The sequence below is a fragment of the Arthrobacter sp. Z1-9 genome, from assembly GCF_054792695.1.
Genome location: NZ_CP096456.1, coordinates 4,215,711 through 4,331,053 on the forward strand (window position 1 = coordinate 4,215,711; position 115,343 = coordinate 4,331,053).

Consider the following 115,343-nt stretch of genomic DNA (forward strand, 5'->3'; position numbering starts at 1 on the left):
GGTTCAGGACGGGGACAGCGATCCCCCACGTATCCTGGTCCACCACGCCCTTCAGTTGGGCGAATCCCTGATGGGCAGTTTCGGCCAGCAACCCCCGGACGGCGTCTCGGCTGACCTTCCCGTCCGGGTCGGCAAACTGGTCCAGGTACTGGCTTTGGAGGGCCTTGTCCTGGTGGGCCATCAGCGCCAGCCCCGCCGAGGAAACGTGGATGAGCATCCTGCCTGCCACCTGGGCCCGGTTGGCCACCGAACCCCGCCGGGACAGCCGCTCCACGAAGAGCGCCTCCCAGCCGTCGAGCACCGCCAGGTTGACGTTCTGGTTGAGGACCTGCTGGATGTCCTCCATAAAGGGCATCGCTGCCTGCCGGAGCGCCAGGGTGGGGGAGGTTCGGTTGACCAGCTCCCACAGCCGCAGTCCGGGCCGGACCGTGCCGCCCGGTCCGGCTTCCAGGAGTCCGTGTCCGGCGAGCTGGCGGACCAGCCGGTGGGTGGTGGTCAGCGGAAGGCCGGCCCGTTCTGCAAGTTCCGAGAGCTGAAGGGCGTGGACATCCTGGGGGAAGGCAGCGATCAGGCGGACAATCCTGTCCACCACTGAATCACCTGACGCGGAATTGGCCACCACGCACCGCCCTTCCGTTCAACGGGACGTTTCCAGCCTACCGCCGCGGCGCCTGCGCGGGCCGGCGCACCCGCTAAACCCCCGCCGTCGTCCGTTCACGAACGCGGCGCCAGACCTCCGGGGCCAGCACCACGGCGATGCCGACGGCGGCCCCGATCACCGTTTCGATAATGCGGTCCCGGAGCAGGATGGCGGGCGGGGACGGAACCACCAGGAGGGTGGAAATCAGGGCGAGGGGTGTGACGAAGAGCTGGGCCAGCAGGTACTGGCGGATGATGAACATTTCCGCGCCAAACTGGCACAGTGCCATGACTAGCACCGTCTGCCAGGGTTCCAGGTTCAGCAGCACAATCCCGGCCAGGATCACCAGGCCCAGGACCGTGCCGATGATTCGCTGGACGCCGCGGCGGATGCGGTGGCGGGTGGTGTGCCCTACCAGCGGCACAACGGCGGCCACCATGGCCCAGTAGTTGTGCCCGAAGCCCAGGAGCTGTCCCGCCCAGGTGGCCAGGGTCCCGGCCAGGCCGGCGGCGATGAGGTAGCCGAGGCCCTCCAGCCAGGCGGCCCGCCTCTCGTTCGGCGTGCGGCGGACGGGCTTTGGCCGGATCCAGGGGGTCCGGCGGCTGGGGAGGATCCTGGAGGAAAAGCCGACCAGCAGGCAGAACGCTGTGGTGAGGACGGCCACCAGCATGGCCTGCCACAGCGGAGGCTGGTTTGGGATGGAGGCGATCGCCGCGAACGCGAAGATGTGGAACAGTGAGCCGGCCGGACGCATCCGCCACCAGGAAATGATCAATGAGCAGGCGCCTGCCACCAGAGTGGTGGCAGGAACCAGGAGCCAGGCTGTGCCGGTGCCGTCCAGTTCAAGGGCCGCCGCCGCCCTTGCCGCCAGGGTGGCCAGGAGAATGACTGCGAGCATCAGCAGCCCGGCCCGCAGTTGCAGTGCGAACCGGGTTCCGTGGGGTTCGCCGCGGCCGTAGATCCCGGTGAAGGCGCCGAAGGAGGCGAAGATTGCCAGGTCCAGCCGGCCCAGCAGCACCAGCGTGAGGAGCGGAACGAAGACGCCCACGGCGCATCTCAGCGCGGGGTGGTGGTCCTTGTTGCCGGGACCAATGCTGAACATCTCAGCGAGCAGCTTCACGAAAAGGAGCGCCTTCCTGCGGGTGAGTTCTGACGGGCGGCCGCGCTGACGTTCCTGCTAAATCCTACGTTGCAGCCCTCCGCTGCCGGCCACGACGTTCCCATGAATGGAACCGCAGGGCAACACGGTTGAAACAGCACCACTTGATGCTTGAGGAATGAAGCCTCCTGCACGGAATACGCCCGCGGCCGACTTGAGCTGCGAGGTCTGCGGCCTGATGCCCGAACCCCCCAAGGCGCGCCTCACCCTGGCCAACGTGGCCGTGATGCTGCCCATCGAGCTCCTGGTTCACGCCCTGGTGGTCGAGACCCACCTGCCCTATGTGGCCAAGGTCCTGGTGCTCACCCTTACCGCCACTGTCCTGGTGATCTGGGTGGCCGAGCCCTCGGCGGCCCGGATGCTGCGCGGCTGGCTCCACGCGCCGGCGCTGCGCCACCGAAGGAAGCTGGGGGCAGCACCTGCGCTGTGGCGGGCGCGGACCGTCCTGCGCGACGAGCCCGGTTCCCTGCAGAAGGTCACCCAGGCACTGGCACGCAGCGGAACCAACATCCTCAGCATCCATGTGCATCCGGTAGCGGACGGGGTGCTGGACGAGTTTGTCCTTTCAGCCCCCGGGCACCTTGGCGAGCGCGGGATCCTGGACGCGCTGCACGATGGCGGCGGCACCCGTTCGCATGTCTGGCCCACCACCGCGTTGGCCATGGCGGACGGGCAGACCAGGGCCCTCAGCCTTGCGGCCCGGATCGTGGACGCACCGGACGAGCTGCCGCTGGCAGTGGCGGAGCTGCTCCGGGCGCGGATCCTCACCCCTGCGGCGGCCGCTTTGGAAAAGGACGACGCCGGCACCCGGCTCAAGATTCCCACGGCATGGCACGGCCCCATCATCTTTGCCAGGCCCGGGGAACCGTTCACGCCGGCGGAATCGGCCCGCGCCCACCGGCTCGCAGAGCTCGCCGAAATCCTGTCGCACCGGCGGGCGGCCGGCACGCCCAACTAGTTACATCCGGATGGTGAGGGCGCCCGGGTCCAGAGACATCAGGACGTGCTTGCCCTGGCCTTCGTGGTCACCGTCCAGCTGGTAGTCGTCATTGTGTTCCAAGGTAATTTCCACGGTCTTGCCCTGGAAGTACTCCACGGCCGTGTCCTTGCCCCGGCCTTTGCCGATCATTCCGGCGATCACCGAGAGCCAGCCAAGCCGGCCGTGGTGGGGAGCGAGAACCGCCACGTCGAGCAGCCCGTCATCCATCTTGGCTTCAGGAAAGATCTCCAGGCCGCCCTGGACCTTGCCGCAGTTGCCCACCATGACGCTGCGGACCCCGCGGCGCACGGCCTGCTGGCCGTCGATCACGATGGTCGCCTTGATCGGCTTTCCCGGCAGGTTGCGGATGCCGGCATCCACGTAGGCCAGCCAGCCCACCTTGTGCTTCAGCTCCTCATCGGTGTCGGCCATGATGGTTGCGTCGTACCCCACACCGGCCATCACCAGGAAGAGCTGCTCCTTCTCGGGGTCGCTGCGGCGGGCACGGACGACGTCGATCTTCCGCTCGGTGCCAGCGAACGCGCCGGCCATGGCGCCGTCGTAATCCGTGATATCCATGCCGAGGTTGCGGGCCAGCAGGTTGCCGGTGCCCAAGGGAAGCAAGCCCATGGGTATATCGCCCCCGGAGAGTACTTCGGCCACGCAGCGGACCGTCCCGTCGCCGCCGCCGGCGATGACGATGTCGGCCCCCTGCGCGAGGGCTTCCTTCGCCTGGCCGACGCCGGGGTCCTCCTTGGTGGTTTCGAACCAGAGCGTTTCGCCCCAGCCGTTTTCGGCGCTGTGCTTGGCTGCCAGTTCGCGCACATCGATGTCCACCGTCTTGGCCGGATTGATGATGATGGCTGCGCGTTGAGGGGCAGTGGAGTTGGCAGTCATGGCGTCCTTCGGTGGCGAATGGAAAGGCTACTTCTGAAAGAAGACTAGCCTGACTGCCGAGGGCAGGTCAGCAGCTTGGCGGCTACAGCGTTTTTACTGCTCCAAGAACCTGGGCGAGGGAGTCCTTGGCGTCGCCGAACAGCAGGGACGTCTGGGGTTCGTACAGCAGGTCGTTCTCGATCCCGGCGAAGCCCGGCCGCATGGACCGTTTCAGGAACACCACCTGCCGGGCGTCGGCCACTTCGAGGATCGGCATACCGTAAATGGGCGATCCCGAGGATGTCTTGGCCGCCGGGTTGACCACGTCGTTGGCACCCACCACCAGTGCCACGTCCGCGGTCTTGAACTGCGGGTTGATCTCGCCCATTTCCTTGAGCGATTCGTAGGGCACGTTGGCTTCGGCCAGGAGCACGTTCATGTGGCCGGGCATCCGGCCGGCCACGGGATGGATGGCGAAATCCACCTCGATGCCGCGGGCCTCCAGCGCCTGCGCCAGCTCGGCCGCCGTGTGCTGGCCCTGCGCCACGGCCAGCCCATAGCCGGGAACGATGATGACCCGCTGCGCGTAGCCCAGGAGAACCGCCACATCCTCAGCGCTGGAAGAGCGTACCGGACGCTCACTCACGGCCGTGGATCCCGCCGTCGAACCTCCCCGGAAGGCGCCGAACAGGATACCGGCAACGCTGCGGCCCATGGCCGCAGCCATGGCGCGGGTCAGGATGGTGCCCGAGGCGCCCACCAGCGTGCCGGCCACCACCAGCAGCACGTTGCCCAGCACCACGCCCGACGCCGCCACGGCAAGGCCGGTGAAGGCGTTCAGCAGCGAGATGACGATGGGGACGTCCGCGCCGCCCACGGGCAACACCAGGAGCACCCCGGCGGCCAGCCCCAGGACCAGGAGCAGCACCGCGAGCGCGGCGGAACCGGTGAGGATGACGGCCGCGCCGGCCGCCACCGATGCGAGCAGCACCAGGCCCATCACCGCCGGAAGCCCCTTGAACACCACCGGCCGCGTGGTCATCAGTTCCTGCAGTTTTGCGAAGGTGACCCCGGAGCCCGCAAAGGAAACGGCACCCACCAGCAAGGTGAACACAATGGCGAGGCGGACCCAGGGGTCATCCGTATGGCTCAGTTCCAGGAGCGCCACCAGCGCCGCAGCACCGCCGCCCACGCCGTTGAAGAGTGCCACGAGTTGGGGCATCTGCGTCATTTTGACCCGCCGGGCCACAGGGGCAGCCACCGCTGATCCGACGGCTATTGCTGCCAGAATCCAGGGGATGTTCTCGAGCCGCGAGGACAGGAAGACGGTGACGACGGCGATCAGGGCACCGAGCGCGCCGATGAGGTTTCCCCGGCGCGCGGTGCGGGGCGAGCTGAGGCCGCGCAGCGCCAGGATGAAGAAGACGGCGGCCGCAAGGTACAGGAGCGAGGTCCACACGGGGTCGAGGACGCTCATGTGCGGTCCACCTTCCCGGCGGCGCCTTTGGTACTGACCTCTTTGCGCGCGTGGAACATGTGCAGCATCCGGTCGGTCACCACAAAACCTCCCACGAGGTTCGCCGTGGCCAGGACGACGGCGAGCAGGGCCACCGCGAGCACCCACGGGTCCGCTGCCTGGCCGGCAACGATGATGGCACCGACCAGGATGATGCCGTGGATGGCGTTGGCTCCGGACATCAGGGGCGTGTGCAGGGTGCTGGAGACCTTGGACACCACCTCGAAACCCACAAACACTGCCAGGACCGTGATGGTCAGCAGGCTCATCCCGTCCATCAGAGAACCCCTTCCCGCCGGCTGCCGGCTCTGGCTGCAAGCAGCTCCGCGGTGGGTTGGTGCCGCACCTTGCCGTCGTGCGTCAGGCAGGCCCCTGCCAGCACCTCGTCGTCGAAATCGGGCGCCAGGGCACCGTCCCGGATCATGAGGGCCAGCAGGTTGGCGACGTTTTTGGCGTACAAACGGGAGGCGTCGGATGCCATCGCTGAGGGTGCGTCCTGCAGGCCCACTAGGGTGACGTAGCCGGAGCCGTCGGCCGTGGGAACGGGCATGTCCTGCCCCGGCACCACCGCTTCCACATTGCCGCCGGACTCGGCAGCGAGGTCGACGACGACGGACCCGGCCCGCATGCCCTGCACCATCTCCGTGGTGACCAGGAGGGGGGCCCGCCTGCCGGGGACGGCCGCCGTCGTGATCAGGACATCCGCCTGGGCCACGTGCGGGGCCAGCAGCTGCCGCTGCCGGGTGCCGGCGTCGGAACTGAGCTGGCGGGCGTAGCCGCCGGCCGCCTCCGCGGTTTCAAGGTCCAGCCGGATGAACGTGCCGCCCATGGATGCCACCTCGTCTGCGGAGGCGGGCCGGATGTCGTTGGCGAAGACCCGGGCGCCCAGTCGTTTTGCGGTGCCGATGGCCTGCAGCCCTGCCACGCCCGCCCCCAGCACCAGGACACGGGCGGGCGGGACGGTGCCGGCGGCGGTCATGTACAGCGGGAAAAACCGGGGCAGCCGGATGGCGGCCTCCAGGACGCAGCGGTAGCCCGCCACCAGCGCCTGGGAGCTGAGGGCGTCCATGGACTGGGCCCGGGAGATGCGGGGCACGAGCTCAAGGGCGAAGGAGGTGACGCCCGCGTCCGCGAGCGCCTGGACGGTGGGCAATTCCGACGACGGCGACGCCAGTCCCACCGTCACGGCTCCCCTTTTCAGGGACCCCGCCGTGTGCGGATCAAGTGGCCGGACGTGGGTGAGGACATCCAGCTGGGCTTCATCGAGCTGCGGAACGATGTGGGCTCCGGCCTGGCGGTAGTCCGCGTCCGGGTGGCCGGCGGCTGCACCCGCGTCCGCCTCAACAAGTATTTCCACGCCCAGCGCCGCCAGTTGCTGCACCGTCTCCGGTGTGGCGGCCACCCGCCGTTCACCCTCACGTCGTTCCCGCGGTATGCCCAGTTTCACCCGCCGACTCCCCTCGCTGCACGGGTGCGGCAGCGCCGCCCTGCCGGGCCGTGTCCGTCTGGATCAGAGGGCTTCGCGGAGCGGCGTTGCTGCACGTAGTTGGCTAGAGTCTATGGCCCGTACCGCTGCCGCGGGAGTAGGGCGGCCGGCTTGGAGGGCAAACAGTTACCTTAGGCGCTTTCCGCCCCCGGCAGGAACGAGCAAAGCGAGCCGGGGTGGAAACAAATTTCCTTTTATGCTGCCGTGGCGAAGGATGCACATGCCAGAATGGGCACGATTCTTTGAATCCACATCAACATATTGGGGGACCCTTGTCTGAGCGCGCCGATTTTGAATCAACCAAGCCCAACGGAGAGGGGGAAAGCACTCTTCCGGCGCCCCGGTACGGACAGCGTGCACCGGAAGCATGGACGCCGCCGCCCGGAGCCTCCCCTGTTTCCCCAGCCCCTGCTCGGCACAGTAGAGAAGATGTAGTCCGTGGAGCGGTGTTTTCCCTGGCTGTCATCCCCTTGGGTGTCATCGCTTGGCTGGTTCTGTGGGAGATGGGCTGGATTGCATCGGCTGTGGCATTCATCGCTGCTGCCGGAGCGGCCCGCCTCTACGCCTTTGGCACCGGAGGAGCTGTTAGCCGCGCCGGAGTCTGGGTAGTTGCTGGGGTCACCATCGTGACCCTCCTGCTGAGTTTTCTGGGAAGCATGCTGCTGGATGCGGCAAGATTCCTCGGTGGCGGATCGCCCCTGACCATGCTGGCTGATACACAGACCTGGGACCTCCTGGCCTACAACCTGGAGACCAATCGTGAGCTCGTGAATGGCTACGCCGGCGATTTCCTGCTCGCCCTCCTGCTCAGTGCGCTGGGCTGCTTCTTCACTCTCCGCCAGCTGTTCGCGCAAACCCGCTGAGGTTTTCGGCTCCGCGCAATTGCCCGGTACAACTAATGCATGCCAGGTTTGCCTCCCGCGAGCCGGTAGGAATCCTGCAGCAGTTCCTCAAGCAGCTTGGCGTCGATCCGGTCCAGCCGTACCAGCACCAGCTGGGGAGAGCGCTCGTGGTGGGGAGTCCAGAAGTAGGTTTCCGGTTCGGTTCCGGCCAGGGCTTCGCGCTCCTGCGTTTTGACCGTGAGGACCCCGGGCTCCCAGATCCGGGCCATCAGGGTTTTGGCGAACCACGCCGGCTGGCCCCAGCTCAGCCGTTCAGTTACGCCGGGCAGCGCCATGGCAGCGTCCCGGACGTCATCCTCGGTGGCCACTACTAGCCCCGCGCGCTGAGATCCGCGGAGACCAGTTTCGCCGTCGCCACGATTTCCTGCGCCACCGACGCCAGGTAGGCCTCCGGGTCCGGCTGCGCCGCCACGGACTGCGCCTGGAGTGACACGTTCACCGCGGCAACAACTTTGGGTCCGTCGTAGACAGGTGCGGCTACGGACATCAGGCCCAGCTCCAGTTCCTGGTCCAGCAGGCACCAGCCCTGGGCGCGGACGGTGTCAAGGACGGCCAGCAGCTCCTGGGCGGTTCCGAGGCCGCGCGGAGTCAGCGGCTTAATGTCCGCGGCCGCCAGGTACGCCTTCAGGTCTGCAGGCGGCAGCCCTGCGAGGAGCACCCTGCCCATGGAGGTGGCATAGGCCGGGAACCGGGTGCCCACCGTGATGCCGACATTCATGATGCGACGGGTAGTGACCCGGGCGATGTAGGCAATGTCCGTGCCGTCCAGCACCGCGGCGGACGTCGACTCCCCCAGCTTCAGGGAGAGCTCCTCGAGGTGCGGCTGCGCGAGCTGGGGCAAGGACAGGCCGGACAGGTAGGCGTACCCCAACTGAAGGACCTTGGCCGTGAGCGCGAACGTCTTGCCGTCGGTCCGCACATAGCCCAGTTCCACCAGGGTGTGCAGGAACCTTCGTGCCGTAGCCCGGGTCAGGTCGGTCCGGGCCGCAACCTCGGTCAGGGTCATCACGGGATGGTCGGTATCGAACGCGCGGATGACGGCGAGCCCGCGGGCCAGCGACTGGACGTACTGGTCACTGGCCTGCGGGGCACCCGCTACTGCTGCGTCGGTCATGGTTATCAATCCTAGGGCCCGCCTTAGGATGCCGGGGCGGCCTTCAACGGGACGGGCACCAGCTCCTGCAGCTCCTCCAAGGTGCAGCCGAAGGTCTCGCGGACGGAGACGCCGTCGGGTCCGGTCAGGAAGACGGCCTTGTCCGTGTACACGCGGGTGACGCAGCCGACGCCGGTGAGCGGGTAGGTGCAGGATTCAACGATCTTGGAGGCACCTTCGCGGGTGAGCAGCGTCATCATCACGAACACGTCCTTGGCCCCGGTGGCCAGGTCCATGGCGCCGCCGACGGCGGGAATGGCCCCGGGAGCGCCGGTGTGCCAGTTGGCGAGGTCGCCGGTGGCCGAGACCTGGAACGCGCCCAGCACGCAGATGTCCAGGTGCCCGCCCCGCATGATGGCGAAGGAGTCGGCATGGTGAAAGTACGAGGCGCCGGGGAGCTCGGTGACGGGGATCTTCCCGGCGTTGATCAGGTCCCCGTCGATCTCGTCGCCCTTGGCCTCGGGGCCCATCCCAAGCATCCCGTTCTCGGTGTGGAGCGTGATGTTCTGCTCTTCGGTGAGGTAGTTGGACACCAGGGTGGGTTGGCCGATGCCGAGGTTCACGAAGGAGCCCGGGGCGATGTCGCGGGCCACCAGGCGGGCGAGGTCATCCCGGCCCATCGCCGTCTCCGAGGTTTGGATGGACGTTGCGGTGCTCATCTCAGGCCACCTTCTCTGCACTGCTGCCGGCTACGCGGACAATGCTGTTGACGTAAATTCCGGGGGTGACGATGTTTTCCGGGTCCAGGCTGCCGGTGGGGACGACCTCGGACACCTGGACGATGGTGTGCTTCGCGGCAGCGGCCATGATGGGCCCGAAATTGCGGGCGGTCTTACGGTAGACGAGGTTGCCCTTCCCGTCGGCTTTGAGGGCCTTGACCAGGGCGACGTCGGCGTGGATGGGCGTTTCGAAGACCTGGCCGCGGCCGTCGATGATCCTGGTTTCCTTGCCCTCGGCGAGCATGGTGCCGTACCCGGTTGGCGTGAAGAACCCGCCGATCCCGGCCCCGGCGGCGCGGATCCGCTCGGCCAGGTTGCCCTGCGGCACGAGTTCCAGCTCGATTTCGCCGGCCTTGTACTTGGCGTCGAAGTGCCAGGAGTCGGACTGCCGCGGGAAGGAACAGATCATTTTCCGCACCCGGCCTTCCTTGATCAGCAGGGCCAGGCCCTGGTCGCCCTGGCCGGCGTTGTTGTTCACCACGGTCAGGTCGGTGGCGCCGCAGTCCATCAGCGCGTCGATCAGTTCGAACGGCTGTCCGGCGTTGCCGAACCCGCCGATCATCACGGTGGAACCGTCCTTGATCCCGGCCACGGCCTCCTGGACCGAATCTACAAAGTTCAGCATTCCCCTACGCCTTTCGAGCAGTTACGTTTTCAAGCACGACGGCCAGGCCCTGCCCCACGCCGATGCAGATCGCCGCGACGCCCCACCGTTCCCCCGAGGCCTGAAGGGACCGGGCGAGGGTGCCGAGGATCCGGGTTCCGGAAGCGCCGAGCGGGTGGCCCATGGCGATGGCCCCGCCGTGCCGGTTCACAATGGCGGGATCGATGCCCCAGGCGCTGATGCACGCCAGAGACTGTGCAGCAAAGGCTTCGTTAAGTTCGACGGCGCCCACCTGGTCCCAGCCGATGCCCGCCTTCGCGAGGGCCTTGTTCGCCGCTTCCACCGGGGCGAACCCGAAGTACTGCGGATCGTTCCCGTGCGCGCCGCGGCCCGCGATCCGGGCCAGCGGCTCCAGGCCCAGCAGCCCGGCGGCATCCTCGGATCCGATCCAGGCCGCGGAGGCGCCGTCCGACAGCGGGGAAGCATTCCCGGCAGTGACCGTGCCGCCCACTTCGGCGCCTTCGGGTTCATTACGGAACACCGTCTTCAACGCAGCGAGCTTCTCCGGCGTGGAACCGGGGCGGATGCCCTCGTCCCGGACCAGGTCCGTGCCAGGCACGGGCGTGACCAGGTTGTCGTAAAAGCCCTCGTCCCACGCGGCGGCGGAGAGGTTGTGGGAATCTGCGGCGAACTGGTCCTGCTGCTCCCGCGTGACACGATACTTCTCACGCAGACGTTCGGTGGCCTCGCCCAGGCTGATGGTCCACTCCTTCGGCATCGCCTTGTTCACCAGCCGCCACCCAAGGGTGGTGGAGGCCAGGGTCATGTCCCCGGCAGGGTAGGGCTTTTCCGTTTTGGGCAGCACCCACGGGGCACGGGACATCGACTCGGCACCACCCACCAGCACCAGCTCGGCGTCACCGGTGTTGATCTGGCGTGAGGCGATGATGGCCGCATCCAATGACGAGCCGCAGAGGCGGTTGACCGTGGTCCCCGGGATGGACACCGGGAGGCCGGCCAGCAGGGTGCCCATCCGGGCGATATTGCGGTTCTCCTCGCCGGCGCCGTTGGCGTTGCCAAACACCACCTCGTCGATCCGCTCCGGGTCAAGGGCGGGGGCGCGCTTCACGGACTCCCTGATCACATGCGCGGCAAGGTCATCCGGACGGACGGCGGCGAGGCCGGAGCCGAATTTGCCGAACGGGGTGCGCACGGCGTCGTACACAAAAGCCTGGTTCATCATTTCCTCGAATTCTGTCTGGTGATCCCAACTAAGTAGCGCTAAGTGTCGTTCTGGGGGCTCAAAACGACACTTCGCGCTACCTAGTTGGGTGGGACGGGGCTAGTTGGGTGGGACGTGGCTCGTGGTGGGGGTCGTGTCGGGGGCAGTGCTGTCAAGGGCGATGCTGTCAAGGGCGATGCTGTCAGGGACGGTGTTGTCCATTTCATGGAACACCTGCTGTGCGGTTTTGAAAGCGGTGTTGGCGGAGGGGACTCCGCAGTAGATGGCGGTCTGGAGCAGGATTTCCTTGATCTCGTCCCTGCCCAGCCCGTTGGTAAGGGCCGCGCGGATGTGCATGGCCAGCTCTTCCCAGTGCCCGTGCGCCACCATCGCCGTGATGGTGACGGCCGAGCGCATCTGCCGGGTCAGGCCCGGCCGGGTCCAGATGCCACCCCACGCGATCCGCGTGATCATGTCCTGGAAGTCTTCCGTGAAGTCGTCCTTGTTGGCGTTGGCCCGGTTCACGTGCGCGTCGCCCAGGACTTCGCGCCGGACCTTCATCCCGCCGTCGTAAATCTCCTGGCTGGTGGCTTCGGGCTGGACCACGCCGTGCCTCTCAGTCCCGCTCACTTGGCCACCTCCCGTGACTCGGCCCAGGCAAGGAGACCGCGCATCAGCTCCGCGAGGTGGGCGGGCGCCTCGGCAGGGGCAAGGTGGGCTACGCCCTCGAGCGTGACGGCGGTGGCGGTTCCGCCGCCCGCGGTGATCCCCGCTGCCACTTCCTCGGCCATCGACGGCGTGGCAACGCCGTCCAGGGCCCCGGCAATGACCTGCGTGGGGACGCGGATGGTGCCCAGTTCGCCGCGCACGTCAAAGGCGGCCAGGGCCTCGCAGCAGAAGGCGTAGCTGAAGCGGTCGGCGTCGCGCAGGGCGTGCAGTAACCTGCTGCTCAGTTCGGGCTCGCGGTCCATAAAACCGGGGGCGAACCAGCGCTGGGCCGAGCCCTGGATCATCACCGGGGTGCCTTGGGCGCGGACCGTTTCGGCCCGCTCCAGCCAGCCCTCAGGGGTGCCGATCTTGGCTCCGCTGTTCTGGACGGAGAGGCTCTTGAGCCGTTCGCCGTGTTTGATGCCCAGCTGCAGGCCGGTGGCTCCGCCGAGGGAGACGCCGGCGTAGTGAAAGGACTCGCCGGGGGCGATGGACTCAATCAGGTCCACCACCGCGTCCGCCAGCGCCGCGACGTCGAACGCTTCCGTTGCAGCAGGTGAGACCCCGTGACCGGGCAGGTCCCAGGCCACGACGTCAAAGTCGGTGCCCAGCAGGGACGCAGCCCTGTTCCACAGGATGGAGGAGGTGCCCAGGGACGGGCCCACCACCAGCAGGGGGTGCCCGCCCAGGGGTCGCTGGGGTGACAGCAGCGCTGCCTTCAGGACTGGTTTAGCCACGGGAAGCTCCATTCGCATCAGTGCGGGCAGGTGAATTGGCAAAGTCCGGGTACGCGGCAAGAATCCGCCGCGCGATCCCGGTGGCCTCGCCGAGGTAGCCGGCCGGGTTGAGGAGTTCCTCCAGCCGGACGTCCGGAAGGGCCGACGCCGGGACGGCTTCGCGGAGCAGCTTGCGGTAGGTGGCAGCCTGCTCCGCCGGCGGTGCCTGGAGGGTCTGGTCCACCACGGCCTGCAGTTGCTGCTTGCCGTTGCGGCCGTCCTTGTCCTCCAGCAGGGGCGCGACAGCGGCGGCCACGCCTTCGGTCAGGAGCAGCGGACCGGCGAGGTCCAGGTTGCGGCGCATGGCGTCCGGGAAAACCTGCAGCCCCTCGGCGAGCTCCCGGACGTGGTCGGCGGCGCCAAGTGCCAGGGCAAGCAGCTGCCGAAGTGCCGGCCATTCGATATGCCACGCGCCGTCCGGGCGCTCGTCGTTGAAGTTCGCGGCCGCCAGGTGCAGCTGGGCTGCCAGGCCCGGGGCCTGGAGCGCGGCGCTGCGGACCAGCACGGACAGCACTGGGTTCTGCTTCTGCGGCATGGCGGAGGAAACGCCGCGGCCCGCGGCCCGCGGTTCGGCCAGCTCCCCGACCTCGGGGCGGCTCAGGAACAGGACATCCGCGGCGATCTTGCCGAACGCATCCAGCACGGCGGCCAGGGCATGGCCCAATGACGTAATAACCAGCCGGTTGGTGTGCCAGGGTGCGGGCGCGGCGGCGAGGCCTAATTGGGCGGCCAGGGCGTCGGCAAGGCTGAAGGGCGTTGCCGGTGAACCTGAGGTGAGGACGGTTCCGGCTGCCAAGGTACCGGCAGCACCGCCGAACTGGACCGGGAGCGCCAGCCCTTCCAACTGCCGTCCCGCGGCAGCGAGGCCGTGGAACCATTGCGCCGCCCGAAGCCCGAACGTGAACGGGAGCGAATGCTGGGTCAGGCTCCTGCCCACGCACAGCGTGTCCGCGTGGCGCTTCGCCAAGGTGGCTAGCGCCGTCGTTGTGCCTTTCAGGTCAGCCAGCAGCGCCTCGACGGTGTTCCGGGCCACCAGCATCAGCGCCGTGTCCAGCACGTCCTGGCTGGTCAGGGAGGTGTGGACCGCCTTCCCCGCCCCGACGTTGGCACTGTCCAGGGTTGCGACGTGCTTGCGGAGGTCGGCCAGCAGCGGGATCACGGGGTTGCCGCCGCCTTGGGCGCGGCGGGCGATATCGGCGGGATCGAAGCGGCCCGCCTCCGCAGCAGAGGCCACGACGGCGGCAGAGCCGGCAGGCGCCAGGCCCGCCTTCTCCAGCACGGCAGCCCAGCCAGACTCGACGGCGAGGATCGCCCCCAGCACTGCCCGGTCCCCGGTCAGCGCAGCCACCAAAGGCGACGCCGAGACGGGGCTCAGCAGGCCGACGTCGCCGTCGGTCCCGAAAGCGGCGGCGCCGTAAACACCTGCCCCGCCCGCTGAACTGGCCGCCTTCGTCACTGGAAGTCCAGGAAGACTGTCTCGCCCTCACCCTGAAGGCGGATGTCAAAGGTGAGTCCGCCGTCGGGATCGCGCCGGGCGATCAGCGTCTTGCGGCGCTCGGGGTCCAGTGAGCTGAGCAGCGGGTCGTTGGCCAGCGCCTCCTCGTTCTCCGGAAGGTAGATACGGGTGAAGAGCCGGTTGGTCAGGCCGCGGGCGAAGATGGCCACTGAGATGAACGGTGCCGCGGCTGGTTTTCCGGGGAGCTGCTTGGTGGGGCCGGGGTTGACGGTAGTGAAGGTGAACACCCCGCTGTAGCCCACGGAGCCGCGGCCCCAGCCGGTGAAGGTGTAGCCGTCACGGACCAGGGATCCGGTCTTCTGGACGATGTTGCCCTCGGCGTCGGGCTGCCAGATTTCCAGGATCGCGTCCGGAACCGTCTCGCCGGCGCCGTCGTAAACGGTGCCTTGGAGACGGATGGAACCGGGCGAGCCGGGGGCCAGGAGTTCGTTGTCCTTCTCGAAGGGCAGCGCGTAGCCGTAGAACGGGCCCACGGTCTGGCCGGGGGTGGGGACAAGCTGCGTGGTCTGGTTGCTCATGTCTTTACTCCTCGTCGCCCTCTGCGCCCAGCGCTTCGTTTTCGGTCCAGGTCCGCTTGGGGCCGGTCAGGACGATGTCCCAGTTGTAGCCCAGCGCCCACTCCGGCTCGGTGAGGTTGTGGTCGTAGTTGGCCACCAGTCGGTCCCGGGCGTCCTGGTCCACGATGGTCTGGTAGATGGGGTCCAGCGGGAAGAGCTGGTCGCCGGGGAAGTACATCTGCGTGATGATCCGCTGCGTGAACTCGGTGCCGAACAGCGAAAAGTGGATGTGGGCCGGCCGCCAGGCGTTGAGGTGGTTCTTCCACGGGTAGGCGCCGGGTTTGATGGTGGTGAAACGGTACGAGCCGTCAGGGCCGGTGATGCAGCGGCCGATGCCCGTGAAGTTGGGGTCGATCGGTGCGGGGTGCTGGTCGCGCTTGTGGATGTAGCGGCCGGAGGCGTTGGCCTGCCAGATCTCCACGAGCTGGCCTGCCACGGGGCGGCCGTTGCCGTCCAGCACCTTGCCCGCCACAATGATCCGCTCGCCCTGCGGCTCGCCGTTGTGCTGGATGGTCAGGTCGGACTCCAGGGTGTGCACGTCCTGGTGGCCGAAGGCCGGGGAATACAGCTCGATGGTCTCGGGGTCCGCGTGGTGCAGGCTCTTGGTGGGGTGCCGCAGGATGCTGCTGCGGTACGGCGGGTAGTCCAGCCGGGGCTGGGTCTCGGCCGTTGCGCCGTCCTTCAAGGCACGGGCATAGGCGTCGGCCAGGCCGTTGATCTCTGCGCTGAGGTCAGCCTGGGTCTCGACGGCGCGGTCCAGGGGCAGGTGCGCCGCCTTCGGCTCGGCAGGCGGCACGAGCTCTTCCAATTCCAGCTCGGCATTGATGTCTTCCGGCACGGCTGGCTCCTTTCGTAGGTGGTTTCTTTGATGGGTTTCAGAGTCGGGCGAGGTCATATTGGACGGCATGGCGGACCGGCGCATTGGGCGCCCCGTAGCCGTCGTAGCTGCCGCGGCGTTCCACCATTTCGAAGAACACACTGCCCACGGTGGCGGTGTAGAAATGGAGGAATTCCCCGTCGGCGTCCCGGTCATACAGGAGGTTGAGCTCCTGGAGGGTGGCCAGGAAACCCGGGTCAAGGTCGAAGCGGGCGTCCAGGTCCTCGTAGTAGTTGGCCGGAATGTGCAGGAACTCCAGGCCGCGGTCACGGGCGGAGCGGGCAGCGGCCACGAGGTCGTCCACGGCGAACGCGATGTGTTCCTGGTACGTCTTGTGCACCTGCTGCGCCGGGGCCTGCTGGTTTGGCGCCAGGTTCAGGACCAGCCGTACTGCGCCGTCGGAGGTCTGCATGACCTGCGAGCGCACCAGGCCGCTGGGGCTGGGCACCTCCGCGAACGGCTGCGGCTCGAGGGCGAGTGCGCTGGTGTAGAAGAGGACGGCTTCGTCGAAGTGCTGCCAGGGCTGGGCCAGGTTGACGTGGTCAATCACCGCGTTCCCTGCCTGCCGCGGGTGTTCCAGCCCTTCGCCAAATTCGTGCGTCCACGCCGCCGTGCCGTCCGGGCTGCCCTGGCACAGGAAGATCTCCGTTGAGTCCGGGGCGGAGATGCCCTGGAAGACTTCCTCGTCGGCCTGGACCTTGCGGGCCACCACCGGTGCCTTGAGTTGCTGGGCCCGGGCGGAGGCAATTACGGGCGAATCGACGTCGAACCCCAGGGCGGCGATGGCCGGCTCGGCGTGCGTGGCCGCCTGCTCGTTGATGATCACGCGCGCCTGGCCCATGGTCCAGAGCTGGACGTCCTTGGTGCGGTGCCGGCCCTCGAAGGCGAAGCCGAGCTGGCCCAGCAGCTTTTCAAGCTGCGCCGTATCGTCCGCCTTGACCTCGGCGAAGTTGAAGCCGGCCGGTTCGCTCACCTTGGGCAGCGTGGCCAGTTCCATCGGATAACGACGGCGGGAGGCGGCGCCGTTGCCGGCTGCACCTTCCGCTGTATTGCCGGCCAGCCACTTGGCGCTCTGTTCCTCCAGCCAGATGAGGGAGCGCATGGCGTCCACGGCGGTGCGTTCGACGTCGGACTGGCGGAAGACGTCGTTGAAGACCTCGAGGGAGACCGGCCCCGTGTAGCCGGCGCGGACCACGTGGCCCATGAACTTGGCGAGCTCGAACTGGCCCTCGCCGGGGAATACGCGATAGTGCCGGCTCCAGGACAGCACATCCATGGAGAGCTTGGGGGCGTCGGCAACCTGGACGAAGAAGATCTTCTCCGGGTTGAGTTTTTCGATAGGTGCGGTGTCCCAGTCCCTGGACAGGATGTGGAAGGAGTCCAGGCAGGTGCCGAAGTTGGGGTGGTCCACCATGTCCACCAGGCGGTACGCGTGCTCGTAGTCGTTGACGTACTTGCCCCAGGCCAGCGCCTCGTAGGCGACCTTGACGCCGTGGTCCCCGGCCAGCTCCGCGAGCTCGGTGAGCTGGGCGGCGCGGAGACCGTCGTCGTCGATAGTGGCGGTGGCAACGTTGGAGCAGACCAGGATGGTGTCCATGCCCAGCCGGGACATCAGCTTGAACTTAGCCTCAGCCCGCCGGAGGTTGGCCTTCAGCAGGTCCGGCGTCACGCCGTCGAAGTCGCGGAACGGCTGGTAGAGGTCCAATCCCAGGCCAAGATCGGCGGCCATGGTGCGCACGTCCTCGGGGCTCAGAGGCGAGGTGACCAGGTCCTGCTCGAAGTTCTCGATGCCGTCGAAGCCTGCAATGGCGCAGGCCTGCATCTTTTCCTTCAGCGTGCCGGACAGGCAGACAGTGGCGATTCCGGTGCGCATCAGGCAGCCACCTCCTCGGCGGCGACGAGTTCCAGGAAGTGCGAACGCATACGCTCCGGGTCAGGTTCGAGGCCGGTGAAGATGCGGAAGGCGTCGGCTGCCTGGCCTACTGCCATCCGGCCGCCGTCCAGGACGTCGCAGCCTTTGGCGCGGGCACTGCGGACGAGTTCGGTGTCGATGGGGCGGTAGACGATATCCGCCACCCAGTGCCGGGATTCCAGCAGGCCAAGGTCCAGCGGGACGCCGGGGTGGGCGGCCATGCCCACCGGGGTGCAGTGCACCAGGCCGTCAGCCAGCGGCATCAGCTGCGGCAGCTCCGACGTCGTACGCGCCGTGACCGTGCTGTCCGGGAAGAAGCCGGCCAGTTCCTCCGCCCGGGCTGCGCCGCGGGCAGCATCCATGTCCACGAGGTCCAGGTGGCGGACCCCGGCGGTCAGCAGGGCATAGGCGACGGCGGAACCCGCACCGCCTGCCCCGAGCTGCACCACACGGTCCAGGCGCGCACCGGGAAGGCCGGAGGCGAGGGCGGCGGCGAAGCCTGAGAAATCTGTGTTGTGGCCGACGAACCGGCCGTCCTGGATCACCACGGTGTTTACGGCGCCAAGCCGCACGGCGTCCGGGGACACCTCATCGAGGTGCTGCAGGACCAGCTGCTTGCAGGGGTGGGTGATGTTCAAGCCGTTGAAGCCGAGGCTGCGTGCGCTCTGCAGGAGCTGCCCCACGGATTCGCCCGGCAGGCCCAGTTCCAGCAGGTCGATGGGGCGGTAAAGGTAGCGCAGGCCCTGCACATCCCCTTCGCGTTCGTGCATGGGCGGGGTGAGTGACGGCATCACGCCATCGCCGACCAGTCCCACGAGGTAGGACTCAGTTCGATTGCTCATCCGTGCAGCTCCTTTGATACGGCACCGGGCAGCTTCCTTGCGGAGAACGCGCTGCCGGGGTGATGGAAATTACGGTACATCATTTGTTCTCTTTCCGCACTACTGTTCGTAATGCGAACGAGGGAACGAAAAGATAGTGAGCACGTCGGGCCACTTCAGCTACCGCTGCGGCAGCCTGGCCGCAAGCTCTGCGGCCGCTTCCTGCAGCAGGGGGACATGCGCCTCCAGGTCCTCAAGGCTCAGGCGGAAGACGGGGACCGCCGTGGCCAGCGAGGCGAACGCGTGGCCCTGGTCATTGAAGAGCGGGACTGCGACGGCACGCATCCCGGTCTCGTTCTCTTCATCCATCACCGCGAACCCGCGGCGCCGGATCAGCTCGATCTCCGAACGGAAGGCGTCCCTGTCGGTGATGGACTTTGGCGTGAGCGGCTCCAGCGGCAATTCGGCCAGCAGCTTTTCGCGCTCAGAGTCCTCCGCGAATGCCACCAGCGCCTTGCCCACGGACGTGGTGTGCAGGGAGCCCAGGTGGCCGGGATCGCTGGTGACGCGGAACGTCTGCGGACCGTCCACCTTGTTCACGGTGAGGTGGTGGTGGCCGTCGCGGACACTGAGGATGGTGGCCTCGCCGGTCTGTTCCGTGACGCGCCGGAGGACCGGCAGCGCCGCACCCGCAAAGCCGTGGTGGTTGGAGACCCGCTGGCCCAGCTGGAAAATCCGCAGGCCCAGGTGGTACCGGCGGCCCTCGGGCTCGTAGTCCACGAAGCCGTCCCTGGTGAGGGAGCCCAGGAGGCGGTAGGTGGTGCTGAAGGGCAGCTGGGCCCGCCGGGAGATCTCTGCCGCACTGGCGCCGCGCGGTTCATCTCCAAGCAGAACCAGGAGACCCAGGGCTTTGCCCACCATGTCGGTGCGGTCGGACCGCCCGGCCTTTGGGGAGTTTTCCTCAGCGGCAACATCATTGGGCGCTGTGTCTTGGTTCACACTCATACATCGATGTTGCCACAATGTGAGAGCTATTGCCAGTGAACGATTATTTTCTTGACAAGTGACTGCCCTCACAGCCACTATTGCTGTATCGCACAAGTAGCTCCCACAATGTGGCTACTGTCCGGGTTTTTCCCGCACCTCCAGCCGTGCCGCGCCAGGCCACCACCCCCGGCAGCGCCGGCTGCGAGCCCCTGATCCATCCGCGACAAAGTCGTCACACCAAAGGAACTCCATGAGCCAGATACTTCCGTCCGCCGAGCCAGGCATTGATGCCCCGGCCGGGACGCCGAAGAAGGCAGCCCTCGCCAGCTTCCTGGGCAGCGCCGTCGAATACTACGACTTCTTCATCTTCGGCTCCGCCGCCGCCCTGATCTTCCCCACGGTCTTCTTCCCGGATGCTGACGCCAACGCGGCCATCATGTCCTTCGCCACCTTCGGTTTCGCCTACGTCGCCCGCCCCGTCGGCGCCGTTATCCTGGGCCACTTCGGTGACCGGGTAGGCCGGCGGAAGGTCCTGATGTTCACCCTCCTCCTGATGGGCGCCTCCACCTTCCTGATCGGCTGCCTCCCGGACTTCAACACCGTCGGCTGGTGGGCACCGGCCCTGCTGGTGCTCGCCCGACTCTGCCAAGGGCTTTCCGCCGCAGGCGAGCAGGCCGGCGCCTCCTCCATGACGCTGGAACACGCCCCGGACAACCGCCGCTCCTTCTTCACCTCCTGGACCCTCACCGGCACCCAGGGCGGGCAGATCCTCGCCGCCCTCGTCTTCATCCCCGTCCTCGCCCTCCCGGACGAAATCAAGTACGGCATCGGCTGGCGCATCCCCTTCTGGCTCAGCGCCGTCGTGGTGGTCGTCGCATTCTTCATCCGCCGCACCCTGCACGAGCCGCCGGCCTTCGAGGAAGCCCAGAAAACCGCCCAGATCTCCAAACTCCCCGTCGCCGACCTGCTCAAGGGCCACTGGCGCGACGTCCTCCGCGTCATCTGCTGCGCCTTCATCGCCGCGGTCTCCACCGTCTTTGGCACCCTCGCCATCAGCTACGCCAAAACCGTCGCCGGCGTGGACGGCACCACCACCCTCTGGCTCGTCGTCGGCGCCAACCTCGTAGCACTCGGCACCCAGCCGCTGTTCGGCATGCTGGCAGACAAGATCGGCCGCAAGCCCGTCTTCATCTACGGAGCCCTAGCCAGCGCCGCCCTGACGCCCGTCTTCCTGCTCAGCCTGGAATCAGGCAGCGTCCCGCTGATGTTCCTGGCCGCCATCGGCTTCTTCTCCTGCGGCTACGCAGCCTCCAACGCCGTCTGGCCCTCCTTCTACGCCGAAATGTTCAGCACCAAGGTCCGCTTCTCCGGCCTCGCCATCGGCACCCAGCTCGGCTTCCTGATGGCAGGCTTCGCCCCCGCAATCGTCGCCGCCATGGGCGGCATCAAGCCCGGCGGCTGGGTCCAGATCAGCATCTTCACCGCCATCATCTGCACAGTGGCAGCCATCTCCGCACTCACCGCCAAGGAAACATTCAAGGTCCCCACCAAGCAGCTCGGCCTGAAGTAGATTCCGGGAGCGCTCCAGGCTCCTTACCGGTTGCCGGTCAAGCCCGCCATTCCCCAGGAGTGGCGGGCTTTCCGGTGCCCAGGCGGCAGCAGGCGGGGTACCAGCGGGCGGGAACGTACGACGCCGGGTGCCCGGCGTAGGCTTACGGCCCCCGTTCCCGGTCCTGAGCAGGCACGTCATCGATTCCACTTTTGCCGGAAGGGAAGGCTACCCTAAGTCGTCCCCTTTTTTATTCCTGCCCCTCCCCACGGCAGTCCTGCAAGGCGGTTTCCTGTGCGTTCGTTCCTCCGTCCCCGCGTCCTTCTGGCCGCGGCGGCCACCCTGGCCCTCACCGGCTGCGGTTTCAGCGGCACCCAGACCCAGTCCACCCAGTCCAGCGCTGCGGCTGATACCAGCCAGCGGATCGTGGTGGACAACTTCCGGGCACCCGTCGCCAACTGGGCCGTCGAGTCCGACGCCGCCTACATCCTGTCCCTGTCCGGCTGCCTGGAAACCCTGACCACGTACAACCAGGCCGAAGGCAAGGTGCTGCCTTCGCTGGCCACCGAGTGGAAGCAGACCTCACCCCTGGAGTGGGACTTCAGCATCCGCCAGGGCGTCAAGTTCCAGGACGGCACCGATCTCACCGCCGAGTCCGTGGTGGCCGCACTGAATCATGTCCTGGATGCAAAGGTCCCCGCCCGCGCCTTCAACCGCACCATGATCAGCAGCGTCACCGCGCTGGACGCCGAGACCGTCCGGGTCAGCACGCCGGCCGAGAACCCGCTGGTGCCGTACCGGCTGGCCAGCGTCAACACCGGAATCCTGGCGCCCGCCGCCTACAAGGCCGAGGGCCTGGACCCGTTCGGCCACTGCACCGGGCCCTTCAGCCCCGTCTCGGAGAAGGCGAAGCAGTCCCTCACCCTGGACCGCAACGAGAACTACTGGGGCGGCGACGTGCAGCTTGCGGGTGCCGAGATCCGCTTCATCACCAACGGCGCCACGCGTGCCGCGCAGGTGCAGACCGGCGAAGCTGACATCTCGCTCTCCATCCCCGTCGCGAGCCTCGCGGCCCTGAAGGCGGACGACGGCGTCTCCGTGCTGGGTGCCGATTCCCCCCGCACTGCCACGCTCTACATGAACAACGGCCGCGCTCCGCTGGACAACGTTGACGTCCGCAAGGCGGTGCGGGAGGCCCTCGACCTTGAGGCCCTCGCAGCCAGCGTCTACGAAGGTGCTGCCCTCCCGGCCACCGGACCTTTCGCGCCCTCGGAGCCCTGGGCAGGCGAAAAGCAGGACAAGCAGCAGCAGAACCTTGAGGAAGCCCGGAAGCTGCTCGCCAGTGCCGGCTACACCGCCGACCGGCCCCTGGAAATCATCGCCATCGTGGAGCGCGCCGAATTCGCCGACGTTGCCGCCGTCGTCCAGGAAAACTTGAAGAACATCGGCATACCCGTCTCCATCCAGTCCAAGGAATACGCCTCCGCCGAGCCGGACGTCCTGGCCGGCAACTACGACATGCTGCTCAGCCAGCGGAACCGGCTGATCGATATCGCCGATCCCATCGGGTTCCTCACCGCCGACTACACCTGCAAGGGCACCTACAACCTGAGCCACTTCTGCGACCCGGAGTACGACCGGATCATCGCCGAAGCCGCCAAAACCGTTGACACGAACGAGCGCTACAAGCTGTACGCCGAGGCAGGCCAGATCCTCCAGGACAAGGCAGTCAACGCGTGGCTCGTGAATGAACAGGCCACCGACGCGATCCGCACCAACGTCCTCTCCTACGTCCAGGACCCGCTGTCCCGCTACGTCCTGACGGCCAGGACGGGCAAGGCCGCGTCCTAAGCCACCCCGACACCCGCCGCAAATGCTGCAGTTCATCACCAAACGGACGGCCACCCTGGTGGCCGCCGTTGTGGTGTCCTCTTTTGCGGTCTTCCTGATCCCGTACTTCACGCCCGGTGATCCGGTGCGGAAGATCATCCGGTCCCGGGTGGCGGGTGACGCCGTCGACGAATCCGCGGTGCAGGGCCTCAGCGAGAGCCTGGGCCTGAACGATCCCCTGGCGGTCCAGTACTTCCGCTGGCTCGGGGATTTTTTCAGCGGTGACATGGGACTGTCCTTCGTCAGCCGCACGCCGGTGGCGGAGCAGGTGCTCCCGGCCCTCTCCGTCACGTTGAGCCTGGTTACCATGGCGCTGGTCCTGGCCGCGGCCGTATCGCTCCCCCTGGGGATCATTGCGGGACTGCGGCCCGGAAGCACCGCGGACAAGGCCATTACCGCCGTCACCCAGGCGCTCATTGCCATGCCGGAATACTGGGTTGCCCCCGTCCTGGTGCTGGTCTTTGCCCTGAAGCTGTCTGTCCTGCCCACGGCCGGCTGGAACGATCTTTCGTCCGCCGTCCTGCCCGCACTGACGCTTGCCCTGCGTCCCATCAGCTTCTTCACCTCAGCGGTACGGGCAGGGATCCTCGATGCGGCGGCCGCCGAGCACGTGCCCGCCGCCCGCGCGAGGGGGCTGAGCCAAGGCCAGGCGATCCTCCGCCACGTGGTGCCGAATGGGCTGGTGCCGCTCTCCACCCTGTTCGCCGTCTGGTTCGCCGGCCTGCTGGGCGGGTCGGTCATTGTGGAGGTCATTTTCGCCGTGCCCGGCATGGGCAGGCTGCTTTTCGACGCCGTCGTCAACAGCGACATCCCGCTCGCCCAGGGCGGCGTGGTGGTGGTGGTGGCCCTCGCCGTCGGCGTGACCACGCTGGCAGACTTTGTGCACCGGTTCCTCAGCCGCACGGTGGGAGCTTCCCTTGCGTAAATGGTTCAACATCACCACGCTGGCCGCGGCGGTGCTTGCCCTGATTGTGCTGGCGGTCCTGCTCGCCCCGTGGATCTCGCCCTACCCGCCCGCGGAGCAGAACCTTGCCGTACGCCTGGCTCCACCTTCAGCGGGGCATTGGCTGGGAACGGACAACCTGGGCCGGGACACCCTGAGCCGGATCCTCGAAGGGGGCAGGTTCTCCATGTCCGTGGCCGCCCTGGCCACGCTGCTGACCTGCCTTCTGGGCGTGGGCATCGGCATCGTCAGTGCAAGGCGGCGTGGCTGGGTGGATGAATTCCTGACCCGCACCAATGACGTCCTGCTGGCACTGCCGGAGATGGTGGTGGCGCTGTTCATTGTGGCCGCCCTGGGCACGGGCTTCGGGCCGCTGCTGCTCGCACTCGTGGTCACCGGGTGGACGCCCTTCGCCCGGCTGGCCCGCACGCTGGCCTACGACGTCTCGGCCAGGGGCTTCGTGGACGCTGCCCGCGTGGTGGGCTGCACGCCGTCGTTCATTATCTTCCGGCACGTCCTGCCGCACCTTGCAGCCCCGATCCTGGGCCAGGCGACGCTGCGGTTCGGGCACCTGCTCATCAGCGTGGGTGCCCTCTCCTACCTGGGCCTGGGCGTCCAGCCGCCGCAGTCGGACTGGGGCTCCATGCTGGCAGCGGCCCAACCCTTCGCGGACCGCGCCCCGCTGGGGATCCTCGCCCCGGGCCTGGTCATTTTCACGGTTGCCCTCTGCGTGACCCTGATCGGCCAGCGGGCAGCCCACATGGCCGCAGCCCCGCTGCTCATGCCGCAGCTGGCGGAAAAATGAACCCTATGAACGCGGGCCTGGTCCTGGACGGCCTGCAGGTCAGCCACACAACCTCCGACGGCGGCGCTTCCGGCAGGCCCCTGCTGACCGGTGTCTCCCTCTCCGTGGAGCCCGGTGAGTTTGTGGCCCTGGTGGGCAGTTCCGGTTCCGGCAAGACGCTGACCGCAATGTCCTGCCTGCAGCTGCTGCCGCCCGGCCTTGGCATCACCGGCGGTTCCATCCGGCTCGGGGGCCTGGACCTGACCACCGCTTCCGAACACCAGCTCACCTCGGTGCGCGGCGGCCGGCTGGGAATGCTCTTCCAGCAGCCCAAGCGTATGTTCAACCCGAACCGGACCATTGGGCAGCATCTCAAGGAGCCCCTCCGGCTTCACGCGGGCCTTCGCGGTTCCACGGCGCGCAGCAAGGCACTGGAACTGCTTGAGGAGGTGGGTTTCGCCGATCCGGGAAAGGGGATCCGCGCCTACCCGCACCAGCTCTCCGGCGGCATGGCGCAGCGCGCCATGACTGCCCTGGCCCTGGCCGGGCAGCCCGGGATGCTGCTGGCGGATGAGCCGACGTCGGCGCTGGACAAGGTGCTCGAGCGCCAGATCCTGCAGCTGCTGGAGCGGGAACGCCGGGAACGTGGCCTGGGCATTCTCTACATCACCCACAACATCGCGTCCGTTGCCGCCTTCGCGGACCGGGTGCTGGTGATGAACTCGGGCAGCATTGTGGAGGCAGGTCCTGTTGGTGAGCTGCTCACCCGGCCCAAGACCTCCTACGCCCGCGAGCTGCTGGCGGCCGCGCGCCTGGCGCCGGAGTCCCGCCGTCGTCCGCCTTCCCGGGAGCGCGACATCCTGGTGCTTGACGGCGTGGGCAAGCATTTCGGGTCGCGGCGGAAGCTGGGCCATGCCGCGCTGCAGGATGTCTCGCTGACCCTCAAGCGTGGCGAGATCCTCGGTGTGTTGGGCCAGTCAGGGTCCGGCAAAAGCACCCTGGCCAAGGCCATCGTCGGCCTGGAGACGGCGAGCACAGGCACCATCTCACGGCAGCTGGACGCTACGGGTCCGCGTGAGGCCACCGCGGTCCAGCTGGTGTTCCAGGAACCCCACAGCGCTTTTGACCCGCGGATGACGCTGCGCACCAGCCTGCAGGCACCGCTGCGCCCACGCCTTGATCTTTCGCCGGAACAGCGGGACGGGCGGATTGCGGCGGTGATGGCCGAGGTGGAACTGGACGCAGCATTACTGGACAAGCGGCCGGGCCAGTGCTCCGGCGGCCAGCTGCAGCGCGCCACCATCGCGCGGGCACTGCTGCTGGAACCGCAGGTCCTGATCTGCGACGAAGCCACCTCGGCACTGGACGCCCTCACGCAACGGACGATCCTGAACCTGCTGCTGCGGCTGCAGCGTGAACGGAACTTGTCCCTGATCGTCATTTCGCACGACATGGATGTGGTCCGGTACATGTGCGACCGGGTTGCCGTCCTGCTGGAGGGGCGCGTCGTCGAGGTGGCGGAAACCAAGGACTTCTTCGCGGCACCGCGGCACCCGCACAGCCAAGCGCTGGTGGAAGCCTCGATCCCGTGCCGCGCGGACGGCTTGTGGAGCGTCCTGGACGTGGCGAAGCCCTAGGAGCTAGGGCCGGCCGGTCTCCAGCACCGACGCCAAGTCGAAGTTGACGGGCTCCTCGAGCTGGGCGTAGGTGCATGATTCCGGGTCCCGGTCCGGCCGCCAGCGGTTGAACTGTGCCGTGTGGCGGAACCGGTCGCCTTCCATGTGGTCGTACCGGACCTCCACCACCAGTTCCGGGCGCAGCGGCACGAAGGAGAGGTCCTTCCCGGCGCTCCAGCGGCTGCCTTCGGCGTTGCGCGGGGTCCGCTCCCCTTCCTCTTGCTTGCCCCAGGCCCACGGATGGCCCTCAAAGCCGGTCACCAGGGGCAGGAGCTGTTCGTACAGCTCCTGCCGGCGCTTCATGGGGAAGGCACCGATAACCCCGACGCTGGCCAGGCCGCCGTCGTCCTTGTACAAGCCGAGCAGCAGCGAACCGATGGCGTCCGGTCCGCTCTTGTGCAGCCGGTAGCCTGCCACCACGCAGTCGGCGGTGCGCTCGTGCTTGGTCTTGAACATCACCCGCTTGTCCGGCTGGTAGCGGCCGTCCAGCGGCTTGGCCACAATGCCGTCCAGGCCGGCCCCCTCGAACTGCCTGAACCACTGTTCCGCCGTGTCCTTGTCTGTTGTGGCCGCCGTGAGGTGGACAGGAGCGTTACTGGCCGCCAGGGCCTTCTCCAGCGCTGCCCGCCGCTCGGTGAAGGGCCGGGCCGTGTAGTCGTCGCCGCCAAGGGCCAGCAGGTCGAACGCCACAAACGAGGCAGGTGTCTGGGAAGCAAGCAGCTTAACCCGGCTCGCGGCAGGGTGGATGCGCTGCTGCAGGGCATCAAAGTCCAGCCGGTCCCCCGAGGCGCCCACCAGGATGATCTCCCCATCAATGACGCAGCGCGGCGGCAGGTTTTCCTTCAGCGCCGCCACCAGCTCCGGGAAGTAGCGGGTCATCGGCTTTTCGTTGCGGCTGCCGATCTCCAGGTCGTCACCGTCGCGGAAGATGATGGACCGGAAGCCGTCCCATTTTGGTTCATAACTGAGGTCCCCTTCCGGGATGCCGCTGACGGCCTTGGCGAGCATGGGCGGGACGGGCGGCATCACGGGAAGTTCCATGTGCCCATTCTTGCCCGGAGGCAGCCGCGCGCGGAACCCCACACCGCCCCGCAGGGAAAGCCGGGCGGCTTTACCCGGCCAGCAACCAAACGATCAGGATCAGCGCCGGGGCTGCTGCCGCCGTCGAGAGGAGGATCGTTTCACGGGCCACCGCGACGCCGCGCCCGTATTTGCCGGCAAACAGGAACACGTTCTGCGCCGAGGGAAGGGCCGCCATCAGCACCACGCCCAGGAGCATGTGCTGGTCCAGGTTGAACAGGAAGCGGCCGACGACGAACGCCAGCGCTGGCATCACCGCGGACTTGAGCGCGGTGGCGGTGAGGATCTCCGCCGTGTGCCCGCCGCTTTGCAGCATGCGGGTGCCGTGCAGCGACATGCCGAAGGCGAGCAGCACCACCGGGACCGCCGCACCACCCAGGAGTGTCAGCGGCGCCATCACCGGATCAGGAAGTTCCACGTTGAACGCGGCCAGCACCACGCCCAGGAGGGAGGCGATGATCATGGGGTTCCGGAACGGCTGTGTTAGCAGCAGGCGGGGCGAAAACCGGCCGGCTTCGGAGAGATCAAGCACGGTAAGGACCAGCGGGGCGAACAGAAGCAGCTGGACCAGCAGGACGGGGGCCACGGGAGTTGCATCACCGAGGGCATACAGCGTGATGGGGATGCCGATGTTGTTGGCGTTGACGTAGGAACTGGCCATCGCACCGATAGTGGTCTCAGCGAGCGGACGCCGGAACCACAGCCGGCTGGCCAGCACATACAACAGGGCCGTGGCAACAGCGGTAACCAGGGCCAGTGGAACGTACGCGGAAAAGACCACGGTGAGGTCCGATTCCAGGACCACCGTGAAGAGCAGGACGGGGTTGGTGATGAAGAAGGCTGTACGGGTCAGGGCCGAAACCGTGGGCTCCCCGCCCAGCCCGCACCGCGCGGCTATGTACCCCACTGCAATGACGACGCCGATCACCGCCAGCCCGATCAGCACACCGCCCACGAGTGGTACTTCCTTCCAGTTCCGCCGCCTGCGCAGGAGTTCCGGGAAGCGCAGTACTACAAGTTACAAACTTATCTGACAAGTGGCTTGCCGCCGGAACGCCAGCACCGCCCGGCGACGCACGCCAAAAAAACCTCGACACAGCGCCACGCCGGACTGTAGAGGTTAACGATGGTTACTGTCGGCTTCCACGCCTCCCACGAACAGATCAGTCCCGGCCAGCTGCTCAAGGACGTCCAGCACGCGGAACGCGCCGGGTTCGATGCGGCCATGTGCTCGGACCACATCGAGCCCTGGTCCGCCCGGCAGGGGCACTCCGGGTTCGCCTGGTCCTGGCTGGGTGCAGCGATGGCAACCACCAATCTCCGCTTCGGCGTAGTGACGGCGCCAGGCCAGCGGTACCACCCGGCCATCATCGCCCACGCCTCGGCCACCCTTGCCGGCATGTTCCCGGACCGCTTCTGGTTCGCGCCCGGCAGCGGCGAGAACATGAACGAGCACATCACGGGTGACGGCTGGCCGGCAAAGGACATCCGCCAGCGCCGGCTGGAGGAATGTGTTGACGTGATCCGGCGGCTGCACCGCGGCGAGGAGGTCACCCACCGCGGGCTCGTGACCGTGGAGCAGGCGCGGATTTGGGACGTTCCGGAGAATCCCCCGCCGCTTATTGCGCCCGCGGTGAGCGTGGACACCGCGCGCCGTGCGGCCGGTTGGGCTGACGGCCTGGTGACCGTGAACCAGCCTCCGGGCAAGCTGAGGGAGATGCTGGCCGCGTACCGGGACAACGGCGGGCGCGGCAAGGCTGTCCTGCAGGTCCATTTGTCCTGGGCCGGAAACGAGGACGAAGCGGTTGCGGTTGCCCTCGACCAGTGGCGGACGAATACCTATGATCCGCCCATCCCCTGGGACCTGCCCACGGCCGGACACTTCGACCTGGTGGGCGAGCACGTGACGGAGGAGCAGGTCCGGACGACGGTCAACATATCCGCGAGCCTGGAACAGCACGTGGACTGGCTCGGCGGGTACGCGGACCTGGGCTTCGACGAGCTCTACCTGCACTTCGTGGGGCAGGAGCAGGTTCCCTTCATCGACGCCTTCGCCGCGGAGGTCCTCCCGCAGCTGCGCACTCCCGGCAGCACCACTGCCGGAACCGCCGCTGAGCCGCAGCTTGTCGCTTCCGCAGCCGAACCGGCGTCGGACGCCCGGGCATGAGGATCGCCGAAACCTCAGACCTCTGGTGGAAGAACGCGGTGATCTACTGCCTCGACGTTGAGACATTTTTTGACGACGACGGCGACGGAACCGGTGACTTCGCCGGCCTCACCCAGCGCGTGGACTACCTCGCTGCGCTGGGCGTGACCTGCATCTGGCTTATGCCGTTCTACCCCTCGCCCGACCGTGACGACGGGTACGACGTGACCGATTTCTTCACCGTAGACCCCCGGCTGGGCACCATGGGGGACCTGGTGGAGTTCATTCGGGCGGCCAAGGACCGGGGCATGCGTGTCATCGCCGATTTTGTGGTCAACCACACCTCAGACCAGCACCCCTGGTTCGTTGAGGCCCGGAAATCAACGGACAACCCGTACCGGGACTTCTACGTGTGGCGGAGCGACACTCCCCCGGACACCTCTTCGGAGGTGGTGTTTCCCGGCGAGGAAACGTCGCTGTGGACCCAGGATGACGCCACCGGGGAGTGGTACCTGCACATGTTCGCCAAACACCAGCCGGACCTGAAAGTCACCAACCCCAGGGTGCGGAACGAAATTGCCAAGGCGATGGGCCTGTGGCTGGAACTCGGGCTGGACGGCTTCCGGCTGGACGCGGTGCCCTTTTTCCTGGAGACCCGCGGCCAGCCCAAGGACGAGGCGGCCAACCTGGATCCGCACGGCTACCTTACTGCGCTGCGGAGTTTCGTCAGCCGCCGGAACGGCAGTGCGGTGCTGCTGGGCGAGGTAAACCTGCCATACAAGGAGCAGCTGGAGTACTTCGGCGGACCGGACGGCAACGAGCTGAACATGCAGTTCGACTTCATGACCATGCAGCACCTCTATTTGTCCCTGGCCCGGCAGGATGCACGGCCTTTGGCGGAGACGCTCAAGAGCCGCCCGCCGCTCCATCCCGACAACCAGTGGGCCGTGTTCGTGCGCAACCATGACGAGCTCACCCTGGACAAGCTCAGCGACGGCGAGCGCGGGGAGGTTTTTGCCGCCTTCGGGCCGGAGAAAAACATGCAGATCTACGGGCGGGGCCTGCGCCGCCGGCTCCCCCCGATGCTGGGCGGTGATCCGGAACGCCTCCGGATGGTGTACTCGCTGATGTTCTCCCTCCCCGGCACCCCGGTGCTCTTCTACGGTGAGGAAATCGGTATGGGCGAGGACCTCCGGCAAAAGAGCCGGGCGGCGGTGCGCACCCCCATGCAGTGGAACGACGCAAAAAACGGGGGCTTCTCCACGGCCAAAGCAGCGGACCTCCTGGTGCCACTGGTCCGCGGGGAGTATGGCCCGGAACGCGTGAACGCCGCAGCCGCCAAACGGGACCCCAACTCGCTGTTCAATTTCATGGCGACCCTGATCAGCCGCTACCGGGAATCCCCGGAGCTGGGCTGGGGCAAGTTCGGCATCATCGACCAGCCGGAGCCGGCGGTCTTCGCGCACACCTGCAGCTCGGACGGCGGCATCCTGGTCCTCCTGCACAACCTTGGCGAGGACCCGGTGAAGGTCGCCGGCAAGGTTGGCCAGGAGGACGGGCCGCGGCAGGCGTACAAGGACGCGATCCTGCTGGACCTGTTCGACGGCGACAACGTGGCTTTGGAGCCCGACGGCGGCTTCACCGTTGAGCTGGGACGTTACGGTTACCGGTGGTTCCGGGTGCACGGAAAAGGGGACCGGCTGGCCCCTTAGGTGAAGCTGACACTCGACAGTCCGGACGACAGTTTGTGCGCCGGCCGGGACACCCTCAGCGGGTGGAAGCTGCCTGGAACAGCCGGTCAGCTTCCGCCAAAATCCGTTCTTTCACGGGAGGGGATACCGTCACTGTCCGGCGGCCGTCCTGTTCCTGGTCGCGTATGCCCACGGCCAGGGCGCTCATCAGCTCTGCGTCCTCAGCGGTGGCCAGGTCGCTGCCGATGAGCTGGACCAACACCTTCAGGCCGGCCAGGCGGCGCTGCGGGTCGGCGTCGTTCAGTGCGGAGTCGATGGCCCATTGCGCCCGCTTCCACCACTGGTCCCTCCTGTCCGCACGCGAGCGTTGCCGGTAAGTCAGGTAAGCCACCAGGACCACGCCGAACGTCGCCAGCGGCGCTATCGCCGCCGCACCAAGCAGGGCGGCCCAGATCCCTCCAACGATCTCCATGGCACCACCTTAGGTCCCGGTTGTTGCAGACCGCCGGGAAACAGTTCCGGCTTCAAGAACTAACCGGCGCCTAACCGCGAGGAAACCAGGGCGCAACATTGGCCGCCCACACTAGGTAGTGCAGGCAAGAGCCGGCACCAGCTCCAGCCAGGAGGCCCCGCCATGTTGAAGAAAGCAGCAGCCAATGTAACCAGAGTCCGCGCCCTGGACCAGCTCCACCGTGGCGACGAAATCGAAGCCCGGCTCTCGGTGGGCCCCTCCTACGATGACGTAGTGATCCGCCGCGGCGCTGTCCAGGAGACAGCACCCGGCATCGGGGTGGTGTGGATTTTGGACCGAATGACGGGCCTGCGCAAAGCCATCAATACGGACGAGTGCAGCGTCTGGCGGGTCGCTTGACGCATGCTCCTGTGCAGTTGTGCGCGGGGCCGGCAGCCTGGCGGGGGCGGGTGTAGTCAGTAAGGACTGCCCGCCGCCCGCGAGCGCCGCCCCGCACGGGCAGCACGTCAGCCTCCGGCCACTGACTGGATGACCAGCACCTCCTGGCCGGGTGCCACCTCGGTATCCAAGCCCTGCAGCCGCCGCACCTCGTCACCATCCACGTAGATGTTTACGAAGCGCCGCAACGCCCCCGTCTCGTCACGCAGCCGTCTGGCCAGCACAGCGTAGTCGGCCGTAACGGCGTCCAGCAGTTCCGCAACCGTCACATGCCCGTCGGCGGGCGCAGTCAGTATGGACTGCCCGCCGGCCAAGGGCTGAAGGATGCTCGGAAGAACTACGGTAATACCGGGCGCACCGGCGGCCTGCCCGCTGCCACCGGCCGCCGGCATCACGCCTTGGGGCGACGCACTGCCCGGCAACGTACTGTCAGGCACCGGCCACCACTGCCGCCCGCACACACAGCACGTCCGGCAGGTGGGCCGCCACCTCGGTAAAGGTTTCCCCCTCGTCCGCGCTGGCGTAGACGGTGCCGCCGCGCGTGCCGAAATAGACGCCGGCCGGCTCCGCTGTGTCCACGGAAGCGGCGTCCCGCAGGACGCTGTTGTACTCGCCGCTTGGCAGCCCGCTGCTGAGCCTCTTCCAGGAGCCGCCGGCGTCGTCCGTGCGGTGGACTGCCAGCTCGCCGTTGGGCGGGATACGCTCGCCGTCGGCCTTGAGCGGGACTACCCAGGCAGTACCTTCCCTTCGTGGATGGGTCAGCATAACGAATCCGAAGTCGGCCGGCAGGCCCTCGGCGATGGAGTTCCAGGTTTCCGCGTTGTCGTCCGTGCGGTAGACGCCGTGGTGGTTTTGCGCATAGAGCCGGCCGTCGACGGCGGCATCCGCAGCGATCTTGTGTACGCATTGGCCGAATTCCGGGTTGGGGTCCGGCATGAAGTAGGCCGAGATGCCCCGGTTCCGCGCTTCCCAGGAGGTGCCGCCGTCGAGCGAGCGGTAAACGCCGCCGGTGCTCATGGCGACATGCACCGTTTGGCGGGCGGGGTGGACCACGATGGAGTGGGCGGCTGCGCCGCCGTAACCCGCACCCCATTCGCTGCGGTGGGGGTGGTCCCACAGTCCGCGGTTAAGTTCGAAGTGTTCGCCGCCGTCCGTCGACTTCCAGACCGAGATGGGCTCCGCTCCTGCCCAGACGACGCCCGGGCGGGATTCGGCGTCCGGATGGATCTGCCAGATCCGCTCCAATGCCGCGCCGGTGTCCTCCGGGAACCTGATGGCGCCCTGCTCCGGCTCGGACCACGTGCTGCCAAGGTCGTCCGAATGGGCCACCGTTGGTCCCCAATGCTCATTCCGCACCCCCACCATGATCCGGGTGCGGCCGTTCCTGGTGTCGATCCCGATGCTGGGAATCTCACTCATCAGGAAGTGCGGGCCGGTGAAGGACCATTCGCGCCTGTCCTGGCTGGAGGCGAGCCACAGGCCCTTTTTGGTACCGATGGCTAAGACAAAACTCTCTTCGGTTGTCATGTCCACCATGCAACCACCGCCCCGGGCCGCCCGCAACGGTTTTCTTGGTTGCCGGCTCACCCTTGGCGGCTGTTAGTCCACGAACTCCGACTGGGTTTCAATGAAGTCCCAGTCCGCCGCCGTGAGCACTGCCGCCGGGTTGTCCGAATGGGGTCCACCGGCTGCCACGATACCTTGCAGCACAGGAAGCGGAAGCTCCTCGGCCCGAAGGTTCTCCCGCAGCCATTCCTTGCTCGCCAGGTCCAGGTCCAGCCACCACATAAAAATTTCCATGCCGTCCACGCCCTTTCGTCGCCTGCTTCAACGGTAGGCGCGGGCCGGTCGGGCTACAAGGTACTGCGGAGGCACCAAGTGGTGGGCCGGTTTTTTCGGGTACCGGCAAGTAACCGGGCCACCGGTTGCAAGCGAAAGACGAGTACCCCCTACTCGCGACTGGCCGCAGTGGCCAACCCTAGCCTGAAAACTCAAGCAAGCTGACCGTGCTGCTGGGGCATTCGGCGCATTCGCTGATCCTCCTCGCCATGGTCCGTTTCACATCGACAACTGGGGAGAATCATCATGAAACGTGCCATCACAACGCTGGGGGTGCTGGGCCTGGCGGCATTCGCCGTCGCGGCTCCGGCCGTAGCGGACCGCGGATCCGACGACGACAAGATTGTCATCTGCCACGCCGGTTCCGGCTCCAACTCCGGGCACTTCACCGAGAATATGGTTGCCCTCCCGGGGCTGAACGGCCATGACAACCACCCCGCCGACATCATCCCGCCCCATCACGGCATGGAACAGGGGCAGAACTGGGCCGCTGGCAGCGCCACCCACGCCAATGGGTGCAAGGTCTCGACGGTCGTGGTCCCACCCCTGGAGAATCCGCCAGCAGGCAACCCTCCCGTAGAGAACCCACCCGCCGTCAACCCGCCTGCCGGAAACACCCCCGTCGAAAACCCAGGTGGTGTTAACCAGCCCGTCGTCGAGCCGCAGGTTGTTACACCTGTGGTTGAGCAGTCTCCTGTTGTCCCACCTGCGGCCGTCGCGCCTCCCGCAGCGGCCGTCGTCGTGCCCCAACAGCCGGAAGTAGCCCAGCCGAGGGCCGCTGCTCCACAGCGGGCAGCCGTGGCGCCAGCTGCCACCACCAGCCTGGGAACCAACCAGGGGTACAACGCCCAGACCGCCGTCGGCGGTTCTGACAGTCCGTCCTCCTGGCTGGCGGGCTTGGGTGCACTGTTTGCAGCGGGCGCGGCAGTAGCGTTCCGGCGCAGGTCCCGCACGCTGCCCCTGGCCGGCTGACCCCGGCTGCGCCGCAGCACGCGGCCACCTGACAGGAAGGCGTCCCGCCAGTGCCCGGCGGGGCGCCTTCCTACCCGTTACAAGTGGTGAGGAGCAGCATGGCAAAGGAACACAGCCGGCGGGCGGCCCGAAAAGCGCCCAGGCGGGGGCGCTGGAACCGGGGCGACCTGGTCATTCTCCTGTGCGGTGTCCTGGCCTTTTTGTCCATCACCTTCATGGCCCCCCTGTCCCATCAGGGGCAACTGATCGCCGGCGGAGGCGGGACGGTGATCGAATCAACGCCCTCCGACATCGATTCCGCAGAACCTGCATCGATCGCCGCAACCGGGACACTGAACGGGGAGAAGCCAGCCCCGGTGGAGGCCCCTGCCCCACAAATACCGTCTCCTGCCCTTCCGGCGGCGGCTAAACCGGTTCGGATCCGCTACGCGTCTGCCGCCTTCGATGTGCCTGTGCATGCGCTGGAGTTGGACGACTCCGCGCGGGCCAGCCAAACCGTCGTGCCGCCGGCCACTAAGGACGGTTACTGGCTGAGCCCATTCGGCACCCCGGGACATGACTCCGCCAACACAACCTACGTCATCGGCCACAGCTGGGAAGGTGCGGAGGCACCCTTCAACCATCTGAGTTCAGCAGCAAGCGTGGGCGACCGGTTCGAAGTGGACACCACAACCGGCACGATTGCCTATGAAGTGGACAGCGTGACGACGTACCTGAAGTCCAGCCTGAAAGACAGCCCCATCTGGGACATCGTGCCCAACCGGCTGGTCCTGATCAGTTGCTTTACCGAAGACCCCTGGGGCAAAAACGTGGTGGTCACGGCTTCGCCTGCCACGCCCTGACCTTCCATGGCGTAATGCCGCTGTTCAAGAGTGTCCAAGGAGGTGAGAATGAACTATGTCAGAACACATGCACGGTACTTCTCCCCTGCTGGTAGGAGTGGCTCCCAGGCAGCATCCGGAGGTCCTGCACACCGCCGCCTCCCTCGCCGCGAGGCTGGGGACCCGTTTGCTCTGCGCCTACGTGGATGAGGCGAGCTACCTGGTGGAATGGGACCCGGCACGGTCCGCGCACCGGCTCTCCCTGCACCCTGACGCTGACGCAGAGGACATCGGCGGAGTGACGATGGAGCTTAAGGCGGCGATAGAAGCCGCGGTGGCCCAAGTGCCGCCGGGGACCGCGGCTGCCGAATGGACTCTTCAGACCCTGACGGGGGACCCTGCCCGCGCCCTCGCCCAGCTAGCAGCGGAAACCGACGCGCCGATGATCATCGTTGGCACCTCTGAGCGGGGATTGACCCACCGGCTGGCGGAAGCACTCAGTGGGTCGGTAGGTGCCTGGCTTACGCGCCACCAGAGCAGGCCCGTGCTCATTGTGCCGTACCGGATGGCCGCCCACGAGGACCGTGCATGACCCGCGAAAAGCCCTTCCGGCACGCAGAAATCCCGGCAAAGAAAGTAAAGCGAAAGTAGTTATTCAGGGTGCTGGCGGAGTGGCCTACCAGCCAGTAAGCTAAGTGAAGCAGGCCGGTCCCACAGACGTGGAAGCCAGGTTTGCCCAAAGGCTGCTCCGGAGTGCGTATCCCCCAATAACGCACTCCGGAGCTTTTTGTTGCCCAAAAACGCCACCTGTGCGCATGCGCATACCCCCAGGGGGTACTTGCGCCGATACCCCCACCGGGTATACGGTTGAATTATGAGCGCAACCGATGAAGAACTCCCGGAAATCATTGCAGACCAAGCCGCACTGGAGCATGGCTACACGGGGAACAAGGAGGCCTACCTCCGCCGGCTAAAGCGCATCGAAGGCCAGGTGCGGGGAATCGCGCGCATGGTGGATGAGGACAAGTACTGTATCGACATCCTCACCCAGGTCTCGGCCGTCACCAAGGCGCTGCACGCCGTCAGTTTAGGACTCGTCGAAGAGCACATCGGCCACTGCGTGGTGGGTGCGGCGTCTGAACCGGATCCCGAACTGCGGGCGGAAGCCATCGATGCCAAGGTCAAGGAAGCAGCCGATGCCATCGGCCGGCTCCTCCGGTAACGCCCACCTTTTCCGGCACCGGTAATGCACCACTAATAACGCCTTCCCAACAACAAGGAGCAGCACATGAGCACCCTTTCCCCCACCACCACCACCGTCAGCGTCTCCGGCATGACCTGCGGACACTGTGTTTCGGCCGTCAGTGAAGAACTTGAGTCCCTCGCAGGCGTAGAGGCCGTGGACGTCGAACTCAACGCCGGCGGCATTTCCACTGTCACCATCACCTCAAGCAACGAACTGTCACCCTCGGAGATCGGCGAAGCCGTAGCGGAGGCCGGTTACCTGGTCGTCGCGAACGAAGCCTGAATTTCACCACGGACCCCGGAGCAGCATGAGCAACCAGGAACTTCTCCACCAGCCCGAAACCCGGGTGGTGGAACTCGACATCGAGGGCATGACCTGCGCCTCCTGCGTCAACCGGGTGGAAAAGAAGCTCGGCAAGCTCGAGGGGGTACAGGCGCTGGTCAACCTGCCCCTGGAATCCGCCCACGTCACGGTGCCGGCAGGAATCACCGATGAGCAGCTGGTAGAAACCGTCAACGCGGCCGGATACAAAGCAAAAGTCAGCTCCCCGGCGGTGGAAGCCGAACCCGTCGCCGGCGGTGTCGGCATGACTGACGATGGTGCAACCGGTGCTGCGGCCCAGCTTCGCCCGCGCCTGATCCTCGCCGCCGTCTTTACGGTGCCGGTGTTCCTGATTTCCATGGTCCCCGTGTTCCAGTTCCCGCAGTGGGGCTGGGTGGCGGCCATGCTTGCCCTGCCGGTGGTCACCTGGTCAGCGTGGCCGTTCCACCGGGCAGCAGCCATCAACGCCCGCCACTTCGCCTCAACCATGGACACACTGGTATCGATTGGCGTTGCAGCGGCGTACCTTTTCTCGGCCTGGCAGCTCTTCTCGGATCCCCTGATGACCCAGCACCCGGGCATGGAGGGCATGGAGCAGGGCGGCCTTTACTTTGAGGTCGCGGCCGTGGTCACCACGTTCCTGCTGCTGGGGCGCTACCTGGAGGCCAATGCCAAGCAGAAGGCGGGCGACGCCCTGCACGCCCTCCTCAGCCTCGGCGCAAAGGACGCCACCGTGGTGCGCGACGGCAGGGAGCACCGGGTCCCTGCCGAACGGCTCCAGGTAGGAGATGTCCTGGTGGTCCGGCCCGGCGAGAAGATCGCCACCGACGGCGTGGTCATTGACGGGACATCCGCCGTGGACGCCTCGCTCGTCACCGGCGAATCAGTACCGGTGGAAGTGGGGCCGGACAGCCACGTCACCGGCGCAACCATCAATACCTCCGGCCGCCTGCTGGTCAGGGCCAGCCGGGTGGGTTCGGAGACTACGCTCGCGCAGATGGCGAGGCTTGTGTCCCAGGCACAGACGGGCAAGGCCCCTATCGCCCGCCTCGCGGACCGGATCAGCGCCGTGTTTGTTCCCGTGGTCCTGGCAATCGCCGCCCTCACCTTTGTGCTTTGGCTGCTGCTGGCAGGAACGGAAGACGGAGGGCTGCGTTCGGCTTTTACCGCCGCTGTCGCCGTCCTGGTGATCGCCTGCCCGTGCGCGCTGGGGCTGGCCACTCCCGTCGGCCTGCTCACGGGGACCGGCAGGGGCGCCCAGTTGGGCATCCTGATCAAGGGCCCGCAGGTCCTGGAGGACACGCGCACCGTGGACACCATTCTTCTGGACAAGACCGGCACCGTCACCACCGGAGTTCTGGCAGTTGACTCCACGCGTGCTTTCGATGGGTTCGGGGAGCGCGAAGTGCTGCGGCTGGCCGGCGCCGTGGAAGCGGCGTCCGAGCACCCCATCGCCCGTGCTATTGCTGCAGCGGCACTTGCCCGGGAAGCTGGCACAACCGCTCAAACAGCGTTCGACGGCGTGCGGTTGCCGTCCGTGCAGCACTTCCGTTCCGCTCCGGGCGGCGGTGTCGCTGGAACCGTCGAGGGGCGGCTTGTGACCGTTGGCCGCACCGGCTGGCTGCAGGAAAACGGCATCGCCGTAGCGCCGGAACAACTAAAGGTGCTGGCAGCGGCGGAAGCCGCGGGCTCCACTGCCATTTGGCTCGCAGTGGACGGTGCCACTGCCGGCATCATCAACCTCAGGGACACCATCAAGGACGGCTCTGCGGCCGCCGTCGGACGGATGAAGTCCCTGGGCCTGCGGCCCATCCTGTTGACCGGCGATAACGCCGCCGTAGCTGCGCAGGTGGCCGCCGCCGTCGGCATCGATCCCGCAGATGTTTACGCAGGGGTCCTGCCCGAAGGCAAGGTAGAGGTGGTGCGTGCGCTGCAGGCCGGCGGCGCCACCGTGGCCATGGCCGGTGACGGCGTCAACGATGCCGCAGCGCTTGCGCAGGCTGACCTTGGCATCGCCATGGGCTCCGGCACTGACGTGGCCATCGAGGCGGCCGACCTCACCGTGATGGGCAATGACCTCTCGCAGGTGGTCCAGTCCATCGAACTGTCCCGCAGGACGCTGGCCACCATCAAAACGAACCTGTTCTGGGCGTTCTTCTACAACGCGGCGGGCATTCCGGTGGCGGCACTGGGGCTGCTCAACCCGATGGTGGCCGGTGCCGCGATGGCGGCGAGCTCGGTCCTGGTGGTTGCGAACTCGCTGCGGCTGCGGAGCTTCGGAAAAAAGGCGTAGGGAGCAGGCCCTGAAGCCGAGGCCTCAGGCGGCGCCGTAGCGCACTGCGGCACGCGCCTTGGCCTTGGCGGCCTCCGTCTCCCGGTCCTTGGGCGGCGCCTGGGACACCAGCGAGTCCAGGAGATGCTGGGTGACGTGGGCAATCTCGTGCACCGCCTCCTCGAAGGCCTCCTGGTTAGCCTTGGAAGGCTTGGTGCTTCCGCTGACTTTGCGCACATATTGCAAAGCTGCGGCGTGCACTTCCTCGGACGTCGCGTGCGGCTCGAAGTTGTAAAGGGTTCGGATATTCCGGCACATACAGCCATGCTAGGCGCTGGGGCGCGTGCGATCGACCCCTCCCCGGCAGGGGTTTACGGGACGGGCTCGACGTCGTTCGCGTGTTCGAGCGGGGACGGCGCCCTGGGTGCTTCGGCCCCACCCGCTCCGGCAGCCGGGAGGGCTGGGCCGCGCAGTTCATCGAGCCGGACCAGGATGACGCCGCCTACGATCAGCGCGCCTCCCAGGAGCTGGATGGCGCCGGGAAGTTCGCCCAGCAGCAGCCACGCCCACACCACGGCAAAGAGGACCTCGGTCAGCGACACGAAGGACGCCACCTTCGAGCCCAGGGACCGGGCGGCCATAATGCCGGACACGTAGGCCAGGACCGTCGCCAGAACCACCAGCCCGGCCAGCGAAACCCACCAGGGGGTGATCCACGGGCCGAGTTTGGTGTCGGCCGCGCTGAAGGACATGGGCAGCAGGCCGGTAGCCGCCGCCAGCCACATGACGGCAGCCCCCACCAGGAGTCCGCCGGAGGCCAGGACGATGGGCGGAAGCGAGTCGTTCTCCCTGGCTGTGATGAAGAAATAGATGGCAAGGCACACTGCCGCGGCCATGCCCCAGAGGACCCCCACGAGGTCGATCTTGACCGCGCCCGTGAGGTCCAGGACCAGGACCAGGCCGGCGAGGGAAAGCAAGGTTCCGCCGAAGGTCAGCATCCGTGGCCGTTTCCGGCTGGCGGCCCACAGCCAGAGCACGATAATCACCGGAGCCAAGTACTCAAGCAGGAGTGCAACACCCACGGAAAGCCTGGCCACAGCGTTGAAGTAGAACAGCTGGCAGGCCGCGACGCCGATCAGGCCGAAGAGCAGGATGGTGACCCAGTTGTCCCGGAGCTGGTGCCAGCGGCCGCGCAGGGCCGGAACCGCAGGAACGGCCAGGATCAGGGCAGCACCGGTGAGCCGGGCAGTGACAGCAGCCCCCGGGGACCATCCTGTTTCCAGCAGGGCCTTGGCAAAGGATCCGGAGAGACCAAAAACAGCAGACGAAAACAGCGCAATGCCGAGGCCGGAGGCAAGGAAGCTGCGTTTGCCTGCGGGCACCCTCAGGCCGGGCGTGCGGTCGCTTGCAGCAGTCATCGTTGCCTTCTGTCAGGAGTAAAGTGGGGTTATGGTCATGACAGTACGCGCCGGCCCTGTAAGGAGTCAAGATGGTTTTTGCCCCTGACACTGAGGTGGCCCTGCGCAGCGTAGTAAATCTGGTCAATTCAGCGGCCAACGGAAGCGAGGGACTGGCATCCACAGCGGACCTGGACCGCTTCCTGGCAGCGGAAGGATTCAGCGGCTCACGCACCCGGGACGACGACGAACTAAGGAGTGTCCGCCGGCTGCGCCAACAGCTCGCCGCGCTGTGGAGCGCAGACGAAGACTCTGCAGTGGAGACGGTTAACCGCCTGCTGCGCGAAGCCAGGGCCCTGCCGCAGCTGGTGAAGCACGACGACTGGGACTGGCACCTCCATGCCACCACCCCCGAGGCCCCGCTGGTGGACAGGATGAGCACGGAAGCCGCCATGGCCCTGGCGGACGTGATCCGCGGCAAGGAGATGGACCGGATGCGCACCTGCGAGTCGGAGGACTGCGACGCTGTGGTGCTGGACCTCAGCAGGAACCGGTCAAAGCGGTACTGCGATACCGGGAACTGCGCCAACCGCGCCCACGTTGCCGCGTACCGGGCACGCCAGGCGGCAACAGGTTAGATGCCTAGCGGGGGCCCGGGTTGCCGAATTCGTCAGGGGAGGCCGGGTCCTGCGGGCCCGGGCCGCCGAAGCCGTGGGATTTCTTCGGAGCTGAGCTGAGGTTTACACCGGACCCCTTGCCCAGGTAATCGGCATTATCCTTGTGGCTCATCGAGAGCATCGCGGCAATCACCAGGGTGACGATAAAGGCGATGCCGGCAGCGGTGAAGGCCAGATCGAAGCGGGGGGCACGGGCACTGCCGCCGGAGGCGAAAATTACGACCGCGACGAAGGCGATCACGGCCCAGAAGGCGGAGAACATCAGCGGGCCCTTCACCGAGGTCCGCATCTTTCGCGGATTTCCTGGTTGCTGGTCTGCCACGGTGATTCCTCCCTGCAGGCGGCGCGCCGGCCGGCCTGGGTTAATGTCTTTCGGTAGTACGCCGGGTCAACTTCTACGAGAAGTAGAACCGGACTACTCCTAGTTTACGGGTTTCCCGCTTCGGTACGGGCATCGTGCCGGACGGTCAGCCCGGCAAGGGCCCAGAGGACCCCGGAGATGATGGCTCCGCCGCCGGCAACACCCAGCAGCGCGTGCGCCCCGAGGCTGATAAAAAAGGGCAGGATAACGGCCGTGCCGAGGCCAATGATTCCGGAGGCGATCCAGTCCCGGGCCAGCACGTGGCGGCCGCGGAACTTCAGCCCGCAAAACAGCTCCAGCGCTCCCGCGACGCCCAGGCCGAGGGCGGCAATGACGCCGAACAGCAGGTCCCCGTGCAGCACCTCCAACGCAAAACCGGCGCCGGCAAGCACGGAGCCTGCTGCGGAAAGCATTTTGCCCGCCCTGCTGTCCCGCTGGAAGCCCGTTGCGGAAATACCCCACATCAGGAGCAGTCCGGTTGCCAGCAGGTAGAGCCCCCCGGACCAGCCCATAACCTCCACGGACGGCGCCGCCCAGAATATGGTCACGGCCCCAAAAACCAGCGCCGCCGCAGAACGGAGCAGCACCGGCTTCCACAGGTCAGCCGTGGCAGCCGTTCCGGAAGCAGTACCTGCGGGTGTTCTCGGTTGGGTCACCGATCCAGTTTAGTGGCGCGCCGGCCTAGGGCGAACCCAGCACCATCCAATGGTCCGACCGGGCGCGGGCGCCGAGTGTGACGGCACGGGCCGCCATGTAGCCCAGGGCAAAGGCTGCCCAAAGCCAGCCCAGGCCCGCCGCGCCCCCTGCCCCTGACAGGGCTACGGCAACCATCAGTGGCGCGTACACGGCCAGGTTAACCACCCCGGCGAGCGCCAGGTACTTGGCGTCACCGGCGCCGATCAGCACCCCGTCCAGCACAAAGACATAACCGGCTATAGGCTGGCCGGCGGCAAGGATCCACAGGGCGACGGCCAGGACTTTATGCACGTCAGGATCGGAGCTGAAGAGGGCCCCCGCCCACGGTGCGGCCACCGCCAGGAGCCCGCCAGTGACCGCACCGAAGCCGAGTCCCCATCGGGTCATGGTCCTGGTCAGGAGCCGCGCCTTGGCAGGATTGGCGGCGCCGAGCTCCTTACCGATCAGAGCCTGCGCGGCGATGGCCAGGGCGTCCAGGGCGAAGGCCAGGAAAGAAAAGATGGTCATGGCAAGTTGATGGGCCGCAAGGTTGACTGGTCCCTGCGCGGTGACCACAACCACCGTCGCCAGGATGGCCGCGCGCAGGCTGAGCGTCCGCAGCATCAGCCAGGACCCAACGCGCGTCATGCTCCGAATCCCACGCCAGCTCGGCAGGAGGCTGACGCCGTTGCGCTGGGCATTCCGCTTCACCATCAACAGGTAGACGGCCGCCATGGCCCATTGCGCCAGGCTGGTACCCACGGCGGAACCGGTGACGGACCACCCCAGTCCGTAGACGAGCCACAGGTTCAGGATGATGTTCAGGGCGAATCCGGCGGTGGCCACAACCAGTGGCGTCCGCGTGTCCTGGAGGCCGCGAAGCAGTCCTGTGCCGGCAAAAATGAGGAGCATGGCCACCAGCCCCGGCATGGACCAGCGGAGGTAGTCAACGGCGAAAGTGCGCACCTCACCGTCCGCTCCCAGCAGGCCGATCAACGGGTCTGCGGCCAGGAAGCCGGCCACGGCGAGGACGGCGCCGAGCAGCAGGGCCAGCCAGACGCCGTCGCGCCCCGCCGCCAGGGCCTTGCCCAGCTGGCCGTCTCCGATGGCGCGCGCCACGGCGGGGGTAGTGGAATAGGCCAGGAAGACCATCAGTCCGACGGCGGTGTGCAGCACGGCCGAGGCCAGCCCCACACCCGCGAGCTGCGCGACGCCCAGGTGGCCGACGATGGCCGAATCAGCCAGCAGGAACAGAGGTTCGGCGACGAGCGCCCCGAAAGCCGGCACAGCCAGCCGGAGGATTTCGCGGGCATGTCCCTTCGGTCGCGCGGCCGCCGTCGGAGCAGGTAATTGGGGCACCCAGCCAGCTTAATGCTCGTTCCGGGTGTGACCACGAGGGCATGACAAGGGCCACATTGTGACGCGGTTGGTTGACACTTCAAGTATTAGCAGGAAGACTTAAGTCCCATGAACCAGTCACGACTTACCACGACCGCCATTACCGCTCTCCGGATTGTCCTCGGCTTCCTCTTTGCAGCCCACGGCTGGCAGAAGTTTAACGAATGGACCATCGCAGGCACCCAGGCGTCATTTGCGAAAATGGGAGTCCCGGCAGCGGAAATTGCTGCGCCGGCCATCGCCGTGCTGGAACTGGCCGGCGGAATCGCCCTGATCCTTGGCATTCTCACCCGCGTGGTTGCAGCACTCCTGGCCCTGGACATGCTGGGCGCCCTGTTCCTGGTCCACGCCTCTGCCGGCGTTTTCGCCGCGAACGGCGGCTACGAACTGGTCCTGCTCCTCGCGGCAGCAGCCTTCGCCCTGGCCCTCACCGGTGCCGGCCGCCTCTCCGTGGACCGCGCCGTCTTTGGCCGAAGCAACTCAAAACTGGCCGTCCTGGCCTAACCGATTACGTCCGGCTACGGCCGGGAAGCGCGCGACGGCGGATGGGCACCTGGTGCCGATCCGCCGTCGCGCGTTAACTGGCCAGGTCACAAGGAGGCCGGCCGTTGGCGCGTGACCGCAGCGCAGCCTGCGGGGAACAAACCGGAACATCCGGGACCAGAAACTCACGGGAAAGTTGGGAAAACGCTTGCCAGGAGCCGGGCCCGACTGATAAACCAATGAGTGCTGCAGTGAGAGCTGCATCACTCCATCCCAGGTCTCAGTCCCGCGGCCGGCCACCCCGGCCAACTCCCTTAGCTCCAATTGCGCTGCTACCCGCAGCGCGTTTTTGCTTTGAATCGTTCCAACCTTCCTGGGTACCGCTTTGCCATCGCTCATCGAAGGAGATGTCCGTGAACACACCCCCGCAAATGCCCCCACTCTCCAAGGAAGCTCCGCCACCGCGCCAGCGCAGGCTCCCGGCCGGAGCGAAAGCAGTCACAGCAGCCGTGGCCTCCGCCGCCATCGCTTTCACCGGGCTTCCGGCCGTCCAGGCCGATACCGCCCTGCCCCCGGTGGGAAGCGGCTTCAAATTCGACTTTGGCCCCGGCACCACCGCAGACGGCTACACAGCCGTAGCCGCCGGCACCCAGTATTCGGCGGGCACCAAGTTCGGTTTCACGGATACCTCCGTCACCTCCGGCGTTGACCGCGGCACCGGCGATCCGTTGCGGTCCGACTTTGTCCAGGCCCAGGGGAGCTCGTTCCTGGTGGACCTGCCCAACGGGGACTACACCGTTAAGCTCATCGCCGGCGACGCGGCGGAAGCCACCAACATCGCCATCACAGCCGAGAAGATGGCCAAGGTCCAGGCAACGGACAAGCCCGCCGGCCAGTATCTGGAGATGGAATTTCCCATCTCCCTGGTGGACGGACAGCTTAACCTCGACTTCACCGGTACGGCGGCCAGGATCAACTCCCTGGTCATCGCGGCCCGTGCTCCGCGCACTGCCACTACCGACCCCGGCGTCTATCTCGCGGGCGACTCAACCGTGCAGACCTACGACCCGGGTTTCGCCCCCCAAGCGGGCTGGGGCCAGATGATCGACCGGTACTTCGATGACAGCGTCTCCTTCAAGAATCACGCCATCGGCGGCCGGAGCTCCAAGAACTTCATCAGCCAGGGACGGCTGGACGAGATCCTGCGCGTCATCAATCCAGGCGACTACCTGATGGTCCAGTTCGGCCACAACGACGCCACCGTGGGCGTCGACGACCGCTACGCCTCCCCGGCCGACTACAAGGAATACCTGCGGACGTACGTCAACGGCGCCCGCCAGCGTGGCGCCACCCCCGTCCTGGTCACCCCCGTGGGACGGCGGGACTACGACGAAGCCACCGGCAAGTTCCGGGTCAGCTTCCCGGAGTACGTGGCCAAGATGCAGGAACTGGCCGCTGAGGAAAACGTGGCCCTGGTGGACCTCTCAGCCTCGAGCCGCGCCTATTACGACGCAATCGGCCCGGAGGACACCAAGTCGGTCTTCCTGCACGTCGACGCCGGCGTCTACCCCAACCGCCCCACTGGCACGGTGGACAACACCCACTTCCAGGAGTACGGCGCCATCCAGATCGCGCGCCTGGTGGCCGGCGGGGTCAAGGAGCTTAGCGTTCCGCTCGCCTCGCGCGTCAAAGAGGTGGCGGCGCCGTCGTCCGTTCCTGCCAAGCCGCAGGGACTGGTGGCCGGAAGCGTCTCCAACGCGGGGGCACTTTTGAAGTGGCAGCCTGTCGAAGGCGCGGACATGTACAAGGTGCACAGCAAGCTGGCCTCCGAGCCGGACAGCGCCTACAAGCTCACCACCACTTCCACTGTCCCCACCGCCAACCTGGGCGGACTGGCCGAAGGCACCGCCTACAGCGTCCGGGTCGCCGCCATGAACGGCAAGGGACTCTCGGCCCCCAGCGACACCCTCAACGTGACCACCAAGCAGGCGAAATACAAGTTCGACTTTGGACCCGTGGGGGCACCGCTTGAAGCCGGCTATACCGAAGTCAACCGGACCATGGCGTACACCCCGCAGCGGGGCTTCGGCTTCAAGGACATCTCGGTCCTCAGCGACCGGGACCGGGGAGCGGTGACCAGCAACCTGCTGCGCGACTTCGTCCTCAGCAGCCCCAGCTTCGAATTCCAGCTCGACGTCCCCAACGGCACCTACGCCCTGAAGACGTACCACAGCGACTGGATCGGTTCCACGCGGACGGACGTCGCCGCCGAGGGCACTCCCTTCGGCCAAGTGTCTTCCAGCCGGGCATCCTCGGCAACCAAGATCATCAACCAGGTTCTGGTCTCCGACGGACAGCTGAACCTGTCCATCAGCGGTTCGGGCCAGCGGCTCAACGGCCTGGAGGTTACCCCGCTGCTGGTGGGACCCACCAACCTGCACACGGCCGCGGTTAACGCCGCCGCAGAACCGCCCACCGTGGACCTCGCCTGGGATGTTGTGGCAGACGCCGCCGCCTACAAGGTGTTCCGCCAGGCATCCTTTGAAGCTGAGCCGCAGCTGATCGCCGAAAACGTGACCACAGCGTCCTTCCAGGACACCACTGCCTTCGCCGGCCTGAAGTACAAGTACTTCGTCACCGCTTTGGACAGCACGGGACTTGAATCGGTGCCTTCCAACACTGTTGAGACCGCCCTGGTGGATCCCGGCACGCCCGTCCCGGCGGCCACCAGCAAGGTGGACGTCAAGGCCGTCGAGAAGACCAGTGTCACGCTCAAGTGGCAGAAAGTCTCCGGCGCTGCCGCGTACCAGGTCTACCGGTCCACCTCACCCGACGGCCCCTTTGACTACGTGGGCCGTGCCACCGAGGTGAACTACACCGACTACACCGTGCTGACCACCATCAAGTACTACTACCGCGTTACCACCGTGAACAAGGGCGGCGAATCCGTGCCCTCCCCCGTGGTGGGAACGGAAAAGGTCACCATAGTGAACCGGCAGATGGAGAAGCTGGACCGCGCCCCCGTGGCCCTGCTGACCGGTGACGGCGTCCGGGTGGGCTGGCGCATGCTGGGCCTGGACCCTGAGCAGATTGGCTTCCATGTAATCCGGGACGGCGTCCAGCTAACGGACGAGCCGATCCGCAGCAGCACCACCTACCTGGATCCCGCTGGAACAGCGTCCTCCAAGTACGTCATCAAGACCGTGGGCAACGGCGGGGACCAGCTCACCGCCGAGTTCACGCCGCTGGCCCAGGACTACCTGTCCATCAAGCTCGACAAGCCTGCCGACGACTACACCAAGGACGGCCAGCCCTACAGCTACTCCGCCGGTGACTCCAGCGTGGCGGACCTGGATGGCGACGGGACCTACGAAGTCATCCAGATGTGGTCACCGTCCAATTCCAAGGACAACTCGCAGGCGGGCTACACCGGCACTGTCTACGTGGACGCCTACAGGATGGACGGCACCAGGCTCTGGCGCATCAACATGGGGCCGAACATCCGTGCCGGCGCCCATTACACGCAGCTCCTCGCGTATGACTTCGACGGTGACGGCAAGGCTGAGGTCGCCATGAAGACGGCCGACGGCACCCGGGATGCGGCGGGCACAGCGATTGGCAACCCCAGCGCCGACCACCGCAACAGCACCGGATACGTGCTGACCGGCGATGAATTCCTGACCGTCTTCCACGGCGCCACCGGCACCGTGATGGATACGGTGAAGTACGATCCTCCCCGCGGTGATGTGGGGGCCTGGGGCGACACCTACGGCAACCGCGTGGACCGGTTCCTTGGTGCCGTAGCGTACCTGGACGGCGAGCACCCCTCGATGATGTTCAGCCGTGGCTACTACACCCGGGCCGTGCTCGCCACGTACGACTTGGTGGGCGGCAAGATCGTGAAGCGCTGGGTCTTCGATTCGGACGCTGCCGGCGGGCAGTACCGCGGCCAGGGCAACCACAACCTGTCCGTTGCGGATGTTGACGCCGACGGCAAGGACGAGTTTGTTTTCGGGTCCATGACCATCGACGACAACGGCAAGCCGTTGTACAACACAGGCCTCGGCCACGGCGACGCCATCCACACGAGCGACCTCGATCCGTCCCGCCCGGGGCTGGAGACGTTCGCCGCCCACGAGGACATGGGTTCCAGCGGCAACAAGGGTGCTACCTTCCGGGATTCACGGACCGGTGAGGTGCTGTGGAGCATCCCGGCCACCAAGGACACCGGACGCGCTGCAGCCGGAGATATCGACCCCCGCCATGCGGGTGCCGAAGGCTGGGCCATCGGCGGCGACGCCGCCTGGAACTCCCCTGTCGGTGAGCTTCGCTCCGCCAAGGGCCAGCTGATCGCCAACAAGATTCCTGCGGCCAACTTCATGGCCTGGTGGGACGGCGACCTGCTGCGCGAGATCGTGGACCATGACTGGAACGCCGCCAGTAACACGGGCACCCCAAGCATCGCCAAGTGGAACTGGGAGACGGCATCCAGCGACCGGCTGCTGACAGCAGCCGGCGCCAAGACCAACAACAGCACCAAGGGCAACCCTGCCATCCAGGCGGATCTCCTGGGTGACTGGCGGGAGGAACTGGCGTGGCCTTCGGCCGACAGCACCGAGCTGCGGATCTACACCACCTCCGCAGCCACGGATGTCCGGCTCCGTACCCTGATGCATGATCCGGTATACCGCCTTTCGGTGGCGCGCGAGAACATCGCCTACAACCAGCCGCCGCACCCCGGCTTCTTCATCGGAGAAGGCATGGAGCTTCCTGCCCAGCCGGACATTGTGTACCCCTCCGCCGGCTGACTTGCCCCGATCGCACTGAGGTGATCAGCTCTGCCCCGTCCGCCTTTCCGCGGGCGGGGCATTGCTGTTGGCTCCAATGTTGCATCCCCAACCGATGGGTAACCAGTGGCGTCAGTAAGATCGCACCATGACTGATGCCGTTACCCCCAACTCCGTGACCCTCCGCTTCCTGGCCGCCCCCATGGACGTGGGCCACAGCGGCTCAGTGGACGCCGGGACAGTCCTGGAGTGGGTGGACAAGGCTGCCTACGCTGCCGCCGTGGGCTGGGCCAAGTCCTACTGCGTGACGGCCTATGTGGGGAACATCCACTTCGCCGACCCCGTGAACAGCGGCGACATGGTGGAGGTGGAAGCAACCATCGTGTACACCGGGCGTTCGTCGATGCATATCCGGACCGTAGTGTCCTCGGGTGATCCCAAAGGCGGCCCGGCCACCATGCGCAGCCAGTGCATGGTGATCTTCGTTGCCGTGGGTGAGGATGGAAAGCCCATCCCCGTCAAGCAGTTCGAGCCCGTCACAGCTGAAGAGATCGAGCAGCGGGACCATGCCCTTGCCCGTATCAGGATCCGCGAGCAGATCGTCGAAGCCATGAACCGCCAGGAATATACCGATGCAGGTACGGCCGAGCGGGTGACGCTGAGGTTTATGGCTGCTCCTACGGACGTGAACTGGGGCGGAAAAGTCCACGGCGGCATCGTGATGAAGTGGATTGACGAAGCCGCCTACGTCTGCGCCTCCCGCTACTGCGGGATGGACACTGTGGCCGTGTTCTCCGGAGGAGTCCGGTTCTACCGCCCCCTGCTGATCGGCCACGTGGTTGAGGTTGAAGCGCGCCTTGTCTACACGGGGACCAAGGGCATGCATATCGCCGTCCACGTCCGCTCGGGCGATCCCAAGGGCGGCGAACTGAACCTCACCACCTATTGCCTCACCGTGATGGTGGCGCGCGACGCCGAGGGCAACTCCGTGCCCGTCCCGGCGTGGGTGCCTGTCAGCGAAGAGGATAAAAGGCTCCACGCCCATGCCCGCGAACTGCTGGAAATCAGGGGAACGGCGCCGGGAAACCGGCTGCCGAACCACCTGCTGGCGCAGGGCTGAGGACCAGCGGGCAAAAGTCCGATGGATTGGCCCGGGCCCGCAGGGAAGGGCCGGGCCCTAGAAGCCTCCGCCGCCGGCGTCGGCCGCCATGTTCGCGAAGCGGGAGTAGTGGCCCTGGAAGGCCACCACAATGTCCTTGGTGGGGCCGTTACGGTGCTTGGCCACAAGGATGTCGGCTTCACCCGCGCGCGGTGATTCTTTGTCGTAGACGTCCTCGCGGTGGAGCAGGATCACCATGTCCGCGTCCTGCTCAATGGAGCCGGATTCGCGAAGGTCCGAGACCATGGGCCGCTTGTCTTGGCGCTGCTCCGACCCACGGTTGAGCTGGGACAGGGCAATAACCGGGACCTGGAGTTCCTTCGCCAGCAGCTTCAGGGCACGGGAGAACTCCGAGACTTCCTGCTGGCGCGACTCCACCTTTTTGCCGGAGCTCATCAGCTGCAGGTAGTCGAGGATGACGAGTTTAAGGTCATGCTGCTGCTTCAGCCGCCGGCACTTGGCGCGGATTTCCATCAGGGACATGTTGGGGCTGTCATCGATGAACAGCGGAGCATCATTCATCCGGCCCATGGTGGTGGCGATTTTGGACCACTGCTCGTCCTTGATGGTTCCCTTGCGGAGATCCTGCAGGCCGATGGTGGCTTCGGCTGAGAGCAGGCGCATGGCGATCTCGTTGCGGCCCATTTCGAGGGAAAACATAACAGTAGCCAGGTTGTTCTTGATGGCGGCGGAGCGGGCAAAGTCCAGGGCGAAGGTGGACTTACCAACTGCGGGCCTCGCTGCGATAACAATCATCTGGCCGGGGTGGAGCCCGTGTGTGAGCTCATCAAGTTCGTAGAAGCCGGTTGGTACACCGGTCATGCCCTCGCCGCGGTGACCCGACGCCTCAATTTCGTCCACCGTGGACTCCATCACGTCCTTGAGCACCACGTAATCCTCGGCGGTGCGCCGCTCTGCCACGGCATAGACCTCGGCCTGGGCCTGGTTCACCAGGTCCTCCACCTCGCCGTCCGAGCCGTAGCCCAGCTGCACGATCTTGGTGCCGGCATTCACCAGGCGGCGAAGGACGGCACGTTCAGCAACGATCTCGGCGTAATACCCTGCGTTGGCCGCGGTGGGAACGGTCTGGATCAGCTCATGCAGGTACGCGGGGCCGCCGATCCGGTTGATCTCGGCGCGCTTGGTGAGCTCATCGGAGACTGTGACGGCGTCCGCGGGCTCACCGCGGCCGTAAAGGTCGATGATGGCTTCATAAATGGTTTCATGGGCAGGCCGGTAGAAGTCCTGGCCGCGGAGGATCTCCACGACATCGGCGATGGCGTCCTTGGACAACATCATTCCGCCGAGGACAGACTGTTCTGCGGGGATGTCCTGCGGAGGCTTCCGGCTCACGTCCGATCCGCGGGTGGCCTCGATCGGGTCCAAATGCGCTACTGACAAAGCTGCCGTCCTCCACTGTGTACCGGGGACCGCGGTGCCCGGTGGCTAACCATCCTGCTAAAGGCGTTGCGCCGCACAAGCTGCGCCTCGCCACCTGTCCAGGTTTACCGGCGGGGTCTGACAATCCTGCGCAGCCCGCAGGTGCGCGGGCCTTCGCCGGAGTTATCCCCACTATCCACAGGTTTTCCACATTTGGCCGCAGCTGCAGGATGCAGCGGTCCGCCCTGTACCGTTCTCCCCCCTTCCGAAAGCCTTCCGGGGCACCGAAGAACAGGTACCCCGCTACGCTAGCCGCCAGGCGTTCAGCCTCAAAGCCAGCATGCTAAGGCACCTGTGGATAACCTGTGCAGTACCGGGCATAGCTTGTGCACAGCCTGTGGGGAAAGCTGTGGAAAATAAAAAACTTTGCTTGGGCTAAGGCGTCTGACCTGCGGAAACGCGGCCTTCGGCATGTGGAGTAAATATTTCTTTTGGGGAATTTCATCCACAGCCTGCATGGCGGGCCGGGGCAGGGAGGAGTGCCGAAAGGGACCCCGGAGGGTACGGCGAGCGCCTTTGTGGCAGTGATCATATTCCATGCTGCCGATTTGACCCGGCCCCTTGTCGGCCTCTATGCACGGTGCCGAATATTGCTGTGGATAACCCGGATCTGGCATAAGCTCTATGCATGGGCGAACTACTGCTGATGCTCTTGCCTGCAATTGTTTTGGTGGTGCTCATTTGGGGTCTTTTCACGGCCCTGAGCCCCCGGGATTCGGGAATGTCCGACGCCGAAAAGTACCAGCGCGACCTGGCGGAGCGTTCGGCGCAGCACTACGCCGCCCAGGTCCAGGCTGCCACCGCTGCCCGCGCCCGACTGGAACGGAATACGAAGCCCAGCCAGAACACCGCCCAGGCACAGCAATCAGACCTGGCTGCTGCCAGGAAGCACATAGAACGGCTTTAGACAATGGAATCGCTTGTGGCCCCTGTCCTTATCCTCCTGGCAGTCATTGCCGGAGTAACGCTGGCTGCCCGCGCCATCAGCAGGCGGAAGGCCGCCCGCAACGCCGAACCGGCGGAACCTGCCGTGACCCCCGCTGAGCTGGCGCGCACAGCAGCCGCCAAGCTCTCCGAGGAGGAACACCGAAGGCTTTATGCCTTGATCGCACAGGGCCAGGCAATGGCGGCCATCAAGCTGTACTACGAGGTGACCGGAGAGGGCCTGCGGGCGTCCCGTGACGCCGTCGGGGCACTTGCGGCGCACCCCCAGCCCTACCGGGGCACGGAGGCGCCCCCTGCCGCCGTTGAGGACGACGAGGACGAAGAGCCGGAGCGCTTCCCCTACCGCTACCGGGCAATTGCCAGCAAGGGCGACGTGACCCGGGAAGTCAGCAGCAACATGCTCAATGACGAGATCTACGGCAGGATCCGCACGCTGGCGCGCAGCGGCGACACTGAAGCTGCGGCCACCGCCCTCACCCGGCACTCGGACATCACCCTGAAGCAGGCGAGGGAATTCATCGAGCTACTGGACGACTGACCGGCAGGGTGCCGGCAGCCTTCCAAGCCGGGCAGGCACCGGCAGGGACTTGCCTAGAAGTCGAACATCTCCCCCAGCCAGCCTTCCTTCTTTTTATGCCGCCGCCGGTCACCGTCCCGGTCATAGTCCTGCTTGCCATACCGGCGGTCGTCGTAGCCGCGCTGCTCCCGGCGCGGTTCAAAGTTGGGATACAGGGGCGGGGGTGCTACCGCGGGAGCGGGCGTTGATGGACGTGCCGGGGCAGGGGCGGGCATGGAATCCGCCGCCCGGTCCAGGATCTTGTCCAGCTCCCCGCGGTCGAGCCACACCCCCCGGCATTGCGGGCAGTAGTCAATCTCCACCCCGCTGCGCTCGGTCATCAACAGTTCCACTGAATCCACAGGACATTTCATGCCCACACAACGTCCGGTGCCGCCCGAAAGTTCGGTGCGGCCGGCTTAGCGGGCTCCGGAGATGCCTGCCAGCAGCTGTTCAAAGGGCAGGGATTCCATCGGGGCCGGCTTCCGCCCGGGCTGAGGTCCTTCAAGCAGGCGCGTAAATTCGCCGGCGGCCCGGTTGATGCGCTCGGCAAGGCTGGAGCCGCCGTCGTCCGCGGTGCCCCAGTCCTGGGGGCCGGCGAAGACGCCAGTGGCTGCAATCCGCGCGCGAAGGTAGCTGAACAACGGCCGCAGGGCGTAGTCCAGGACCATCTGGTGGCGGTCGGTGCCGCCGGTGGCACCCAGCAGGACAGCTTTGCCGTCCAGTGACTTGGGGTCCAGGACGTCGATGAACGACTTGAAGAGCCCGCTGTAGGAGGCACTGAAGACCGGCGTCACAGCGATGATCCCGTCTGAGGCTTCCACGCCCGCAATCACCTCGGCGAGGCGGGGGGCCGCGTAACCGGTCACAAAGTTGTTGGCGATATCCACAGCAAGGTCACGGAGCTCCACGACGTCAATCTGCACACTGAAGCCTCCCAGACGCAGTTGCCGCTCAGCGGAGGCGGCCAGCTGGTCCGCCAGCAGGCGGCTCGATGACGGTACACCGAGTCCGGCAGAAAGGACTGTGATGCGGCGGGTCTCCATGGCATTCTCCTGTTGCTCGTTCATTCCATCATACATGCGTATGCATCTATCTTCTGAACGGTGGGTGCTCTTCAGGTATTCCCGCTGCCCGTTTTACAGCAACACTGATCCCCGAATGCACGTGGTTGAATGTCCGCCCACCCAAATGTCGGCGTCTTCGGCCTTGATGTGAAGGCGCCCGGCCCGCCCGAGAACGGTTCCCTGCGCGGCCACGTATTCGGCCGGGGCCCGGTTGCTGCCCATCAGCCACTGCGCCACTCCGGCGTTAAAACTGCCGGTAACGGGGTCCTCCGTGATGGCATCACCGGGGAGGAAAGTCCGCACCTCAAAGTCGGAATCGGCTCCGGGTTTGTGGGCACCGACGATTCCCACCTTCAACCCACCCATCGCCGCGAATTCCGGCTGGACGGCCAGCACCTGCTCCGCAGATTCGAACAGCACGCCGATCCATTCCGGACCGTTAACCAGCCACGACGCATCAAGGATCCCGGATTCGGGAAGCCTCAGGGCGGCTGCCAGCTGCCGCCGAAGGGCGTCCTCCACCGGGCCGAAGCGGGTGAGCGGCGGGGCTGCGAAGGCCAGCCGGCCGGCGTCGTGCTTCACCCGGACCAAACCGGCACCGCATTCCTGCACCACAAAGCCGTCTGACTTTGGCACGCCCCCGGACTCCAGCCAGGTGTGGGCCGAACCAAGCGTCGGATGCCCGGCGAACGGAAACTCCTCGGTGCCCGTGAATATCCGCACGCGGTAGTCGGCACGGGGATCTGTCGGTGGCAGCAGGAACGCCGTTTCGGAGAGGTTGGTCCAGTTGGCGAACTGCTGCATCTGTTCCGAAGACAGTCCCTCCGCGTCAACAACGACGGCGAGGGGGTTGCCGCGGTACGGCTCACGGGAGAAGACATCAACCTGGTGGAATGGACGGCTGCGCGGGGATGGTGAGGTCACCGGTGCAGATTATCACCGGGTGCCGGCCGGCGGACGGCCGGAAAGCGATGCCGCTGCCGTGGGCTTTCACCACGTGATGGCCGAGCTTTCCAGCCCCTAGTGCCGTCTTACGCCGCAGACAAAAGACCCCGCCGCCGGAATCCGGCGACGGGGTCTTTGTGCAGTTCAGGACCAGGAGCCTTATGGGCTACTTGCCTGCCACTACGTCGAGTTCGATCACAGCAGCAACGTCGTCGTGCAGACGGACGTTGGCCTGGTAGGAACCAACCGACTTGATGTGTGCCGGCAGTTCAACCTTGCGCTTGTCGATGCGGCCAAGGCCAGCGGCCTCAACAGCGTCAGCGACGTCTGCCTGCTTGACGGTTCCGAACAGGCGTCCGGTCTCGCCAGCCTTGACAACGAGCTTGACCGGCTTTGCGGAAAGTGCAGCAGCCTGCTTCTGAGCGTCTTCCAGGGAAGCGTGCTCGCGGGCGGCGCGGGCAGTCTTGATGGACTCAACCTGCTTCTCGCCACCCTTGGACCAGGTCAGGGCGAAGTTGCGGGGGAGCAGGTAGTTACGTGCGTAACCGTCCTTGACCTCTACAACATCGCCAGCAGCACCGAGACCGGTTACTTCGTGGGTCAGAATGAGCTTTGCCATGTTAGTTAATCCCTTCCTTAGCCGCGGCCAGCGCCGGAGTAAGGCAGCAGGGCAACTTCGCGGGCGTTCTTGATTGCCTGTGCGATCTTGCGCTGTTCCTGCACCGTGACGCCAGTGACGCGACGGGCGCGGATCTTTCCGCGGTCGGAGATGAACTTGCGCAGCAATGCTACGTCCTTGTAGTCGATGACAGTGATGTCAGCGGCCTTCAAGGGGTTGGACTTTGGTTTGGGCTTACGGAGTTCAGCCTTAGCCATCGTGGAGCTCCTATTCTAGGGAGCCCGTGGATATTGATCCACGGGATGGTGGTGGTCCGACGGCGGCAATCACCTTCGTGCCTTCCGGCACTTCCGGTGGTCCCGGCGTCGGGCCTTAATGGGTTTTTAGAAGGGAGGTTCGGAGTCGGGGCCGTTGCCCCAGCCGCCTGCATTGGAGACACCGGGCGTCGCCCAAGGATCGTCCTGTGCAGCCTGCTGGTTGCCGCCGCCCCAGCCGCCACCGGAGTTGCCGCCCTGGTTCCCACCAGGCGCGCCGCCGCCGAAGCCACCGCCGCTGTTGCCGCCACCGAAACCACCCTGGCCACCCTGACCGCCGGAGCGCTGGGTGCGGTTGACTTTGGCATTGGCGTAGCGCAGGCTCGGGCCGATTTCATCGACCTCAAGCTCAATAACGGTGCGCTTCTCGCCTTCTTTGGTTTCGTAGGAACGGCTCTTCAGGCGCCCGGTAACAATCACGCGCATGCCCTTGGTAAGGGACTCGGCGACGTTCTCGGCCGCTTCACGCCAGACAGCGGCGCGGAGGAACAGGGTTTCCCCGTCCTTCCACTCGTTGGACTGGCGATCAAAGGTGCGGGGGGTGGAAGCGATGGTGAAGTTCGCTACTGCCGAACCGGACGGTGTGAACCGCAATTCCGGGTCATTGGTGAGGTTACCGATGACCGTAATGGTGGTCTCGCCTGCCATCTACTGCCTCCTTGTTCGATCCTGGGTGAAGAGTGCGTTTCCTGCGGGGTAAAGAATGAAAATTGGGCTGAAATTACTCAGCAACAACCTTCTGCTCTTCGGGGCGGGTGATCTTGGTGCGCATGATGGTCTCGTTAAGAGACAGCTGGCGGTCAAGTTCCTTGGCGGTTTCCGGCTTGGCGGTGAAGTTCACCACGGCGTAGATACCTTCGGACTTCTTCTTGATGTCGTAAGCCAGCCGGCGACGGCCCCAGATGTCAACCTTTTCGATGGTTCCACCATCGTTGGTGATGACGTTCAGGAACTTCTGAAGCGACGGCTCAACGGTACGCTCTTCGACCTCGGGGTCGATGATTACCATCAATTCGTAAGGACGCATATGTGAACCCACCTCCTTTGGGCTAAGCGGTTACGGCATTTCCGTAACAGGAGGTTCATTTGCGATGCGATGCCAGGCCCCGCCGCCGGATCGGAGGCAGGACGCAGCACAGACTTCAATATCTTAGTGCATTTGGACCGGATAGGCGATTTGCGCTTGACTCCAGGTTATCGGCCATGGTTGCCCACCCGGCACGGCGAATGCGGCTATGTGGAAAACCATGGCACTGGCGCCGGCGTTCACCGTCATGAAGGCTCGTCAAAATATGAGTACTTGAACGCTCAAATCTCTCTGGTGCGGATCCTGGATCAGGGTTATATTGGCAGGCAACGGCTGGGTACCGTGCTGAACGCCACAAGCGGACAGGCAGTTCATCCGCTGATGGCGCAGGTGGTTGGCGGCCGGGACGGGTGAACAGAACACTACAAAGGAATACAGGTCTCCTTCTTCGATGGATGGGGACCACATGTCGTTAGTTGGCCGAAGCAGGGAGCTGGACCGGATCCTTTCCGTGATCCGGGGACCCAAGGAGTCCGCACTGGTCGTCGTCGGCCGGCGAGGTGTGGGAAAAACCGCGCTGCTGTCCGAGATCCCCAGGCTTTCCGACTACCGGACGGTCTTCCTGCGGGCAAGCGCATCGGAGTCCGACTGGCCGTTCTCCGGACTCACAGCGCTCCTGAACGGGATCGATGATCCCGTCCTTAACCGCCTTGCGGACGAGTTGCTCGGCAGATTCAACGGCGCTGGGGGTTCCAACGGCGCCATGGACGTTCCCACGCTTTCCACCATGCTCCTCAACGGATTGCACCAGCGCACGTCCTCGCGAACGGTCATTGTTATGGACGACGCTGACCAGCTGGACCCAAGTAGCCAGGCGGTGGTCGGATTCCTGGCGCGCCGCCTTGCCCGGACGGACCTGGCCCTGTTCATCGGCGTGCACGAAGAAGCCCCTGACAGCCCGTTCGCAAGCCTGCCGGCGCTTCACCTGAAGCCACTGAGCTACACCGACACCGTCCGGATGCTCGAGTCGATCCCGGCGCCGCAGACCGCTCCGGCGGCCGTCCATGTGGTTGCCGCGGCGACGCAGGGCAATCCGCTCGCCGCCGTTGAGCTCTACACCTGCCTGCTTGAGCGGCAGACCGAAGGGAAATACGCCCTTCCGGTGCCATTGCCCTGCAGGGGCAGCTTCGAATCCGAGTTCGCTGCGACCGTCGCAGGGCTGACCCAGGATGCGCGCCGCGTCCTGGATCTCCTTTCGTTGTCCTGCCGGAGCGACATCGCGACTTTGGAGAAGGTGTACAGCCAGCTGTGGCCCGGGATCGACGAACTCCTGGCCACCGGCATTGTCAGCAGGACAGGACCGCACCTTCGGATTCAGGACCAGTTGCTCCGCGGTTATGTCTTCGCGGCAATGACTCCGGCATCGCGGACCGCCAACCACCGCGCCATGGCCGAAGCGGCCCATCCCAATGACCCCTATGCCCGGCGGTGGCACCTCAGCTTTACCGCTTTGGAGCGGCAGACGCCGTTCGGCCTCCTCGGGTTCGCCGTTGACCTCATCCGCAGCGGGGAAATCGCCTTCGCCGTCGAATACATTGAACGTGCCCTCACCATCAACCCTTGGGAGCCTGAGACAGCCGCCCGCCTCGCCGCTGTAGCCGAAATGCTGTTCAACAGGGCTGAGTTTGTCTACGCCAAGCGTTACCTGGCCTGGGCGCAACGGGTGACGCGCAACCCTGCCCTGATCCTTCGCCTGACCGGGCTTGCCTTCGAGATCCAGTTCATCCAGGGAGCCGCGGTGCGCTCCAGCGCCGTGCTGCGCCTGGTGAAGGAATTCGGCCGGCACGACCCCCCATTCGCCTCCGGCCTGCTGGCCATGGCGTCCCTGTACTACGCGGAGCGCTGGGAGCTGGAGGATGCGGCCGGCCTGTTGCAGTACATCGAAAAGTTTCGGGATTCCGCGTCCGCAGACTGCCTGGAAATTGCCGGGCGCGCCAAGCTGCTGATCGAGGTTATCGGCGGAAACACCGAACACTTGGCCCGTAAGCACGAGGCCGGCGGAAGCCGCATCGTGGCGGCGCTCCTGGTCCAGGGCCGCTCCCTGAGCTATGCCGGACACCATGAACCTGCCCAGGAGGCGTTCACCATGGTCCGGAACTCTGTTGAGGCGAGCAACATCAACTGGCGGGAAACCGCAGAGATCCTTGCAGTGGACAACGAGATCCGCGCCGGGAATGTCCGGACGGCCATAAAGCTCATCGAAGACCTGGAACTTTCTGAGCCGGAGACCAAATATCATCGCGGGATGCGGCACATCTTCCGGGTGTGGCGGGCGCAGGCTTTGGGTGACGAGGCGCTGGCACGTGTTTATGTTGCGGAGGCGCAGCATTCCTTTGGCGCTGAAAGCCATCCGGCGATGGCGGCCCAACTGGCCGCGTGCCAGGGCCAGTTCGCCCTTATGCGCGGCAACCTTGCGGAGTCGTTCGCGCAGTTGTCCCGGGCTGCTGAGATCGGGCTGGCCTTCCGGAACCCAGCACTGCTGCGATGCGAGGCGGACCTGGTGGAGGTCCTGGTACGGCTGGGACGGCACCGGGAAGCCACCGAGGCGCTTTTCCGCCTGGAGAGCCGGTCCGTGGGAGTACGCTCACCCTGGCTTATGTCCGCCATTGCCCGCAGCCGGGCCATGCTGGCCGACGGCGAACAGTCCCTTCAGCTGTTCAGCCACGCCCTGGAGGGCAGGATCGCTCACGAGTCGATGCTGGAGCGGGCCCGGACGATGCTCTGCTACGCAGAGCGGCTGGGTGCGTTTGGGCGGCTGCGCGAAGCCCGGGACGGGCTGCTGCGTGCGAAAGTGATGTTCGACGAAGCCGGGGCCGATGCCTGGACCCAGCACGTGGATTCCCTGTTGCTGGACGAACGGGTGGAACCCGTCGGCGCCCCTGGCAACCCGGCCATGTTGATGCTCGCTGACCACGAACGGGCATTGGCAAAAATGGTGGCGAGAGGGATGCGGAACAAGGAAATCGCAGCCACGCTCTACGTGTCCGTCCGGACCGTGGAAGTGCGCCTCACGGCGATCTACCGCAAGCTTGGCGTCGAATCACGCGCCCAGCTGACGGCCCTGGCAGCAGGCAAGGAAGCCGCGGCCCGGGAGCCATACGTCCTGCCCGTCCTTTAGTCAGGCACCAGGCGAAGCTTGGCGAAAGCGGGCAATTGCAGGTACCCGCAGTTTCCGCACTGTTCCCTTCCCGTATCCACAGAGGCCCTGCCTTTCTCTGCCATAGCCGCCTTTCCAGGACTAATTTTGCATCAGGGACAGAGTGCAAAGCCGTCACGCCTGGAAGGGGTAATCATGGTAGAGGTATCAGTTGGCGGGTGCCCGTTGTTGGGGGCCGGCACCCGAGCCGGGGACGGCGTCGTCGTGCCTTCCCTTGCCTTTATTGGTGTGGCCGCCGGTGCACGGGCGTGAGCGAGCTCATCCTTATCGCCGCGAGCGGCCTGGCCCGTGAAGTCCTGGCGATGGTGCGCAGCAGCGGCCAGTACGACGTCGTGGGCCTGCTCGACGACGACAAGGAGATGGCGGGCGTCACCGTGGACGGCGCGCCGGTCCTGGGTACCATCGACGACGCACCGAAGTACACACACGCGTTTGTGCTTGTATGCATCGACTCCGGAAAGTCGAGGGAGGCAGTGGTGGAGCGCCTGGCAGGCATGGGCCTGCACGAGGCCCGCTATGCCACGGCAATCGATCCCTCCGTGCAGCCCCCCGAGGGGTGCAGGATCGGCCGGGGCAGCATCCTGCTGCGGAACGTCACTCTGACAGCGTCCGTCACCCTGGGGTCCCATGTGGTGGCCATGCCCTCGGTGACCTTCACGCACGATGACAACGTGGCGGACTTCGCCACGTTCGCCGCCGGCGTGTCGCTGGGCGGCGGGGTACGGATCGGGCGGGCGGCCTACCTGGGGATGAACTCCAGCGTCAGGGAACGGACATCGGTAGGGGCTTACGCCACCGTTGGCATGGGTGCCGCCGTACTCAGCAACGTGCCCGACGGCGAGACCTGGGCGGGCGTCCCGGCCCACGAAATCGACCGGGACGCCTTTGGGTTTGGGAGTGGACGGTGAGCGAATGTTGACGTTGGCCATCGTGGACGATGGATCAGCCAACCCATTGCCCGTGCGGCTGGAGAACCGCGGATCGGGAATGCCTCTCCTGGGAGGATGAGGCTTAGCTGCCGTCCGGACGCCAGTACCTCAGCCCGCCGCTGGTGGCGCCGTCGCGGCTGACGTCGACCACGGCGTACGGGAACACCCGGCGGTCCGACTGGTCAGCTCCGCGGCCGCGGACGTCCGAGCACCACGTGCCGGTGTTGATGTACCGGGTGGGGAACGTCTCCAGCGCTGACTCGAGGGCCCGGTGCGTATGGCCCGAGATGTACCAGGCCACCCCGGAACCGTGCTCCTCGAGAGTACGTGCGACCTGCCCCGCTGCCGCAGGAGCCTCCTCCACGGCTATGGTACGTCCGGCGGCCGCGAGCACCATACGGGTGGCGGCGCGCGGAAGCGCCGACACCGTCCGGAACCGGGACAGGCGCGCCAGGTCCCGAACGGCCGCCTTGTCGAGGGCGAGCCGCAGTGACTCGCCCTGCAACAGCTCGTCGTACGCCGGCTCCCGAATGCGACGTTCCGCCAACTCAGACGCCAGGCAGGAGCGGGCAACGGCCCCGGCACGGCCCAGACGGGATCTCGACGGATGGGCGTGCCAGGCGGCGAGCGGCGGAAGGTCCAGCTCGTCGGTGCCGTTGACCGCCGCCCGGAGCACCTCGGGAATCCGGTGCAGGGCGTGGTGCTGGTGCCCGTGCTCGGCCACGAGCACGTGGGGCACGTGCAGGAACCACGGATGCACCCGGACCCGCGTGGGCTCGGCGGGGGACAGCAGCGCCGACAGGCGGGCGGCAACCGAGGGCCGGGCCAGTTCCACATCATGGTTCCCGCACACGAAGTGCAGGTGCACGCCGCGCGCCGCACACGCCTCCAGCGCCCGGGACGCGTCGGGATGCCGGACGAGGATGGACTCGAGCCGGGCCAGGCTCTCGTCCTCGTCGAACCCGGCCAGCTCGAACGTGTCCCCGACAAAGACGACGTGCTGCTGCAGACCGGAGGCTGCGAGCACCTCGCGGCGCAGGAAGTCGGCCAGCACTTGGCCGGGGCGCCGGGGGTCGTCGTCGGACACACCCAGGTGCAGGTCGCTGAGGAGCCACCAGCGGGCCTCGCGGCTCACGCCAGCAGTTCCAACACACGTGGAAGGAAGAAGAGCAAGGACACTATCCACATGACGGCCACGACCCTGCGGCTCACTGTCCGGCCGAGTAACCTCGGACGTGCCGAGGGCTGCCCGCCTTGAGGTCCAACGCGTCGGACCTCAAGCCCGACGAGGGTAACGAGCAAGGCGAGGGTGACGACCAGCGCCGCCGTCGCCAGCAGTACCGACAGATCGATCATGACACTGCCTCCTGTCGTGCGCGTGCTACGCACGCGAGGATGGTGATGACGCCCATCGTGACAACACATGCCTGCCACGACCACACAGCGAGGTAAAACATCACCGTGGAAACCGCCGTGAGCGCGGCGAGGCCAAGCGCCAGGACCAGCAGCGCGCTGAGCGCGAAGTCGGTAACCGGCGTGAGTCTGGCCAGCGCCTGCCCCGGCAGCAGGATGAGGATGGCTATCGCGGCAACCGCCTGCAGCGGTGTCGGCAGCCCGACGAGCGTCACCAGCGACAGCGCGACGGCCGCGAGACCGAGCACCGCGGTGGGCCGGCTGATGCCCGCGATCATGGCTTCACCTGGTAAACGCGTGCGTCAACATTGCTGAACACGAGCTCCACGCCGTCCTGCGCGCTCAACCACGCCTCCAGCTCATCGAAGCTGCCCTCGCTGCTGACACCCCGGACCACGAGACTCGCCTCCGACGAGCGCGTGAGCAGCACGACGGCACCGGCAGGGTTGTCCCTGGCGTCTTCGTAGACGAGCGGCCCGCACGTCGGCGTCGACAAGTCGGCCTTGCACAGGAAATCGATCGTCCGGTATTTGTGTTCGAGGTATCCCTCGCTGCGCCACGGCGTCGGGGTGGACGCCGAGATCATCATCGAGCCGGGGGGCGCGAGGCGTTGCGCAGCGGCAACGGCAGCGATCTCGTTGTCGGTGAAGACGTCATACTGGGCGTTCCCGAACCTGCCTGTCACAGTCATCCCGGCCAACAGGAGGCACGTAAGCACGAGGCCTCCCGCGGCACGGGGGGAGGGGCGGGTGCTGCCGTCCGCGGGGAGCAGGACCGAGCATGCCTGCAGGGCGATGAAGGGCAGCGCGAACAGCGAGACGCGGATGAGCATCTCCCCGCCGTACAACTGCACGGGGAAGAGCAGCAGCGGGGTGACGGCGAGGAGGACCACCCGGATGTCCAGACGCCCCCTGCGCCAGTCGCGCACGGCCCCTGCCGTGGCGAGCGCCCACAGCACGAGGGTAAGAAGGACCCGGACCTGCACTACCAGCACGTGGCCGGCAGTCCCGCTCACGCGGTCGACGACGTTGGCGTCGATCGCGGCCAGCAGTCCTCCTTCCGCCAGGGGTGGGTTCCCGGCGAGGTATGCGCTGGCGGGGAAGACGAGCCAAAGCGCCAGCACGACCGCGGTAATCAGGGGCAGCCGGCTGGGCCAGACACGTCCGCTCAGGGTGAGGGCAGTGATGGTGATGAGTACCAGGAACGGCGTCAGTTGATGGCTCGCGCAGATGACCGTGATGAGCAGGAGGGTCACCGCGAGGGCGGTCAAGCGGTGCCCCGGCCGGTGGTCGGCGGGCGACCGCCCTCGCCACCACTCCGCCAGGTCGGCGCGTCCGAAGCCGAGGAACCTGGGGGTCCGCGCGGCCAACGGGCCGAGGACCAGCGCGATGACGACGAGGTACAGGAAGAAGGCGAAGGCCTGGGGAGAGAGGTAGTCCTGGTCCTGCCAGTTGCCGAGGCAGAAGATCCAGAGCACGAGCCAGCGCCGGCGCGCATCGCGCGTCAGGTAACCCGTCAGGACACTGAGGGCAGCGAGCCACAGACCCATGTTGATCACCGGTGCCCACAGGGCAACGGTCACCGGGTCAAGACCTGTCGCCTTAAGCACCGTTGCCAGGAGGGCAAAGAACCCCGGCCAGTTGAAGTAGGCATCGATGTCCGGGTTGACCCCCTCGGTGGTCGAGAGGGCGTCCGCAATGCCGAGGTGGCGGAACGCGACCTCACCCCGCGGTACGTCCGTCACGAAGGCTGCGGTGCCGAAGAGCACGAGCACCAGCACCACGACCAGCCACAACATGACCGGGCGGCGCGCCGGGCCCTCGGCATCTCCGCGCAGCGCCACGACAAAGGCGATGTTCAGGACCAGAAGCCCCACCCAGAACGGATAGGGCAGGACGGCGATAAGCCCCAGGTCGCTGTTTACGGGCAGTGCCACCGTGGACGCGGCCCAGACGACAAGCGCCAGTGACACTACGCCCGCCAGTGCGCACCCCACGTCGCGGGGCTTCCAGCCTGCCTGGATGCGCTGGGGTGCATCAATTGTGGTGGTCATCGTGACTCCTTAGTAATGCGCCGGAGAACGGCGACTAGCCGTAGGCCGACCGCAACGGCCCCAATGGAGAGCACCACCAGCCACGCAAGGGCCATGGCACCGGGGCCTGTTTCGGCGACAAACAGCGCTGAAACGCAGAGGGCGATGCCGATCGTCACGCCGACCACGATTGGCTCCGTGTAGCGGCCGAGAGCCCGGCACACGGCGTTGTAGGCCTGCAGCACCGCGTACGGCACCAGTCCGGCGGCCAACCACCGCAAAGCGTCAGCGGATGCGTCCGCGTACCGCTCGCCCAGCAGGCTAAGCAGCGGGTGAGCGAGGAGGACGAGGACGACTGCCGCCAGACCTCCGATGGCGAGCGACCAACGAAGACTCGCCCAGGTCGTCGAGACCAGGCGGTGCGGGTCGCGGACACCCTCGGAAAACTGGACGATGCCCATCAGCATCGGAGCGGAGTAGGCGGCCCAAGCCATCATCCATGCGGGATACCAGTACGCAGCGGTCTCCGGTGCCACCGTGTGGGCGAGCAGGAGCGGCAGCACCAGCCCGGGGGCGCGCTCCGTGAGGGTGAGGAGCTGGTACGGAATACCCACCGCCAACAGAGGACGGCCCCGCGCCGGGCGCAAGGACGGCCGCGGCCGGTAGCCAATCAGTTTTCGCAGCTGGACCACACCGACGACGCACGCCACCGCATTCCCGAGGGTCCAGCAGGCCATCACCACGTCGGCGGAGGCGCCGTGGGCCTGCCAGGCCACGAGCGCTGCCGCCCCGAGAGAAACCCCGCCGCCCAACGCGTACCTCAAGCTCGCGCTGGCACCGCGGCCCAACGCCACGAGTGCCTGGTCCAGCACGATCACCAGGGTGCCGGTGACGGCAGCCGCAAGGAACGTAAGCCAGAAGAGAACCGAAGCCGATGCCGTGTCCGGCGCCACAGCCGACTGCAGCACGAGGTAGCCGACGGCCAGCACGGTGCCGGCTACCCCCACGATGGCGAACGCCGCGTCCAGCACCCGTGCGGGTGGCTCTCCCCGCCCCACCGCGACGATCACCGCCGATCCGGCACCCAGCACCGCGAGCTGCGTGCAGATCATCACTGCAGCAACCGCGGCCATGGTGAGCCCAACCTCACGGTCTGACGTCGCACGCGCCGCCACAACCCAGAAGGCAAAACCCCAGCCAATCTGGGCGCCCTTGCCAACGATGAGGCCGAGGGAGCTCCGCAAGGCGGAGTGCCGCTCAGTCACGGGGTCCGGGACAGCAGTCCCGACCTCGGCACTCATGACGCGAGACCTTTCGCTAAGCCCGCATAGTTGTACCAGCAGAAGGCGAGGTAGTAACGCAGCCACCGAGGCTGGCCCGAGGCGAGGCTTAGGGCGCTGCCGCGGACTGCCGCGGCGGCGGGCAGCAGCGCCAACCTCGCACCCCGCCAGCCATGCTTGCGGATCATCCGTCCCAATCCCGTTCCGTCCATAAGGAATTGGTCGAGCGCAAAGTCGAAGTCGTCCGCGGCGAAGCGGTGTTCAACAACGACCCGCTGTGACACGCCGGTTCGCAGCCCTGACTGCCGCATCCGCCAACGCAGCTCGATGTCCTCCCCCGACTTGAACTTGTCGTCAAAGCCCACACCCAGCATCAGCTCCCGGTCGACGACCGTCGCCACGAGCCCGAACCAGTTGCGGCTGCGGCCGGTGCGGTGGTGATGTGCCAGCGCCTGCCCCCAGTAGCCGGGCCCGGCGACACTCTCCAGACCGGCCTGGAGTGCGTCGTAACCGCCTTCGACCAGTTCCGTGAGCAGGTCTGCGACCCCTGTTGGCCCGAACACGACGTCGGAATCAACGAGCAGGACCCAGCGGGTGCTGCTGTTCTGCACCCCCAGTGTTCGGGCCCACGGGAGGCCACGGCCCTCGTCACTCAGGATCCGGGCACCGGCCGCGAGGGCGATTTCGACGGTCCGGTCGGTAGAGCATCCGTCCACCAGGATGATCTCGGCGACGCCGGACTGGCGCAGGGCTTCCAGGCAGCGCGGGAGCATGAGCTCCGCGTTGCGGGCCGGAACAACCGCGGTGATCTCGGAAGGGCTTGGTCCCACTCTGTCCACCCCCTCAGATCTGCTCGTCGAGGACCGACGGCAGCAGCTCCTCGAGGTACCGGACAATATCGTCCGACGCCTCGTCCGCGCTGTACGCGGCAGGCACCTGCAGCAGGTGGCAGGGCCGTCCGTCCAGGGCTTTACTCAGCACGACCCCTTTCGCGGCGAAGTGCTCGCGCCACGGGACGACGGACGTGGCGGCCAGGCCTGTCACCACATGCTGCGAGAATCCCGCCATCTCGATGTGGAAGTTGCCGAGCATCCGGTCCACCATCCAATCGGTGGTCCGCTCGACAATCCGGGACCGGGAGCCCTCGTAGCGCTCGATGTAGATGGCCGCCGCGAGCGGGGCCGTGGTGGTCACTTCCCGGCCCGGAAACGCGGTCCCGGCATCGACCATGCGGTGCTCCGGGGACCAGCGCCGGGAGAACTCCGCGAGGCGCGGATACCGGATGACGTACGGATGCACCACCGTTGTGAGGCGGCCAACGCTCTTCGAGAGCTGCGGCGGAACGAGGGGCTTGCGGACACCTTCAAACAGGTGCGGGTAGATGGCGCGGTGGTGCGGCTTGATGAACATCGGCTTCGCGTACCCGAGCAACGTGGCGTCCTCGGAGAGGAAGGCCCAGTCATCGCCCATGAACGACCACCCCTCCCGCCGCATCAGCTTGGCGGCGGTACTCGTCTTACCGGTTCCGCCGGCGGCCGGGAGCGCGATCGCGTGCCCCTTGTACGCCATCGTTGCCGCGTGGATCATGCCCGCTCCTCGAGCCACCATGGCGGCATCCAGAACGGGAACCACGGAGGTCAACAGCTCGCCCGGACCGTGGATGCGCCACTGGTTTCCGTCCCTCACGACCTGGAGCTTCTCGGCCTGGAAGCGCACGCCAGTTTCCGTGTACGCGAGCTCGTGCTCAAGCAGACCCGCATCCGGCATTGGCTCCAGTCGGTCATCCACTGTGATGTCTGCCGGCCTTTCGGTGTCAGTAGCGAAACACGCCAACATGCTCCTCAGCTGCGGCGCTGACGGCGCCTCAGCGTCGACGCGGAGCGTGATCCGGCCATGGATGTCGAAGTGCAGTGCCTTGGAGTTGGTCTTGGTCTGCTTGTGCATTGTTGTCCCCTGTTTGTTGGTGTCTTTTAGATGGTGTTGCTGGTAGGTGGTGTCGGTTGGATGGTGTTGATGGATGGTGTCGGTCGGTGTGGACGGCGTCCGGCTAATTCGCCAGCGTGAGTACCAGCTTGGGTGTGTACGATCCACCATTGGCCTCCTTGGAGTTAAGGTCCAGGCCGTCGCTGCTGCTGGAGTCCATACCAAGTGAGAGTTCTCCGCCGAGCTCACCGTTCACAGCGGTGGCGTTCAGCGAAACGTCGTAGTTGGTGTTGATCGCTGTTGGGCCGAGCGTGCCGAGAATGCTGGTGCCGAGCGCTGGCTTGTTGTTGTAGGTGATGCCTGTCTCGGTCCAGCTGTCATTAGCAACCAGCTTGACGTTCTGCGTACCCGTGGACCCGCTCCCGGCGCTGCGCAGCTGCAACACTGCACTCTGCAACGTTCTGCCTGCATAAGCCGACAGGTTGAACTTCAAGTACGTGATCTCCTCTGTGCTGGCGTCTACGCCCAGCATGGTACTGGTGCCATTGTTCACCGTCACCGCCCCGGCCGAGACGTAGCTGTCAGCGGTGGCAGTGACCGTGACGGTCGTCGTCGTGCCGCCGCCAACCGGAGCGGCCGTGGTGAAGGTCCAGGTCCTGTCGGCCACCAAGGCGTTACCTGCAGCATCCTTCACGCCGCTGGCGCCACCCTTGAGCGTCGCCGTGTACGACGTACTCGCCGCCAAATCCGCAGTAGGATTCAACGTCGCAACGTTGCCCGCACCGCTGTACGTCGCCTGGACCGTACCCGCCGGCCCCGTCAACGTGAACGAGCTCGCCGTGACCGTCGAGGGATCAATCGTCTCAGAGAACGTGCCGGTCACATTCGACGCCAAAGCCACACCAGTCGCATTGCTAGCTGGAGATGTAGTCGTCACCGTCGGAGGCGTCGTATCGCCGCCGGACGCAGCAGGCGCCGTGGTGAAGGTCCAGGTCCTGTCGGCCGCCAAAGCGTTACCTGCAGCATCCTTCACGCCGCTGGTGCCACCCTTGAGCGTCGCCGTGTATGTCGTACTGGCTGCCAGATCCGCAGTAGGATTCAACGTCGCAACGTTGCCGGTGCTGCTATACGTCACAGCTGCCGGCACCGACGTCGTCCCCGGGCCCGTCAACGTGAACGTGCTCGATGAAACACTCGAGGCAGTCATAGCCTCCGAGAACGTCCCCGTCACATTCGTCGTCGCCGCCACAGCAGTCGCATTAGCGGCCGGCGACGTAGCCGTGACCGTAGGAGCCTGCGTATCACTAACAACAGTGCCACTGGAGCGTTCGTAGTGGTGCCAGTACCTGCTGGTGGCGTTCACATCCGCGAGCAACAGCAGGCCGCTGTTCGCCGTGCCCGTTGAATTGTTGAGGTTCTGCTTGGTCGATGTCACGTTGTGGACATACTGGTCGGCGTCCACGATGCGGGCCGTCTTCGAAGTGGTGAAGTTGATCGAGTTCAGCGGCGTGGATTTTTCGTAGATCGCACCTCCCGAACTGGTGCAGACACCGGCGTTCGTGACGCCAGTGGCACTCGTCTTCGGATAGGTAGCGAAGGTACGCAGCATCTGCGTGCTCTCGTCAATCAGGACGATCACCCGGTTCGGGCACTCCGCCACAGTCGCGATCGTGTGGGCCGACCAGGCCGATGTCGTCGCGTTCAATGCCAACAGCTGGATCAGCGGCTGCGTAGATGTCGTGTTCGACGTCTTGATGGCGGCGAAAACCCTTCCGCCCGAGGAGTCCAGCCACTTCAGGTTCATGTGGTCATCACCGCTGCGCTGCCCCGATACTGCGGGCTGCGCAGTGGTCCAGGCGTTGCTCGCTGCCCCATCGGTGTGGTAGCTCCAGTACATGCCGTCGGTGGCGTCGCCCACCTGCCGGCTCCACATCACGCCTATTTTGTTCCCGCCGAACGCGATCACAGCGGACGTGTCATCCACAGACACGCTGCTCAACGGCGCAGGATGTGCGAACGGCGTCCCCCACGTCCTGCCGTCCGTGGCAGTGACGTTCAGATAAATGCGGTTCCCCTGCTGCCACGTGGCCCACACCCGGCCAGTTGAGTCCTTGTCGATGGTCAGGGCTTCAACGCGGTGGTTGTTGATGTTGGAAGAACCCAGCAGCCTGTACGTCTTTGCAGCCGAGTCGTAGCTGTAACGCCGCATGGTCGTCGGGTAGTTCGGCTCGGCCGGCAGCCCGTCGTTAACGAACCGATAGCTCGCCACATACAAGGTCGTCCCGTCCCACAGCACGTCATGATGTGTGTTAGCCCGGGTGTCCGTCGCCACGCCCGTGTCAACCCACCTGCTCGTCGCAGCATCGAAGCGGAAGATATGGAAATCCGAACTGGCCGTGTCCCACAGGTTCCCCCACCAGCTTCCGGCGTTGAACCACAACCCGCTCGTGGCCCGCTTCGTGCCCGTCGGCGTCCCTGTCCCGGTATGCGCCGGACCCTCAATCCCAACATCACCCGTGGCAGCCGACGCCGCAGGCACCACTACAACAACACTCACCGCAAGCAGCAGCGCAGTCAGCAGTGCTGCCAGCAGTGAGTGTGGCCGTAGGTTCCGCGGCCCCCGGAGACGACGGCCAGTTCCATCGACGAAACCGCCCCCGGCTGTATCTTCGCGCGCAATCTGGTTATTCATGTTCATCCTCCCGCAAGTTCAAGCTATGAAGACCTGGCAGTGCCGTTCCACCGCGGTCAGCGGCCGGGAGCGGCTCATTCTCGCGTTCACTCACTGGACTTCCCTCCAGGCAACGTCCACGGGAGCCGTGCTTCCCGGAAGCGGCGCGACGTGGGCCAAGCGCCGTCCGCGGACATAACCTGCGGCGGTGGTGGCCAGAACCGAAACAACGGCCCCTGCCCGCCCAAGTCCTCCCCCGTCCCGGTTTTTGCTCCAGTCGTAAATTCCGGAAACAACGGCGCGTGGCAGGACGCTGCGGACATAACGGCGTTCCGGGCCAAGTGCCCGCTTGTGACCCACGACTTGGCTGACCTGCGCCTTGGAGATCCCTTCGGACCAGGACCTGGCCAGCATGTAGCGGAATGTTCCCCTGTTGGCCGGCACGTGGTGGCGTACCAGGGCTGCGGGTTCGTAGACGATGCGTGACCCCGGTGTGCCCATCCTCGAACGTATGCAAATCTCCGTCTCTTCACAGCCGAGGGGCTTTGTGCCCTGGCGTCCAAGGTCAAGGTTGAAGCCGCCTACTTGGCGGAGCACTTCAAGGCGGAAGGACATGTTCGCGCCAATGACGTTCCTGACCTCGGAGGCGACCTTGGGCAGGCCCCTGTAGCTGCAGCCGACGATCCAGTCCAGCTCCTCACCGAAGTACGAGGGACGGCCAGCTTCCCAGACTGGTTCAACACGCCCGCCCACAGCCAGTACATCCGGATCGTCATAGTAGGTGATCAGCTTTTCGAGCCAATCAGGAGCCGCTTCAGCGTCGTCATCGAGAAAGGCCACGACATCGGAGGTGCAAAGGCTTACTCCCGTGTTCCGGGCCCCGGAGAGCCCTTGGGCGCCGCTGCTCTCCACAAGCGTCACGTCGTCAACGGTAGCGATGAGGCGTTTATAGAGATCCTGGTTGTGGTCGACGACCACAAAAACCTCATGTGGGACAACCGTCTGTGCACGGACGGAGCTAATGACGTCCAGCAACCTGTCCCAGCGCGCCATCGTGTAGCAGCAAATGACCACGGAGACTGTCGGAGGTGCGATATTCGTGCCCATGTCAAAGTCCTTGAACTACGGAAAGAAGGCTTTGCGGATCAGTAGGTGTGCGCGGAAACCTGACGTTTTCGTACGCATACTTCACACGCCTGAGGGCCTCGGGACGGGCTCCGGCAGTCGGCGCTTCCCAGAGTGTGCATTCGCGTGCGAGCGTCCCCAGGACCCGCCACCCGTCACGGAACGTTTGCAGGTTGGAGGCTCCCGAGATGCGGTCGAGCTCAATGCTGGGTACCTCGGCGATACGAAGGCCGGCCTTGGCTGCCCGGACAATCAGCTCTGTCTCGATCTCGAACCCGTCGGATTCCAGCTGCAAAACCTCCAGGCATTCCTTGCGGAAGGCGATGTAGCCGTAGCAGAGGTCGGAGTAGTTGCTGTGCAGTACAGCATTGGCCATCCACGTAAACGCGCGGTTGCCGGCGCTCCTCAACCAGGTCAGGTCTTCGGATCCGCCCCCTGTGACGTATCGGGACCCTTTCACGAAGTCATAGTCGTGCTGGAGCGGGGAGACGAACCAGCCGATCTCCTGGGGATCCATGCTTCCGTCAGCGTCCAGCATGACGATGATGTCTCCCGAAGCTGCAGCGAACCCCGCCCGGAGGGCCACGCCCTTGCCCTTGCGCTTCTCGTCCACCACAACGACGTCGACGCGAAGCGCCCTGGCAACGTCGACCGTGTGATCATGGGAGCGCCCATCCACGATGACGACTTCATCCACGTACGAGGGCATGCGGCGAAGCACCCAGGGAAGATTCATCGCTTCGTTCAGGGTAGGAATAACCACGCTTACTGACGCTCTTGGTGACGAGATGGTCGGCTCGGACAAGGACATTGGAAGCTGGGTGGAAATAGACAAATGCATCACCACTTCATGACAATTACCGGTTATTAGACGACGTCGCGCTTCCAAAATGCGCGACACTAGCGCTTGTCGGTCTCGGCCTGGCCTGTAGCCCCAGCTCACTCAGCCCTTGACTTTGTCCGTGTCGTAAGAGCCTATGTTTCGCCGCAAAGGGGTGTCACGAGTAGCCTGTACTCCCTTTTCCCGGCAGGATCCGCCGCCTCTACGTAAGTAGCGGGGTTCGGGTACAGTCCGTCACTTAGGTATAGGGTTTTCGCTCAAATTAATACTTGGGCATAGGGGGTTTAGCGCGTCCCGGCAATATGGGTATAGGGGTTTCCTTGCGCATTATTTGTTTCCGGCCTAGCATTCGCATTTCAGGTATGGCCGTCGCTATTTCCGGCGTCGACGCTTGCCTGAACGCCGGCGGGGTACGTCAATTCCCATCAGAAACAGCACGAATATGGGTCAGGCCCACTGGCCTACCTATTACATACCTAGGGCCTACTGGCACCCACAGCAGAACACCCGGCCGAAAACCAGCCGGCAGACCCGCGTAGCGGTCCAAACCGGCTACGTATACCCCTAGCCGCTAAAAGCCGTGCGGAAGAACAACTCCGTGACCGTGGCCAGCCGCCACGGATCTTCCACCCCGCACAGCTCCCGGGCAGAGTGCATGGAAAGCAGCGGAACGCCGACGTCCACCGTCCTGATTCCCAAGCGCGTGGCCGTCAGTGGGCCGATGGTCGAGCCGCAGGGGATCGCGTTGTTGGACACAAACTCCTGGTACGGCACCCCGGCTTCTCCGGAAAGCCGGGCCCAAAAAGCTGCCCCGTTGGCGTCCGTGGCGTAGCGCTGGTTGGCGTTGATCTTCAGCAGTGGGCCCCCGTTAACTACAGGGTGGTTGGCGGGGTCGTGCCGCTCCGCGTAGTTGGGGTGGACAGCGTGCCCGGCGTCGGCCGAAACACAGAACGACGCCGCGAACGCTTGCCGCCGCTGGCTCGCCGTAGCGCCGAGACCGTCAGAGATGCGCACCAGCACATCCTCGAGGATGGGCCCGCAGGCCCCTGAGCGCGAGTTGGAGCCAATCTCCTCGTGATCGAAGGCCGCAAGTACGGCAATTGGCGCACCCGAAGCAGGACCATTAGAAGCCGGACCACCAACAGAAGAAGCGTGCGCAATCAGCGCCGCCAGCCCCGCATGGGTGGCCGAAAGGTTATCCAGCCGCCCCGACGCGAAAAACTCCCCGTTGCCCCCGAAAACCGCAGGTGCCTGTGTGTCTGCAATGACGACGTCGTACCCGCCGATGCGGGCAGGATCCACGGAAGCGCCGGGAACATGGGAAGCCAGCACCGCAAGCAGGTCAAAATCCCCGGAATGCCCGAGCCCCCATACCGGATTCATGTGCCGTTGCTTGTCCAGCGTCAGGCCGTCATTCACGGCACGGTCCAGGTGGATGGCCAACTGCGGGAAACGAAGCATGGGCCCTGTGGCCGTCAGGTGCTCGGTACCATCGAGCATCACCAGCCGCCCGGCGAGCTGCAGCTCCCGGTCCAGCCAGGAGTTCAGCAGCGGCCCGCCGTACACCTCCACCGCCGCCTGCAGCCAACCGTGGGCACCGATGGTGGGCTTGGGCTTGAGCTTGAAGGAGGGCGAGTCAGTGTGCGCCCCCAGGATGTTGTACCGGGTGGCGGGTCCGGCGCCTTCGGGGACCACCCAGGCGATCAGCGCGCCGTCGCGGATGATGAAGAAGGAACCGGCGCCGCCTTCCCAAGGTTCCAGCTCATCGAGCCGGACAAAACCGGCGTCCAGCAGCCGGCGGCCCGCTTCGTGCACCGCGTGAAAGCTCGACGGCGATGCACGGACGTAGGCGCCAAGGTCCCGGATGTGGTCTGCAGCGGAGGATGAAGAAGGCATGCTCCCGAGTCTAGAGGGTGACGTTAAGCCCCGCCGTGTAACCTGCCGCGGCTGATCCGGTCATGGTGGCGAGCTGGTAGATGCCGCCGTCGTTCCTGAATACGCTGTCCGACTGCAGGGTGGTGCGGCCCATGGTGCGCCTGCTGGCTTCATAGCCCGGTGTGGCATAAACGTCGTCGCAGGACGCCTTGGTGAGCGCAATCTGCGAAACGGCCAGAACCTGCCCTGCCGCCGTCGCGTTGTTCATGGACTCAAACACCTCGAAGTGGATATGCGGCCAGCGTCCGGAGTAGGCGCCGGGGAAAATCGACGTAAAGGTTGCCTGGCCGTTCGCGTCCGCTTCCTGGACGCCGCGCAGGTAGTTTTCGTTGGTTAGTTCCGGGTCGTACATCGAATACCTGCCTTCCCGGTCGCAGTGCCACGCATAGACGGCGGCACCGGCCAGCGGGACGCAGCCATTGGCGTTATCCAGCAGCGTCAGGGTGAAGGTCAGCGGCACCCCTTCGGCCCTGGCGGTCCCCGTTCCGAAGCTGGTCGCGATGTCCCGCCGCACTACTCCCGACGCTTCCAGCAGGTTCGGCCCGTTGGAGCCGTCGGCCGGAAACGGCCCGGCGGTTTCCCGCGGAATTTCCACGCCGCACTCGGCAATGGCGCGGGTCAGGGTGGGCGACGGCGACCCTACGGCAGCAGCACCGCCCGATGAAGCAGTTGCCGGGGCGGCGGACGACGCCGAAGGGCCGGCGTCGGGGGTTGGCCCGCCGGGGTTCGGCCCACCGGGGGTGCAGGCAGCCAAGGCAGCGGCGGCGCCGCCCGCGCCAAAGAACATGCCCAGGGACCGGCGGCTCATGATGGTCGACAGGTCGAATTCGAGGCCGCGATCGTGGTTCGGGTGGGGGACACGGTTGGTCATGGCACTATCCAACCCGCCTGCGCACTGCCTGCATAGGGTTCCTGTGCCAGGCACCCTCAGTAGTCGGGGTTGCTGGGAACCACCAGGCCGGTTTCGTACGCATAGACCACTGCCTGGACCCTGTCGCGGAGGTGGAGCTTGGTGAGGATGCGCCGGACGTGCGTCTTAACCGTCGCCTCGGACAGGAAGTACCGGTGGGCGATCTCCGCATTGGACAGTCCTTCGGCCATCGCCTGCAGCATTTCCGTCTCCCTGGGCGTCAGGTCGGCCAGGAGCGGATCAGGGGCAGGAGCCACCGGCGTGGGCTCGGCGGCACCGCGGACATAGGTTTCCAGCAACCGCTGGGTGATCCTGGGTGCCACCACGGCGTCGCCGCTGGCCACCACCCGTACGGCATTAATCAATTCGGACGGCGCCGCGTCCTTCAGCAGGAACGCGGACGCGCCTGCCTGGAGACCCGCGAAGGCATATTCATCCACATCAAAGGTGGTCAGGATGATGATCCTGGAGCAGGCTCCGGAGTCCGTGATGGCACGCGTCGCCTCGATGCCGTCCAACACCGGCATCCGTACGTCCATCAGCACCACATCGGGATTCAGTTCCCGGACCTGGCGGACCGCCTCGGCGCCGTTTGACGCTTCACCCAGGATCCGCAGGTCATCCTCGCCCTCAAGGATGAGCCGGAAACCCATGCGGAGCAGCGGCTGGTCATCCACCAGCAGGACGGTAATGGCCTGATTATTGGTCATGCTTTGCCTTGCAGTTCGTAGTTGCTGAGGGACCCGGAAACATCGTCGCCCGGCCAGGTAAGGACGGCGCGCACCCGCCAGCCCCGTCCGCTGCGGCCGGCCTCCACTGTGCCGGCGTAGATCCTTGCCCGCTCAGCCATTCCCGGGATTCCCTGGCCGCTGCCGTAGGAGCCGTGCCCCGGGGCAGGCGCCGCGCCCTCGTCAGGGGCGGGATGCCCCGGCACCCCCGCGCCGTCGTCGAGCACGTCGATGGTGACCGTTGATCCGGTGCGGGCGATCGAGACGTCCACCCGCCCCAGCGAATGGCCGTAGCGGAGCACGTTGGTCAGAGATTCCTGGACGATCCGGTACACGGTGAGCTGGAAAGCGGCGTCGTCGGGCAGCGCCGGACCGGCATGGGAATAGTGCAGGGGCAGGCCCGCCGTGCGGAAACCCTCCAGCAGCGTCGACAGGCCGTCCCCGGAAGCGAGCGGCAGCGGGGGCGCCGCAGATCCCGCATCATCACGGAGGACACCCAGGACCCGCCGCATGTCGGCAAGGGCCGTCCGGCCAGTCCGGGACAGTTCCCCCAGCACCTCGCCCGCGCGCGCCGGACTCTTCCGGACCACGACGGCGGCGCCGTCCGACAAACTGATCATCACCGTCAGGGAGTGGGCCACGACGTCGTGCATTTCCCTGGCGATCCGGTTGCGTTCGTTCACCGACGCGAGCCGGGCGGTGCGGGCCGCCCACGCGGCCACTTCCTGCTCGTGTTCCCGCCGCTGCCGGACGGAGATGCCAATGCCCGTGGCGATGACATTGGAGAGGGCGATGGTGGCCCCGGTGGCGATGCTGGTCAGCAGGTGGAAGTCGCCGGGGTTGACTCCGGTGTCGTGGACGAAGGAGTTCTCCATGGGCCCGACGGCGGCCAGCAGGTAAAGGAGGGCCAGCGGCGCCGTGGCCACCGCCATGGTGATGAGCGCGAAGCGGCGGGTGTGCGCCACTGCCGCGGCGTACAACGAGAACCAGAGCCCGGCCGACACGTTGGAACCCCACGGATGCAGCAGCGTCACGGCCACCTCCGCCACTGCCACAAAGGCAACGAGGCCCACCGGGTAGCGACGGCGGAGGAACAGCGCCCCGGCCACCGCCGCCAGCAGGGCGACCGCGGGCCAGTTGCCGGACCTGGTGGCGTCCGCCACCGTGGGCGTCACCAGCAGGCTGTAGCTGACGGCCACTACAGCGTCCATCACAAGCGGGTGCCTGTGCAGGTAGCGGCGGATACGCCCCCGGCGCCTGGCGGTGAGCTCGGCAAAGGACGCGTCGGCCTGTCCGGCCGGCGCGTCCTTTCCAACTGCCGTTTCTGTCATGGTCCTGGTTCTTGGTCCCCGTTTAGACGTCGCGTTTCTTCAAGACGATCATTGCCGGGATCAGGAACAACAGCACGTAGCCCAGGAAAATCAGGCCGCCGTGCCAGGGGTCGATCACGCCGTCGGTGTGGCCGATGGAGAGGAACCGTCCCCCGGCTTCGCTGGGAATGTACTGCGGAACGTACTTCCAGAATTCCCCGGGGATAAGGGTCATGAAGCCTGCGGCGATGGACAGGACGAAGAACATGGCCACCAGGACGGTGATGCCGCCGGCGGAGTTGCGCAGCAGCGTGCCCAGGGAAAGGCCGATCAGGGCAACGCCGGCAACGTAGAGGCCGCCGGTGAAGATGCTGTAAAGGACGCCGTCGGTGGACCAGTCCAGATTGAAGCCCATGCCTTGGAATACCGGCATGGCGATCAGGAAGGTTGCTGCTCCGGCGATGGTGGTGATGACGTAGGAAATGACCGCGAGGATGATCGCTTTGGCCACAAAGGCGGGAGTGCGCCGCGGTACGGCGTTCATGGTGGAACGGATCATTCCGGTGGCGTATTCGGAGGACATAAACAGCACCGCCAGTGATCCGAGGATCAGGATGCCGATCTGCAGGCCTGCGTTGGGCAGGTTGTAAAGGTCGAAGCCCGAGCCCGGGGGGAAGGACGCCTCGAGCATCTCGGGCGTCATCGTCTGTCCCTGTTCCCTGGCGCTGCGGATCATCTCGTCCAGGTAGGTGTAGCGGATCAGGACGGTCAGTGCGCCGACTCCGACGATGGCCACCAGCGTCAGCAGCAGCAGGATGCGTGTGGACATCAGCGACCAAAGCTTGATCCATTCGGACCGCAGGACCCCGCCAAAGGTTACGCCCCGCGATCCCGCAGAGGACCGCGTGGGGGCGCTACGGGTTTCAGTCATGGTGCTCATCGTCCTTACTTTCCTGCCGCTGCCGGGGCGGCCATTTCGGGTCCGCCGGTCAGGTGCGAGTGGTATTCAACTTCGTCCTTGGTGAGGTCGAAGTACGCGTCTTCAAGGGAGGACATCTGCGGAGTGAGCTCGTACAGCAAAACGCCGTGGTCCAATGCCACCTGCGCGATCCGGCGGGAATCCATTCCTGTCACTTCAAGGGTTTCAGCCTCGCCTTGGTCCACCGTGACGCCATCGCCGGCCAGGAGGGCGGACAGTCGCAGGGCAGCGCTGGTGCGGACCAGGGTCCTGGCCTGCCGGGTTCCGGCGATGATTTCCTTGACCGGTGCATCGGCAATAATCCGGCCACGGCCAATAACGATCAGGTGGTCAGCTGTCTGCGCCATCTCGCTCATCAGATGCGAGGACAGGAAGACGGTTTTGCCCTGGTTCGCGAGGTACCGGACCAGGTTGCGGACCCACAGGACACCTTCCGGGTCCAGGCCATTGACCGGCTCATCCAGGATGAGCGTCTGGGGATCCCCCAATAGCGCAGCGGCAATTCCCAGCCGCTGGCCCATGCCGAGCGAGAAACCGCCGGCTTTCTTGCGGGCTACCGCCTCCAGGCCCGTCATCTCGATGACCTCATGGACCCTGGTCTTGGGAATGCCGTGTGTGGCGGCCATAGCCAGCAAGTGGTTGTACGCGCTCCGGCTGGTGTGCACGGCCTTGGCGTCCAGCAGGGCACCCACCTCGTGCAGCGGCGCCTTGTGGTCTGCGTACGGCCGGCCGTTCACGGTGACGGAGCCCGACGTCGGCCGGTCCAGTCCCATGATCATGCGCATGGTGGTGGATTTGCCGGCCCCGTTCGGGCCCAGAAAGCCCGTAACCTGCCCTGCTTGGACGGTGAAGCTGACCCCTGCCACGGCGGTTTTTCCGCCGTAAACCTTGGTCAGGCCTTGTGCCTCAATCATTGATGGTTCCTTCGGACGGCAGCGCGTGGCTGCGGCAGATGTTTGGGGTCGCTTGGATATCCACCACGCTACCGATGCGCAGCCCTGTTTTCGCCGGTCTCAGGGATGATTCAGGGGTAAACCGGGGTAGTCCCCCTGGATGATCCGGCGTCGGCGGCATGTTCCCTCAGGGGACACAGCCGTCAGGGGACAGAGACGTCACCGAAAGGCACCGGCAGCGGAAGCCACCGTCAGGGGCGTGGGGAGTAGTAGACAAGCGCCCGGCGCCGCACCCTGTACTCAACGCTGCGGACGCAGGCCAGTGCCTCGCCATCAACGGCCAGGACCATCGGTGCTCCGCCTGCTTCGATGCGTACTTCCTTTGCCTCCGACAAGTGGGTGATGCGCGACGTGGCCACCGTGCCGGTCAGAACCGCCCACAGCAAACGCAGCCGGGCGAAAGACTCATCTGCTGTGATCATGCGGATGTCCAGAACGCCGTCGTCCATCACCGGCCGCAGCAGCGGGGCATGGTCGCGGGGGTAATACCGGCCCCGTCCCACGTAGGCAATCCACACCTTGTGCAGCCTGCCGTTCACCGTCAGGGTGGTGGGAGTGCCGGCCGCGAAGGTGCGGAACATTGCCACTACTCCTGCCGGGGGCTTTCCCAGTGCCGGCTGCAACTGTTCCCGACGTCGGACAAAGTTGGGATACAGGCCGACGCTGGACGTGTTGAGCATCGTCAGTTCCGCCTTTTCGGGTTTCGCGGCCAGGCCCCGCTCAACTGTCACGGTCCCGACATCGGCCAGGGCAGCTTCGCCTTTCGACGCCGCTGCCAGGGCTTCCTTGAGGCTCCCCGTTCCGGCGTCGCGGGCAAAGTGGTTGATGGTTCCGCCGGGCAGGACCAGCAGCGGGAGTGACCGCTCGACGGCGGCTGTGGCCGCCGCTCCCACCGTCCCGTCACCGCCCCACACACCCAGGGCACGGGTCCCGGGAAGATCTGAGGTCTCGTTGATGGCGGCTACCAGGTCCTCGTCCGGCTGAATTGTCCTTATATGCGCCTTGGGGAATACCTGCTGAAGTGCGGCCGCTGTCTCTTTGGTGAAGGAGCCGCCCAGCGTGTTGACCACGATTGCCAACCCTTCGCCCTCGGGCAGTTGGGGCGCCGTGGTCCAGGTCCTGGCTGTCCTCGGAAACGGTGGGCGGAGCGGCCACCAGCGCCTGGTGACCAGGGCCGCACCCGCACCAAGCGCCGAACCAAACAGCACATCCGAGGGCCAGTGCGCTCCGGTGTGAACCCGGGAATATGCCACTCCCAGCGCCGCCGGGGCCAGCACCGCGCCCAGGGAAGGCTTAACCAGCCCTGTCCCTACCGCGAACGCTACAGCCGAGGCTGAATGACCTGACGGCATAGACGAGCTTTTCGGCTGCGGATGCACAAACCGGAACACGGGAAGGTGTTCCGGAAGCGGACGGGCACGGGGCAACAGGGTTTTGAAGATTCCGTTGGTAACGGCGGACGCCACAGCCTGTGCAATCAGACCATGAAGCGCGGCGCGGCGCGGCCTGCCCGGGATGGTGGCGAGGACGGCCGCGATGCCCATCCACAATTTGCCGTGGTTGGCAGATGCGGACAGACGGCGAAAGAACTCGTCATGGTTTCCGCCCGGCAGCTTCGATACATGCCGTACAAGGTATCTGTCCGTCCGGCTGATCCACTGCTGTCCCCGACGCCATTTCCTCTGCATGCCCTCACCCTACCGTTGCAGCCGCCGCTTCCACCGGCAGGGTGCCGCGCGCTCGGCAGGCGTTACTTGACCTTTAGCGGCCTCGCGGCGCCGGCGAGCAGGAGCGCCAGGAGGATGGGCGCAAGGATCGCCAACAGTGCGAGGTGGATGCCCGTGAGGTCGCCCAAGTACCCGAGCAGCGGGGGACCGGCCAGGAATGAGGTGTACCCGAGCGTGGACACAACAGAAACCCTTGCCGCTGCCTGCTGGGGGTCGTCGGCGGCAGCGGACATCCCCATGGGGAAGGCCAGGGCTGCCCCTACACCCCAGAGTGCCGCGCCCACAGCAGCGAGCCACATGTTGCCGGCCAGCACGAAGAGGCAAAGGCCTGCGGCTGCCGCGGCCATGCTGGCACGGAGGACGGCAACCCGGCCGTATTTGTCGATGACGCGGCCGCCGAGGAAACGCATCGCCGTCATGGCCAGGACAAAGAGGGCGAACATCAGGGCGCCTGTGGACTCGGAGGTGCCGAGACCATCAACTGAGGCCTTGGCGATCCAGTCATTGCCCGCACCTTCGGTAAGGGTGGCCCCGAGGACAACGACGCCGATGAGCAGCGTCCGGCTGTCCCGCCAGGCCGACGGCCCCTTGGCGGGCTTCGCCTCGCCCTCGGCCGGTGTCAGCGCCGCGATATGCGGAAGGAAGTAGCGCGGAGCAATCATCGTTACCACCAGCACGATGCCCACAATGACCAGCAGGTGCACCGGCAGCCCGACTCCCAGGTTCGAAAGGCCGGCTCCGATCAGCGCGCCGAGGAAGGCTCCGCCGCTGAAGGCGGCATGGAACTGGGGCATGATGGTCCGCCGGAGCTTGTGTTCGACGTCGGCTCCTTCAAGGTTCTGGGACACATCCCAGAGCCCAATGGCGATGCCAAAGAAGAACAGGGCGACAGCCGTGCCCGGAATGGAGGCGATGGAGAGGGACAGCGCAATCCCCACCCCGGCCGCCGAGGCCAGCAACCCGCCGAAGCGCACGGTGTTGGCTGTACCGATCCTGCCAACCACCCAGCCAGCCGTAGGCAGGGCAAGCAAAGAGCCGATGGCGGTGCAAAGAAGCAGGGTTCCCATCTGGCCGGAGGTTATCTGCAGGGTTTCGGTGACCGCAGGGATCCTCGCTGCCCAACTGGCGAAAACCAGGCCGTTAATTCCGAAGACAACAAAGGTGGCCGCAGCTGCTGCTTTCAGTCCGGCCTGCTGTGCCGTTCCGGTATTTATGCTCATACATTCACTACTTCCACAGAGTTGTCATCGAGTCGTCGCTGTTCTTCGGGACTGAACTGTTTGTTGGTGACCATGATGTCCACACGATCAAGGCCGCCCACAAGGGCCCGGGCAACCGCCTCCCATTTGGCTGCCGAGGCGGCGACCACAACGCGGGAGGCTGATTCGACACCCGCTCGTTTCACGGCCGCATCATCCAAGTCGTGGGCCAGGAGCCCGTCCTTGAGATCCACCGCACAGGGCGTGACAACTGCGGTATCGAAGCGCAGCGAGCGGATGTTGGATTCCGCGAGCGGGCCGCGGAAGCTCAGCTCGCCGGGGACGAGGCTTCCGCCAGGCAGAAGCAGCGCGGGGCGGGTCCCGGCGGCAGCTTCCTCACCTGCAAGGACGTTGAGCGACCGCAGGGACATCGGCATGACAGTCAGTTCCCTGCCGGCCAAGGCCCGGGCCACCTCCGTTGCAGTGCTTCCACTGTCCAGCCAGACATGCTCACGGTCCCGCAAAAGGTTCGCTACAGCGGCCGCAATGCGCTTTTTGGTGTCCTGGTCCTCCAGCTCGCGCTGGCCGTAGCCCGGAGTTTCGCCGCGGCCGATGAGGCTCCGCGCCCCGCCGTGGACGCGCCGGAGAACGCCGTTTGCTGCCAGGACTTCGAGGTCCCGACGGATGGTTGCTCCTGAAGCGTCGCAGGCAACTGTCAGTTCGTCCACCGTCACCTCGTGGCGCCGGCGCAGCATTTCGGCGATGGCGCGGTGCCGCTCGTCCGTCTTCATGATCAAATGATAACAAGTCTTGCTCATTTGATCACAGACGCTCTCGCATTTGATGCGGCTTAAGCCCTAACGCTCCCGCACCGGTGCGAGAGCGTTAGCCGTTTGAGCGCATTAAGTGAGAGAGCGTCCGGTTAGCGGGCGCGCTCCACGCGCTTCTCGTCCCACACCGGCCCGGCTGACTCGTACACTTTGCCGTCCGATCCAAACACCAGGAAGCGGTCAAACGTACGGGCGAACCAGCGGTCGTGGGTCACGGCCAGCACCGTGCCCTCGAAGTGGTCAATCGCCCGTTCCAACGCCTCCGCGGAGTGCAGGTCCAGGTTGTCCGTGGGCTCATCCAAAAGAAGCAGGGTGGCACCGCTCAACTGCAGGAGCAGGATCTGGAACCGGGCCTGCTGCCCGCCGGAAAGGGACTCGTACTTTTGCTCCGACTGCCCCGCCAGGCCATAGCCGTCCAGCGCCCCTGCTGCTGCCTCACGGCCCAGGCCGGACCGGTGTTCGTCACCGCGGTGCAGGATTTCCAGCAGGGTCTTGCCCAACAGGTCGGGCCGGACGTGCGTCTGGGCAAAGAACCCGGGGCGGATCCTGGCGCCGAGTTTCACGGTGCCCTCGTGCGGCACTTCGGCGATTTCGACGTCGGACACAGGCAGGTGCTCCCGCTCCGGATCGGTGCCGCCCGTGGCCAGCAGCCGCAGGAAGTGCGATTTGCCCGAACCGTTTGAACCCAGCACACCTACCCGGTCCCCGAACCAAACCTCGGTGGAGAACGGCTTCATCAGCCCGGTGAGTTCAAGATTCTCCGCCACGATGGCGCGCTTTGCGGTCCGCCCGCCCTTGAGGCGCATCTTCACATTCTGCTCGATGGGCAGCGCCTCGGGCGGCCCGATCTCCAGGAACTTGGCCAGGCGGGTTTGGGCTGCGTGATATCGGTTGGCCATGTCGGAGCGGAACGCGGCCTTGTTTTTGTACATGTTGACGAGTTCCTTGAGCTTGACGTGCTCCTCGTCCCACCGCTTGCGGAGTTCCTCGAAACGGGCGTTCCGGTCGGCCCGGGCGTCCACGTAGGAGCCGAACCCGCCGCCGTGGACCCAGGCGCCGGCGCCGCTGATCCCCGGCTCCAGCGTGACGATGCGCCCTGCGGCGTTGTTCAACAGTTCGCGGTCGTGGCTGATGAAGAAGACCGTCTTCTTCGATTCGTTCAGCCTGTCCTCGAGCCAGCGCTTGCCCGGCACGTCCAGGTAGTTGTCCGGCTCGTCCAGCAGCAGCAGGTCATCCGGGCCGGCAAAAAGGGCTTCCAGCACCAGCCGCTTTTGTTCACCGCCGGAAAGGCTCGACGCCGGGCGGTGCTGGGCGCGGTCAAAGGGGAGTCCCAGCGCGGCCATGCACACTTCGTCCCAGACGGTCTCGACGTCGTAGCCTCCGGCATCTCCCCAGTCGACGATGGCCTGGGCGTAGCGCATCTGGCTGGGTTCGTCGTCGTGCTCCACCATGGCCAGCTCGGCGTCGTCCACCTCGCGCGCCGCAGCTGCCAAGGCGGGCGGGGCCGCGGAGACCAGCAGGTCACGGACGGTGGAGCCATCGCGGACCTGGCCCACGAACTGGCGCATGATGCCCATGTTTCCGGAGCGGCCGATCACGCCTTCATCAGGAACCAGGTCCCCGGCGATGATCCGGAAAAGGGTTGTTTTACCAGTACCGTTTGGGCCGATCAGGGCCGTTTTGGTGCCATCCGGAACCTTGAACGTCACCCCGTTCAGCAGCTGTGTGCCGTCGGAAAGGAAGTAATCGATACCGGAAACGTCAATATGGGCCACGTATTCCATCTTCCCACGGCGCGCCCACTCGAATTTTTGTCCAGCTCTAGCCCGCGGCGGTCAGGAACTTTTGCAGCAGTGGCCCCGAGGTTGTTGCCCCCAGGCCTCCGTCCTCCACAAAGACAGCGACGGCGAGATCCCCGTGCACGGCCACAATCCAGGCGTGCGTCTTTGGTGGAGTCTCTTTGCCGAACTCGGCGGTGCCGGTCTTGGCTCCCACAGGGGCACCGGGAACGCTGGACAGGAAGCCTGCGTGCCCGGACGTCACCACGGCGCGCATCATGTCCGCCAGGGATGCCGCCTCTTCAGCAGTAATCGGGTTCTCGGACGCCCGGGATGGAGCTTCCGCAGTCGCCGTGGCGGAGGGCTGGGCAGCGGGAGCAGTGGAACCGCTGGTCGTTCCCTCGGCGGCAGCACCGGCGTCGGGATTCAACACCAGCTGCGGGGCAACCGGCGCGCCCTTGGCCACGGAGCCGGCCATCATGGCGGCGGCCAACGGCGACAGCAGTACCTTTCCCTGGCCGATCATCGAGGCGGCGTGTTCTGTTCCGGCGGCCTCGCCCGGGACGGAGCCAAGGAAAGCGGCGGCGCCGAGCGTCGGCGCCTCGACGGCGAGGCCCATCGCCATCGCGGCTGCTTCAAGCTGCCCCTGGGAGACCTTGTCACGGGCGGCGATGAATGCTGTATTGCATGAGTGGGCAAAGGCGTCACGGAGCGTCACTGAACCCAATGAGCCCGCCGGGTACCCTTCAGCGTTTTTGAAAGTCCGTCCGTCCACGGTCAAAGTCGGTGTGCACTCGACCTTCGACTCGGGGGTCAGTCCGTTGCGGAACATCGCCAGCGAATCAACCATCTTGAAGATGGAGCCGGGCGCGTACTGGCCAAGCATCGCCGTGTTGTAGCCGTTGCTACCCGGGCCGGACGCGGCCGCCAGGACGGCCCCGGTGGAAGGGCGAAGCGCCACAATGGCGGATGCGGGCTCCACACCTTCCAGCGTGCTTTCCGCCAGCGACTGCAGCGCGGGATCCAAGGTTGTTTTCAGCGGGGTTCCCGGCGTGGGCTTCACCTCAAAAAGCACCCGGCGGGGATCTGTTGCGGCGGACTGGATCTGTTCCCTCGTCAGGTCGGCGCGCTGTGCACGGATAACGACGGCGTCCGTCCCCCTGAGCTGGTCGTCGTACTGCTGCTGGAGGCCGCCGACGCCGGTGACATCACCGGGAGTCAGCTCACCGCCGGATGCTTCGATCTGCTCAGCCGTGGCCTCGCCCACCGAGCCGAGGACGGCGCGGGCAAACGTGCGGCTGGGAGCCAACGGCATCGAGGCCGGGATGGCGCGGGCTCCGGGAATCGCCGCAATCTGCTCGTTGGTGATGGTGCGGCCTTCTTCGCGCAGGGTGATCGCGGAGACAAAGGCCTCGGCGCCGGAGGCCTGTACCTGCTGGACGTAGGCGGACGGGTCTGTTCCCACGAGTGCTGCCAGCTTGGTGGCTGAATCCGCAGGATCCGCAGCACCCAGCTGGGGCTTGTCGATGCCCACATTCACCACAGGCCGGTAGGTCACCAGGGGTACGTCACCGGCGCCCAGGATGTCCGCACGCTGGGGTGACTGGGAGCCCTTCGTCAGGATTTCGCTGTCGGCCAGGTCCGGCGCCAGGGTGGCCGGATCCCAGACCGTCAGCCATTTGTCCCCGGACTTTTTGAATTTGGCCGAGACGGTGTACTTCCACTCGGCGCCGCCGAAGTTCCAGGTGTAGTTGAGCGGTGCGGACGCGTTGTCGCCGTCGAGGGCCAGTTCACCTGCTTCAACGGCCGGCTTCTGGGGATCCAGCGACGCAAAGACTTTTTTCAGCTGGTCATTGGCAGCTGCTGGGTCCTTGCCGTCAAAGGGCACCGAGCCCACATCCAATCCGGCTACCGCCGTGGCCAGCTGACCCGCAGCCGCTTCAGCTCCGCTCCTGCCGTCGTCGCAGGCAACCAGCGATGTTCCGAGAATGACGGCAGCGATGCCCAAAGAAAGTTTTGTTGATATCCCCATCGGGCCATTATCCCCGGTTTTGAGGTCCCTTGGACACGTCCTGTTCCGCGGTGCCGCGGGACGGGAGCCGGCGATCCTATGCCCCGGCCATGCCCAGGGCTGGGACGGGGAGGCCGAACATGTCCCGAAGGGCATACCTTGCGGCGTGAAAGCCGGGCATACCGGTAACGCCTGGACCTGGCGGGGTAGAGGACGAACACAGGTAGACGCCGCGCAAGGGGGTGCGCCATGGGACCGGCGATACGACCGGCCTCTGGACAAGGTTCAGCACGTCCATGGTGCCCGCGCTGAAGTCCCCGCCGACATAGTTCCGGTTGTACTTTGCCAGCCCCGCGGCGGTGATGGCCCTGGACTCCACCACAACGTCCCGGAACCCCGGCGCGAACCGTTCAAGCTGTGCGGTAATGGCTTCAGTCATGTCCCGTGTCGATCCGCTGGGGACGTGGCAGTAGGCCCACAGGGTGTGGTGTCCGGCGGGGGCACGGCCCGAATCGAAGCGTGACTGCTGGGCCACCAAAACGTAAGGGCGGTCGGGGTGCTTGCCCTTCACGACGTCGTTCTCAGCGCGTGCCACCTCGGCCCGGGTGCCGCCCAGGTGGATCGTGCCGGCGTCGGCCAATTCCGCTGCCGCCCACGGCACGGGCCCCGAGAGGATGAAATCAACTTTGCATGAGCCGTTCCCGTACCTGAACGACTCCAGCGCCCCCCGGTACCGTGCGGGAAGGACATTACCGGCCATGTTCAGCAGTCCCTGCGGGGCAACATCCAACAAGATGGTGCGGGCCGGCGGAAGGTCCTCCAGCCGGCCGATGGGTGCGTCGGTGTGGATAACACCCCCGTGCGCCGTAATGTCCTCCGCCAAAGCGGCAGCTATGGACGCTGATCCCCCTTCCGGGATGGGCCACCCTCCGGCATGGCCAAGCGCCCCCAGCATCAGACCCGCTCCGGACGCGGCAAGGGAGGGCAGATGGGATATGGCATGCGCGGCAACCCCGGCCAGCAGGGCAGGCGCATATTTCTCCTTGAACCGGGTGTTCCACAATCCGGTTCCCTGCTCCACAGTCCTCAGCCCGAACAGCCCTGCCGCCAGGGGATTGCGGGGGATGCGGAGCAGCTGGTTCTGGGTGAAGTCCATGATGTCGTCGATGCGGGACACGAGAGGTGCCATCAGTTGCCGGTACGCGGCACCGTCGCGGCCCAGCCCGTCAGCTGTCCTGTCCAGCGACCGGTAGGCGAGGGCTGCCCTGCCGCCGTCCAGCGGGGACCCGTAGGACAAATCGGGGGTTATCAGGTTCACCCGGCGGGACAGTTCGAAGGCCTTGAAGAACGGTGAGGCCACTGCCATCGGATGCACGGCGGAGCAGACGTCGTGGAAATGTCCGGGCTGCATCAATTCGCTGGTCCGGGTCCCGCCCCCGATGGTTTTGCCGGCCTCGAAGAGTTCCACGGAGAGCCCGGCCCGGGCCATCACCGCCGCGGCTGCAAGCCCGTTCGGGCCCGCGCCCACCACCGCCACGTCAGGCATTGGAACCTGCCCTCCTCGGCAGGAGGGATTGTGAACGTCCTCGGGGCTTTAACCGGAACCAGTCAGGCGCGCCGGCGAAGGGACCGCTGTGGGGATCATCAAGGTGGTGCCGGCGGATGGGGTCGTAGTCCGGGTTGTACATGTCCCAGGTCACGCGCAGCATGAGGTAGCCCACCGCAGCCATGTGTGCCGCCACGGCCAGGACGTAGTAGGGCATATCCAGGTTGTGCTGGGAAGAGCCTGCGCTGGTCACTTGTCCAAGGTACATCCACACTGCTGCCCAGTGCAGGCCTTCGATTCCCTGCCAGATCAAAAAGTCGCGCCATCTCGGCCGCGCCAGTGCAAGGAGGGGGATCAGCCACACCACGAACTGCGGCGAATACACCTTGCCGGTCAGGATGAACGCCGCCACGATCAGGAAGGCCAGTTGGGCCAGGCGGGGGCGGCGGCCGGCGGTCAGGGCAACGGCTGCAATAGCCATGCAGGACAGCAGAAAAAGGACAAGGGACAAGAGGTCGACGGCGGCCGGGCTGAGTTCCGTCCATCGCAGCCGGTTCGCCACCAGGTTGTAGGCAAACCAAGGCGAGCTGTACCCGGCGTCGCGGTCCCAACTGAACTGGAAGAAGTAGGCCCAGCCGGCAGGGTTGGCAGCGGCGAAGGGCAGGTTGACGGCCAGCCACGAGACGGCGGCCGCACCCGCCGTCACCAGCAAGGGACGGAACCGTCCGGTCCGAAGGGCCAGCAGCAGGATCGCGCCGATAACAAACAGCGGGTACAGCTTTGTGGCCGCGCCCAGTCCGATGAAGAGCCCGGCGAGCACCAGCCGTTCGCGTGAAAAGAAGTACATGCCCAGGGCAAGCAAGGCTACTGCCCATAGGTCCCAGTTGATGGTGCCGGCCAGAACGATGCCCGGGGCGAGGGCCACCATGGCGGCATCCCAGGGCCGGCGGCTGGTCATCCGGGCGGTGGCCAGGACCGTGACCACGGTGACCGCGGCCAGAAGTGCAACATTGATGTCGAAATAGGCGAGCACACGTGAGTGGGCTATCCCGGTCCCGGGGACAAGCCAGGCCGTTACCCCCGCGATCAGGGCGATCAGAACCGGGTACTCAAATTGGCTTCCGGTGCCAAGGATGGGAAACGTTCCCTCTGCCAGGCCACGGTTCCGGAAAAGCTCGGGAAAGTCCGAGTAGCAGGTGGCGTAGAACTGCGTGGGGGATTCCCAGCCATTGACGCGGCAGTACCCTTTCACGAGGATGCCCGCAAAGGCGGCCAGGACCGTGAGAAGTATCAGCACGCGTTCAACGGTGAAAATGCCGGGCGAGACGATGCCCGGGGCGGCCCTCGATCCGAGGGGACCGCCGATAACTTCGGTGAAGTTGCGCAGCAGGACGTCACTGCGGCTGGGAACCACCAGGCGGGTCCGCCCTCGGTGCTCCGGCGGCTGGGTCTCCTCCATGGCATTGAGCTTACCGCCGCTGACGGACACCATTGGAAGAGTGCCTGCGGGAGCCGCTAAAGGCCCCAACGGACAATTGCAGGGGTTTTCTTGTCCCAACCCAAGGTGCACACTTTCGCGGTTCCGAGAATAAAGTGGCGCCCCTCGGTTGGCGGCAATTCAAGCCAACGCGCTGTGAGAATCCGGGAGAAGTGCCCGTGGGCCACAATGAGGACGTTGTCCATACCCGATTCCAAGACGCGCCCAATGATCTTGTCCGCCCTGGCGGCCACTTCGTCCAGCGTCTCGCCGTTGGGCACGCCATGCGTCCAGATCAGGTAATCGGGGTTGTCTTTCCGGATCAGGTCCGAGCTGATGCCCTCATAATCGCCGTAGTTCCATTCCACGGCGAGGGGCTCATGCTGGGCGTCCGGGAAGCCGGCGAGTTCCGCCGTCCGGCGCGCCCGCCGCAAGGGGGAGGTCAGCACCAGGTCAAAATCGACAGGGTCCAGCACCTTCCGGGCCTCCACAGCCTGCTGTTCGCCTTCAACAGTGAGGGGCAGATCAGTGAGTCCGGTGTACTGCCCGCTCTTGGACCACTCAGTCTCGCCGTGGCGCAGGATCCAGAGCTGGGGCCGGGGGGCAAGGGCGGGATTGGTCACTTGGACTCCTTGAAGGAAAGGTCGACGGCGGCGGGAGACGTTCCGTCCCCAGGTTCGGCAGGTGCGGATTCCGGCTGCTCCGTCCACCAGCGGAGCAGCCTGGCTTCCGCTTCCTCGGTGGGCAGGGGCCCGTGCTCCATCCGCTCGTTGAGCAGGAACTTATAGGCGCGGCCCACCACGGGGCCAGATTTAAGGTCCAGGAGGGCCATGATCCGGGCACCGTCCAGGTCAGGGCGCACCGCATCCAGCGATTCCTGTTCCCGCAGCGCCGCGATCCGGGCCTCGAGGTCGTCATAGGCGAAGGCAAGGCGCTCGGCCTTCCGCTGGTTGCGCGTGGTGACATCCGAGCGGGTCAGCCGGTGGAGCCGTTCCAGCAGCGGCCCGGCGTCGGTCACGTACCGGCGGACCGCGGAGTCGCTCCAACCGGCGTCACCGTAGCCGTAAAAGCGCATGTGAAGCTCCACCAGGCGTGCAACGGCTTTGATGGTGTCGTTGTCGAAGCGCAGGGCCTTCATTCTCTTGGTGGTGAGCTTGGCACCCACCATGTCGTGATGCCGGAAGCTGACGGCACCGCCCGGTTCAAAACGGCGCGTAGCCGGCTTGCCGACGTCGTGCATCAATGCTGCGAAACGGAGTACAAAATCCGGCGCCGGCACGGGGCCGTCAGCGTCTGTTTCCAGTTCCGCCGCCTGTTCCAGCACCTGCAGCGAATGCTGGTAGACGTCCTTGTGCCGGTGGTGCTCATCCGATTCAAGCCGGAGGGCCGAGACTTCCGGCAGCACGAACTCGGCCAGGCCGGTTTCCACCAGCAAATCCACGCCAACGCGGGGGTGGCGGCCGCAGATGAGCTTGGTGAGTTCGTCCCGCACCCGTTCCGCGGAAATGATCGTGATCCGTTCCGCCATCCGGGTCATGGCCTGCCGGACGTCGTCGTGGACGGAGACACCCAACTGCGACGCAAACCTGGCCGCCCGCATCATCCTCAACGGATCATCCGAGAAGGACGCTTCAGGGGCTCCCGGAGTGGCCAGGAGTGAGGCGTGCAGGTCGCGTACCCCGCCGAAAGGATCCACCAGTTCCAAGGAGGGCAGTTTCAGTGCCATGGCATTGATGGTGAAGTCGCGGCGGAGCAGGTCGTCAATCAACGAGGAGCCGAACGCCACCACCGGCTTCCGGGACTCAGGGTCGTAAGCCTCGGCCCGATAGGTGGTTATCTCGATCTGGAAGCCGGCCTTGCGCATTCCGATGGTGCCAAAGGCACGCCCGATCTCCCAGAAGTTGTCCGCCCACTTCTTGATCAGGGCCACCGTCTGGTCAGGTGTGGCGTCAGTGGTGAAGTCCAGGTCCGGGGAGGTCCTGCCCAGGAAAAGGTCACGCACCGGACCGCCCACCAGCGACAGTTCGTGGCCGGCGTCCACAAAACGCTGGCCGAGCTCCAGGACCACCGGGTCCACCTGGAAATCGACGGTGTGGGATTCAGTCTTGTGATGTGGGTGCGCCATAGTTACTTAAGCTTGTCAGAAACCAGCGGCGGCGCAGGCCAAAATACTGTCAAGATCCTGCTCATTCCGTCCGGCGCCGGCAAAGCGCGTCATATCCAGTCCATGTTGGTGTCATGTTCCGGTCATCACGAACGGGCAACAGTCGTTAGAGTGGACTCCATGGCCCATCCAGTACCGAGCGCTCCAGGCAGGAGGACGAACGCACCGTTGCCGTCGGCGATCGGTGCGCACGTTGCGCCTGCCCAGCATTCGGCACCGGCTTCGTTGCCCACGGTGGAGGAAGTCTCCGCCGGCGGGGTAGTAGTGGACACCTCCGACGCCGAACTGAGGGTGGCGATCATCGCCCGCCTTAACCGCGGCGGACGCCTGGAGTGGTGCCTGCCCAAGGGCCATCCGGAAGGCAAGGAAAACAACGAGCAGGCGGCGGTCCGTGAAATTGCGGAAGAAACCGGCATTGAAGGCGATATCCTCGCGCCGCTGGGAAGCATCGATTACTGGTTCACCGTCAGCGGCCACCGCGTGCATAAGACGGTCCATCACTACCTCCTGCGGGCCACGGGCGGCGAGCTGACCATCGAAAACGATCCGGACCAGGAAGCGGTGGACGTTGCGTGGGTTCCCATCCAGGAACTCGCCCGCAAGCTGTCCTTCCCTAATGAGCGCCGCATTGCCGATCTGGCACGCGAAGTCCTGCCCGAACACCTTTAGGGCGGCATGGCCGGCGCCGGCGTTGCGGTGACCAGCGCCTGCAGGTGAGACGATGAACTCGATGTCAGCTTCCAATTTTCCTTCCGATCAGGCCGGCCGGGCCGGCGGCGCTCCTGAGGGCGTACCTGCCGACGGCGTACCCCTCGACGGTGCGCCGCAGGGTGCAGCACCCCTGGACAGCGCAACGCAGGACAGCGCCCCCGCGGAAACCGCCCACCTCACGGCACCCGCCGACGGCTCTCCCCTGGATGGCGGACCAGCGGGCGCTGAGCAGGCGAGTGAAACCAGGTCCAGCGCCATCATGGCCGCCGGAACGCTTGTTTCGCGTTTCCTGGGATTCGGTAAGACCTGGATGCTGGGCACGGCTCTCGGCCTCGGCTCCACGGTCAATGACACGTTCATCAACGCCAACAACCTGCCCAACCTGATCTTCCTGCTGGTGGCCGGCGGCGTGTTCAACGCCGTGCTCGTGCCGCAGATCATCAAGGCCAGCAAGGCTCCGGACAGGGGAGCGGACTACATCAGCCGGCTGTTGACACTGGCAGTCCTGCTCCTGCTGGGACTGACAGCTTTGGTCACCCTGGCGGCGCCCTGGGTCATCGAACTCACCACCCAGGGATACTCCCCGCAGCAGAAAGCGTTGGCCGTGGCCTTCGCCTTCTGGTGCCTGCCGCAGATTTTCTTTTACGGCCTCTATGCTCTCCTCACCCAGGTCCTCAACGCCAACGGCGCCTTTGGTCCAGCCATGTGGGCACCCATCCTTAATAACCTGGTGGCCATCGCCGGGTTGGGGATGTTCATCTGGATTTTCGGCGCCAACGAACTGAATCCGCACACCCTGGACAACTGGGGTGACACCCAGACGCTGTTTGTGGCCGGATTCTCCACCATCGGCGTGGTTTCCCAGACCGCCATCCTGATGATTCCCGTGATCCGGCTGAAACTGGGGCTCCGGCCGCGGTTCGGCTGGCGGGGGGTGGGACTGGGCCAGGCAGCCAAGCTGAGCGTCTGGACCTTGCTCACTGCCGCCGTCGGGCAGCTCGCTTTCCTGTACGTCATGCGTATTGCCACCATTCCCGGCGCCGAGCGTATCCGGCTCCAGCAGGCCGGCGACCCTGCCGCGAACATGCTGCCCGGCAACGCCGTCCTGGAAGTGGCCAGCCAGCTGTACCTGCTGCCGCACTCCATCATTGCCCTGTCCCTTGCCACGGTCCTCTTCAACCGGATGACCCGTGCGTCCCAGGACGGCAACCGCGCCGAACTGCGCGATGCCCTTTCCCACGGACTCCGAACCATGGCCGTGGCCACCGTATTCGGTGCGCTGGCCCTTTTCGCCCTTGCCGGACCGCTGGGGATGTTCTTCTCGGGGGGCCTCCGCCAGGACGGTGTGATGCTGGCGCAGACGCTGACCATCCTCGCGCTGAGCACGCCGTTCATGAGTGCCAACTTCATGATGTCCCGGGTCTTCTACGCGAACGAGGACGCCCGCACCCCCTTCTACGTCCAGCTGCTCCTGGCGGTGGTGTACGTGGCCGGGGCATTCGCCATCCAGTTCCTGCCCGTGACCCAGATCATTTACGCCATCGCCGTGCTCTATATGGTGGGCAACATCCTCTCGGTGGTTATCAGTGCCGTTTTCCTGCGGCGCCTCCTGGGGCACCTGGACGGCCCGCGGATTGCCAGCTCCTACATCCGGATGGGCTACGCGGCCCTGGGTTCCGCGATTGCAGGCGCAGGAGCGCTGTGGCTGATGGGCAGCTACAGCCCTGACGGGTTCGCCTGGCGCGACCGCCTGACCGCGCTCGTAACAGTAATCGTGGTGGGTCCCATCATGCTGGTGGCCTACTTCTTCCTGCTCAAACTGTTCCGCGTCTCTGAACTGCGCGACCTGCTCCGCCCCCTCCTGGGAAGGCTGGGGCGCGGCGTGCCGGCTGCGCCTGCCTCCGAAGACGAGGCCCCGCCGTCGGACGATTCACCTGGTGCGCCCTCGGATGACCGTCGGCGGCGCCCGGCGGAGCGGGCCACCACCTCGGTGGACACCGGCCTTATCCCACGCATCTCAGGCGAGTTCGACGCCGTCTCCTTCCGGGCCGGTCCCGTTCCGGAGCGCGAGGCAGGGCACCGTGAACAGGGCGATGGCGGCGACGGCTCCGGCGGTACCTACCTCCCCGGCGAGGATCAGCCCAGCACCGCACGCGGCGGACTGCTGCGCGACCAGATCCCGCTTCCGGGACGCCGGACCTTCCAGGGGAAGGCCGGCGAGAACCCCCATTTCAAGCCCCGGCGGCCCCCGAAAAAGTGATGCCCGCGCGGTCCGCCGCTGTCTTTGTCGACGGTGCGGGAGGCGCAATCCGCTAGGATCGAAAGGGAACAGGGGTAGTTGCATTCAAGGTTCAGCCTCCCCGGCGGCCCCTTGAACGGTGGTTGCGTCATCCATGCCGGCAATACCGGACAGTCTAGGAGGAACACGTGTCCAACCCGATCGATGTCGGATCAGTACTGGGCGGCCGCTACAAGGTCACAGCCACTGTATTGGCCTCGCACGACCACGATCTGGTGCTGGATGGTGTGGACCAGGTGCTTAACCGTCCTGTCAGCATCCTGGTTGCCGGACCAGACAACACAGAGCAGGTCGCCCAGAGCGCCCGCGAGGTTGCCACCGGTGAACGCCCCGGCACGGTCCAGGTTCTGGACCTCGGCGTGACCGAGGCCGCGACGTACCTCATCACCAACCACACGTCCGCTGCCGACCTGCTGGACCTTGTGGTGGCGTCCAACCCTCCCTATGTGGAGCCCTTCTTTACGGACACCCTCGGAAGCGAAATCTTCGGGCAGCCGCGGTCCCATGAACCGGAACCTTACGACGACGAAGATCATGTGGATGCCGGGTACATCAACTACGGCGACACGCACGCAAGCCAGGTAAACCCCTACCGCGCTGCGCCCGCAGTGCCACCGAGACCTCCCGTCCGTCCGGCGACTGCACCCGCCGGCCGTAAGCCGTCCGGTTCGTCCCCGCTGGGGGGAGCAGCTCTTGGCGGCGCAGCCGGAGCTGCAGCCGGAGCCGCTGCAGCGAACGCTTCTGCACGCCCCGCAGGCCCATCCACACGGCCCGCTGCAGAACCGGCACCTGCCAGCTTCGCCTCCAACTCAAGGAACCAGCCGGAGGCGCCCAACACTGGAAAGCCAAAGGTGTCTCTCTGGTCGGAAGATGACTACGCCAGCGCCGGAGACCAGGACCGGTACGAAGACTCCCGGGTTGACGATGAAAAGCCGGTTAAGAAAAAGTCGCCGGTGTTTGCACGCCCGGCAGCCGCGGGCGGTGCCGTCGCTCCGGCCGGCCCTTCCTACACTGAGCAGGGCGACTATGACGACGACCGGGAGGCACCGGCACGCGAACCGCGGTCCATGCGCTGGCTGGTGGGCGGGCTGCTCGCCGTCGTCCTGATTGCGGGGCTGGTTTTCACCCTGACCAACCTTGGCAGCCTCCTCTCCTCCGAGCCGCAGGCCAATCCCTCAGCTCCGCCCGCCAACACCGGCGCTCCCGCAGGCTCTGCCGCACCAACGCAGGCTCCCACCACGGCCCCGCCCGCCGTCCCGCCAGCCATCGAAAGCGTCAGCCGGCAGGGTAACTTCGATTTTGCCGCCACCTTTGACGGTGACCTGGTCAAGGCCTACGACGGTAACGCAGCCAGCTACTGGTCGGACATGGAATTCGCCTCGGAAAACTGGGGCGGTCTGGCTGCCCAGGGTGTACCGCTGGTGGTGAAGCTCGAGAACACTGCCACCGTTTCATCAGTGACCCTTTCGCAGTTGGGCGGTTCGGGTGGAAACATCACGGTCTACACGAACGACCGGCCGTCCCTGGACGGAGCAAAGGCAGTCGGGACGAGCAGCTTTACCTCAACCGATCTGAACGTGCCACTCGCGGAGCCTGTACAGGCCGAGTACGTGATCGTGTCCATTAACTCGCTTCCCCGGCTGGCTGCACCGAAGACACGCTATGGCTACGGCCTCCGGTTGGCGGAGATCAAGGTCCAGTAACCCGCTGCCTCTGCGCCGGTTCGCGACTGCCGCGGGGTTGGCTAAATCCCCGGCGGTGCTCCGGTTTGCCATGGGACGGTAATCTGGAAAGAGCGTCTCGCGGAGTTCGCTTACTGCTGTTCGCCGGCAATCAGCCGTGCCTGGGGGCGGAATATTCAGCCTGCAGTATCAGTTGTGCCATGTGGCCGGCCTCCAAAGCGGGGCGCGTCAAATAAGGAAGAGGTTCACCGTTCAGTGACCATCACAGAAAACACCACGTCAGAAGTACGTGATGTCATCATCGTCGGCTCCGGCCCGGCTGGTTACACGGCAGCTGTTTATACTGCCCGCGCCAACCTCAAGCCCCTGTTGCTGGCAGGTTCTGTCACTGCCGGCGGTGAACTGATGAACACCACCGAGGTCGAGAACTACCCGGGCTTCCCGGAAGGCATCATGGGCCCGGACCTGATGGAGAGCTTCGAGAAGCAGGCGGCACGCTTCGGCACTGAAATTCAGTTCGAGGACGTTACATCGCTACAGCTTGAAGGGCCTGTCAAGACGGTCACCATCGGCACCGGCGAAAGCTTCCACGCCAAGGCGGTAATCCTTTCCACCGGATCCGCCTACCGTGAACTGGGCCTCCCGAATGAGAAGCGACTTTCAGGGCACGGTGTGAGCTGGTGTGCAACCTGCGATGGTTTCTTTTTCAAGGATCAGGACATCGCTGTTATCGGCGGGGGAGACTCGGCCATGGAAGAGGCGCTGTTCCTCACCAAGTTTGCGAAATCGGTAACGGTTGTGCACCGCCGCGATACGCTCAAAGCCTCGAAGATCATGGCCGACCGTGCTCTGGCCCACGAAAAGATCAACTTCATCTGGAACAGCACCGTGGACGACGTCATTGGCGACCAGAAGGTCACCGGCTTGAAGTTGAAGAGCCTTGTTGACGGTTCCATTTCTGATCTTGCGGTTACGGGTGTCTTTGTCGCCATCGGCAACGACCCCCGGACCGATCTCGTCAAGGGAGTCCTGGACCTGACGCCGGAGGGAACCATCGCCGTCGAAGGCCGGAGTTCCAGGACCAGCCTGCCAGGCGTCTTCGCAGCCGGCGACGTCATCGACCCCACCTACCGGCAAGCGATCACCGCGTCCGGTTCCGGATGTGTCGCGGCGATTGACGTTGAGCACTACCTCGCAGACCTGCCCGAATAATTTCGCAAGCGCTACGAAGAGAGAGATAAAACTATGAGCAATGCAAAAGACGTAACAGACGCAAGCTTCGGTACGGACGTTTTGTCCTCGGATAAGCCGGTAATCGTGGATTTCTGGGCTGAATGGTGCGGACCCTGCCGGAAGCTCGGCCCTATCCTGGACGAGATCTCGGTGGAGTACAGCGAAAAAGTGGACGTCGTGAAGCTGAATGTGGATGACAACCCGGCGATTGCAGCAGAATACGGTATTACTTCGATTCCTGCTGTCTACCTGTTCCAGGGTGGGGAAGTGAAGAGCACTGTCATCGGCGCAAAGCCGAAGCAGTTCTTCGAGAAGGAATTCGCCGACGTCCTTTCCTAGGCCCCGTTGGTCCCGGGCTCTTGCCCGGTTAGTGCAAAGTGGTCACCGCTCGAGAGCGGTGGCCACTTTTCTTTTGTACCCCCACAACGTGAGAGGGTGCCCGCCTGGCTTACCGCGTGGTTCTTACCGCGTGGTTGTGTCGACAATTTTTCGTAAGCGGATTGGGGTCGGACCTGGGCGCCGAACGCACAGGAGCCGGTACCGTGCCCCATGTTCAGTGCTGTTTTTAGGGATGGTGCTGCCGATCCGTCATGGCCCTAACGCCTCGTTTCACGTGAAACACCCCTGCGTGCCCGACTTTAGAAGGAGCGCCACACATCGGCGCAATCCCCGGGAACCTGGAATATCGAAGAACGCAGGGGCAACTTCACGTCCGCGCCTGTGTGCCGGCGCCCAGCGCCGTCTTGCCGCCGCTGATGCCCGGAAGGGTCGTCAGCACGACTATTTTGGATGTCAATTTGCCCCCGAAGCAGTCAATATTGTGACACGAGGACGACGGGTCCCAAGTAGGCAGCTGCTGCGCTACCCGTTGTTTCACGTGAAACAGCCCGTCCTTCCTTACAGGAGGAGACATTCGGGCGCGGCGCCGTTCCTCTTGTAACACCAGTTGGAGCTACACAAGGAGGACGAGGCTCTTGCCTCAGGTAGCCGCGCATGGGCGCGTCCCTGTCACTCACCTCCCCCCATGGAGTTGGAATCGCCTGACTCCGAAGCCCTTGCGCACTCCTGCTTACGCAGATTAACCAAATGCCAATTCGTAAGGTGCCAGCGGAGATCCCTCAAGCAGGAAGGCCAAACGCATGAAAGGATTGGTCAAAACAGAAGCGATAGCGCCTATTCAGTGTAGGTGCGTGCCTCAGCATCCACCAGTTCCGAAAATTTGTGAGACCACATGCGTTGTGTCGAGTAGGTACCGGCAGCAGAAAGTTCGCCAAAAGGCAGTGCCGGTAGGAGCACCAGCGCGACACTACCTATACTGACGCGTCGTACTTACGCGAGAGCGGCCCTCTACGGCCGAGCTAACAGTCACGGACGGGCATCGGCAAATGTTCTCTTCGACGCTACCCAACACTGCAAGAGGTGCTTTCTCCCGACATCGCGCAATCTAAAACCGGTCATAACTTGAAGCAGAGCCCCACTAATCCTGTGAGGCTCCTGGGCCCGGTAGGTGTCTGGACACGGGAATCGGCGCCGCCCCGCGCCCTGGACACTGCTCATGGATCAACTACGCCGCTCTCAAACCAATCAATAGTCTATTCGATCTGGAGGGGACAGCCGCAAGCTTGTAATCGTCAGTGCCACTGTCCTGCGTTCTGCGCAACAAGTTGGCGTACCGCCCAGTCCCATCAAGCATTACCGCTTGTCCGGCCTGTTATTCCCGGCTCGTATAGCCCCACGCAAGCGTCCCTGCAGTACACCGAGACACCAGCCTCCGGCAGTCCTGCCCTTACGCCCTTCAAGTCCGATGATCTGGAGCGCGCAACGGCGCGCAGGTGCTCCTGCTGTTTCACGTGAAACAGTTCTGCGTGGAAGCGCGGGTAGGGGAGGGCGCCTTGTGTAGAACTCACGCGCTTTGGAAATGCAGCCCGATATCGCCGGCTGCGCCATCCCGCCGATTGGACGAAGGCAGCGATGAGCGCGGCAGGTTTCCAGTGTGGATAAGCGAACTGAAATCGCACTGCTGCTTCGGGCGGGATGCGGCAGGGACCACGGGGGGAGACACCCGCCGACTGTGCATAATCCCACTAGCCTGGTTCACTCTGGATAGAACCACCTCGGTCGCTCGGCCGGGGCAGTGGTTCATCAGATCGAGTCGCAGAGGGAACAACGGAATCGTGCGATCGCGCGAACCTTCGTGTCGATGAATCCACAGAGCAAGCAACGGCCGCTCAAGGTCTTTGCGGCCTTCAACGGATACCTGATTTCGAACGAATTCATCGTCACCGTTTCACGTGAAACACGTGTAGCTCGTGAGCCCTTGCAAGAACTACGGCTGTCCTCTAGGTCCTCGTTCGCGCGATAGGCGGTTTTACCGGCGGTAACTTCATGCCTCTCAACCCACGGTTCTGGAGCCGCCTTTACTCGCGCAGGCTTCAAGGCTAAAGGTTGCTAGCCTTGCCATGGCCCACTGCAGCAATCACTGATCCGCCCAGGGTCTTCAGGCATTAGCGACCTAAGATGCTAACGCTTCGGACGCTGCAGCTGCGACCCCACCCCCCCCGCGGAAAGGGACGGGACCATGGACACCACCCCCTGGCGGTGCTGTAGAAGACTGTGTTGCGTCGCGAAGGATTGAGTCGAGAGTGCCGCGTTGCGGTGGTCCCTGTGCCCTCGATACGACCCACAAGCGCCAGCACCGGGAGCGGCTAGTACTGACACCCTAGACATCAATCACTGCTTTCCGTCCTAGTTCTGGCTCCCGCTATCCCCGGGTTTTCCACAGGTGCCACGACTGGTTATCCCCACTGTTATCCACAGCCTTAGCGGCGCTCCACAGATGGTCACCTCGTACGGCCCTGCGGCCTCTCCATCCGAGGCCACTTCTTCTTGCCCGGGCCCGATAGTAGATCGCAGCTGGAGCGCAGCAATTTTTGCCTACGTGAGCGCCTTCGGCCCCGCCGCCATACCAATTTCAGTTGTTGGAGAGGAAAACGCGGGCCTACTTTGGGGAATGTTCATGGTCTGTTCTGTTTCACGTGAAACACCAGTAGCGGTGAGCGGAGCGCTCCACGTCGTTACGTGCAGACCCCGCAGTCGTGCCTACCGCCGAGATCGCGCTATCCACAATGAGCAGCCCACCTATCCACAAAGTTATCCACAGTGATATCCACTGCCAGGTCTTGCTTCCAGCGCCACATTTCTTGCCCGGCACGATGCAGTTTCCGGCTGCGCGTGACCGGTCGGCCGGAGCTCGCTATGCAAACGTATGCACCCAACCATCGACGGGCACGGGTACGTCGGCGCGATCCGAGTGCAAAGCAGAACGCGGCTTTTGCGTACCACTCTCGTGCCGGCACCTCGTCCACCTGATAAGCACCGAAGGTTCGCGCCCACGGATTCTAATGTGAAATATAAAGTTCAGGAGGCGGCTGGTGATGGAAACACAGCTACTACAGTCCTCCTCCTAGGGAAAGGCTTTGGGCTTGCACGCACGACCAGGGGATAGGCTCAAGCTACGTGGCGCCGGTCGGGGGGGCCGCTTCGAGCCTCCATGGCAAGGAGGTATTCGGTTACCGCCAGGATGGTAAGCATGCGGCGTAGTCCTAACTCGGAGTATGGGCGGTTTGGCCTTCGCGCACGCCGCAAGCCAGCGCTTAGGCGGATCATCCTGCAGTCGATCGTGGAGGGGCGAGATGTCCTCCCTGCCAGTTCTTAATCACAGGCTAGACTAGCCGACCAACTCCTCGCGCCTAGCAGCTGTTCGTAGTGCGACCGGCCTCGTTTCACGTGAAACATCCGTCGGGTCCCCTGGCTGGAGGAGGGTAGATGAAGCTGCTTCTAATTAGCATGGGAACGCAGACGTTCGGAGCCGGCAGCAAAAAATCATTCCTCTCTCTCAAACAAGATGCCCGGCTCTAGGCACAAGCATCGGACGCGCCCTATCCCGCGAGTAGAGCGACCCCACCCGGGACTACTGGGATACTGAGAGATCGACATTGAGCATCGGGACCAAGCCCAAGCTCGTTCCCGCCTGTTCTCGATAACGCTTTTCGAAAAGACAAATCAATCGTCAGGTGGGGACCGCCAAGCACAGTGGGCTCAACTAGAGGTCCTGCCGCAGAACGGCATTATTCGGGGCTGTGAAGCGACCTACAGCTGATCCTCAAGGGAACACGCATTGCGGGATGCACTGGGCATACTTCAGACTGTTGAAACCAGGATTTTCGGTGGACCGCAGGACTACGTTGCGGGACTGGAGGGCGGCGCTAGTTGAAATGCGAAGACGTGCTGCGGGGGGCTGCGGAATCCGACTCGGCACAGCTATCTGGGATCGTTCTGCGACTCGAAGTCCGGCCCATACCGCTATCCCCGTTGGGCAGACCTCCCAGTTCTTCCATTGCGCCACTAAGTCCTGCTGGTTAGCCGGTCAGAGGCAGTGCGGGCTGGCTGCGAGCATGGGTTGAATGCTCACGTCTTCAGCGCATCATTGCGCCACCGCGACGCTTGAGTGAATCCAAGAAACGCCCCTGGTTACAGACAGCCCACTGGTCATAACCGCTCCTACGGTCTGTTTCACGTGAAACAACTTCAGCAGCTGGCTGCCTTCTGGCTAGCTCGCCCCGGCAGTTCTGACCCACCTTTCCATCTCTTGGTGCGGCGGGAAACCTGACTCCTAGGAAGGACTGTGTGGCGTCGCGATTGTGTTCCTCGTAGGGCTCGTTGAAGGATTTAGGAGATGGCATTGGTTGCAGAGGGCGTGGTGCACGCACGTCCTCGGAAGACGTTGCGCATTGGTACTGGACCTCTCGTCCGCAATTGTTAGATCGCCGGCAGCCGGGCTTGTAAGTGTACACAAAGCTTTGGTGGGAACTACGGCGAGTACTCCAAATGAGCTATATCGGCGTCGGAGCAAAGGCTCAGGACATTGTTAGCCAGTGGACAGTGGTCACCGCGGGAATCAAGCACTCCTGCTCCATCTGCGCAATTTTAGATCCACGGAGTCAATGAAGAACGCCGGCAAATGGCCTCCGGGCCATGATGTTGCATAGACGGACATGATCGCCGGCATCCAGCCTCCTAGCAGAAGTTTCACGTGGAACAGCTACGGGAAGCGTCCGCACTTTTGTGTGTAAACTGCCGGTCGGCACGGTGGTCCATCCAACGCACGAACCATCACCTAGAGCGCTGGAAAGTCTATTTACGACGAGTGCTGGATAACTGAATGGGCCGGTTTGAAAACTAGACGCGAAAAAGGTGACGTCTGAATGCCCACATCTTTAGCTCCACAAACTTAGACCCGTGGATGTGCACAGCGCTGCACCTTTTATGGTGGTAGCATGACCAGACACCGGGAGGAACCCGAGGAGGGCTAACTATAGCCCGGCCCGACGTTGACTAGTTATCTGCCCCTGGTGCAAGGACGTCCATGATGCGGTTGAGATCCTCCACGCTGGCGAATTCAATGCTGACTCGGCCCTTACGAACACCCAGCGAGATCTTGACGTTGGTGTCCAAGCGATCGGAAAGCGAGGACGCAAGGTAGTCCAGCCGCTCGTGGCGTGCACCGGGACGGGGGATGTTGTTCTTCGCCGGCTTTGCCGGGTCCTGGTACATGGCCACAGCTTCCTCGGTGGCCCGCACGGACATTCCTTCAGCCACGATGCGCTGTGCCAGACGTTCCATGGCTGCCGCATCAGGAAGTGCCAGCAGGGCACGCGCATGGCCTGCAGACAGCACTCCTGCCGCCACTCGTCGCTGTACCAACGGGGGCAGCTTCAGGAGCCGCAGGGTGTTGGAGACCTGGGGGCGCGAGCGGCCGATGCGGTCAGCCAGCTGTTCGTGGGTAGTACCAAAGTCTTCGAGCAGCTGCTGATAAGCTGCGGCTTCTTCCAAGGGGTTCAGCTGGCTCCGGTGAAGGTTTTCCAGCAGCGCATCCCGCAGAAGGTCGTCATCAGTTGTATCCCGGACGATTGCCGGGATAGTTTCCATGCCGGCGGCCTGCACCGCGCGCCAGCGCCGTTCGCCCATAACGAGCTCGAACGGTTCTCCACCCTCTTCGGTTGAGTTGCGGACAACAATTGGCTGAAGGACGCCTATTTCGCGCACGGAGTGTACAAGCTCCGCCATGTCGTCTTCATCGAAGACAGCCCGCGGCTGTTTGCGGTTGGGATGAATATCAGAAACGCGGATTTCTGCGAACCGGACCCCCGGGACCGGCACCAGTTCTACGTCTGTACCCGACGCGAACGAATCGCTGGCCGCGGTGTCCAGGACTTCCGGTGCGTCGGTATTGGCGGTGTCTTCAGATGCGGAATCTTTGCGGGGCCCAGAAGCGTCCGGGGTTTTGGTGCTCCCAGCCGTCTTCCCTGCAGAGCCACTGCCTGCAGAGGCGCTGCCGGAGTTGTTAGCAGTGACCGTTGCCTCAGCGGCCCGCCGGGCGGCCGGCGGCTTGGTGGCAGCCGTCTTACGCGAAGGACCGGTAGAAGTTTTAGAAGCAGAATCCTTGGCACCCGCTGGCCTGGTGGCGGCACCACCCTGAATCGGGGCTTCGGCTGCCAGGGACGTTTCCGCTGCTGCCTCTGGTTCTACAGCTTTCCTGCGCCCCTCCGGAAAGAAGAGATCGACTGGACGTGAAACCGCTACGCCGTTCCCCGCGCCGTTTGCACCGGCGGAACTCGGAATCAGTGCGCCAAGACCGCGGCCTAAGCCCCGTCGCTTCTCGCTCATGGGTAAATCCCTCCAGTGGTAGAGCCCGGCTTTGCCAGACCCCAGTTGTTGCAGTTCTTGAAGTTTTAGCGTTCTGCTATTTCAGCAGCGGCTTCCAGGTAGGACAGGGCTCCACTGGATGAGGGGTCGTAGGTCATGACGGTTTGTTGGTAGCTCGGCGCTTCGGAGATACGGACCGAGCGCGGCACAACCGCGGACAGTACTTGCTCGGGAAAGTGCTGGCGGACTTCGGCAGCGACTTGGGCAGCAAGGTTGGTCCGGCCGTCGTACATGGTGAGCAGGATGGTGGAGACCACGAGGTCCGCATTCAGATGCTTTTGGATCATTTCGATGTTCTTGAGGAGCTGGCTCAGGCCCTCCAGTGCGTAGTACTCGCACTGGATAGGAATCAGGACTTCACTCGCTGCACAGAACGCGTTGACCGTCAACAGGCCCAGGCTCGGCGGGCAGTCGATGAAGATGTAGTCCAGGCGCTGCTCGCCCTTCTTCTCACGTGTCTTTGCGTAGACATCGATGGCCCGGCGCAGCCGCTGCTCGCGGGCCACGAGAGACACAAGCTCAATTTCCGCACCGGCGAGGTGGATGGTGGCTGGAGCGCAGATGAGGTTGTTGATATCCGGGCAAGGCGCGACCACATCAGCCAGGGGAACGTCGTTGATCAGGACGTCGTAAATGCTGTCTACATCCGCGTGGTGTTCAATGCCCAAAGCAGTGGAAGCGTTGCCCTGGGGGTCGATGTCGATGACCAGGACGTTGAGTCCGGCAGCGGCAAGGGCAGCAGCAATGTTGACCGTGGTGGTGGTCTTACCTACGCCGCCTTTCTGGTTGGAAACCGTAAAGACCCGCGTCTTCTCGGGACGCGGCAACTGCCGTCCAACAAGGCGCTCACGCCGGCGGGTTTCGTGCGCCAGTTCACGGGCGATAGGACTGGAATCATCAATCGCATCAATGATGTTGGCTCTGCCGGTAGAAGTTGTTTCACGTGAAACCGCCACGGGGGAAGTTTTAGCTACCGACCGGGGTTGATTTCCCAGCAAACCGGAGGCAGCCGAAACAGCACCAGCGAGAGAACGTGCTGACCCCAATGACACGAACGGCGGTATCCGTTGCGTGGAGGCTTCGCTACTGGTCACTGGGGCACACTCACTCTCGTTCAGCTATTTTTGCTGCCGTTGACTAGCCTAACTGCTTACCCCGGCAGACTGTGGCCGCCGGGCCTACCCTAGGCCTTCTTTTGGGACTTGTTTACAACGATGCGTACTACAGTGGTGGGTTCTTCCAGCAGTTCGTCGCCAACCGTGACCACAGAGGTCTGAACGCCCCCCAGTTTGCGGATAACCTTCGCCGCCTTCTCGATTTCCTCAGCCGCACTGCGGCCCTTGATGGCAACCACTTCGCCATGGCCTCCCAGCAAGGGGATGGTGAGGCCGGCGAGGTTGGCCAGAGCCGATACAGCCCGTGCCGTCACGACGTCAGCCTCCACGTGGCCAACTGCCAGTTCAGCCCTGGTCCTCATGACCGTCACATTGTCCAGGCCCAGATCGTCGACTACCTCCTGCAGCCAGATCACCCTGCGTTCCAGCGGTTCGATCAGGGTGAGTTCCAGGTCCGGGCGCGCGATCGCGAGGCACAGGCCTGGCAGTCCGGCGCCGCTGCCGACGTCGGCAACACGGCTGCCCTGGGCAATCTCGCTTTCGATGACGGCACAGTTGAGGACGTGCCGCCCCCACAGGCGGGGGATCTCCCGCGGGCCGATAAGCCCCCGTTCAGTTCCGGAGGTGGCGAGGTGTTCCACGTAGCGCTGCGCGAGGTCCAGGCGGTCGCCAAAAATCTTCTCAGCTGCCAGGAGTTCAGCTGCCGTGATGTCAACCATGATTAGCGAATCCGCAATTCTCTAGTCTGCGGAGACAACAATATGGCGGCCGGCGCCTTCGCCCTCGGACTCGCTCACCAGTCCCAGGTCAGCGACAGCGTCGTGAACGATTTTCCGCTCGTAAGCGCTCATCGGTTCCAGGGCAACAGCCTGGCCGGTTTTCTTCACAGCGGCCGCCGCATCTTCGGCAATCTTCTGCAGGTGGCCGGTGCGTTCCTGCCGGTAGCCGTTGATGTCCAGCACCAGCCGGGAGCGGTTTTCCGTTGCAGACAGGACCGAGAGCCGGGTCAGTTCCTGCAACGCTTCCAGGACTTCGCCGTCTTCGCCCACCAGGTTGTCCAGGCTGTCGGACTCTTCCTCGGTGACGATGGAGATGTAGGTACGGCCGTTCCGGACCTCGATGTCGATGTCGCCGTCGATGTCTGCGATGTCCAGCAGTTCCTCGAGGTAATCCGCTGCAACGTCCCCTTCTTCCTCCAGCCGGCTGGTTGAGGAGGCCTTGGGGGCGGAGCTGTCCTGCGCAGCGGACTCGTCCTGATCGTCGATGATGTCTTCGGAAAGGGCGTGTTCGGTACTCTCGGCTGACATTACTTCTTCTTCCTGTTCTTGCGTTGTGGCTGAATGCGCTGTCCCTTGGCCTGGGCGACGGCTGCCGCGGCGGCAGCAGCGTCGGCATCTTCGTCCTTCTTACCAGTCAGGATCGAGAGGGCCGGCAGGCCCTTGGCGGCACGGCGCTCGGCGAGGGCCTTGGCTGCGGGGGATCCCGGCGTCGGCATGCGGCGGATCACAAAGAACTGCTGGCCCATGGTCCAGAGGTTGGTGGTGGTCCAGTAGATCAGGACACCGATGGGGAAGTTGATGCCGCCCACACCGAAGACGATGGGCAGGATGTAGAGCATCATCTTCTGCTGGCGCATGAACGGGCTGGCCATGGCTTCTTCCGACATGTTCTTGGCCATGATCTGCTTCTGCGTAATGAACTGCGAGGCAGTCATGGCAAGGATCATCACGATGGAGAGAATCCAGACAGCCGTCAGGTTTCCCTCACCGCCGTGCAGCAGGGACGCAGAAAGCGTGGCACCAAAGATGGTGGAGTCATCGAACTGAACCACCTGCTCGTGGCTCATGGCTCCGATGCCGTTGCCGGCTGCGGCGGCGCCGCTGATCCCGGAGAGCACCGTGAACAGCGCAAAGAAGAACGGCATCTGGATCAGCATGGGGAGGCACGCGGAGAACGGGTTGGTGCCGTGCTTCTTGTACATGGCCATCTGTTCCTGCGCCATGGCCTGGCGGGACAGCTGGTCAGTCTTGCCCTTGTACTTGTCCTGAAGCTTCTTCAGGTCAGGCTGGAGCAGCTGCATGCCGCGCTGGGCTTTGATCTGCTTCACGAACACAGGGATAAGGGCGGCACGGATCACCAGTACCAGGCCGATGATGGACAGAGTCCAGGTCCAGCCGGACGCCTCAGGCATGCCAATGGTGCTCAGGCCCTCATGGAAACCCACCATGATGATGGACACAAGCCACTTGAACGGAAACATGATTGTTTCAAAGAAGTCCATACTTATCCCTATTCGTCAGGCCGCCGTGCGGCCTTCTCCATCAGTCCGAGCAGCCAGGTACTTGTCCGGGTTGTTCAGCACAACAATTGTGGGGGTCTGGCTTACTGGCCATTCCCGGCGGCTGGCGGGGACATGGTCCACACCACCGGCATTCCATGGATGGCAGCGGCCGAGACGGCGGAGGGCAAGCCAGCTCCCCTTGACGGCACCATGGACGGTTATCGCTTCAAGGGCGTAGGCCGAGCATGAAGGAAAAAATCGGCAGACCTGGCCGTACAAGGGAGAAATCACCTTGCGGTAGGCCTTCAACAGAAGAATGAGGATATTGCGGGGCAGGTTCCAGAGGAACCTCCCGGCAGCGGCAGCTACAGGACGGAAAGAGGTGACGACGACGGCGGTGGCGTTACGCACGCGGTGTCCCCTCCTGTGTTGTACCGGCCGAACCGTTAGCAGCAGCCCGTAATGGGCGGCTGGCCAGCCGGGTCATGGTCGCTGCCAATGCCGCGTTGTAATCCGACAGCAACTGTTCCCAGCTTGCAGACGCGGACGCAGGAAGCGCCCGGACCACTATGGCGAACCCGGTACCGTACTCGCGCAGCGAGGCAGCACCGGCTTCTCTCAGTCTCCTCTTAACGAGGTTCCTGACCACAGCGTTCCCGACACCTTTGGAAACGATGAACCCGATCCGGCTTGGTTCGTCAGCAGCAAGGGCTGCCGTATATAACACTACGTTCCGGCGTCCATTGCGGACACCGGAACGTACAGTTGTTGAAAATTCGGTTGCAGTCCTCAAACGGTTACGGGTGGCCAGCACCTTAAACTCGCAAAGAAATGTCTACCGACGAGTCAGTATTTAGGCCGACAGTTCGGTGCGGCCCTTGCCACGACGGGCTGCCAGGATGGCGCGGCCGGCACGGGTACGCATACGAAGGCGGAAGCCGTGCTTCTTGGCTCGACGGCGGTTATTCGGCTGAAAAGTCCGCTTGCTCACGTTAGTTACTCCAGTGGATCAAAGGTGCGCCCACCCGATCAGTAAAGGGGAAGAACTGGCCGACGCTAAGTTTTGTATATGCACGCTTCCCCCGGCTGCCCAAACGCACTGCGTCTGGGAGTTCAGATGGGGCCAAAAAGCGGACACAAAGGACTTCACAACGTTAGGGCAATTTAAGCCCCTGAGTCAAACCGGAGCAGGGCACGGTCGCTATCCACAACTGTGGCCAAGGGGCCCTTTCAGCCTGTGGATGAAGTGGCTCACAGGGCCGCTTTCCGAACAACAACGGTGTAATTATCCACAAGCTACTGGCCAGCTATCTTCTAGGCTTTTGATCCCCTAGAGTGGCCCAGTAGCCGATTATCCACGTGCTGTGCATAACCCTGTGGATGAAGCTGAACCCATCCTGGTTCAAGACTTGCGGCTGCAGGCAATGCAGGCAAAGCAAGTTTTGAGGGAACCGATTGATGACAGTAGACGAAGCCAACCACGCCAATACTGTCGGAAGTTCCTGGCGGCGCGTTGTCACCCTGCTGGAGCAGGACCACCGCGTCACACCACGGCAGCGTGGCTTTGTCATCCTCGCCCAGGCCCAGGGCCTGATCGGCTCCACCTTGCTGGTTGCCGTTCCCAATGAACTAACCCGGGAAGTGCTGCAGACCCAGGTCAAGGACGCGCTGGACGATGCCCTGCACAACGTGTTCTCCGAAGACATCCGTTGTGCCATCGACGTGGACACCGATCTGGTGCCTGTCCACGAAGAGCCCGAACCCGTCGTCGAACCTTCCTTCTCGCCGGACCAGCTCATTGAGCAGAAGCCTCAGCCCATGCTGCCCAGCACGTCACACGAGTTCGGCCGGCTGAACCCCAAATACGTCTTCGACACCTTCGTGATCGGTTCCTCCAACCGCTTTGCCCATGCCGCCGCCGTCGCAGTGGCTGAAGCCCCGGCGAAGGCCTACAACCCGCTGTTCATCTACGGCGACTCGGGATTGGGAAAGACTCACCTGCTGCACGCCATCGGCCACTATGCCCGGCGGCTGTACAGCGGTATCCGCGTCCGCTACGTCAACTCGGAAGAATTCACCAACGACTTCATCAACTCCATCCGCGACGATGAGGGCGCCAGCTTCAAGACCACGTACCGCAACGTGGACGTACTGCTGATCGACGACATCCAGTTCCTGGCCGGCAAGGACCGGACGCTGGAGGAGTTCTTCCACACTTTCAACTCGCTGCACAACAACAACAAACAGGTGGTCATCACCTCGGACCAGCCGCCGAAGCTGCTCGCCGGTTTCGAAGACCGCATGAAATCCCGGTTCGAGTGGGGCCTGCTGACGGACATCCAGCCGCCGGAGCTCGAGACCCGAATTGCCATCCTGCGGAAGAAGGCCCTCAGCGAAGGCCTCTCCGCGCCGGATGACGCACTGGAGTACATCGCGTCCAAGATTTCCAGCAACATCCGTGAACTCGAAGGCGCCCTGATCAGGGTTACTGCCTTCGCCAGCCTCAACCGGCAGCCCGTGGACGTTGCCCTCGCCGAGATGGTCCTCAAGGACCTCATCACCGACGACGGCGCCCAGGAAATCACGTCGAGCCAGATCCTCACGCAGACTGCGGACTATTTCAAGCTCAGCATGGAAGAGCTTTGCAGCAAGTCGCGCACCAGGACCTTGGTCACCGCACGCCAGATCGCCATGTACCTGTGCCGGGAGCTGACGGACATGTCGCTTCCCAAGATCGGCCAGGAACTCGGCGGCCGCGACCACACCACCGTGATCCACGCGGACCGCAAGATCCGCGAACTGATGGCCGAGCGCCGTGTGATCTACAACCAGGTGACAGAGCTGACCAACCGGATCAAGCAGCAACAGCGCGATTCCTAGCGGCGCATCTATACCTTATTAACAGGTGCATGTGGATAAGCCTGTGGATACTTAAGGGGACAACCGCGGTTAATGGGCTTAAAACCCTTAAGGCGCCTGTGGATTCGAAAAATGCCGAAAAATGTTGTCCCCATCCACACCCTGTTTAAAACCTGCTCCACCCACAGTCCATGAACAGGGCTTAACCGCCGGATCACGGGGCGGGAGGCAGTTATCCACAGTTTCCACAGCAGTTATTAACACTACTAATCCCAAAAATTCGAAGTCCCTCAAATAACAAGTTCGATCTCCCGCGCCGCACCGAGGGGCCAGCGGCCCAAAGCGACCTGGCGCTGCCAGGTGGGGATGGGTTAATCGCTGGTCTTCCGGCTAAGCTGTCAGCAGCGCTCCCATCCTCGGGATTCCGCGTGGTCCGGACACCCACGGACCATGCAAGTTCAGGTACCGGGGCAACTCCTTTTGGGACTTCCTCCGGGGAGTCCCGTCGAACACCAAAGCAGCAGCAATGAAAGGCGGCACCCTTCCGTGAAGTTCAGAGTCGATCGGGACGTCCTGGCAGAAGCCGTCACCTGGACAGCCCGCTCGTTGTCTCCGCGGCCGCCCGTCCCCGTCCTTTCCGGCCTCCTTTTGAAGGCTGAAGCAGGCACGGTCAGCCTTTCGAGCTTTGATTACGAGACCTCCGCGCGCCTCGAAATCGCCGCTGACATCCGGGACGAAGGCACCATCCTGGTGTCGGGCCGCCTCCTCGCCGACATCTGCCGCAGCCTGCCCTCGGCTCCCGTCGACGTCGAGACCGATGGCAACAAAGTCACCCTGACCTGCCGCCGAAGCAGCTTCCACCTGGCCACCATGCCCGAAGCCGAGTACCCGCCGCTTCCGGCGCTGCCCGCCGTCAGCGGAACCGTCCCGGGCGACTCGTTTGCCCAGGCCGTTTCCCAGGTGATCATTGCCGCCAGCAAGGATGACACCCTGCCCATCCTCACTGGCGTTCGGATGGAGATCGAGGATGACCTCATCACGCTCCTCGCCACGGACCGCTACCGCCTGGCCATGCGCGAGGTTCCGTGGAAGCCGGTCACTCCCGGAATCTCAACCAGCGCGCTGGTCAAGGCAAAAACACTTAACGAAGTAGCCAAGACCCTGGGCAACAGCGGCGACATCCACCTAGCCCTTTCAGATGATGACAGCCGCCTGATCGGCTTTGAAAGCGGCGGCCGCACCACCACGTCGTTGCTGGTGGACGGTGATTACCCGAAAATCCGTTCGCTCTTCCCGGATTCAACCCCGATCCACGCAACGGTGCAGACGCAGGAACTTGTTGAGGCAGTACGCCGCGTGTCACTGGTGGCAGAACGCAACACACCTGTCCGCCTTGCCTTCACCCAGGGCCTGTTGAACCTTGACGCAGGCACCGGCGAAGATGCCCAGGCGTCGGAAGAGCTGGAAGCCCAGCTCTCCGGTGACGACATCACGGTAGCCTTCAACCCCCACTACCTGGTGGAAGGCCTGAGCGTCATCGAAACCAAGTTCGTCCGGTTCTCCTTCACCACGGCACCGAAACCTGCCATGATCACCGCCCAGGCTGATGCGGACGGCGAGGACCAGGATGACTACCGTTACCTCGTGATGCCGGTCCGCCTCCCCAACTGAGTCGCGGCAAGTGTCGTTTTGACCGCCCAAAACGACACATAGAGCTACCCAGTTGGGCAAGCCAGAGAATTTCCCACCCCCAGCGCAGAAAGAGGTTCCACCATGCACATTGGACTGATCGGCCTTGGCAAAATGGGATTCAACATGCGCGAACGCCTGCGCAAGGGCGGTGTGGACGTTACCGGGTATGACCGCAACCCGGACGTCACAGACGCAGGCTCCATCGATGAACTCCTCGCCGCTATTCCAAGTCCGCGGCTGATTTGGGTGATGGTTCCCGCCGGTGACATCACGGACGCCGTCATCAGGGAGCTCAGCGAAAAGCTTGACGAGGGCGACCTCGTCATCGACGGCGGCAACTCCCGCTTCACTGAAGACCAGAAGCATGGGGAACTCCTGGCCAAAAAGGGGATCCGCTTCGCGGACTGTGGTGTGTCCGGCGGCGTATGGGGCCTGCAGAACGGTTACGGACTGATGGCCGGCGGCGATGCAGCCGACATCGAACGGGCACTTCCGGTGTTTGATGCCCTGCGCCCCGAAGGCGAACGCGAGGACAGCTTTGTCCATGTGGGCGGAATTGGCGCGGGCCACTACGCCAAGATGGTGCACAACGGCATCGAGTACGGCCTGATGCAGGCCTACGCCGAGGGGTACCAGCTGCTCGCCTCCAAGGACATCATCACTGATCTGCCAGGCACTTTCCGGGCCTGGCAAAAGGGCACAGTGGTCCGCTCCTGGCTGCTGGATCTGTTGGTCAAGGCCCTTGACGAGGACCCTGGCCTGCAGAACATCGACGACTACGTCGAGGACTCAGGTGAAGGCAGGTGGACAGTGGAAGAAGCCATCGCCAACGCCATTCCCGCGCCGGCCATCACGGCCGCGCTCTTCGCGCGCTTCGAGTCCCGCGAGGACAGTTCCCCGGCCATGAAAATGGTGTCAGCACTGCGCCACCAGTTCGGCGGACACGCAACCCGTCCCGCCAAGTAGCTTCCACCGGGAACCCGAGAGGTTCCCAGAATTGCCGAAAACCGCGTGTACCTAGAACACCTTTCCCTGACTGACTTCCGCAGTTACGCGCAGGTCGACCTTGCCCTGGGCCCGGGTGTCACTGTCCTGGTGGGCTACAACGGCATCGGCAAGACCAACCTCATGGAGGCCATCGGTTACCTGGCCACCATGAGCTCCCACCGCGTCAGCTCCGACGGACCGCTACTGCGCTTCGGAACTGACCGCGCGCTGGTCCGGGCCAGGCTGGTCCGCGCCGGGCAAACCACCGTCCTGGAACTGGAAATCAACGCGGGGCGCGCGAACCGCGGACGCATCAACCGCAGTAACCCGGTGCGGGCCCGCGATCTGCTGGGCATCTGCCAGACAGTGCTCTTTGCCCCCGAAGACCTGGCACTGGTCAAGGGCGACCCCTCAAACCGGCGCCGTTTCCTGGATGAGCTGCTCGCCAGCCTCATTCCGCACCACGCGGCCACGCGCAGCGACTATGACCGGGTGCTGAAACAACGCAACGCCCTGCTGAAGTCCGCCCGGGCCGGGAAGTTCACCTCCGCCCACGAGGCAACGCTGGATGTGTGGGACCAGCACATGGCCAAGGCCGGCGCCGGGTTGCTGTACGCGCGGCTGGAACTGGTGGAACGCCTCCGCCCGCACCTGGCGCGGGCCTACGCTGAGCTGACGGACGGGTCCAAGCCTGCTGACGCCGTCTACCGTTCCAGCCTTCAGGACCAGATGGACGACGACGGCGCCCCCGTGGCGCACGCTGCCGGCACCAACGCCGGAGGTACTCCGGCAGAACGCGAAGACCTGCGCCAGCTGACTGTGGAGCAGTTGACCGAACGGTACGTGCGCGCTTTCGCCGATGCGCGCAAAAAAGAACTGGAACGGGGCATTTCGCTGGTGGGCCCGCACCGCGATGAACTGGAACTGGTCCTGGGCCAGGCACCAGCCAAGGGATATGCCTCCCACGGAGAAACGTGGTCCATGTGCCTCGCGCTGCGGCTCGCTTCGTACTATGTGATGCTGGACGATTCCCGGACCGGAGGCTCAGCCCCCATCCTGATCCTCGACGACGTTTTTGCCGAGCTGGACGTCCTGCGCCGGCGTAAACTGGCGGCAATAGTCTCCGGCGCGGAACAGGTCCTGGTGACCGCCGCCGTCGACGCCGATATACCGGAAGAGTTGTCCGGGCGGCGGGTGAAGGTCATCGCGGGAGGTATCGATGAATAGGGACGACGAAAGCGCCGGCGGCAAAGCGCCGGGCCGCGACGCGGACGGCCGCACCCCGGACAACATCGACGCACCCCAGGCCGCACTGAACAGAATGCGGGAGGCCGCTGCAGC

At 65.0% G+C, this 115,343-nt stretch carries 105 protein-coding genes (2 of these 105 cut by a window edge); 35 read left to right on the plus strand and 70 right to left on the minus strand.

Annotated features, from left to right (window positions below; all coding sequences use genetic code 11):
- Together M1D93_RS19450 and M1D93_RS19455 are read right to left on the minus strand one after the other, a co-directional pair.
- Positions 1–619, minus strand: partial view of an IclR family transcriptional regulator gene (locus tag M1D93_RS19450; protein WP_461175071.1) — the 5' portion only. Its footprint begins 125 nt before the window's first position; the window shows 619 of its 744 coding nt (coding positions 1–619); its start codon is at positions 617–619; its stop codon lies off the left edge, out of view.
- Between the two features lie 73 nt (positions 620–692).
- Positions 693–1,760 (minus strand): FUSC family protein, encoded by a 1,068-nt coding sequence (locus tag M1D93_RS19455; protein ID WP_461173075.1) that lies wholly within the window; start codon positions 1,758–1,760, stop codon positions 693–695.
- Between the two features lie 157 nt (positions 1,761–1,917).
- Between M1D93_RS19455 and M1D93_RS19460 the strand changes: the two genes are divergently transcribed.
- Positions 1,918–2,757, plus strand: a complete 840-nt coding sequence (locus M1D93_RS19460; protein ID WP_461173076.1) for an ACT domain-containing protein — start codon at positions 1,918–1,920, stop codon at positions 2,755–2,757.
- On the opposite strand, the gene M1D93_RS19465 is transcribed toward M1D93_RS19460, so the two are convergent.
- The 4 genes from M1D93_RS19465 to M1D93_RS19480 all read right to left on the minus strand — a co-directional run bounded on the left by M1D93_RS19465 (position 2,758) and on the right by M1D93_RS19480 (position 6,617).
- Complete coding sequence (locus M1D93_RS19465) at positions 2,758–3,675, minus strand: diacylglycerol/lipid kinase family protein (protein ID WP_461173077.1); 918 nt, start codon at positions 3,673–3,675, stop codon at positions 2,758–2,760.
- Positions 3,676–3,757: 82 nt separating this feature from the next.
- Positions 3,758–5,131, minus strand: a complete 1,374-nt coding sequence (locus M1D93_RS19470; RefSeq protein WP_461173078.1) for an NAD(P)(+) transhydrogenase (Re/Si-specific) subunit beta — start codon at positions 5,129–5,131, stop codon at positions 3,758–3,760.
- On the minus strand, positions 5,128–5,448 hold the full coding sequence (locus tag M1D93_RS19475; RefSeq protein ID WP_461173079.1) for an NAD(P) transhydrogenase subunit alpha part 2: 321 nt from the start codon (positions 5,446–5,448) through the stop codon (positions 5,128–5,130). The genes M1D93_RS19470 and M1D93_RS19475 overlap by 4 nt, the downstream gene beginning before the upstream one ends.
- Positions 5,448–6,617, minus strand: coding sequence for a Re/Si-specific NAD(P)(+) transhydrogenase subunit alpha (locus M1D93_RS19480; protein ID WP_461173080.1), 1,170 nt, complete (start codon positions 6,615–6,617; stop codon positions 5,448–5,450). The genes M1D93_RS19475 and M1D93_RS19480 overlap by 1 nt, the downstream gene beginning before the upstream one ends.
- Positions 6,618–7,102: 485 nt before the next feature.
- On the opposite strand from M1D93_RS19480, the gene M1D93_RS19485 reads away from it, so the two are divergent.
- Positions 7,103–7,519, plus strand: coding sequence for a hypothetical protein (locus M1D93_RS19485; RefSeq protein ID WP_461173081.1), 417 nt, complete (start codon positions 7,103–7,105; stop codon positions 7,517–7,519).
- A 32-nt stretch (positions 7,520–7,551) separates the two neighbouring features.
- On the opposite strand, the gene M1D93_RS19490 is transcribed toward M1D93_RS19485, so the two are convergent.
- The 13 genes from M1D93_RS19490 to M1D93_RS19550 all read right to left on the minus strand — a co-directional run bounded on the left by M1D93_RS19490 (position 7,552) and on the right by M1D93_RS19550 (position 19,428).
- Entirely contained in the window at positions 7,552–7,866 is a 315-nt protein-coding gene (locus tag M1D93_RS19490; RefSeq protein WP_461173082.1) for an MmcQ/YjbR family DNA-binding protein, read from the minus strand.
- A gap of 2 nt (positions 7,867–7,868) precedes the next feature.
- Positions 7,869–8,672, minus strand: coding sequence for an IclR family transcriptional regulator domain-containing protein (locus M1D93_RS19495; protein WP_461173083.1), 804 nt, complete (start codon positions 8,670–8,672; stop codon positions 7,869–7,871).
- 23 nt (positions 8,673–8,695) lie between these two features.
- A complete protein-coding gene (locus M1D93_RS19500; RefSeq protein ID WP_461173084.1) occupies positions 8,696–9,370 on the minus strand; it encodes a 3-oxoacid CoA-transferase subunit B in 675 nt (224 codons plus the stop codon).
- A gap of 1 nt (position 9,371) precedes the next feature.
- A complete protein-coding gene (locus tag M1D93_RS19505; RefSeq protein WP_461173085.1) occupies positions 9,372–10,055 on the minus strand; it encodes a 3-oxoacid CoA-transferase subunit A in 684 nt (227 codons plus the stop codon).
- 4 nt (positions 10,056–10,059) lie between these two features.
- Positions 10,060–11,274, minus strand: coding sequence for a thiolase family protein (locus M1D93_RS19510; RefSeq protein ID WP_461175072.1), 1,215 nt, complete (start codon positions 11,272–11,274; stop codon positions 10,060–10,062).
- Positions 11,275–11,376: 102 nt separating this feature from the next.
- The gene (gene pcaC / locus M1D93_RS19515; RefSeq protein WP_461173086.1) at positions 11,377–11,886 is read right to left on the minus strand and encodes a 4-carboxymuconolactone decarboxylase; all 510 of its coding nucleotides are present in this window, start codon (positions 11,884–11,886) and stop codon (positions 11,377–11,379) included.
- The gene (locus M1D93_RS19520) at positions 11,883–12,701 is read right to left on the minus strand and encodes an alpha/beta fold hydrolase (protein WP_461173087.1); all 819 of its coding nucleotides are present in this window, start codon (positions 12,699–12,701) and stop codon (positions 11,883–11,885) included. The genes pcaC and M1D93_RS19520 overlap by 4 nt, the downstream gene beginning before the upstream one ends.
- Complete coding sequence (locus tag M1D93_RS19525; protein ID WP_461175073.1) at positions 12,694–14,118, minus strand: lyase family protein; 1,425 nt, start codon at positions 14,116–14,118, stop codon at positions 12,694–12,696. Before M1D93_RS19525 ends, M1D93_RS19520 begins: the two co-directional genes overlap by 8 nt.
- A 74-nt stretch (positions 14,119–14,192) precedes the next feature.
- Positions 14,193–14,774 carry a protocatechuate 3,4-dioxygenase subunit alpha gene (gene pcaG, locus M1D93_RS19530; protein ID WP_461173088.1) on the minus strand — a complete coding sequence of 194 codons (582 nt, stop codon included), beginning with the start codon at positions 14,772–14,774 and terminating at the stop codon, positions 14,193–14,195.
- 4 nt (positions 14,775–14,778) lie between these two features.
- Positions 14,779–15,651: a protocatechuate 3,4-dioxygenase subunit beta gene (gene pcaH, locus M1D93_RS19535; RefSeq protein ID WP_461173089.1), complete on the minus strand. Its 873-nt coding sequence runs from the start codon at positions 15,649–15,651 to the stop codon at positions 14,779–14,781.
- 37 nt (positions 15,652–15,688) lie between these two features.
- Positions 15,689–17,563: a bifunctional sugar phosphate isomerase/epimerase/4-hydroxyphenylpyruvate dioxygenase family protein gene (locus tag M1D93_RS19540; RefSeq protein ID WP_461173090.1), complete on the minus strand. Its 1,875-nt coding sequence runs from the start codon at positions 17,561–17,563 to the stop codon at positions 15,689–15,691.
- Positions 17,563–18,444, minus strand: a complete 882-nt coding sequence (locus M1D93_RS19545) for a shikimate dehydrogenase (RefSeq protein WP_461173091.1) — start codon at positions 18,442–18,444, stop codon at positions 17,563–17,565. The genes M1D93_RS19540 and M1D93_RS19545 overlap by 1 nt, the downstream gene beginning before the upstream one ends.
- Before the next feature lie 159 nt (positions 18,445–18,603).
- Positions 18,604–19,428 (minus strand): IclR family transcriptional regulator, encoded by an 825-nt coding sequence (locus M1D93_RS19550; RefSeq protein WP_461173092.1) that lies wholly within the window; start codon positions 19,426–19,428, stop codon positions 18,604–18,606.
- Between the two features lie 232 nt (positions 19,429–19,660).
- Here M1D93_RS19550 and M1D93_RS19555 point away from each other — a divergent pair, with 232 nt between their 5' ends.
- From M1D93_RS19555 to nikE, 5 genes are all read left to right on the plus strand, one after another.
- A complete protein-coding gene (locus M1D93_RS19555; RefSeq protein WP_461173093.1) occupies positions 19,661–20,980 on the plus strand; it encodes an MFS transporter in 1,320 nt (439 codons plus the stop codon).
- A 273-nt stretch (positions 20,981–21,253) separates the two neighbouring features.
- On the plus strand, positions 21,254–22,810 hold the full coding sequence (locus M1D93_RS19560; protein ID WP_461173094.1) for an ABC transporter substrate-binding protein: 1,557 nt from the start codon (positions 21,254–21,256) through the stop codon (positions 22,808–22,810).
- Positions 22,811–22,832: 22 nt separating this feature from the next.
- Positions 22,833–23,774: an ABC transporter permease gene (locus M1D93_RS19565; protein WP_461173095.1), complete on the plus strand. Its 942-nt coding sequence runs from the start codon at positions 22,833–22,835 to the stop codon at positions 23,772–23,774.
- A complete protein-coding gene (locus tag M1D93_RS19570) occupies positions 23,767–24,597 on the plus strand; it encodes an ABC transporter permease (protein ID WP_461173096.1) in 831 nt (276 codons plus the stop codon). The genes M1D93_RS19565 and M1D93_RS19570 overlap by 8 nt, the downstream gene beginning before the upstream one ends.
- Entirely contained in the window at positions 24,594–26,213 is a 1,620-nt protein-coding gene (gene nikE, locus M1D93_RS19575; RefSeq protein ID WP_461173097.1) for a nickel ABC transporter ATP-binding protein NikE, read from the plus strand. The genes M1D93_RS19570 and nikE overlap by 4 nt, the downstream gene beginning before the upstream one ends.
- A 3-nt stretch (positions 26,214–26,216) precedes the next feature.
- Here nikE and M1D93_RS19580 read toward each other — a convergent pair whose 3' ends face one another.
- Together M1D93_RS19580 and M1D93_RS19585 are read right to left on the minus strand one after the other, a co-directional pair.
- Positions 26,217–27,293: an ATP-dependent DNA ligase gene (locus M1D93_RS19580; RefSeq protein ID WP_461173098.1), complete on the minus strand. Its 1,077-nt coding sequence runs from the start codon at positions 27,291–27,293 to the stop codon at positions 26,217–26,219.
- Between the two features lie 70 nt (positions 27,294–27,363).
- Positions 27,364–28,287 carry an AEC family transporter gene (locus tag M1D93_RS19585; RefSeq protein ID WP_461173099.1) on the minus strand — a complete coding sequence of 308 codons (924 nt, stop codon included), beginning with the start codon at positions 28,285–28,287 and terminating at the stop codon, positions 27,364–27,366.
- A 171-nt stretch (positions 28,288–28,458) separates the two neighbouring features.
- Between M1D93_RS19585 and M1D93_RS19590 the strand changes: the two genes are divergently transcribed.
- Both M1D93_RS19590 and M1D93_RS19595 read left to right on the plus strand, forming a co-directional pair.
- The gene (locus tag M1D93_RS19590) at positions 28,459–29,499 is read left to right on the plus strand and encodes a TIGR03885 family FMN-dependent LLM class oxidoreductase (RefSeq protein WP_461173100.1); all 1,041 of its coding nucleotides are present in this window, start codon (positions 28,459–28,461) and stop codon (positions 29,497–29,499) included.
- Positions 29,496–31,190, plus strand: coding sequence for an alpha-amylase family protein (locus tag M1D93_RS19595; protein WP_461173101.1), 1,695 nt, complete (start codon positions 29,496–29,498; stop codon positions 31,188–31,190). The genes M1D93_RS19590 and M1D93_RS19595 overlap by 4 nt, the downstream gene beginning before the upstream one ends.
- A gap of 55 nt (positions 31,191–31,245) precedes the next feature.
- Here the strand turns inward: M1D93_RS19595 and M1D93_RS19600 are convergent, their stop codons facing one another.
- Positions 31,246–31,641, minus strand: coding sequence for a hypothetical protein (locus M1D93_RS19600; RefSeq protein ID WP_461173102.1), 396 nt, complete (start codon positions 31,639–31,641; stop codon positions 31,246–31,248).
- A 162-nt stretch (positions 31,642–31,803) separates the two neighbouring features.
- Here M1D93_RS19600 and M1D93_RS19605 point away from each other — a divergent pair, with 162 nt between their 5' ends.
- A complete protein-coding gene (locus M1D93_RS19605) occupies positions 31,804–32,040 on the plus strand; it encodes a hypothetical protein (protein WP_461173103.1) in 237 nt (78 codons plus the stop codon).
- A 107-nt stretch (positions 32,041–32,147) separates the two neighbouring features.
- Here the strand turns inward: M1D93_RS19605 and M1D93_RS19610 are convergent, their stop codons facing one another.
- The 3 genes from M1D93_RS19610 to M1D93_RS19620 form a co-directional block, all read right to left on the minus strand.
- The gene (locus tag M1D93_RS19610; protein ID WP_461175074.1) at positions 32,148–32,471 is read right to left on the minus strand and encodes a MoaD/ThiS family protein; all 324 of its coding nucleotides are present in this window, start codon (positions 32,469–32,471) and stop codon (positions 32,148–32,150) included.
- A 37-nt stretch (positions 32,472–32,508) separates the two neighbouring features.
- Positions 32,509–33,615 (minus strand): WD40/YVTN/BNR-like repeat-containing protein, encoded by a 1,107-nt coding sequence (locus M1D93_RS19615; RefSeq protein ID WP_461173104.1) that lies wholly within the window; start codon positions 33,613–33,615, stop codon positions 32,509–32,511.
- A 63-nt stretch (positions 33,616–33,678) separates the two neighbouring features.
- Positions 33,679–33,879 carry a hypothetical protein gene (locus M1D93_RS19620; protein WP_461173105.1) on the minus strand — a complete coding sequence of 67 codons (201 nt, stop codon included), beginning with the start codon at positions 33,877–33,879 and terminating at the stop codon, positions 33,679–33,681.
- Between the two features lie 285 nt (positions 33,880–34,164).
- On the opposite strand from M1D93_RS19620, the gene M1D93_RS19625 reads away from it, so the two are divergent.
- The 6 genes from M1D93_RS19625 (at position 34,165) to M1D93_RS19650 (ending at position 39,571) form a co-directional block, all read left to right on the plus strand.
- Positions 34,165–34,890, plus strand: a complete 726-nt coding sequence (locus M1D93_RS19625) for an LPXTG cell wall anchor domain-containing protein (protein WP_461173106.1) — start codon at positions 34,165–34,167, stop codon at positions 34,888–34,890.
- A 98-nt stretch (positions 34,891–34,988) separates the two neighbouring features.
- Positions 34,989–35,732 carry a class F sortase gene (locus M1D93_RS19630; RefSeq protein ID WP_461173107.1) on the plus strand — a complete coding sequence of 248 codons (744 nt, stop codon included), beginning with the start codon at positions 34,989–34,991 and terminating at the stop codon, positions 35,730–35,732.
- A gap of 55 nt (positions 35,733–35,787) precedes the next feature.
- Positions 35,788–36,303, plus strand: coding sequence for a universal stress protein (locus M1D93_RS19635; protein ID WP_461173108.1), 516 nt, complete (start codon positions 35,788–35,790; stop codon positions 36,301–36,303).
- 282 nt (positions 36,304–36,585) lie between these two features.
- On the plus strand, positions 36,586–36,933 hold the full coding sequence (locus M1D93_RS19640) for a metal-sensitive transcriptional regulator (protein WP_461173109.1): 348 nt from the start codon (positions 36,586–36,588) through the stop codon (positions 36,931–36,933).
- Positions 36,934–36,999: 66 nt separating this feature from the next.
- Positions 37,000–37,239 (plus strand): heavy-metal-associated domain-containing protein, encoded by a 240-nt coding sequence (locus M1D93_RS19645; RefSeq protein WP_461173110.1) that lies wholly within the window; start codon positions 37,000–37,002, stop codon positions 37,237–37,239.
- Between the two features lie 25 nt (positions 37,240–37,264).
- Positions 37,265–39,571 (plus strand): heavy metal translocating P-type ATPase, encoded by a 2,307-nt coding sequence (locus tag M1D93_RS19650; RefSeq protein ID WP_461173111.1) that lies wholly within the window; start codon positions 37,265–37,267, stop codon positions 39,569–39,571.
- 24 nt (positions 39,572–39,595) lie between these two features.
- Here M1D93_RS19650 and M1D93_RS19655 read toward each other — a convergent pair whose 3' ends face one another.
- Entirely contained in the window at positions 39,596–39,868 is a 273-nt protein-coding gene (locus M1D93_RS19655) for a DUF2277 domain-containing protein (RefSeq protein ID WP_461173112.1), read from the minus strand.
- Positions 39,869–39,921: 53 nt separating this feature from the next.
- The gene (locus M1D93_RS19660; protein ID WP_461173113.1) at positions 39,922–40,968 is read right to left on the minus strand and encodes an EamA family transporter; all 1,047 of its coding nucleotides are present in this window, start codon (positions 40,966–40,968) and stop codon (positions 39,922–39,924) included.
- 71 nt (positions 40,969–41,039) lie between these two features.
- On the opposite strand from M1D93_RS19660, the gene M1D93_RS19665 reads away from it, so the two are divergent.
- Positions 41,040–41,585 (plus strand): CGNR zinc finger domain-containing protein, encoded by a 546-nt coding sequence (locus tag M1D93_RS19665; RefSeq protein WP_461173114.1) that lies wholly within the window; start codon positions 41,040–41,042, stop codon positions 41,583–41,585.
- Between the two features lie 4 nt (positions 41,586–41,589).
- Here M1D93_RS19665 and M1D93_RS19670 read toward each other — a convergent pair whose 3' ends face one another.
- From M1D93_RS19670 to M1D93_RS19680, 3 genes are all read right to left on the minus strand, one after another.
- Positions 41,590–41,946 carry a hypothetical protein gene (locus M1D93_RS19670; RefSeq protein ID WP_461173115.1) on the minus strand — a complete coding sequence of 119 codons (357 nt, stop codon included), beginning with the start codon at positions 41,944–41,946 and terminating at the stop codon, positions 41,590–41,592.
- Positions 41,947–42,050: 104 nt separating this feature from the next.
- On the minus strand, positions 42,051–42,641 hold the full coding sequence (locus M1D93_RS19675) for a hypothetical protein (protein WP_461173116.1): 591 nt from the start codon (positions 42,639–42,641) through the stop codon (positions 42,051–42,053).
- Positions 42,642–42,666: 25 nt separating this feature from the next.
- The gene (locus M1D93_RS19680; protein ID WP_461173117.1) at positions 42,667–44,019 is read right to left on the minus strand and encodes an MATE family efflux transporter; all 1,353 of its coding nucleotides are present in this window, start codon (positions 44,017–44,019) and stop codon (positions 42,667–42,669) included.
- Positions 44,020–44,127: 108 nt separating this feature from the next.
- On the opposite strand from M1D93_RS19680, the gene M1D93_RS19685 reads away from it, so the two are divergent.
- The 3 genes from M1D93_RS19685 to M1D93_RS19695 all read left to right on the plus strand — a co-directional run bounded on the left by M1D93_RS19685 (position 44,128) and on the right by M1D93_RS19695 (position 50,448).
- Positions 44,128–44,562 carry a DoxX family protein gene (locus M1D93_RS19685; protein WP_461173118.1) on the plus strand — a complete coding sequence of 145 codons (435 nt, stop codon included), beginning with the start codon at positions 44,128–44,130 and terminating at the stop codon, positions 44,560–44,562.
- A gap of 386 nt (positions 44,563–44,948) precedes the next feature.
- Complete coding sequence (locus M1D93_RS19690) at positions 44,949–49,349, plus strand: rhamnogalacturonan lyase family protein (RefSeq protein ID WP_461173119.1); 4,401 nt, start codon at positions 44,949–44,951, stop codon at positions 49,347–49,349.
- A 127-nt stretch (positions 49,350–49,476) separates the two neighbouring features.
- On the plus strand, positions 49,477–50,448 hold the full coding sequence (locus tag M1D93_RS19695; protein WP_461173120.1) for an acyl-CoA thioesterase: 972 nt from the start codon (positions 49,477–49,479) through the stop codon (positions 50,446–50,448).
- Positions 50,449–50,505: 57 nt separating this feature from the next.
- Here the strand turns inward: M1D93_RS19695 and dnaB are convergent, their stop codons facing one another.
- Complete coding sequence (gene dnaB / locus M1D93_RS19700; protein WP_163165060.1) at positions 50,506–51,888, minus strand: replicative DNA helicase; 1,383 nt, start codon at positions 51,886–51,888, stop codon at positions 50,506–50,508.
- A 667-nt stretch (positions 51,889–52,555) separates the two neighbouring features.
- Here dnaB and M1D93_RS19705 point away from each other — a divergent pair.
- A complete protein-coding gene (locus M1D93_RS19705) occupies positions 52,556–52,834 on the plus strand; it encodes a hypothetical protein (protein ID WP_461173121.1) in 279 nt (92 codons plus the stop codon).
- Between the two features lie 3 nt (positions 52,835–52,837).
- A complete protein-coding gene (locus tag M1D93_RS19710; RefSeq protein WP_461173122.1) occupies positions 52,838–53,410 on the plus strand; it encodes a hypothetical protein in 573 nt (190 codons plus the stop codon).
- Between the two features lie 53 nt (positions 53,411–53,463).
- On the opposite strand, the gene M1D93_RS19715 is transcribed toward M1D93_RS19710, so the two are convergent.
- The 7 genes from M1D93_RS19715 to rpsF all read right to left on the minus strand — a co-directional run bounded on the left by M1D93_RS19715 (position 53,464) and on the right by rpsF (position 57,400).
- Positions 53,464–53,769, minus strand: coding sequence for a TFIIB-type zinc ribbon-containing protein (locus M1D93_RS19715; protein WP_461173123.1), 306 nt, complete (start codon positions 53,767–53,769; stop codon positions 53,464–53,466).
- 78 nt (positions 53,770–53,847) lie between these two features.
- Positions 53,848–54,474, minus strand: coding sequence for an FMN reductase (locus tag M1D93_RS19720; protein ID WP_461175075.1), 627 nt, complete (start codon positions 54,472–54,474; stop codon positions 53,848–53,850).
- A 93-nt stretch (positions 54,475–54,567) separates the two neighbouring features.
- Positions 54,568–55,419, minus strand: coding sequence for a PhzF family phenazine biosynthesis protein (locus M1D93_RS19725; protein WP_461173124.1), 852 nt, complete (start codon positions 55,417–55,419; stop codon positions 54,568–54,570).
- Between the two features lie 187 nt (positions 55,420–55,606).
- Entirely contained in the window at positions 55,607–56,059 is a 453-nt protein-coding gene (gene rplI / locus M1D93_RS19730; RefSeq protein ID WP_461173125.1) for a 50S ribosomal protein L9, read from the minus strand.
- Positions 56,060–56,076: 17 nt separating this feature from the next.
- Positions 56,077–56,316 carry a 30S ribosomal protein S18 gene (rpsR, locus tag M1D93_RS19735; protein WP_003800144.1) on the minus strand — a complete coding sequence of 80 codons (240 nt, stop codon included), beginning with the start codon at positions 56,314–56,316 and terminating at the stop codon, positions 56,077–56,079.
- 126 nt (positions 56,317–56,442) lie between these two features.
- Complete coding sequence (locus tag M1D93_RS19740) at positions 56,443–57,021, minus strand: single-stranded DNA-binding protein (protein ID WP_461173126.1); 579 nt, start codon at positions 57,019–57,021, stop codon at positions 56,443–56,445.
- A 73-nt stretch (positions 57,022–57,094) separates the two neighbouring features.
- On the minus strand, positions 57,095–57,400 hold the full coding sequence (rpsF, locus tag M1D93_RS19745; RefSeq protein ID WP_015939036.1) for a 30S ribosomal protein S6: 306 nt from the start codon (positions 57,398–57,400) through the stop codon (positions 57,095–57,097).
- 273 nt (positions 57,401–57,673) lie between these two features.
- Between rpsF and M1D93_RS19750 the strand changes: the two genes are divergently transcribed.
- From M1D93_RS19750 to M1D93_RS19760, 3 genes are all read left to right on the plus strand, one after another.
- Positions 57,674–57,814 carry a hypothetical protein gene (locus M1D93_RS19750; protein WP_461173127.1) on the plus strand — a complete coding sequence of 47 codons (141 nt, stop codon included), beginning with the start codon at positions 57,674–57,676 and terminating at the stop codon, positions 57,812–57,814.
- 52 nt (positions 57,815–57,866) lie between these two features.
- Positions 57,867–60,578, plus strand: coding sequence for a helix-turn-helix transcriptional regulator (locus tag M1D93_RS19755; protein WP_461173128.1), 2,712 nt, complete (start codon positions 57,867–57,869; stop codon positions 60,576–60,578).
- A 287-nt stretch (positions 60,579–60,865) separates the two neighbouring features.
- Complete coding sequence (locus M1D93_RS19760; protein ID WP_461173129.1) at positions 60,866–61,525, plus strand: acetyltransferase; 660 nt, start codon at positions 60,866–60,868, stop codon at positions 61,523–61,525.
- Between the two features lie 103 nt (positions 61,526–61,628).
- On the opposite strand, the gene M1D93_RS19765 is transcribed toward M1D93_RS19760, so the two are convergent.
- From M1D93_RS19765 to M1D93_RS19880, 24 genes are all read right to left on the minus strand, one after another.
- A complete protein-coding gene (locus M1D93_RS19765; RefSeq protein WP_461173130.1) occupies positions 61,629–62,681 on the minus strand; it encodes a hypothetical protein in 1,053 nt (350 codons plus the stop codon).
- Between the two features lie 217 nt (positions 62,682–62,898).
- Positions 62,899–63,237 (minus strand): hypothetical protein, encoded by a 339-nt coding sequence (locus M1D93_RS19770; protein WP_461173131.1) that lies wholly within the window; start codon positions 63,235–63,237, stop codon positions 62,899–62,901.
- A complete protein-coding gene (locus tag M1D93_RS19775; RefSeq protein WP_461173132.1) occupies positions 63,234–65,012 on the minus strand; it encodes a glycosyltransferase in 1,779 nt (592 codons plus the stop codon). The genes M1D93_RS19770 and M1D93_RS19775 overlap by 4 nt, the downstream gene beginning before the upstream one ends.
- The gene (locus M1D93_RS19780; protein WP_461173133.1) at positions 65,009–66,292 is read right to left on the minus strand and encodes a lipopolysaccharide biosynthesis protein; all 1,284 of its coding nucleotides are present in this window, start codon (positions 66,290–66,292) and stop codon (positions 65,009–65,011) included. Before M1D93_RS19780 ends, M1D93_RS19775 begins: the two co-directional genes overlap by 4 nt.
- Positions 66,289–67,101, minus strand: coding sequence for a glycosyltransferase (locus M1D93_RS19785; protein WP_461173134.1), 813 nt, complete (start codon positions 67,099–67,101; stop codon positions 66,289–66,291). Before M1D93_RS19785 ends, M1D93_RS19780 begins: the two co-directional genes overlap by 4 nt.
- Positions 67,102–67,114: 13 nt before the next feature.
- A complete protein-coding gene (locus tag M1D93_RS19790; protein WP_461173135.1) occupies positions 67,115–68,215 on the minus strand; it encodes a hypothetical protein in 1,101 nt (366 codons plus the stop codon).
- A gap of 103 nt (positions 68,216–68,318) precedes the next feature.
- Positions 68,319–70,886 carry an Ig-like domain-containing protein gene (locus tag M1D93_RS19795; protein ID WP_461173136.1) on the minus strand — a complete coding sequence of 856 codons (2,568 nt, stop codon included), beginning with the start codon at positions 70,884–70,886 and terminating at the stop codon, positions 68,319–68,321.
- A gap of 90 nt (positions 70,887–70,976) precedes the next feature.
- Positions 70,977–71,972, minus strand: a complete 996-nt coding sequence (locus M1D93_RS19800; protein WP_461173137.1) for a glycosyltransferase — start codon at positions 71,970–71,972, stop codon at positions 70,977–70,979.
- Between the two features lies 1 nt (position 71,973).
- On the minus strand, positions 71,974–72,753 hold the full coding sequence (locus tag M1D93_RS19805; RefSeq protein WP_461173138.1) for a glycosyltransferase family 2 protein: 780 nt from the start codon (positions 72,751–72,753) through the stop codon (positions 71,974–71,976).
- A 642-nt stretch (positions 72,754–73,395) separates the two neighbouring features.
- A complete protein-coding gene (locus M1D93_RS19810) occupies positions 73,396–74,727 on the minus strand; it encodes a M18 family aminopeptidase (protein ID WP_461173139.1) in 1,332 nt (443 codons plus the stop codon).
- Positions 74,728–74,737: 10 nt separating this feature from the next.
- Positions 74,738–75,637, minus strand: a complete 900-nt coding sequence (locus M1D93_RS19815; protein WP_461173140.1) for an intradiol ring-cleavage dioxygenase — start codon at positions 75,635–75,637, stop codon at positions 74,738–74,740.
- Positions 75,638–75,693: 56 nt separating this feature from the next.
- Complete coding sequence (locus tag M1D93_RS19820) at positions 75,694–76,386, minus strand: response regulator (RefSeq protein WP_461173141.1); 693 nt, start codon at positions 76,384–76,386, stop codon at positions 75,694–75,696.
- A complete protein-coding gene (locus M1D93_RS19825; RefSeq protein WP_461173142.1) occupies positions 76,383–77,735 on the minus strand; it encodes a sensor histidine kinase in 1,353 nt (450 codons plus the stop codon). The genes M1D93_RS19820 and M1D93_RS19825 overlap by 4 nt, the downstream gene beginning before the upstream one ends.
- A gap of 22 nt (positions 77,736–77,757) precedes the next feature.
- Positions 77,758–78,654 carry an ABC transporter permease gene (locus tag M1D93_RS19830; RefSeq protein ID WP_461173143.1) on the minus strand — a complete coding sequence of 299 codons (897 nt, stop codon included), beginning with the start codon at positions 78,652–78,654 and terminating at the stop codon, positions 77,758–77,760.
- 5 nt (positions 78,655–78,659) lie between these two features.
- Positions 78,660–79,607 carry an ABC transporter ATP-binding protein gene (locus tag M1D93_RS19835; protein ID WP_461173144.1) on the minus strand — a complete coding sequence of 316 codons (948 nt, stop codon included), beginning with the start codon at positions 79,605–79,607 and terminating at the stop codon, positions 78,660–78,662.
- Positions 79,608–79,837: 230 nt separating this feature from the next.
- Positions 79,838–81,334, minus strand: coding sequence for a phosphatase PAP2 family protein (locus M1D93_RS19840; protein ID WP_461173145.1), 1,497 nt, complete (start codon positions 81,332–81,334; stop codon positions 79,838–79,840).
- A 62-nt stretch (positions 81,335–81,396) separates the two neighbouring features.
- Positions 81,397–82,593, minus strand: a complete 1,197-nt coding sequence (locus M1D93_RS19845) for an MFS transporter (RefSeq protein ID WP_461173146.1) — start codon at positions 82,591–82,593, stop codon at positions 81,397–81,399.
- A complete protein-coding gene (locus M1D93_RS19850) occupies positions 82,590–83,363 on the minus strand; it encodes a DeoR/GlpR family DNA-binding transcription regulator (protein WP_461173147.1) in 774 nt (257 codons plus the stop codon). Before M1D93_RS19850 ends, M1D93_RS19845 begins: the two co-directional genes overlap by 4 nt.
- Before the next feature lie 131 nt (positions 83,364–83,494).
- Positions 83,495–85,177 (minus strand): ABC-F family ATP-binding cassette domain-containing protein, encoded by a 1,683-nt coding sequence (locus M1D93_RS19855; RefSeq protein WP_461173148.1) that lies wholly within the window; start codon positions 85,175–85,177, stop codon positions 83,495–83,497.
- 46 nt (positions 85,178–85,223) lie between these two features.
- Complete coding sequence (locus M1D93_RS19860; protein ID WP_461173149.1) at positions 85,224–87,212, minus strand: penicillin-binding transpeptidase domain-containing protein; 1,989 nt, start codon at positions 87,210–87,212, stop codon at positions 85,224–85,226.
- A 76-nt stretch (positions 87,213–87,288) separates the two neighbouring features.
- A complete protein-coding gene (locus tag M1D93_RS19865; protein ID WP_461173150.1) occupies positions 87,289–88,737 on the minus strand; it encodes a phytoene desaturase family protein in 1,449 nt (482 codons plus the stop codon).
- Positions 88,730–90,196, minus strand: a complete 1,467-nt coding sequence (locus M1D93_RS19870) for a glycosyltransferase family 87 protein (protein WP_461175076.1) — start codon at positions 90,194–90,196, stop codon at positions 88,730–88,732. Before M1D93_RS19870 ends, M1D93_RS19865 begins: the two co-directional genes overlap by 8 nt.
- A gap of 56 nt (positions 90,197–90,252) precedes the next feature.
- On the minus strand, positions 90,253–90,837 hold the full coding sequence (locus M1D93_RS19875; protein WP_461173151.1) for a histidine phosphatase family protein: 585 nt from the start codon (positions 90,835–90,837) through the stop codon (positions 90,253–90,255).
- Positions 90,834–92,339 (minus strand): CCA tRNA nucleotidyltransferase, encoded by a 1,506-nt coding sequence (locus M1D93_RS19880; protein ID WP_461173152.1) that lies wholly within the window; start codon positions 92,337–92,339, stop codon positions 90,834–90,836. The genes M1D93_RS19875 and M1D93_RS19880 overlap by 4 nt, the downstream gene beginning before the upstream one ends.
- Before the next feature lie 207 nt (positions 92,340–92,546).
- Between M1D93_RS19880 and M1D93_RS19885 the strand changes: the two genes are divergently transcribed.
- The 5 genes from M1D93_RS19885 to trxA all read left to right on the plus strand — a co-directional run bounded on the left by M1D93_RS19885 (position 92,547) and on the right by trxA (position 98,642).
- Positions 92,547–93,047, plus strand: a complete 501-nt coding sequence (locus M1D93_RS19885; RefSeq protein WP_050057127.1) for an NUDIX hydrolase — start codon at positions 92,547–92,549, stop codon at positions 93,045–93,047.
- A 61-nt stretch (positions 93,048–93,108) separates the two neighbouring features.
- On the plus strand, positions 93,109–95,349 hold the full coding sequence (murJ, locus tag M1D93_RS19890) for a murein biosynthesis integral membrane protein MurJ (RefSeq protein WP_461173153.1): 2,241 nt from the start codon (positions 93,109–93,111) through the stop codon (positions 95,347–95,349).
- Positions 95,350–95,516: 167 nt separating this feature from the next.
- A complete protein-coding gene (locus M1D93_RS19895; protein ID WP_461173154.1) occupies positions 95,517–97,091 on the plus strand; it encodes an ABC transporter substrate-binding protein in 1,575 nt (524 codons plus the stop codon).
- 234 nt (positions 97,092–97,325) lie between these two features.
- Entirely contained in the window at positions 97,326–98,282 is a 957-nt protein-coding gene (trxB, locus tag M1D93_RS19900) for a thioredoxin-disulfide reductase (protein ID WP_461173155.1), read from the plus strand.
- A gap of 33 nt (positions 98,283–98,315) precedes the next feature.
- Positions 98,316–98,642 (plus strand): thioredoxin, encoded by a 327-nt coding sequence (gene trxA, locus M1D93_RS19905; RefSeq protein WP_091419383.1) that lies wholly within the window; start codon positions 98,316–98,318, stop codon positions 98,640–98,642.
- 5,055 nt (positions 98,643–103,697) lie between these two features.
- On the opposite strand, the gene M1D93_RS19910 is transcribed toward trxA, so the two are convergent.
- From M1D93_RS19910 to rpmH, 8 genes are all read right to left on the minus strand, one after another.
- Positions 103,698–105,029, minus strand: a complete 1,332-nt coding sequence (locus tag M1D93_RS19910) for a ParB/RepB/Spo0J family partition protein (protein WP_461173156.1) — start codon at positions 105,027–105,029, stop codon at positions 103,698–103,700.
- A 65-nt stretch (positions 105,030–105,094) separates the two neighbouring features.
- Positions 105,095–106,162, minus strand: coding sequence for a ParA family protein (locus tag M1D93_RS19915; protein WP_461173157.1), 1,068 nt, complete (start codon positions 106,160–106,162; stop codon positions 105,095–105,097).
- Positions 106,163–106,251: 89 nt separating this feature from the next.
- Positions 106,252–106,902 carry a 16S rRNA (guanine(527)-N(7))-methyltransferase RsmG gene (gene rsmG, locus M1D93_RS19920; RefSeq protein ID WP_461173158.1) on the minus strand — a complete coding sequence of 217 codons (651 nt, stop codon included), beginning with the start codon at positions 106,900–106,902 and terminating at the stop codon, positions 106,252–106,254.
- 21 nt (positions 106,903–106,923) lie between these two features.
- Complete coding sequence (locus M1D93_RS19925; RefSeq protein WP_461173159.1) at positions 106,924–107,490, minus strand: Jag family protein; 567 nt, start codon at positions 107,488–107,490, stop codon at positions 106,924–106,926.
- Entirely contained in the window at positions 107,490–108,464 is a 975-nt protein-coding gene (gene yidC / locus M1D93_RS19930; protein ID WP_461173160.1) for a membrane protein insertase YidC, read from the minus strand. The genes M1D93_RS19925 and yidC overlap by 1 nt, the downstream gene beginning before the upstream one ends.
- 15 nt (positions 108,465–108,479) lie before the next feature.
- Positions 108,480–108,875 (minus strand): membrane protein insertion efficiency factor YidD, encoded by a 396-nt coding sequence (yidD, locus tag M1D93_RS19935; RefSeq protein WP_461173161.1) that lies wholly within the window; start codon positions 108,873–108,875, stop codon positions 108,480–108,482.
- Positions 108,868–109,278 carry a ribonuclease P protein component gene (gene rnpA / locus M1D93_RS19940; protein ID WP_461173162.1) on the minus strand — a complete coding sequence of 137 codons (411 nt, stop codon included), beginning with the start codon at positions 109,276–109,278 and terminating at the stop codon, positions 108,868–108,870. Before rnpA ends, yidD begins: the two co-directional genes overlap by 8 nt.
- Positions 109,279–109,317: 39 nt before the next feature.
- Positions 109,318–109,455, minus strand: a complete 138-nt coding sequence (gene rpmH / locus M1D93_RS19945; RefSeq protein WP_003800212.1) for a 50S ribosomal protein L34 — start codon at positions 109,453–109,455, stop codon at positions 109,318–109,320.
- A 467-nt stretch (positions 109,456–109,922) separates the two neighbouring features.
- Here rpmH and dnaA point away from each other — a divergent pair, with 467 nt between their 5' ends.
- The 5 genes from dnaA to M1D93_RS19970 form a co-directional block, all read left to right on the plus strand.
- A complete protein-coding gene (gene dnaA, locus M1D93_RS19950; RefSeq protein WP_163164975.1) occupies positions 109,923–111,344 on the plus strand; it encodes a chromosomal replication initiator protein DnaA in 1,422 nt (473 codons plus the stop codon).
- Positions 111,345–111,869: 525 nt separating this feature from the next.
- Complete coding sequence (gene dnaN / locus M1D93_RS19955; protein ID WP_458780329.1) at positions 111,870–112,994, plus strand: DNA polymerase III subunit beta; 1,125 nt, start codon at positions 111,870–111,872, stop codon at positions 112,992–112,994.
- A 102-nt stretch (positions 112,995–113,096) separates the two neighbouring features.
- Complete coding sequence (gene gnd / locus M1D93_RS19960) at positions 113,097–113,981, plus strand: phosphogluconate dehydrogenase (NAD(+)-dependent, decarboxylating) (RefSeq protein WP_461173163.1); 885 nt, start codon at positions 113,097–113,099, stop codon at positions 113,979–113,981.
- Positions 113,982–114,026: 45 nt separating this feature from the next.
- The gene (recF, locus tag M1D93_RS19965; protein ID WP_461173164.1) at positions 114,027–115,229 is read left to right on the plus strand and encodes a DNA replication/repair protein RecF; all 1,203 of its coding nucleotides are present in this window, start codon (positions 114,027–114,029) and stop codon (positions 115,227–115,229) included.
- Positions 115,222–115,343: the beginning of a DciA family protein gene (locus tag M1D93_RS19970; protein ID WP_461173165.1), read on the plus strand. The gene runs 454 nt beyond the window's last position; only the first 122 of its 576 coding nucleotides appear in the window; the start codon lies at positions 115,222–115,224; its stop codon lies beyond the right edge, outside the window. The genes recF and M1D93_RS19970 overlap by 8 nt, the downstream gene beginning before the upstream one ends.

Excerpts from the sequence above, each read along its gene's own strand:
- M1D93_RS19650 (WP_461173111.1), top strand. The coding sequence starts at position 37,265 with ATGAGCAACCAGGAACTTCTCCACCAGCCCGAAACCCGGGTGGTGGAA.
- M1D93_RS19580 (WP_461173098.1), bottom strand. The coding sequence starts at position 27,293 with ATGGAACTTCCCGTGATGCCGCCCGTCCCGCCCATGCTCGCCAAGGCC.
- murJ (WP_461173153.1), top strand. The coding sequence starts at position 93,109 with ATGTCAGCTTCCAATTTTCCTTCCGATCAGGCCGGCCGGGCCGGCGGC.
- M1D93_RS19880 (WP_461173152.1), bottom strand. The coding sequence starts at position 92,339 with ATGGCGCACCCACATCACAAGACTGAATCCCACACCGTCGATTTCCAG.
- gnd (WP_461173163.1), top strand. The coding sequence starts at position 113,097 with ATGCACATTGGACTGATCGGCCTTGGCAAAATGGGATTCAACATGCGC.
- pcaG (WP_461173088.1), bottom strand. The coding sequence starts at position 14,774 with ATGAGCAACCAGACCACGCAGCTTGTCCCCACCCCCGGCCAGACCGTG.
- M1D93_RS19910 (WP_461173156.1), bottom strand. The coding sequence starts at position 105,029 with ATGAGCGAGAAGCGACGGGGCTTAGGCCGCGGTCTTGGCGCACTGATT.
- M1D93_RS19615 (WP_461173104.1), bottom strand. The coding sequence starts at position 33,615 with ATGGTGGACATGACAACCGAAGAGAGTTTTGTCTTAGCCATCGGTACC.
- M1D93_RS19600 (WP_461173102.1), bottom strand. The coding sequence starts at position 31,641 with ATGGAGATCGTTGGAGGGATCTGGGCCGCCCTGCTTGGTGCGGCGGCG.
- yidC (WP_461173160.1), bottom strand. The coding sequence starts at position 108,464 with ATGGACTTCTTTGAAACAATCATGTTTCCGTTCAAGTGGCTTGTGTCC.
- M1D93_RS19690 (WP_461173119.1), top strand. The coding sequence starts at position 44,949 with ATGTCCGTGAACACACCCCCGCAAATGCCCCCACTCTCCAAGGAAGCT.
- M1D93_RS19605 (WP_461173103.1), top strand. The coding sequence starts at position 31,804 with ATGTTGAAGAAAGCAGCAGCCAATGTAACCAGAGTCCGCGCCCTGGAC.
- M1D93_RS19665 (WP_461173114.1), top strand. The coding sequence starts at position 41,040 with ATGGTTTTTGCCCCTGACACTGAGGTGGCCCTGCGCAGCGTAGTAAAT.
- M1D93_RS19795 (WP_461173136.1), bottom strand. The coding sequence starts at position 70,886 with ATGAATAACCAGATTGCGCGCGAAGATACAGCCGGGGGCGGTTTCGTC.
- M1D93_RS19740 (WP_461173126.1), bottom strand. The coding sequence starts at position 57,021 with ATGGCAGGCGAGACCACCATTACGGTCATCGGTAACCTCACCAATGAC.
- M1D93_RS19540 (WP_461173090.1), bottom strand. The coding sequence starts at position 17,563 with ATGCGCACCGGAATCGCCACTGTCTGCCTGTCCGGCACGCTGAAGGAA.
- M1D93_RS19770 (WP_461173131.1), bottom strand. The coding sequence starts at position 63,237 with ATGATCGCGGGCATCAGCCGGCCCACCGCGGTGCTCGGTCTCGCGGCC.
- M1D93_RS19595 (WP_461173101.1), top strand. The coding sequence starts at position 29,496 with ATGAGGATCGCCGAAACCTCAGACCTCTGGTGGAAGAACGCGGTGATC.
- M1D93_RS19500 (WP_461173084.1), bottom strand. The coding sequence starts at position 9,370 with ATGAGCACCGCAACGTCCATCCAAACCTCGGAGACGGCGATGGGCCGG.
- M1D93_RS19840 (WP_461173145.1), bottom strand. The coding sequence starts at position 81,334 with ATGCAGAGGAAATGGCGTCGGGGACAGCAGTGGATCAGCCGGACGGAC.
- M1D93_RS19630 (WP_461173107.1), top strand. The coding sequence starts at position 34,989 with ATGGCAAAGGAACACAGCCGGCGGGCGGCCCGAAAAGCGCCCAGGCGG.
- M1D93_RS19775 (WP_461173132.1), bottom strand. The coding sequence starts at position 65,012 with ATGACCACCACAATTGATGCACCCCAGCGCATCCAGGCAGGCTGGAAG.
- M1D93_RS19610 (WP_461175074.1), bottom strand. The coding sequence starts at position 32,471 with ATGCCGGCGGCCGGTGGCAGCGGGCAGGCCGCCGGTGCGCCCGGTATT.
- M1D93_RS19475 (WP_461173079.1), bottom strand. The coding sequence starts at position 5,448 with ATGGACGGGATGAGCCTGCTGACCATCACGGTCCTGGCAGTGTTTGTG.
- M1D93_RS19780 (WP_461173133.1), bottom strand. The coding sequence starts at position 66,292 with ATGAGTGCCGAGGTCGGGACTGCTGTCCCGGACCCCGTGACTGAGCGG.
- M1D93_RS19720 (WP_461175075.1), bottom strand. The coding sequence starts at position 54,474 with ATGGAGACCCGCCGCATCACAGTCCTTTCTGCCGGACTCGGTGTACCG.
- M1D93_RS19640 (WP_461173109.1), top strand. The coding sequence starts at position 36,586 with ATGAGCGCAACCGATGAAGAACTCCCGGAAATCATTGCAGACCAAGCC.
- M1D93_RS19660 (WP_461173113.1), bottom strand. The coding sequence starts at position 40,968 with ATGACTGCTGCAAGCGACCGCACGCCCGGCCTGAGGGTGCCCGCAGGC.
- M1D93_RS19820 (WP_461173141.1), bottom strand. The coding sequence starts at position 76,386 with ATGACCAATAATCAGGCCATTACCGTCCTGCTGGTGGATGACCAGCCG.
- rpsF (WP_015939036.1), bottom strand. The coding sequence starts at position 57,400 with ATGCGTCCTTACGAATTGATGGTAATCATCGACCCCGAGGTCGAAGAG.
- M1D93_RS19635 (WP_461173108.1), top strand. The coding sequence starts at position 35,788 with ATGTCAGAACACATGCACGGTACTTCTCCCCTGCTGGTAGGAGTGGCT.
- dnaA (WP_163164975.1), top strand. The coding sequence starts at position 109,923 with ATGACAGTAGACGAAGCCAACCACGCCAATACTGTCGGAAGTTCCTGG.
- M1D93_RS19710 (WP_461173122.1), top strand. The coding sequence starts at position 52,838 with ATGGAATCGCTTGTGGCCCCTGTCCTTATCCTCCTGGCAGTCATTGCC.
- M1D93_RS19655 (WP_461173112.1), bottom strand. The coding sequence starts at position 39,868 with ATGTGCCGGAATATCCGAACCCTTTACAACTTCGAGCCGCACGCGACG.
- M1D93_RS19800 (WP_461173137.1), bottom strand. The coding sequence starts at position 71,972 with ATGGGCACGAATATCGCACCTCCGACAGTCTCCGTGGTCATTTGCTGC.
- M1D93_RS19925 (WP_461173159.1), bottom strand. The coding sequence starts at position 107,490 with ATGTCAGCCGAGAGTACCGAACACGCCCTTTCCGAAGACATCATCGAC.
- M1D93_RS19705 (WP_461173121.1), top strand. The coding sequence starts at position 52,556 with ATGGGCGAACTACTGCTGATGCTCTTGCCTGCAATTGTTTTGGTGGTG.
- M1D93_RS19850 (WP_461173147.1), bottom strand. The coding sequence starts at position 83,363 with ATGAAGACGGACGAGCGGCACCGCGCCATCGCCGAAATGCTGCGCCGG.
- M1D93_RS19790 (WP_461173135.1), bottom strand. The coding sequence starts at position 68,215 with ATGCACAAGCAGACCAAGACCAACTCCAAGGCACTGCACTTCGACATC.
- M1D93_RS19555 (WP_461173093.1), top strand. The coding sequence starts at position 19,661 with ATGAGCCAGATACTTCCGTCCGCCGAGCCAGGCATTGATGCCCCGGCC.
- M1D93_RS19550 (WP_461173092.1), bottom strand. The coding sequence starts at position 19,428 with ATGAGTGTGAACCAAGACACAGCGCCCAATGATGTTGCCGCTGAGGAA.
- M1D93_RS19755 (WP_461173128.1), top strand. The coding sequence starts at position 57,867 with ATGTCGTTAGTTGGCCGAAGCAGGGAGCTGGACCGGATCCTTTCCGTG.
- M1D93_RS19835 (WP_461173144.1), bottom strand. The coding sequence starts at position 79,607 with ATGATTGAGGCACAAGGCCTGACCAAGGTTTACGGCGGAAAAACCGCC.
- M1D93_RS19825 (WP_461173142.1), bottom strand. The coding sequence starts at position 77,735 with ATGACAGAAACGGCAGTTGGAAAGGACGCGCCGGCCGGACAGGCCGAC.
- M1D93_RS19810 (WP_461173139.1), bottom strand. The coding sequence starts at position 74,727 with ATGCCTTCTTCATCCTCCGCTGCAGACCACATCCGGGACCTTGGCGCC.
- M1D93_RS19870 (WP_461175076.1), bottom strand. The coding sequence starts at position 90,196 with ATGGAGGAGACCCAGCCGCCGGAGCACCGAGGGCGGACCCGCCTGGTG.
- M1D93_RS19695 (WP_461173120.1), top strand. The coding sequence starts at position 49,477 with ATGACTGATGCCGTTACCCCCAACTCCGTGACCCTCCGCTTCCTGGCC.
- M1D93_RS19860 (WP_461173149.1), bottom strand. The coding sequence starts at position 87,212 with ATGGGGATATCAACAAAACTTTCTTTGGGCATCGCTGCCGTCATTCTC.
- M1D93_RS19465 (WP_461173077.1), bottom strand. The coding sequence starts at position 3,675 with ATGACTGCCAACTCCACTGCCCCTCAACGCGCAGCCATCATCATCAAT.
- M1D93_RS19625 (WP_461173106.1), top strand. The coding sequence starts at position 34,165 with ATGAAACGTGCCATCACAACGCTGGGGGTGCTGGGCCTGGCGGCATTC.
- M1D93_RS19510 (WP_461175072.1), bottom strand. The coding sequence starts at position 11,274 with ATGAACCAGGCTTTTGTGTACGACGCCGTGCGCACCCCGTTCGGCAAA.
- M1D93_RS19565 (WP_461173095.1), top strand. The coding sequence starts at position 22,833 with ATGCTGCAGTTCATCACCAAACGGACGGCCACCCTGGTGGCCGCCGTT.
- M1D93_RS19470 (WP_461173078.1), bottom strand. The coding sequence starts at position 5,131 with ATGAGCGTCCTCGACCCCGTGTGGACCTCGCTCCTGTACCTTGCGGCC.
- rpsR (WP_003800144.1), bottom strand. The coding sequence starts at position 56,316 with ATGGCTAAGGCTGAACTCCGTAAGCCCAAACCAAAGTCCAACCCCTTG.
- nikE (WP_461173097.1), top strand. The coding sequence starts at position 24,594 with ATGAACCCTATGAACGCGGGCCTGGTCCTGGACGGCCTGCAGGTCAGC.
- rsmG (WP_461173158.1), bottom strand. The coding sequence starts at position 106,902 with ATGGTTGACATCACGGCAGCTGAACTCCTGGCAGCTGAGAAGATTTTT.
- rplI (WP_461173125.1), bottom strand. The coding sequence starts at position 56,059 with ATGGCAAAGCTCATTCTGACCCACGAAGTAACCGGTCTCGGTGCTGCT.
- M1D93_RS19545 (WP_461173091.1), bottom strand. The coding sequence starts at position 18,444 with ATGAGCAATCGAACTGAGTCCTACCTCGTGGGACTGGTCGGCGATGGC.
- M1D93_RS19715 (WP_461173123.1), bottom strand. The coding sequence starts at position 53,769 with ATGACCGAGCGCAGCGGGGTGGAGATTGACTACTGCCCGCAATGCCGG.
- trxA (WP_091419383.1), top strand. The coding sequence starts at position 98,316 with ATGAGCAATGCAAAAGACGTAACAGACGCAAGCTTCGGTACGGACGTT.
- M1D93_RS19830 (WP_461173143.1), bottom strand. The coding sequence starts at position 78,654 with ATGAGCACCATGACTGAAACCCGTAGCGCCCCCACGCGGTCCTCTGCG.
- M1D93_RS19495 (WP_461173083.1), bottom strand. The coding sequence starts at position 8,672 with ATGACCGACGCAGCAGTAGCGGGTGCCCCGCAGGCCAGTGACCAGTAC.
- M1D93_RS19845 (WP_461173146.1), bottom strand. The coding sequence starts at position 82,593 with ATGAGCATAAATACCGGAACGGCACAGCAGGCCGGACTGAAAGCAGCA.
- M1D93_RS19865 (WP_461173150.1), bottom strand. The coding sequence starts at position 88,737 with ATGCCTGACGTGGCGGTGGTGGGCGCGGGCCCGAACGGGCTTGCAGCC.
- M1D93_RS19645 (WP_461173110.1), top strand. The coding sequence starts at position 37,000 with ATGAGCACCCTTTCCCCCACCACCACCACCGTCAGCGTCTCCGGCATG.
- M1D93_RS19505 (WP_461173085.1), bottom strand. The coding sequence starts at position 10,055 with ATGCTGAACTTTGTAGATTCGGTCCAGGAGGCCGTGGCCGGGATCAAG.
- M1D93_RS19590 (WP_461173100.1), top strand. The coding sequence starts at position 28,459 with ATGGTTACTGTCGGCTTCCACGCCTCCCACGAACAGATCAGTCCCGGC.
- M1D93_RS19620 (WP_461173105.1), bottom strand. The coding sequence starts at position 33,879 with ATGGAAATTTTTATGTGGTGGCTGGACCTGGACCTGGCGAGCAAGGAA.
- M1D93_RS19460 (WP_461173076.1), top strand. The coding sequence starts at position 1,918 with ATGAAGCCTCCTGCACGGAATACGCCCGCGGCCGACTTGAGCTGCGAG.
- M1D93_RS19815 (WP_461173140.1), bottom strand. The coding sequence starts at position 75,637 with ATGACCAACCGTGTCCCCCACCCGAACCACGATCGCGGCCTCGAATTC.
- M1D93_RS19685 (WP_461173118.1), top strand. The coding sequence starts at position 44,128 with ATGAACCAGTCACGACTTACCACGACCGCCATTACCGCTCTCCGGATT.